The 115,343-nt window shown below is 70.9% G+C and carries 99 protein-coding genes (2 of these 99 only partly in view); 41 read left to right on the forward strand and 58 right to left on the reverse strand.

Annotation, left to right across the window (positions count from 1 at the left end; genetic code table 11):
* On the reverse strand, positions 1–1,414 hold the 5' portion of the coding sequence (locus BJ998_RS35505; RefSeq protein WP_184867667.1) for an AAA family ATPase. The gene continues 1,217 nt to the left of window position 1, outside the view; only the first 1,414 of its 2,631 coding nucleotides appear in the window; its start codon is at positions 1,412–1,414; its stop codon lies off the left edge, out of view.
* A 145-nt stretch (positions 1,415–1,559) separates the two neighbouring features.
* Between BJ998_RS35505 and BJ998_RS49625 the strand changes: the two genes are divergently transcribed.
* Entirely contained in the window at positions 1,560–2,129 is a 570-nt protein-coding gene (locus tag BJ998_RS49625; RefSeq protein ID WP_376775958.1) for an excalibur calcium-binding domain-containing protein, read from the forward strand.
* Between the two features lie 148 nt (positions 2,130–2,277).
* Positions 2,278–3,138, forward strand: a complete 861-nt coding sequence (ppk2, locus tag BJ998_RS35515; protein ID WP_184869151.1) for a polyphosphate kinase 2 — start codon at positions 2,278–2,280, stop codon at positions 3,136–3,138.
* On the opposite strand, the gene BJ998_RS35520 is transcribed toward ppk2, so the two are convergent.
* Positions 3,135–3,797: a peptidylprolyl isomerase gene (locus tag BJ998_RS35520; protein WP_184867668.1), complete on the reverse strand. Its 663-nt coding sequence runs from the start codon at positions 3,795–3,797 to the stop codon at positions 3,135–3,137. The two genes, ppk2 and BJ998_RS35520, sit on opposite strands and share 4 nt — an antisense overlap.
* Positions 3,798–3,816: 19 nt before the next feature.
* Between BJ998_RS35520 and BJ998_RS35525 the strand changes: the two genes are divergently transcribed.
* On the forward strand, positions 3,817–5,028 hold the full coding sequence (locus BJ998_RS35525) for a cytochrome P450 (protein ID WP_312890481.1): 1,212 nt from the start codon (positions 3,817–3,819) through the stop codon (positions 5,026–5,028).
* A 34-nt stretch (positions 5,029–5,062) separates the two neighbouring features.
* Here BJ998_RS35525 and BJ998_RS35530 read toward each other — a convergent pair whose 3' ends face one another.
* Positions 5,063–5,479 (reverse strand): DUF6194 family protein, encoded by a 417-nt coding sequence (locus BJ998_RS35530; RefSeq protein ID WP_184867670.1) that lies wholly within the window; start codon positions 5,477–5,479, stop codon positions 5,063–5,065.
* An 81-nt stretch (positions 5,480–5,560) separates the two neighbouring features.
* Positions 5,561–6,127 (reverse strand): methyltransferase family protein, encoded by a 567-nt coding sequence (locus tag BJ998_RS35535; protein WP_184867671.1) that lies wholly within the window; start codon positions 6,125–6,127, stop codon positions 5,561–5,563.
* 516 nt (positions 6,128–6,643) lie between these two features.
* On the opposite strand from BJ998_RS35535, the gene BJ998_RS35540 reads away from it, so the two are divergent.
* Complete coding sequence (locus BJ998_RS35540; RefSeq protein ID WP_184867672.1) at positions 6,644–7,285, forward strand: FMN-dependent NADH-azoreductase; 642 nt, start codon at positions 6,644–6,646, stop codon at positions 7,283–7,285.
* A gap of 4 nt (positions 7,286–7,289) precedes the next feature.
* On the opposite strand, the gene BJ998_RS35545 is transcribed toward BJ998_RS35540, so the two are convergent.
* On the reverse strand, positions 7,290–7,919 hold the full coding sequence (locus tag BJ998_RS35545) for a TetR/AcrR family transcriptional regulator (RefSeq protein ID WP_184867673.1): 630 nt from the start codon (positions 7,917–7,919) through the stop codon (positions 7,290–7,292).
* Between the two features lie 92 nt (positions 7,920–8,011).
* Here BJ998_RS35545 and BJ998_RS35550 point away from each other — a divergent pair, with 92 nt between their 5' ends.
* Entirely contained in the window at positions 8,012–8,890 is an 879-nt protein-coding gene (locus BJ998_RS35550; RefSeq protein ID WP_184867674.1) for an NAD(+)/NADH kinase, read from the forward strand.
* Here the strand turns inward: BJ998_RS35550 and BJ998_RS35555 are convergent.
* Both BJ998_RS35555 and BJ998_RS35560 read right to left on the reverse strand, forming a co-directional pair.
* Complete coding sequence (locus BJ998_RS35555) at positions 8,887–9,384, reverse strand: GNAT family N-acetyltransferase (protein ID WP_221338233.1); 498 nt, start codon at positions 9,382–9,384, stop codon at positions 8,887–8,889. The two genes, BJ998_RS35550 and BJ998_RS35555, sit on opposite strands and share 4 nt — an antisense overlap.
* 109 nt (positions 9,385–9,493) lie before the next feature.
* Positions 9,494–10,150, reverse strand: a complete 657-nt coding sequence (locus BJ998_RS35560; protein WP_184867676.1) for a class I SAM-dependent methyltransferase — start codon at positions 10,148–10,150, stop codon at positions 9,494–9,496.
* Positions 10,151–10,270: 120 nt separating this feature from the next.
* Between BJ998_RS35560 and BJ998_RS35565 the strand changes: the two genes are divergently transcribed.
* Genes BJ998_RS35565 through BJ998_RS35580 form a run of 4 tightly spaced genes read left to right on the forward strand, consistent with a single transcriptional unit; the run spans position 10,271 to position 13,512 of the window.
* A complete protein-coding gene (locus BJ998_RS35565) occupies positions 10,271–11,473 on the forward strand; it encodes a cytochrome P450 (protein ID WP_312890483.1) in 1,203 nt (400 codons plus the stop codon).
* Between the two features lie 10 nt (positions 11,474–11,483).
* On the forward strand, positions 11,484–12,116 hold the full coding sequence (locus tag BJ998_RS35570; RefSeq protein ID WP_184867677.1) for a TetR/AcrR family transcriptional regulator: 633 nt from the start codon (positions 11,484–11,486) through the stop codon (positions 12,114–12,116).
* Positions 12,117–12,124: 8 nt separating this feature from the next.
* Positions 12,125–12,319 carry a ferredoxin gene (locus BJ998_RS35575; protein WP_184867678.1) on the forward strand — a complete coding sequence of 65 codons (195 nt, stop codon included), beginning with the start codon at positions 12,125–12,127 and terminating at the stop codon, positions 12,317–12,319.
* Positions 12,316–13,512 carry a cytochrome P450 gene (locus BJ998_RS35580; protein ID WP_184867679.1) on the forward strand — a complete coding sequence of 399 codons (1,197 nt, stop codon included), beginning with the start codon at positions 12,316–12,318 and terminating at the stop codon, positions 13,510–13,512. Before BJ998_RS35575 ends, BJ998_RS35580 begins: the two co-directional genes overlap by 4 nt.
* Here BJ998_RS35580 and BJ998_RS35585 read toward each other — a convergent pair.
* From BJ998_RS35585 to BJ998_RS35595, 3 genes are read right to left on the reverse strand one after another with little or no spacing between them, the layout of a single operon-like run.
* Positions 13,502–14,185 (reverse strand): nitroreductase family protein, encoded by a 684-nt coding sequence (locus BJ998_RS35585; RefSeq protein ID WP_184867680.1) that lies wholly within the window; start codon positions 14,183–14,185, stop codon positions 13,502–13,504. The two genes, BJ998_RS35580 and BJ998_RS35585, sit on opposite strands and share 11 nt — an antisense overlap.
* A 33-nt stretch (positions 14,186–14,218) precedes the next feature.
* Positions 14,219–15,058 carry an NAD(+) synthase gene (nadE, locus tag BJ998_RS35590; protein WP_221338235.1) on the reverse strand — a complete coding sequence of 280 codons (840 nt, stop codon included), beginning with the start codon at positions 15,056–15,058 and terminating at the stop codon, positions 14,219–14,221.
* A gap of 9 nt (positions 15,059–15,067) precedes the next feature.
* Positions 15,068–15,949, reverse strand: a complete 882-nt coding sequence (locus BJ998_RS35595; RefSeq protein ID WP_184867681.1) for an RNA polymerase sigma factor — start codon at positions 15,947–15,949, stop codon at positions 15,068–15,070.
* A gap of 132 nt (positions 15,950–16,081) precedes the next feature.
* Here BJ998_RS35595 and BJ998_RS35600 point away from each other — a divergent pair, with 132 nt between their 5' ends.
* A complete protein-coding gene (locus tag BJ998_RS35600) occupies positions 16,082–18,565 on the forward strand; it encodes a helix-turn-helix transcriptional regulator (RefSeq protein ID WP_184867682.1) in 2,484 nt (827 codons plus the stop codon).
* Positions 18,566–18,590: 25 nt separating this feature from the next.
* On the opposite strand, the gene BJ998_RS35605 is transcribed toward BJ998_RS35600, so the two are convergent.
* Positions 18,591–18,911: a hypothetical protein gene (locus BJ998_RS35605; RefSeq protein ID WP_184867683.1), complete on the reverse strand. Its 321-nt coding sequence runs from the start codon at positions 18,909–18,911 to the stop codon at positions 18,591–18,593.
* 276 nt (positions 18,912–19,187) lie between these two features.
* Here BJ998_RS35605 and BJ998_RS35610 point away from each other — a divergent pair, with 276 nt between their 5' ends.
* Entirely contained in the window at positions 19,188–19,643 is a 456-nt protein-coding gene (locus BJ998_RS35610; RefSeq protein ID WP_184867684.1) for a carboxymuconolactone decarboxylase family protein, read from the forward strand.
* 256 nt (positions 19,644–19,899) lie between these two features.
* Positions 19,900–21,192 carry an NAD(P)/FAD-dependent oxidoreductase gene (locus tag BJ998_RS35615; RefSeq protein ID WP_184867685.1) on the forward strand — a complete coding sequence of 431 codons (1,293 nt, stop codon included), beginning with the start codon at positions 19,900–19,902 and terminating at the stop codon, positions 21,190–21,192.
* An 18-nt stretch (positions 21,193–21,210) separates the two neighbouring features.
* Here the strand turns inward: BJ998_RS35615 and BJ998_RS35620 are convergent, their stop codons facing one another.
* The 4 genes from BJ998_RS35620 to BJ998_RS35635 form a co-directional block, all read right to left on the reverse strand.
* Positions 21,211–22,071 (reverse strand): PhzF family protein, encoded by an 861-nt coding sequence (locus BJ998_RS35620; RefSeq protein WP_221338236.1) that lies wholly within the window; start codon positions 22,069–22,071, stop codon positions 21,211–21,213.
* Positions 22,072–22,209: 138 nt separating this feature from the next.
* Positions 22,210–23,745, reverse strand: a complete 1,536-nt coding sequence (locus BJ998_RS35625; RefSeq protein WP_184867686.1) for an RICIN domain-containing protein — start codon at positions 23,743–23,745, stop codon at positions 22,210–22,212.
* 54 nt (positions 23,746–23,799) lie between these two features.
* Entirely contained in the window at positions 23,800–24,078 is a 279-nt protein-coding gene (locus BJ998_RS35630) for a hypothetical protein (protein WP_184867687.1), read from the reverse strand.
* An 89-nt stretch (positions 24,079–24,167) separates the two neighbouring features.
* A complete protein-coding gene (locus BJ998_RS35635; RefSeq protein WP_184867688.1) occupies positions 24,168–24,851 on the reverse strand; it encodes a DUF2848 domain-containing protein in 684 nt (227 codons plus the stop codon).
* A 45-nt stretch (positions 24,852–24,896) separates the two neighbouring features.
* Here BJ998_RS35635 and BJ998_RS35640 point away from each other — a divergent pair, with 45 nt between their 5' ends.
* The 6 genes from BJ998_RS35640 to BJ998_RS35665 all read left to right on the forward strand — a co-directional run bounded on the left by BJ998_RS35640 (position 24,897) and on the right by BJ998_RS35665 (position 32,372).
* Entirely contained in the window at positions 24,897–26,174 is a 1,278-nt protein-coding gene (locus BJ998_RS35640) for an MFS transporter (RefSeq protein WP_184867689.1), read from the forward strand.
* A 65-nt stretch (positions 26,175–26,239) separates the two neighbouring features.
* Positions 26,240–27,058, forward strand: a complete 819-nt coding sequence (locus BJ998_RS35645) for an alpha/beta fold hydrolase (protein WP_184867690.1) — start codon at positions 26,240–26,242, stop codon at positions 27,056–27,058.
* A gap of 123 nt (positions 27,059–27,181) precedes the next feature.
* Complete coding sequence (helR, locus tag BJ998_RS35650; RefSeq protein ID WP_184867691.1) at positions 27,182–29,359, forward strand: RNA polymerase recycling motor ATPase HelR; 2,178 nt, start codon at positions 27,182–27,184, stop codon at positions 29,357–29,359.
* Positions 29,360–29,513: 154 nt separating this feature from the next.
* On the forward strand, positions 29,514–30,641 hold the full coding sequence (locus tag BJ998_RS35655; RefSeq protein WP_184867692.1) for a sensor histidine kinase: 1,128 nt from the start codon (positions 29,514–29,516) through the stop codon (positions 30,639–30,641).
* Positions 30,634–31,731, forward strand: coding sequence for a hypothetical protein (locus BJ998_RS35660; protein ID WP_184867693.1), 1,098 nt, complete (start codon positions 30,634–30,636; stop codon positions 31,729–31,731). Before BJ998_RS35655 ends, BJ998_RS35660 begins: the two co-directional genes overlap by 8 nt.
* A complete protein-coding gene (locus BJ998_RS35665) occupies positions 31,719–32,372 on the forward strand; it encodes a response regulator (protein WP_312890484.1) in 654 nt (217 codons plus the stop codon). The genes BJ998_RS35660 and BJ998_RS35665 overlap by 13 nt, the downstream gene beginning before the upstream one ends.
* A 4-nt stretch (positions 32,373–32,376) precedes the next feature.
* Here the strand turns inward: BJ998_RS35665 and BJ998_RS35670 are convergent, their stop codons facing one another.
* A complete protein-coding gene (locus tag BJ998_RS35670) occupies positions 32,377–32,757 on the reverse strand; it encodes an MmcQ/YjbR family DNA-binding protein (RefSeq protein WP_184867694.1) in 381 nt (126 codons plus the stop codon).
* 132 nt (positions 32,758–32,889) lie between these two features.
* On the opposite strand from BJ998_RS35670, the gene BJ998_RS35675 reads away from it, so the two are divergent.
* On the forward strand, positions 32,890–34,263 hold the full coding sequence (locus BJ998_RS35675; protein WP_184867695.1) for an FAD-dependent oxidoreductase: 1,374 nt from the start codon (positions 32,890–32,892) through the stop codon (positions 34,261–34,263).
* Positions 34,260–34,967 (forward strand): GNAT family N-acetyltransferase, encoded by a 708-nt coding sequence (locus tag BJ998_RS35680; protein ID WP_184867696.1) that lies wholly within the window; start codon positions 34,260–34,262, stop codon positions 34,965–34,967. The genes BJ998_RS35675 and BJ998_RS35680 overlap by 4 nt, the downstream gene beginning before the upstream one ends.
* On the opposite strand, the gene BJ998_RS35685 is transcribed toward BJ998_RS35680, so the two are convergent.
* The 3 genes from BJ998_RS35685 to BJ998_RS35695 are packed head-to-tail and all read right to left on the reverse strand — an operon-like array spanning position 34,964 to position 36,370.
* Positions 34,964–35,605, reverse strand: coding sequence for a nucleotidyltransferase domain-containing protein (locus BJ998_RS35685; RefSeq protein WP_184867697.1), 642 nt, complete (start codon positions 35,603–35,605; stop codon positions 34,964–34,966). The genes BJ998_RS35680 and BJ998_RS35685 overlap by 4 nt on opposite strands.
* Complete coding sequence (locus tag BJ998_RS35690; RefSeq protein ID WP_312890485.1) at positions 35,602–36,186, reverse strand: amidohydrolase family protein; 585 nt, start codon at positions 36,184–36,186, stop codon at positions 35,602–35,604. The genes BJ998_RS35685 and BJ998_RS35690 overlap by 4 nt, the downstream gene beginning before the upstream one ends.
* Positions 36,187–36,223: 37 nt before the next feature.
* Entirely contained in the window at positions 36,224–36,370 is a 147-nt protein-coding gene (locus BJ998_RS35695) for a helix-turn-helix domain-containing protein (RefSeq protein WP_312890590.1), read from the reverse strand.
* Positions 36,371–36,447: 77 nt separating this feature from the next.
* Here BJ998_RS35695 and BJ998_RS35700 point away from each other — a divergent pair, with 77 nt between their 5' ends.
* Positions 36,448–37,089 (forward strand): hypothetical protein, encoded by a 642-nt coding sequence (locus BJ998_RS35700; RefSeq protein WP_184867699.1) that lies wholly within the window; start codon positions 36,448–36,450, stop codon positions 37,087–37,089.
* 446 nt (positions 37,090–37,535) lie between these two features.
* Here BJ998_RS35700 and BJ998_RS35705 read toward each other — a convergent pair whose 3' ends face one another.
* From BJ998_RS35705 to BJ998_RS35730, 6 genes are all read right to left on the reverse strand, one after another.
* The gene (locus tag BJ998_RS35705; RefSeq protein ID WP_184867700.1) at positions 37,536–40,298 is read right to left on the reverse strand and encodes a discoidin domain-containing protein; all 2,763 of its coding nucleotides are present in this window, start codon (positions 40,296–40,298) and stop codon (positions 37,536–37,538) included.
* Between the two features lie 37 nt (positions 40,299–40,335).
* A complete protein-coding gene (locus tag BJ998_RS35710) occupies positions 40,336–41,202 on the reverse strand; it encodes a carbohydrate ABC transporter permease (protein WP_184867701.1) in 867 nt (288 codons plus the stop codon).
* Entirely contained in the window at positions 41,199–42,125 is a 927-nt protein-coding gene (locus tag BJ998_RS35715) for a carbohydrate ABC transporter permease (RefSeq protein WP_184867702.1), read from the reverse strand. The genes BJ998_RS35710 and BJ998_RS35715 overlap by 4 nt, the downstream gene beginning before the upstream one ends.
* Positions 42,122–43,468 carry an ABC transporter substrate-binding protein gene (locus BJ998_RS35720; RefSeq protein ID WP_246488720.1) on the reverse strand — a complete coding sequence of 449 codons (1,347 nt, stop codon included), beginning with the start codon at positions 43,466–43,468 and terminating at the stop codon, positions 42,122–42,124. Before BJ998_RS35720 ends, BJ998_RS35715 begins: the two co-directional genes overlap by 4 nt.
* Positions 43,469–43,499: 31 nt before the next feature.
* Complete coding sequence (locus tag BJ998_RS35725; RefSeq protein ID WP_184867703.1) at positions 43,500–44,597, reverse strand: enolase C-terminal domain-like protein; 1,098 nt, start codon at positions 44,595–44,597, stop codon at positions 43,500–43,502.
* A 77-nt stretch (positions 44,598–44,674) separates the two neighbouring features.
* Positions 44,675–45,424 carry a FadR/GntR family transcriptional regulator gene (locus BJ998_RS35730; protein WP_184867704.1) on the reverse strand — a complete coding sequence of 250 codons (750 nt, stop codon included), beginning with the start codon at positions 45,422–45,424 and terminating at the stop codon, positions 44,675–44,677.
* A 193-nt stretch (positions 45,425–45,617) separates the two neighbouring features.
* Here BJ998_RS35730 and BJ998_RS35735 point away from each other — a divergent pair, with 193 nt between their 5' ends.
* Positions 45,618–45,785 (forward strand): hypothetical protein, encoded by a 168-nt coding sequence (locus tag BJ998_RS35735; RefSeq protein ID WP_376775959.1) that lies wholly within the window; start codon positions 45,618–45,620, stop codon positions 45,783–45,785.
* Between the two features lie 48 nt (positions 45,786–45,833).
* Here BJ998_RS35735 and car read toward each other — a convergent pair whose 3' ends face one another.
* From car to BJ998_RS35760, 5 genes are all read right to left on the reverse strand, one after another.
* Positions 45,834–49,250 carry a carboxylic acid reductase gene (gene car, locus BJ998_RS35740; protein ID WP_184867705.1) on the reverse strand — a complete coding sequence of 1,139 codons (3,417 nt, stop codon included), beginning with the start codon at positions 49,248–49,250 and terminating at the stop codon, positions 45,834–45,836.
* A gap of 100 nt (positions 49,251–49,350) precedes the next feature.
* Positions 49,351–50,307 (reverse strand): NAD-dependent epimerase/dehydratase family protein, encoded by a 957-nt coding sequence (locus BJ998_RS35745; protein WP_184867706.1) that lies wholly within the window; start codon positions 50,305–50,307, stop codon positions 49,351–49,353.
* Entirely contained in the window at positions 50,304–51,587 is a 1,284-nt protein-coding gene (locus tag BJ998_RS35750; protein WP_184867707.1) for an MAB_1171c family putative transporter, read from the reverse strand. The genes BJ998_RS35745 and BJ998_RS35750 overlap by 4 nt, the downstream gene beginning before the upstream one ends.
* Positions 51,584–52,174: a hypothetical protein gene (locus BJ998_RS35755; protein ID WP_184867708.1), complete on the reverse strand. Its 591-nt coding sequence runs from the start codon at positions 52,172–52,174 to the stop codon at positions 51,584–51,586. The genes BJ998_RS35750 and BJ998_RS35755 overlap by 4 nt, the downstream gene beginning before the upstream one ends.
* Positions 52,175–52,196: 22 nt before the next feature.
* Positions 52,197–52,928: a helix-turn-helix transcriptional regulator gene (locus tag BJ998_RS35760; RefSeq protein WP_184867709.1), complete on the reverse strand. Its 732-nt coding sequence runs from the start codon at positions 52,926–52,928 to the stop codon at positions 52,197–52,199.
* Positions 52,929–53,718: 790 nt separating this feature from the next.
* Between BJ998_RS35760 and BJ998_RS35765 the strand changes: the two genes are divergently transcribed.
* Together BJ998_RS35765 and BJ998_RS35770 are read left to right on the forward strand one after the other, a co-directional pair.
* Entirely contained in the window at positions 53,719–54,633 is a 915-nt protein-coding gene (locus BJ998_RS35765; protein WP_312890486.1) for an alpha/beta hydrolase, read from the forward strand.
* Positions 54,634–54,811: 178 nt separating this feature from the next.
* Complete coding sequence (locus BJ998_RS35770; protein ID WP_184867710.1) at positions 54,812–59,281, forward strand: glycoside hydrolase family 3 C-terminal domain-containing protein; 4,470 nt, start codon at positions 54,812–54,814, stop codon at positions 59,279–59,281.
* Between the two features lie 37 nt (positions 59,282–59,318).
* Here BJ998_RS35770 and BJ998_RS35775 read toward each other — a convergent pair whose 3' ends face one another.
* Positions 59,319–59,879 carry a TetR/AcrR family transcriptional regulator gene (locus BJ998_RS35775; protein WP_184867711.1) on the reverse strand — a complete coding sequence of 187 codons (561 nt, stop codon included), beginning with the start codon at positions 59,877–59,879 and terminating at the stop codon, positions 59,319–59,321.
* 80 nt (positions 59,880–59,959) lie between these two features.
* On the opposite strand from BJ998_RS35775, the gene BJ998_RS35780 reads away from it, so the two are divergent.
* Genes BJ998_RS35780 through BJ998_RS35790 form a run of 3 tightly spaced genes read left to right on the forward strand, consistent with a single transcriptional unit; the run spans position 59,960 to position 63,622 of the window.
* Positions 59,960–60,826, forward strand: a complete 867-nt coding sequence (locus tag BJ998_RS35780; RefSeq protein WP_184867712.1) for an aldo/keto reductase — start codon at positions 59,960–59,962, stop codon at positions 60,824–60,826.
* A gap of 5 nt (positions 60,827–60,831) precedes the next feature.
* Positions 60,832–62,481: a CocE/NonD family hydrolase gene (locus BJ998_RS35785; RefSeq protein WP_221338239.1), complete on the forward strand. Its 1,650-nt coding sequence runs from the start codon at positions 60,832–60,834 to the stop codon at positions 62,479–62,481.
* 22 nt (positions 62,482–62,503) lie between these two features.
* Positions 62,504–63,622: an epoxide hydrolase family protein gene (locus tag BJ998_RS35790; RefSeq protein ID WP_184867713.1), complete on the forward strand. Its 1,119-nt coding sequence runs from the start codon at positions 62,504–62,506 to the stop codon at positions 63,620–63,622.
* Here the strand turns inward: BJ998_RS35790 and BJ998_RS35795 are convergent, their stop codons facing one another.
* Together BJ998_RS35795 and BJ998_RS35800 are read right to left on the reverse strand one after the other, a co-directional pair.
* A complete protein-coding gene (locus BJ998_RS35795) occupies positions 63,623–64,384 on the reverse strand; it encodes an alpha/beta fold hydrolase (RefSeq protein ID WP_184867714.1) in 762 nt (253 codons plus the stop codon).
* Between the two features lie 87 nt (positions 64,385–64,471).
* A complete protein-coding gene (locus BJ998_RS35800) occupies positions 64,472–66,013 on the reverse strand; it encodes an APC family permease (RefSeq protein WP_184867715.1) in 1,542 nt (513 codons plus the stop codon).
* Between the two features lie 209 nt (positions 66,014–66,222).
* Between BJ998_RS35800 and BJ998_RS35805 the strand changes: the two genes are divergently transcribed.
* On the forward strand, positions 66,223–66,666 hold the full coding sequence (locus tag BJ998_RS35805) for a winged helix-turn-helix transcriptional regulator (protein ID WP_184867716.1): 444 nt from the start codon (positions 66,223–66,225) through the stop codon (positions 66,664–66,666).
* Between the two features lie 3 nt (positions 66,667–66,669).
* On the opposite strand, the gene BJ998_RS35810 is transcribed toward BJ998_RS35805, so the two are convergent.
* Genes BJ998_RS35810 through BJ998_RS35820 form a run of 3 tightly spaced genes read right to left on the reverse strand, consistent with a single transcriptional unit; the run spans position 66,670 to position 71,812 of the window.
* Positions 66,670–67,761 (reverse strand): protein kinase domain-containing protein, encoded by a 1,092-nt coding sequence (locus tag BJ998_RS35810; RefSeq protein WP_184867717.1) that lies wholly within the window; start codon positions 67,759–67,761, stop codon positions 66,670–66,672.
* Positions 67,758–71,195 (reverse strand): serine/threonine-protein kinase, encoded by a 3,438-nt coding sequence (locus tag BJ998_RS35815; RefSeq protein WP_184867718.1) that lies wholly within the window; start codon positions 71,193–71,195, stop codon positions 67,758–67,760. Before BJ998_RS35815 ends, BJ998_RS35810 begins: the two co-directional genes overlap by 4 nt.
* The gene (locus tag BJ998_RS35820; RefSeq protein WP_184867719.1) at positions 71,195–71,812 is read right to left on the reverse strand and encodes a DUF7019 family protein; all 618 of its coding nucleotides are present in this window, start codon (positions 71,810–71,812) and stop codon (positions 71,195–71,197) included. Before BJ998_RS35820 ends, BJ998_RS35815 begins: the two co-directional genes overlap by 1 nt.
* A 95-nt stretch (positions 71,813–71,907) precedes the next feature.
* Here BJ998_RS35820 and BJ998_RS35825 point away from each other — a divergent pair, with 95 nt between their 5' ends.
* The 3 genes from BJ998_RS35825 to BJ998_RS35835 all read left to right on the forward strand — a co-directional run bounded on the left by BJ998_RS35825 (position 71,908) and on the right by BJ998_RS35835 (position 80,116).
* The gene (locus BJ998_RS35825; protein ID WP_184867720.1) at positions 71,908–75,309 is read left to right on the forward strand and encodes an ATP-binding protein; all 3,402 of its coding nucleotides are present in this window, start codon (positions 71,908–71,910) and stop codon (positions 75,307–75,309) included.
* An 80-nt stretch (positions 75,310–75,389) separates the two neighbouring features.
* Positions 75,390–78,383: an NACHT domain-containing protein gene (locus BJ998_RS35830; RefSeq protein WP_184867721.1), complete on the forward strand. Its 2,994-nt coding sequence runs from the start codon at positions 75,390–75,392 to the stop codon at positions 78,381–78,383.
* A 347-nt stretch (positions 78,384–78,730) separates the two neighbouring features.
* Complete coding sequence (locus tag BJ998_RS35835) at positions 78,731–80,116, forward strand: polysaccharide lyase 6 family protein (protein WP_184867722.1); 1,386 nt, start codon at positions 78,731–78,733, stop codon at positions 80,114–80,116.
* A 90-nt stretch (positions 80,117–80,206) separates the two neighbouring features.
* On the opposite strand, the gene BJ998_RS35840 is transcribed toward BJ998_RS35835, so the two are convergent.
* The gene (locus BJ998_RS35840) at positions 80,207–81,727 is read right to left on the reverse strand and encodes an alpha-L-arabinofuranosidase B (protein ID WP_312890487.1); all 1,521 of its coding nucleotides are present in this window, start codon (positions 81,725–81,727) and stop codon (positions 80,207–80,209) included.
* A gap of 112 nt (positions 81,728–81,839) precedes the next feature.
* The gene (locus tag BJ998_RS35845) at positions 81,840–82,841 is read right to left on the reverse strand and encodes a LacI family DNA-binding transcriptional regulator (RefSeq protein ID WP_184867723.1); all 1,002 of its coding nucleotides are present in this window, start codon (positions 82,839–82,841) and stop codon (positions 81,840–81,842) included.
* A 126-nt stretch (positions 82,842–82,967) separates the two neighbouring features.
* On the opposite strand from BJ998_RS35845, the gene BJ998_RS35850 reads away from it, so the two are divergent.
* The gene (locus BJ998_RS35850) at positions 82,968–84,668 is read left to right on the forward strand and encodes an alpha/beta fold hydrolase (protein WP_312890488.1); all 1,701 of its coding nucleotides are present in this window, start codon (positions 82,968–82,970) and stop codon (positions 84,666–84,668) included.
* Between the two features lie 174 nt (positions 84,669–84,842).
* Positions 84,843–85,700: an LLM class flavin-dependent oxidoreductase gene (locus BJ998_RS35855; protein ID WP_184867724.1), complete on the forward strand. Its 858-nt coding sequence runs from the start codon at positions 84,843–84,845 to the stop codon at positions 85,698–85,700.
* Here the strand turns inward: BJ998_RS35855 and BJ998_RS35860 are convergent.
* The 13 genes from BJ998_RS35860 to BJ998_RS35920 all read right to left on the reverse strand — a co-directional run bounded on the left by BJ998_RS35860 (position 85,690) and on the right by BJ998_RS35920 (position 100,357).
* On the reverse strand, positions 85,690–86,877 hold the full coding sequence (locus tag BJ998_RS35860) for an MFS transporter (RefSeq protein ID WP_184867725.1): 1,188 nt from the start codon (positions 86,875–86,877) through the stop codon (positions 85,690–85,692). The two genes, BJ998_RS35855 and BJ998_RS35860, sit on opposite strands and share 11 nt — an antisense overlap.
* Positions 86,870–88,078, reverse strand: a complete 1,209-nt coding sequence (locus BJ998_RS35865; RefSeq protein ID WP_184867726.1) for an ATP-grasp domain-containing protein — start codon at positions 88,076–88,078, stop codon at positions 86,870–86,872. Before BJ998_RS35865 ends, BJ998_RS35860 begins: the two co-directional genes overlap by 8 nt.
* A 5-nt stretch (positions 88,079–88,083) precedes the next feature.
* A complete protein-coding gene (locus BJ998_RS35870) occupies positions 88,084–88,659 on the reverse strand; it encodes an NADPH-dependent FMN reductase (RefSeq protein WP_184867727.1) in 576 nt (191 codons plus the stop codon).
* Between the two features lie 29 nt (positions 88,660–88,688).
* On the reverse strand, positions 88,689–89,108 hold the full coding sequence (locus BJ998_RS35875; RefSeq protein WP_184867728.1) for a PPOX class F420-dependent oxidoreductase: 420 nt from the start codon (positions 89,106–89,108) through the stop codon (positions 88,689–88,691).
* A 92-nt stretch (positions 89,109–89,200) separates the two neighbouring features.
* The gene (locus BJ998_RS35880) at positions 89,201–89,965 is read right to left on the reverse strand and encodes a cyclase family protein (RefSeq protein ID WP_184867729.1); all 765 of its coding nucleotides are present in this window, start codon (positions 89,963–89,965) and stop codon (positions 89,201–89,203) included.
* A complete protein-coding gene (gene ilvE / locus BJ998_RS35885; RefSeq protein WP_184867730.1) occupies positions 89,962–90,900 on the reverse strand; it encodes a branched-chain-amino-acid transaminase in 939 nt (312 codons plus the stop codon). The genes BJ998_RS35880 and ilvE overlap by 4 nt, the downstream gene beginning before the upstream one ends.
* Positions 90,897–92,504 carry an FAD-dependent monooxygenase gene (locus tag BJ998_RS35890; protein WP_184867731.1) on the reverse strand — a complete coding sequence of 536 codons (1,608 nt, stop codon included), beginning with the start codon at positions 92,502–92,504 and terminating at the stop codon, positions 90,897–90,899. The genes ilvE and BJ998_RS35890 overlap by 4 nt, the downstream gene beginning before the upstream one ends.
* On the reverse strand, positions 92,501–93,754 hold the full coding sequence (locus BJ998_RS35895) for a tryptophan 2,3-dioxygenase (RefSeq protein WP_184867732.1): 1,254 nt from the start codon (positions 93,752–93,754) through the stop codon (positions 92,501–92,503). The genes BJ998_RS35890 and BJ998_RS35895 overlap by 4 nt, the downstream gene beginning before the upstream one ends.
* Positions 93,755–93,759: 5 nt before the next feature.
* A complete protein-coding gene (locus tag BJ998_RS35900; protein ID WP_312890489.1) occupies positions 93,760–94,848 on the reverse strand; it encodes an aminotransferase class V-fold PLP-dependent enzyme in 1,089 nt (362 codons plus the stop codon).
* The gene (locus BJ998_RS35905; protein ID WP_221338240.1) at positions 94,845–95,582 is read right to left on the reverse strand and encodes a tryptophan 2,3-dioxygenase family protein; all 738 of its coding nucleotides are present in this window, start codon (positions 95,580–95,582) and stop codon (positions 94,845–94,847) included. The genes BJ998_RS35900 and BJ998_RS35905 overlap by 4 nt, the downstream gene beginning before the upstream one ends.
* Positions 95,579–96,814: an ATP-grasp domain-containing protein gene (locus BJ998_RS35910; RefSeq protein ID WP_184867733.1), complete on the reverse strand. Its 1,236-nt coding sequence runs from the start codon at positions 96,812–96,814 to the stop codon at positions 95,579–95,581. The genes BJ998_RS35905 and BJ998_RS35910 overlap by 4 nt, the downstream gene beginning before the upstream one ends.
* Before the next feature lie 22 nt (positions 96,815–96,836).
* Complete coding sequence (locus tag BJ998_RS35915) at positions 96,837–98,144, reverse strand: hypothetical protein (RefSeq protein ID WP_184867734.1); 1,308 nt, start codon at positions 98,142–98,144, stop codon at positions 96,837–96,839.
* A gap of 323 nt (positions 98,145–98,467) precedes the next feature.
* Positions 98,468–100,357 (reverse strand): RICIN domain-containing protein, encoded by a 1,890-nt coding sequence (locus BJ998_RS35920; protein ID WP_184867735.1) that lies wholly within the window; start codon positions 100,355–100,357, stop codon positions 98,468–98,470.
* Between the two features lie 226 nt (positions 100,358–100,583).
* On the opposite strand from BJ998_RS35920, the gene BJ998_RS35925 reads away from it, so the two are divergent.
* The 3 genes from BJ998_RS35925 to BJ998_RS35935 are packed head-to-tail and all read left to right on the forward strand — an operon-like array spanning position 100,584 to position 102,957.
* Positions 100,584–101,396 carry an alpha/beta fold hydrolase gene (locus BJ998_RS35925; RefSeq protein WP_184867736.1) on the forward strand — a complete coding sequence of 271 codons (813 nt, stop codon included), beginning with the start codon at positions 100,584–100,586 and terminating at the stop codon, positions 101,394–101,396.
* On the forward strand, positions 101,393–102,622 hold the full coding sequence (locus BJ998_RS35930) for a PP2C family protein-serine/threonine phosphatase (RefSeq protein ID WP_184867737.1): 1,230 nt from the start codon (positions 101,393–101,395) through the stop codon (positions 102,620–102,622). The genes BJ998_RS35925 and BJ998_RS35930 overlap by 4 nt, the downstream gene beginning before the upstream one ends.
* Positions 102,619–102,957, forward strand: coding sequence for an STAS domain-containing protein (locus BJ998_RS35935; protein ID WP_184867738.1), 339 nt, complete (start codon positions 102,619–102,621; stop codon positions 102,955–102,957). Before BJ998_RS35930 ends, BJ998_RS35935 begins: the two co-directional genes overlap by 4 nt.
* On the opposite strand, the gene BJ998_RS35940 is transcribed toward BJ998_RS35935, so the two are convergent.
* Positions 102,947–103,393, reverse strand: a complete 447-nt coding sequence (locus tag BJ998_RS35940; protein ID WP_184867739.1) for a hypothetical protein — start codon at positions 103,391–103,393, stop codon at positions 102,947–102,949. The two genes, BJ998_RS35935 and BJ998_RS35940, sit on opposite strands and share 11 nt — an antisense overlap.
* A gap of 202 nt (positions 103,394–103,595) precedes the next feature.
* Here BJ998_RS35940 and BJ998_RS35945 point away from each other — a divergent pair, with 202 nt between their 5' ends.
* On the forward strand, positions 103,596–105,896 hold the full coding sequence (locus BJ998_RS35945; protein ID WP_184867740.1) for an Orn/Lys/Arg family decarboxylase: 2,301 nt from the start codon (positions 103,596–103,598) through the stop codon (positions 105,894–105,896).
* Positions 105,897–105,911: 15 nt separating this feature from the next.
* Here BJ998_RS35945 and BJ998_RS35950 read toward each other — a convergent pair whose 3' ends face one another.
* On the reverse strand, positions 105,912–107,330 hold the full coding sequence (locus tag BJ998_RS35950; protein ID WP_184867741.1) for an alpha/beta fold hydrolase: 1,419 nt from the start codon (positions 107,328–107,330) through the stop codon (positions 105,912–105,914).
* Positions 107,331–107,453: 123 nt separating this feature from the next.
* Between BJ998_RS35950 and BJ998_RS47900 the strand changes: the two genes are divergently transcribed.
* The gene (locus BJ998_RS47900; RefSeq protein WP_184867742.1) at positions 107,454–108,575 is read left to right on the forward strand and encodes a sensor histidine kinase; all 1,122 of its coding nucleotides are present in this window, start codon (positions 107,454–107,456) and stop codon (positions 108,573–108,575) included.
* A complete protein-coding gene (locus tag BJ998_RS35960; protein ID WP_184867743.1) occupies positions 108,572–109,228 on the forward strand; it encodes a response regulator in 657 nt (218 codons plus the stop codon). Before BJ998_RS47900 ends, BJ998_RS35960 begins: the two co-directional genes overlap by 4 nt.
* On the opposite strand, the gene BJ998_RS35965 is transcribed toward BJ998_RS35960, so the two are convergent.
* Together BJ998_RS35965 and BJ998_RS35970 are read right to left on the reverse strand one after the other, a co-directional pair.
* On the reverse strand, positions 109,195–109,779 hold the full coding sequence (locus tag BJ998_RS35965) for a DedA family protein (protein WP_184867744.1): 585 nt from the start codon (positions 109,777–109,779) through the stop codon (positions 109,195–109,197). The genes BJ998_RS35960 and BJ998_RS35965 overlap by 34 nt on opposite strands.
* Positions 109,772–110,383 carry a class I SAM-dependent methyltransferase gene (locus tag BJ998_RS35970; RefSeq protein WP_184867745.1) on the reverse strand — a complete coding sequence of 204 codons (612 nt, stop codon included), beginning with the start codon at positions 110,381–110,383 and terminating at the stop codon, positions 109,772–109,774. Before BJ998_RS35970 ends, BJ998_RS35965 begins: the two co-directional genes overlap by 8 nt.
* A gap of 128 nt (positions 110,384–110,511) precedes the next feature.
* Here BJ998_RS35970 and BJ998_RS35975 point away from each other — a divergent pair, with 128 nt between their 5' ends.
* Both BJ998_RS35975 and BJ998_RS35980 read left to right on the forward strand, forming a co-directional pair.
* Complete coding sequence (locus tag BJ998_RS35975; protein ID WP_184867746.1) at positions 110,512–111,642, forward strand: sensor histidine kinase; 1,131 nt, start codon at positions 110,512–110,514, stop codon at positions 111,640–111,642.
* The gene (locus tag BJ998_RS35980) at positions 111,639–112,286 is read left to right on the forward strand and encodes a response regulator transcription factor (RefSeq protein ID WP_184867747.1); all 648 of its coding nucleotides are present in this window, start codon (positions 111,639–111,641) and stop codon (positions 112,284–112,286) included. Before BJ998_RS35975 ends, BJ998_RS35980 begins: the two co-directional genes overlap by 4 nt.
* A 4-nt stretch (positions 112,287–112,290) precedes the next feature.
* On the opposite strand, the gene BJ998_RS35985 is transcribed toward BJ998_RS35980, so the two are convergent.
* The 3 genes from BJ998_RS35985 to BJ998_RS35995 all read right to left on the reverse strand — a co-directional run.
* Positions 112,291–113,034 (reverse strand): SDR family NAD(P)-dependent oxidoreductase, encoded by a 744-nt coding sequence (locus BJ998_RS35985; RefSeq protein ID WP_184867748.1) that lies wholly within the window; start codon positions 113,032–113,034, stop codon positions 112,291–112,293.
* Positions 113,035–113,100: 66 nt separating this feature from the next.
* A complete protein-coding gene (locus BJ998_RS35990) occupies positions 113,101–114,384 on the reverse strand; it encodes an alkaline phosphatase family protein (protein WP_184867749.1) in 1,284 nt (427 codons plus the stop codon).
* Between the two features lie 95 nt (positions 114,385–114,479).
* On the reverse strand, positions 114,480–115,343 hold the 3' portion of the coding sequence (locus tag BJ998_RS35995; RefSeq protein WP_184867750.1) for a 4a-hydroxytetrahydrobiopterin dehydratase family protein. 339 nt of this gene lie beyond the right edge of the window; the window shows 864 of its 1,203 coding nt (coding positions 340–1,203); the start codon falls outside the window, past its right edge — the gene reads right to left on this strand; the stop codon is at positions 114,480–114,482.

Consider the following 115,343-nt stretch of genomic DNA (forward strand, 5'->3'; position numbering starts at 1 on the left):
CGGCCGGGCCCGGCTCGACCCAGAAGCAGCGCATCGCCGCGCCCCACAGGATGTTCATCGCCAGGTCGAGCCGGCCGTCATCGAGGACGCTGACCGCCAGGTCGGCGAGGTCGCCCGGGCCGGAGACGTCGTCGCGCAGGCCGTCGTCGAAGTTCGTCGGCAGCCAGCGGACCACCGCGCGCTGGTTCGCCGTCAGGTCCAGGGTCGCGGCCTCGGCCAGCAGGCGGTCGACCCGCTGCCGGTCGCCCGTCTCGACCGCGAAGTTGGCCGCCAGCAACAACCTTTCCGCCCGCTTGCTCGGCGACCCGCTCAGCCGGGCCGACCGTTCCAGCGATGCCACCGTCGCGTCGATGCCACCGCGGCGCTCCGTGCGTTCGGCCGATCGTTCGAGCTCGGTGGCGACGGCCTCGTCCGGTCCGGTTGTCGCCGCGGCTCGATGCCAGATCCGGCGGTCAAACTCGTTGATCGTGTCGGCGAGGGCCTTGTGCGCCGCTTGCCGCGCTTGGGGTTCCGCATCCTTGACGATGGCCGAGCGCAGCAACGGGTGGCGGAACGTCAACTCGTCGTGGGCGACCGTGATCAGCCCCCCGTCGATGGCCGGACCCAGCGCCGCCAAGTCCGCCTTCGCCGCGTCCAACGCCTCGCCGAGCGCATTCGTGTCGTTCACCGCCGCGGTCAGCAGGAACTGTTGCGTCTCCGGCGGCAGCTTCCGCACCCGGCCCGCGAACGTCTGCTCCACGCTCGTCGTCGGAGGCGCATCGTCTCGGGACAGTTCCCGCAACGCCAGCGGATTGCCTGCCGCGGCCGTCAACACCCGTTCCCGTTTCGCCGGCGACAACCCTTTCAGCAATTCCGCCGCCGCCTCATTCGACAGCGGTTGCGGGCGCATTGTCGGCAGGTTCGCCGTGGTCAATCGGGAAGGCTCGCCGTCCCGAACGGCCGCCACCAGCGCGATCGGCTCCGATTCCAGCCGGCGGGCCACGAAGGCCAGCACGTCCTGGCTGTTGGGGTCCAGCCAATGCGCGTCGTCCACGATCAGCAGCAGCGGCTGGTCGGCCGCCGCCTCCGCGAGCAGGTTCAGCACCGCCATGCCCACCAGGTAGATCTCCGGCCGGGGGCCGTCCGCCAACCCCAGCGCCGTGCGCAGTCCCTCCCGCTGTGTCGCCGGCAGGCCGTCGATCGCCTTACGCAGCGGGAACAACAACTGGTGCAGGCCCGCATAGGGCAGGTGGTGCTCCGCCTCCACCCCCACCGCCGTCAACACCCGGAGCCCCGGCGCCTCGATCTCCGCCAGCAACGCCGACTTCCCGATGCCCGCCTCGCCGCGGATCACCAGCGCCCCGCCCCGGTCCCGGATGCCACCGACCAGCTCGGCCAGCCGCGCGCGTTCCGACTCCCGCTCCCACAGCGCCACGAACTCTCCCTCAGCGGTTTTCCCTGCTTGCAGGCTAGGCCAGAGCGCCATGAGACGCCGACCGGGCATTGCGGAGGTAACGGACCGGTGCGGCCGCCGATAGTCCCGGCCGTACGCTTCCGGAACCGCAGGCAAGGGGGCCGCCGTGGAATTGCGAACGGGTGCGAGAACCGTGGCCGCGGTGGCGCTGATCACCGTTTTGTCCGGCTGCGGTGCTGCCGGGAATGTGGCGGTGCCGCGGACCACCACTCCGTCCGCGACGACCACGACCACGCCGCCGCCGACGACAACGACCACGGTTGCGATGGCCACGATCCCGAACGACCTGGTCGGGAAGTCGGCGAAGGACGTCCAGGCGGAGCTGAACAGTCTCGGCTTCTGGGATGTGAACGTGTACGGGCCGGACGGCAGCCCGGTTGTCCTCACCGACGCGTGGCATGTGGTGTCGGTCGACGGCGTCGGCACGAATGCCCCGACCACCTCCCGGATCACCGTCCGAGCGGAGCCGAACCCGACGACAACCGTTGCCCCGCCGCCACCTCCGCAGACGACCGAGCAGGCCCCGCCGCCCGCCTACACGCCGCCCGCCCCCGTCGAGGTGTACTACAAGAACTGCGCGGCGGCCCGCGCCGCCGGCGCCGCGCCGCTCTACCGGGGCCAGCCCGGCTATCGGGCCGCGCTCGACCGGGACAACGACGGCATCGCGTGTGAATAAAAACACTATGGCTTCAGTGACAACTGAAGTCCATCCGCTGGTAACCCGGTGTTCCTTGTTTCCGGCCGTGACCCGCAGGTATGCCTGAGCCGTGATCCAGCAATCGCCAGAGGTGCTCGCCCGGTTCCCGGAACTCCAGCACGACGACATGGTGGTGGAGTACGAGGACGGCGACGACCCGATCCTGCTCCGCGCCGACGGTTCGGTGGTCGACACCTGGCGGGAGAACTACCCGTACGCCGACCGCATGAGCCGGGAGGAGTACGACCTGGTCAAGCGGCTGCTGCAGATCGAGCTGCTGAAGATGCAGTACTGGATCAAGGACACGGGCCGGCGCATGGTCGTCCTGTGCGAGGGCCGGGACGCGGCCGGCAAGGGCGGCACGATCAAGCGCTTCACCGAGCACCTCAACCCCCGCGGGGCGCGGGTGGTGGCGCTGGACAAGCCGACGGAGCGCGAGCAGGGCCAGTGGTACTTCCAGCGCTACGTTCCCCACCTGCCGACGGGCGGCGAGATCGTGCTGTTCGACCGCTCCTGGTACAACCGGGCCGGCGTCGAGCGCGTGATGGGCTACTGCACGGACGAGCAGTACAACCGGTTCCTGAGCCAGGCGCCGACGTTCGAGCGCATGCTCGTGGACGACGGCGTGACCCTGGTGAAGCTGTGGTTCTCCGTCTCCCAGGCCGAGCAGCGCACCCGCTTCCTGATCCGCCAGGTCGACCCCGTCCGCCAGTGGAAGCTCAGCCCGAACGACGTCGAGTCGCTGGACCGCTGGGACGCGTACACGGCGGCGAAGGTGGCGATGTTCCGCGCCACCGACACCGAGTACGCGCCGTGGACGGTGGTGAAGAGCAACGACAAGAAGCGCGCCCGCGTGGAGGCGATGCGCCACGTGCTCTCACTCGTCGACTACGAGGACAAGGACCACGAGGTCGTCGGCAAGCCCGACCCGAACGTGGTGGGCGCGGCGTCCACCCTGCTCGAGACGGGCGAGGACGACCACCGCTAACCGAGGGTGCCGCGCAGGATCCTGACGGGCTGGGCCGGTGCGCCGTCCAGCGGGCCGCGGTCGCTGGGGATGATCCCGGCGGCCACGATCCGGTCCAGCACGTCCATGCCCCGGACCACGGTGCCCATCACCGAGTAGTTCGTCGGAATGTGGGCGAACGAGTGCACGATGAACCACTCGCTGCCGTTGGTGCCGGGACCCTGGTTGCCCATGGCGATGGTGCCCCGCCCGTAGGTCTCGGTGCCGTCGGTCTCGTCGGGGAACTTGTAGCCGGGACCGCCCTTCTCCACCTCGTAGATGTCGCCGCACTGCAGCACGCCCAGCCGCTCGCTGTTGGTCAGCCGCCAGCACTGGCTGTGGTCGTAGAACCGCTGCGCCACCAGGCTGATCAGGTTCTGCACGGCGCACGGCGCGGCGCCGGCGCGGTTGAGCCGCACGGTCACGGGCCCGTAGTTGAACCGGAACGTCACGTCGACGGTGCCGATGGTCGGCGCGATCGGCAGCGGCCGCAGCACCGGCCGCGCGGCCGGGTTCTCCGGCGTCGGCGTGAACGTGCAGTGGGTGATCGGGAAAGTGGATGCGGACGCCGTCGGGGCGGAAACACACAGCGCGCCAAGGACAAGCACCGATCCGAGCAATGCCGCGATACGTGACTTCATGGCTGGCAAGCTATCTCACGTGACGTCAACTCGCCCTGCCGAAGTGCCGGCCTTCCCGACCGACCGGCCCGACTCCTGCCCCTTCGACCCCGACGAGGTCTACACCCGGCTGCGTGCCGACGAACCCGTGACCGCGGTGCGTTGCCCCGCGGGCGTGGACGCGTGGCTGGTCAGCCGGTACGCGGACATCCGTGCGGTGCTCACGGATCCGCGGCTGAGCTCCCGTGCCGCCAGCTCGATGCACATGCTGCCGATCGCCGACCTGTCCCGCGACCCGTCGCCGGGTGCGATCATCCAGGCCGACGGCGAGGAGCACGCGCGGCTGCGGCGTCTGTTGATCGGCGAGTTCACGGTGCGGCGGATGGAGGCGCTGCGGCCGTACATCCAGAAGATCACCGACGAGCACATCGACGCGATGCTTCAGGGACCGGGCGCCGACCTGGTGCAGGACTTCGCGCTGCCGATCCCGTCGCTGGTGATCTGCGAGATGCTCGGCGTGCCCTACGACGACCGCGTGCAGTTCCAGCACGACAGCGAGGTCCTGATCGGCTTCGAGGCGGACGAGGCCGCTCGCCGCGCCGCCGGCGACCGGCTGTGGGGCTACCTCGGCGAGTTGATCGGGCAGCGGCTGGCCGAGCCGCGGGACGACCTGCTGAGCCGGCTGATCGCGCGGGCGAACGAGACCGACCGGCCGCTGACCCCGCAGGAGCTGGCCACGCTCGGCGTGACGCTGCTGGTCGCCGGGCACGAGACGACCGCTAACATGATCGCGCTGAGTACGTTGGTGCTGCTGGAGAATTCCGAGCAGCTGGCCGTGTTGCAGGCCGCGCCGGAGAACGCCGGCCCGGCCGTCGAGGAGCTGCTGCGCTACCTGTCGGTGATCCAGTTCGGGCTTTTCCGGTACGCCACCCAGGACGTGGAGGTCGGTGGCACACAGGTGCGGGCGGGGGAGTGGCTGGTCGCCGCGATCTCCTCGGGCAACAGGGACGAGAACGTGTACCCCGACCCGGACACCGTTGATCTCGGCCGCCAGGCCCGTACGCACCTGGCGTTCGGCTTCGGCGCGCACCAGTGCATCGGCCAGCAGCTGGCGCGGATCGAGATGCAGGTCGCGCTGACCACGCTGCTGCGACGGATTCCGGGGCTGCGCCTGGCGATGCCGCTGCCGCAGTCGGAGTTCAAGCGCAACGATCTCGTCTACGGGGTGCGGAGCCTGCCGGTGACGTGGTGAGAGAAGAGGCCGGGCGAGAGCCCGGCCTCATCGTTCACCGGCGGTTGCCGTGCTTGCGGGCGGCGAACTCGTAGGCGTCCGCGATCAGCTTGAGCACGGTGTCGGCGGTGCGTTCGCCCGGGTTGATCACGCACACCCAGTGCTGGCCGGCGTAGACCGGGTGCGGCAGCAACGTGTCCCGCGGCGTGTAGTCGTCCACTGTGGACGCTGCGAACAGTTCGGCGTAACCGGCCTTGGTCAGCCCGATGTTCACCCGGTACGCGCCGTCCCGGTCGAGCTCGGAGTCCCGCTCGTAGTGGTCGCCCGTGACGATCGTGACGAACGGGAGCTGCCGCTCTGGCGGCAGGTCGCCGTCGGGGTCGTAGAGGAAGAAGGAGTCGCCCGCGTGCTCCGCGACGCGCACGCCGGCGTAGGTGTCAGTGATGTGCCGGATCAGTTCGTCGATTTCCACCCTTCAAGTGTGTCATTGAACTCCTTTGAGAGGCTTTTCTCGCGTCTTGCTGGTGGCTGAGGTCGAAACCCTCAAATGCGGTTACCAGACGCCCGGGATCAGTCGGTTCGTCTCCCGCATGTAGGCGGCGTAGTCCTCGCCGAGACCGCCCAGCAGCATCCGCTCCTCGACCCGGATCCGGTACAGCACGCCCGCGATCATCAGCAGTTCGAACACCACCGCCGAGGCGTAGTTGCCGAACAGCAGCGCGATGCCGAGCATGCCCACCAGCAGACCGGTGTACGACGGGTGCCGCAGCACCCGGTACGGGCCGGTGCGAACCACGCGGTGGTCCTCCTGGATGTGCACCACCGCGCGGAAATACCGGCCCAGGCTCGCGATGGACCACAGCCGGAACCCGCCGCCCAGCACGATCAGCAGCACGATCGCCAGCAGCCAGCCCGGCTGGCGGGACGGGAAGTCCAGCGCCGGCAGCGCCCGGCGGAGCAGCCCGCCCAGCACCACCGCCAGCAGCGCGGCGATGAGAATGCCGCCGTAGCTGCCCCACTCCCGGGTCTTGGTCCGTTCGCTGCGCAGCCGCTGCGTCAGCTGCAGACCCGTCTCGCCGAGCGCCCACAGCGCCACGGCAATCCACATCACGGCCATCATTCCGCCACGGTAGAACCGCTCCTGGCATGGGCGCATGGCCCACGCCGTGACCACGACCTGGCGCGAGTTTCCGGCGCTGCGGAAGCCGATGCTGGACGAGGTGTGGGACTGCCTGCGGGCCGCCGGCATCTAACGCGGGTGTCGCAACGCACGCCTCGCGTCGAGGTCGGCCTCGAGCTGCGGCGGCCGTGCCCGCTCGCCGGCCGCGTCGTGTCCTCTTCGCTGCCGGCCGGCCGGGTTGCTCGGACAGTCCACTGTGGATCGTACGCCAAGCTCGGTGCGGCGCATGACGCCGTGAACCCCCGCGAGTCACGCTCTGGGGCACCCCGAATGTAGGTTTCGCGCATATCTGAGCCCCGAGTCTCAGTTCTGCTCGATTCTTACATTCGGTGTGTCTGAGAGCGTGACTCGCCGGGGTTGTGAGCCGCGACGCAGTGTTTGACATGAAGTCAAGTCAGGACGCATGCTTGAACCCTCAACTGACGTGAAGTCAAGTCAACTCAGGGGTGAACCAGCATGCCGCACCTGTTGCACATCGACTCGAGCATCAAGGGGGACGAGTCGGTCAGCCGGAAGCTGACGGCGCGGGCCGTCGCGGCCTGGCGGGCGGCCCATCCGGACGGCACCGTCACCTACCGTGACCTCGGCAAGAACCCGGTGCCGCACCTGGACGACAACGGCGGCACGGCCCGTCAGACGCCGGTCGACCAGCACACGCCGGCCCAGGCCGAGTCCTGGCAGCTCAGCGAGCGGCTGATCGCCGAGGTCCGCGAGGCCGACGCCATCGTGCTCGGCCTGCCGCTCTACAACTACGGCGCGCCGAGCAGCGTCAAGGCGTGGGTGGACCACCTGCTCGCGCCGGGCCTGTCCTACGACCCGAGCACCGGGACCGGGCTGCTGGAGGGCCGGGACCTGATCGTCATCGGCAGCCGCGGCGGCGGTTACGGCCCGGGCACGCCCCGCCACGGCTGGGACCACGTCACGCCCTGGCTGCCGCACGCCCTGGCGGCGACCGGGCTGGAGCCGCGGTTCATCACCGCCGAGCTGACCCTGGCCTCGGTGGTGCCGGCGATGGCGGAGCTGATCCCGCTGGCCGAGAAGAGCCTGGCCGAGGCCGAGAAGGAGATCGACGCCCTGTGGGCGACGCTGCCGGTCTGACCGGTCAGCCGGCCGGCTTGAGCTCCTGGACGGCGGCGGACACCTGGTCGTCGCCGGTGCAGACGGAGCCCAGGATCGCCAGCACGGCGCCGTAGGCCAGCGCGACGAGGTGGTCGAGGTCCATGTCGAGGCCGTGCGACAGCCAGTCCATGGTCATCTCGTCGACCGCGCCCATGCTGCCGCGCATGGCGATCCGCAGCACCGGGTCCGGCTCGCCGGTGACGCCGAGCAGCTTGCGCAGGAAGCACACGCCGGACCGCCGGGTCTGCTCCACCAGCTCGTCGACCTCGGGGTCCTGGCCGCCGGAGCGCATGATCGCCATGGACGTGTGGACGTGGTCGCGGCGGTACTCGATCTGCCGCCGCACCACGCCGCGCAGCCAGCGCGGGTTGGTGTCCTCGCCGGGACCGCGGTCGTGCAGCGCCTCGATCTCCGTCTGCATCTGACGCAGCACTTCCAAATACAGGCCGCGCTTGTCCTTGAAGTGGTAGAAGAGCAGCCCGTGCGCGACACCCGCCTCCTTGGCGATGTCGCTGATGTAGATCTCGTCGTACGGCTTGCGGGCGAACATCTCCGAGGCGACCGCGACCAATGCCGCGCGGCGCTGGCCGCGCACCGGTGTCGTCGCGCTCATGGCGCCAGAATACCGTCCGCCCGGGCAACGGGCGGGGACCGCGACCGCGGCCAGGTCTCGCCGGAACCGTCCGGAGCGGGCAGACTTTCCCCATGCATTCCGCCGGACTTGTGCTGCATCCCCAGCGGGACTCGGCCGACGCCGTGTCCGCGGTGCTCGGCTGGGCGGCCAAGCGGGACATCGAGATCCTCGGCATCACCGGCGAGATCGGCCGGTTGGACTGCGCCGCGATCCCGGTCTCGCCCGACGAGCTCGGTCGCCGCGCCGACCTCGTCGTCAGCCTCGGCGGCGACGGCACCATGCTGCGGGCCATGCGCATCGCCGACGGGCAGCGGGCGCCGGTGCTCGGCGTCAACCTGGGCAAGCTCGGGTTCCTGGCCGAGGTCGACGTGCCCGATCTGCCGGACGCGCTGACCGCCATCGACGACCACGAGTTCAGCATCGAGCCCCGATTGGCCGTCGACGCCGTCCTGGGCGACCGCACTGTCACCGCCTTCAACGACGTCGCCGTCGTGCGCGTCCCCGGCGACGGCAGCGCCGTGGTGGCCGTCCGCGTCGCCGGACAGCCCTTCGTCAGCTACTCCGCCGACGCCGTCATCGTCGCGACGCCAACCGGTTCGACCGCGTACAGCTTCTCCGCCGGTGGCCCCATCACCAGCCCCTCCGTCGAGGCCCTGCTGGTGACGCCCGCCGCGCCGCACTCCGCGTGGAGCCGGGGCGTCGTGCTCTCCGTGCACGACACCGTGGAGTTGGACATCCTCCCCACCAGCGGTCGCCTCGCCGTCGAGGTCGACGGCGAAGTCGCCGGCTACGTCGGTCCCGGCGACCGCATCGACCTTCGTGCCCGCCCCGGCGCCGCCCGGGTCGTCCGCCTCGGCCGCACCACCTTCTACCAGCGGGCCCGCCGCAAGCTGCGGCTCACCGACTCCGCCGAGATCCCCGTGTCCTGGCCGGACGGGGTGGGCATCTAGAGCGGCCGCCCGACGATCACCAGGTCCTTCCGCTCGCCGTCCAGGTCGGCCACCGCCGGCAGCCGGCCCCACTCCTCGAACCCGTGCGAGCGGAACAGCCGCAGGCTCGGCTCGTTGCTGGCGAAGATCGTCGTCGCCAGCGTCCGCGCGCCGAGCCTCGGCGCATACGCGATCGCCGCCGTCAACAGGTCCCGCCCCTGTCCCCGGCCGCGGTGCCCCGGGTGCAGGTAGATCGCCAGGTCGAGGGTGACGTCGTAGCCGCGCCGGCCGTTGAGGAACGGCTCGAACGACAGGTATCCGGTGACCGTGCCCGGATCGTCCGGGTGGTAGCCGACCCAGGTCGGGTGCCGGGCCTCCGCCAGCCACTCCCGCCGGGACTCGACGGTGATCGGATCGAGGTCGGCGGTGCTGGTCCTGCTCAGCACCGCCGCGTTGTAGATGTCCACGATGGCCGGCAGATCCGCCGGCGTGGCCGTCCGGTGTAGATATGTCACGGCAGCACCACCACCAGACTCGTCCTCCACTTCGGCCAGCAGTTGCGACGCCATACGCGGCACGGAGTTGGCTCAGGACAGCCGTTGTATCCCAGATGTGGGACAGCCGTCACGCGGTCGATGAAGTGGTTCCCGCGTCGATGACGAGCATGTGCCGGGCGCCGCGCTGGAACCGGTACGGCACCTCCCGCAACTCGTTGGCGGGCAACGAGGAGCGCAACCGGTCGAGGAACTCCACGGGCTCGCCGCTGCCCTGCAGCACCAGTGGGAAGATCCGCACCTCGCGGCGGGCGACGCGAACCAGCTCGGCGATCGCGCGGTGATGCCACTGCTCGTCGAGCTGATTCGCCCATGTGAAAAGGAGATGTGAGCACAGCGCCAGCTCCACGCTGTCGGCGGCCAGCGGCAGATCCGGCAGCGACGCGGCGACGTAGCGGCCCGGGCGAGCACGAAGATCCGCCAGGAACGACTCGGCGGCGTCCAGGCGCATGGCGGCACGTCGCTCCGTGGTGCCGTACCACTCCCATTCGAAACGGTCCCGGTTGGCGTCGATCATCCGGTCGCCGTCGCGCAGGCCGGCGCGCACGAGCCTCGCCATCTCGTCGTACCCCAACGCATACGCCGGGTCGACGGCGATCGCGTCGGGGACGTCGGCGGCGAAGCCGGATCCGCCGGCGCAGCAGTCCAGGACCCGGCCGGTCAGGTCGGCGGGGGAGAGGTCGAACATCGCCCGGTACTCCGCGGCCGATCGGGACGTCACAAGCACACCGGCCATTCTGGCGAGCTCGGCCCGGCAGCGTCCGGCGCTTTCCCGTCCGCACACCTCCCTACTCATGTTTAAGTCAGTCGCTTGACTTAAATCGTCCTGAGGGCTTCACTGGGTCGCGTGGACAACCTGAGCTACCCCCTGCCGCGGCCCGCGGCGCTCGAACCGCCCGTCGAGTGGGCCGAGCTGCGGCAACGCTGCCCGGTCGCGCGGGTGCGGATGCCGAGCGGCGACGAGGCGACGCTGCTCACCCGGTACGCCGACGTGCGGCAGATCCTGTCCGACACCCGGTTCGGCCGGCTGCTCGACGCCCCGGACGCCGCCCGGCTCTCGGACACCGACTCCGGCGGCGTGTTCAACAGCGAGATGGCCACCGTGCTGCCGCAGACCGGCCCCGCGCACGAGCGCTGGCGGCGCATGATCAGCAAGTGGTTCACCGCCAAGCGGATGACCGCGCTGCGCCCCGGCATCGAGGCGATGGCCAACCAGCTGATCGACGAGATGACGGCCAAGGGCCAGCCGGCCGACCTGAAGGCCGACCTGGCCTTCCCGCTGCCGGTGTGGGTGATCTGCGACCTGCTCGGCGTGCCCGAGTCCGACCGCGACCGGTTCGCGCACTGGTCGGACAGCCTGCTCAACCTGACCCGGTACACGCAGCAGGAGATGGAGACCGCCCAGCGCGAGTTCGCCGCGTACATGGCGGCCCACATCGCGGCCCGCCGAGCGGAGCCGGGCGACGACCTGCTCAGCGAACTGGTGATCGCCACCGACGCGGAGGGGCGCGGCCTGTCCGACGCCGAACTGGTCGCGACCGGGCAGGGCCTGCTGATCGCCGGGCACGAGACGACGGCGAACATGATCGCCAAGATGACCGGCATGCTGCTGGCCGACCGCCGCCGCTGGGAGCGGCTGCTGGCGGACCGGTCGCTGGTGCGCACGGCCGTCGAGGAGGCGCTGCGCTTCGACGCCAACCTCGGCTTCGGCATGGTTCGCTACGTCGACCAGGACGTCGAGGTCGGCGACGACAGGATCACCGCCGGCACGACGGTCGTCTGCGACATGGCGGCGGCCAACCGTGACGAGACGGAGTTCGCCGACGCCGCCGAGATGGACCTGGCCCGCACCCCCAACCCGCACCTGACGTTCGGCGCCGGCCCGCACTCGTGCCTCGGCCAGTCGCTGGCCCGCACCGAGCTGCAGACCGTGCTCGGGGTGCTGTTGGACCGGGTCCCCTCGCTGGAGCTGGCGGTGCCGGCGGAAGATCTCCAGCGAGTGGAAGGTCTGGTCGTCGGCGGGCTGAGCGCGCTGCCGGTGCGGTGGTAAGGAGATGATCATGGCCGGTGGCGCGGTGCGGACCGAGCGGGCGCAGGCGACCCGGGACGCCATCCTGGCGGCCGCGGAACGACTGTTCGCCGAGCACGGCGTGATCACCGTGTCCAACCGGCAGATCAGCGAGGCCGCGGGGCAGGGCAACAACGCCGCCGTCGGCTACCACTTCGGCACCAAGGCGGACCTGGTGCGCGCCATCGTGCACAAGCACAGCGCCGAGATGGAACGGCTGCGCGAGGCGATGGTGGCCGAGGCGGCCGACTCCATCGACCTGCGCGTGTGGGTCGCCTGCCTGGTCCGCCCGGCCACCCAGCACCTGGCCGAACTCGGCAGTCCCAGCTGGTACGGCCGGTTCGCCGCCCAGGTGATGGCCGATCCCGAGCTGCGCACCGTGATCGTCGACGAGGCGCTGAGCTCACCCAGCCTGCAGGCCGTGCTCGACGGCATCAACCGCTGCCTGCCCGAGCTGCCGGCCCCGATCCGGGCCGAGCGGGACGACATGGCGCGGCACCTGATCGTGCAGATGACGGCGGAGCGCGAACGCGCGCTCGCCGAGAACCGACCCACGCCCCGGTCCAGCTGGCACGACGCCGCGACCGGGCTGATCGACGCGATCGTGGGCATCATGCGTGCTTGAGGAGAACCGTGAAGATCGTTGTGGACCAGGACAAGTGTTGCGGCGCCGGGAGCTGCGTGCTGCTCGCGCCGGACGTGTTCGACCAGCGGGACGACGACGGCATCGTCGTGCTGCTCGACGCGGAGCCGGCTGCTGAACTGCACGGTGCGGTTCAGGAGGCCGTCAACGTGTGCCCCGCCGGGGCGATCCGGGTGACGTCATGACCGTGCTGCCCGAGTTTCCGTTGCCGCGGGCCGCCGACTGCCCGTTCGACCCGCCGCCGGCGTTGCGGGAGATGCAGCAGGAGGGACCGCTGGCCCGGGTGCGGCTGGCCGACGGCAGCACGCCGTGGCTGGTCACCCGCTACGCCGACCAGCGCGCCGTGCTCGCCGATCCCCGGGTGAGCGCCGACGTCGACCGTCCCGGCTACCCGCTCGGTGCCCCGCGCCAGCCCGGCGGCACCAAGATCGGCTTCATCCTGATGGACGACCCCGAGCACGCCCGGCTGCGCCGCATGGTCACCGGTTCGTTCGCGGTCAAGCGGGTCGAGGCGATGCGGCCGGCCGTGCAGCGCATCGTGGACGACCTGATCGACCAGTTGCTGGCCGGCCCCCGGCCGGTCGACCTCGTCGAGGCGTTCGCGCTTCCCGTGCCGTCACTGGTGATCTGCGACCTGCTCGGCGTGCCGTACACCGACCACGACTTCTTCCAGCAGAACAGCAAGACCATCATCCGCCGGTCGGCCGGCCCGGCGGAGCGGATGGCCGCCGGCCGGGCACTCAACGAGTACCTGGACGACCTGATGGGCCGCAAGCTCGTCGAGCCCGCCGACGACCTGCTGTCCCAGCTGGCCGGCCGCGTGCACGCGGGTGAGCTCACCCGCCAGGACGCCGCCCAGATCGGCGTGCTGCTGCTCATCGCCGGGCACGAGACCACCGCCAACATGATCGCGCTGGGCACCCTCGCCCTGCTCGAACACCCCTCGCAGCTGGCCGTGCTCCGCGACTCCGACGACCCCGCGCTGGTGGCCTCCGCCGTCGAGGAGTTGTTGCGCTACCTGCACATCACCCACAACGGCCGGCGCCGCGTGGCCATCGAGGACCTGGAGGTCGGCGGCCAGCTCATCCGGGCCGGCGAGGGCATCATCGTCGCCAACGACATCGGCAACCGCGATCCCGCCGCGTTCGACGACCCGGACCGCCTCGACCTGACCCGCAGCGCCCGCCACCACGTCGCCTTCGGCTTCGGCGTGCACCAGTGCCTCGGGCAGCCGCTGGCCCGGATGGAGCTGCAGGTCGTGTACGGCACGCTGTACCGGCGGATCCCCACCCTGCGCCTCGCCGCCGACCTGGACCAGATCTCGTTCAAGCACGACGGCTCGGTCTACGGCGTGTACGAGCTGCCGGTCACGTTCTGACCACCACCAGCGCTTCGGCGAGCGGCTTGCGGCGCAGGTCCGGCACCTCGCAGTCGTCGGCCGGATAGCCGACCGGGAACAGGATGTACGGCCGCTCGGTCGCCGGGCGGCCGAACAGCTCGGTCAGGAACGCCATCGGGTTCGGCGTGTGCGTCAGCGTCGCCAGGCCCATCTCGTGCAGCGCGGCGATGAACAGCCCGCACGCGATCCCGACGCTCTCGTTGACGTAGTAGTTCTTGCGCAGCGATCCGTCCGGCCGTGGCGTGCTCTTCTGCGCGAACGCCACCACCAGCCACGCAGCGCTTTCCAGGAACTCCTTGTGCTCGTCGGTCTCCAGCCTGCCCAGCGCCGCGTGCCACTCCGGGGCGTCGCGCTCGTGGTAGAAGCGGCGTTCCTCCTCCTCGGCCGCGGCCCGGACCTGACGTTTGAGCACCGGATCATCCGTCGCCGCGAACGTCCACGGCTGGAAGTGAGCCCCGCTCGGCGCGGTGTTCGCCGCCTGCACGGCGAGCTCGATCGCCCGCTGCGGCACCGGATCGGGCGAGAACCACCGCACCGAGCGTCGCTCGTCCAGTCGGCGGTAGAAGTCCTCGCCCCGCCGCAGCGCGTCGTCCGTCGACGGCCGGGCGGGGCGGTAGGGCAGGAAGGGATGCTCATGGCGGCGGTCGGGCATGTCCTCGACCCTGGCACGCCGCCACTCAGCGGTCTACCGCCACCAGTCGTCGAACGGGGTGACCGGCACGGTGCGCTTGTGCCGGGTCGCCAGAAACACCGACTCCACCCGCGACGCCAGCTCCGGCGTGACGTCGACGCCCTCCAGGTAGTCGTCGATCTCGCTGTACTTCAGGCCCAGGGCCACCTCGTCGGGCAGCGCCGGCCGCTCGTCCTCGAGGTCGGCGGTCGGCACCTTCTCCCACACGCTCGGCGGTGCGCCCAGCTCCTGCAGCAGCGCCGCGCCCTGGCGCTTGGTCAGCCCCGTCAGCGGGGTGATGTCGACGCCGCCGTCGCCGTACTTGGTGAAGAAGCCCGTCACCGCCTCGGCCGCGTGGTCCGTGCCCACCACCAGCAGGTTCAGCTGGCCGGCGATCGAGTACTGGATCACCATGCGCTCGCGGGCCTTGATGTTGCCCCGCACGAAGTCGCGCAGTTTCGGCTCCTCGCCCAGCAGGTCTCGCAACCCGTGTGCCGACTCGGCGCTGACCGCGTCCGCACTCGGCTTGACGTTCACCACGATCGACCGGTCGGGCTGGATGAACCGCAGCGCGATCTGCGCGTCCTCCTCGTCGGCTTGCACCCCGTACGGCAGCCGGACCGCCACGAACGTCGCCTCGTGCCCCTCGGCCCGCAGCTCCTCCGCCGCGAGCTGGCACAGCTTGCCCGTCAACGTGCTGTCCTGCCCGCCGCTGATGCCGAGCACGAAGCCCTTGGCGGGCGTCGACCGCAGGTAGTCCTTGAGGAAATCGACCCGCTGCCGAACCTCGACCTTGGGCTCGATGGTCGGCTTGACACCCAGTTCGGCGAGGATCTGCTCCCGTAGGTTCACCATTCCCGCACTCTACCGATCCAGTGGCAGCTTGAGCGGCAGGGACGGCAGCGGAGGCAGGGCGGTCGGCAGCTGCTTCAGGAGATCGTCGACGACGGTGTCCACATGCGTCACGACGTCGTGCGCCGGCAGCAGATGAGTAGTGGTGACGGGCGGCGGCGTGGACGCGGTCGCCGTCGTCGTTGTTGTTGTGACAGTGGTGGTTGTCGCCGTGGTGGTGACGACGGGCGGGGGCACAGTCGCGGTGGTGGTGGGCGTGGTGGTCATCGCCACGGGGGATTCGGCGTGGGGGAGCGACTGGTGCGGCGCCGGGGACGCCGGCAGGAGCATCACGGCAGCGACCGGGGCGGCGACGGCGGCGCAGGTGAGCGGGGCGGCGAGGCGTTGCAGCGCCCGGGCGCAGCAGACGCCGACCGGGAGGACGACGGCGATCCGCAGCTTGCGGAGCCGGCGGCGGGCACGGGTGAGGTGGGACTCGACGGCACGGGCGGTCAGCCCGAGCGACTGCGCGACCTCGGCCTCGGACATGCCGTCGCCGATGGCGGCGCAGACCTGGCGGGTGGTGGGCGGCAGGTCGGCGATGGACCGGACCAACCAGCGGGCGAGGTCACGATCGGCCACGAGATCGGCAGGATCGACGGGGGCGATGGCCGTCGGCTCCCGCTGGCCGGCGACGCGCTCCCGGGACCGGCGCCGGACCTGGTCGATCAGCCGCCGCCGCGACACGGTGGCGACCCAGCCGGCGGGCGCCCGCACGGACTCGGGATCGTCCACCTCGAGCAGCTCGACCAGCGCCTCGTGCACGCAGTCCTCGGCCTCCTCGACGGTGGCCCCGGCGGCCAGGCACAGGCGCAGCGCATGGGCGCGAACGGCGCCGTACTCGTCGACGGTCATGGCCCTCCCTCGATCGATCCGGAAGCTAACACGGCCGACGCTCCGGAACCGCCCAGTGACCGAATGCCATCTCTTTTGCGGGTGGAGCGCTTCCCGTACGACCCCTCTGTGGACGGTGGAGGGAGCACTGGGGTGCGGGTGAGACAGGCGTGTGTGGGCCGCGACGCGGAGCTGGCGGTCTGTCGGGAAGCGCTTTCCGAGGCGCCGGCGGTGGTGTGCGTCGAGGCCGGCCCCCGAATGGGGCGGACGACGCTGCTCAAGGCGTGTGCGGAGGTCGCCGCCGAGCTGGGCTTCACGGTGCTCGCGGCGCAGGGCTCGGCGGTCGAGCGCGACTTCGCGTACGAACTCGCGGCGCAGCTGTTCGAGCCGGTGGCGGGCGCGGTGATGGATCGCATCGCCAGCGACGATGACCCCAAGGCGCTCCAGGCGGCGCTGCGGGAGTTGTATCGCGAAGTGCGTGAACTGGCTGCGCGGACGCCGGTTCTCATCGCCGTGGACAACCTCGATCTCGCTGACGACGATTCGCTCCGGTTGCTGGACTACCTGCGCCGACGGCTGGCGGACCTCCCGATCGTGATGATCGTGACGGCCTTGCCGGGACGGCTGGGGGAGTTCGCCCGAGACGCCCGTCGCATCACGTTGGGCCGCCTCGACGAGCGGGCGGTGCGTGCGCTGGTTTCTGAGGACGCCGGCCTCGTCCACCGGGCGACCGGCGGGCATCCGTGGCTGGTGGCGGAGTTGTTGCGCTGCGAGAGCGCATCGGTCGGCGAGCTGTGCCGGGAGCCGTCGCCGGAGCTGACGTCGGCGATCGTTGCGGTGCTCGGGCCGGAACTGGTGGCCGTCGGGCGGGCGGTGGAGATCCTCGGCACCGCCGACATCGGGCTGGTCGCATCAGTGGCCGACGTCGATCACGACACCGCGAGCCGAGGGCTGGTTGAGTACGGAACCATTGGCGTGCCTTTGGTTACGGCGGTGTTGACCACGGGGATTCCGTCGGAGATGCGCCTGCGGGCGGCGCGGGCGTTGTATCGGCGACGGGCGGAATTCGTCGATCATCTGCTGGCAACGGACCCGATCGGCGACGAGTGGACCTGCCGGATGCTGCGGGAGCACGCGGCGACCGCGATGAGCGACGGCGATCCGGAGCGGGCGGCGGAGTGCCTGCGGCGGCTGCTGGCGGAACCACTGTCCGATGAGGACCGTTGGCGGGCGTTGGCCCAGCTGGGCGAGGCCGAGGTGCACACCGATCCCGCTGCGGCGCTGGAACATCTGACGCAGGCCGGCGGTGGCGCGACCTTGGCGTATGAACTGGCGGAGCGCGGGCAGCTGGTCGAGGCGGCCCGGGTGCTGGCCGACGTGGACGACGATTTGGTGCCGTTGTCGATCGGCGTCGAGCACGCGGGCGTCGTGGACGAGATGCCGGCGCTGCCGGAGAATCCGCGCCGGCAACGGTTCTGGCATGCGATCGCGGCCGCTTCCCATGCGCTGGAAGGTGATCGCCTGCGGGCGGCGGCAGCGCTGAAGCGCGCGGCCGGGCGGAACCTCGCCGTGACGGCTGGTTCGGATCTGGTGGATCGCCGGGTGCTGATGCACGTCGTGACGGCATTGTCCATGATGGACGATTTCGACGAGGCGGAGCGGTTGTGCGACAACGCCGTCACCGCGGTCTCCGGCCGGGTCAGGCCGGCGCTGTTCCGGCTGGTGCACGGGCTGCGCACCGAGGTGGCGCTCCGGAGGGGAGATCTCCGCGAGGCACGGCGATTGACGCTCGCGCAACACGATCCGCATGTCACCGCTCTGGCGCCGATGATCGGCGCCCTGATCGACGTCAACGAGCCGCAGGCGGCGGCAGTCGTGTTGAGCGCCCAGGGTCTGGACGGCGAGGTTCCCGGCTCGGCCCGGTTCGACGCCGTGCTGTTCCAACGTGGGCGACTCCGCGCGGCCGACGGCGACAAGGTTCGCGCCGTGCACGATCTGTTGGAATGCGGCCGCCGGCTGGAGCAGCGGGGGGTACTGAACCCGGCGGTCTGCCCGTGGCGGTCGACGGCGGCATTGTTGTTGGCGGAGTTGGGAGATCGCGGCCGGGCGGTGGCGCTGGTCGAGCGGGAACTGCACCTCGCGCGGCGCTGGGGCTCGGCGTCGACCGTCGGTGTCGCGCTGCGCGGCGCCGGCGTGGTGACCGGCGACGCCGAGCTGCTCGCGGAGGCCGTCGACGTTCTGCGGGAATCGCCGGCACGACTGGAATACGGGCGGGCGCTCGCGGATCGGGGACAGTGCCTGCGGGAATCGGGCGATGAGTTGTCGGCGCGATCGGTGCTGCGGATGGCGCACGACATGGCGATGCGCTGCGGTTCGGTGGCGCTGATGGAACGGGCCGGCCGGGAATTGCGGCAGGCAGGGGGACGCCGCAGATTCGCGCTGACCGATCCGGCGCTGTTGACCGAACGGGAATCGTTCGTCGCGCGGCGGGCGGCGGCCGGCCGGACCAACAAGGAAATCGCCGGTGAATTGTACGTCACGACGCGAAGCGTCGAATTCGCGCTGACCAGCGTGTACCGGAAACTCGGCGTGTCCGGCCGGCGCGAGCTGCGGAGCGCGCTGGGGTTGGGGAATTGACCCCAGCGCGCCCGCGCCGAACCACTCAGCCCACGATCACCAGGTCGGCGACCAGCGAGCCGCCGACCTGGTGGCCCTTCACCGTGACCAGCGCGTCGAGGTTCAGGCTGCCCTCGATCTTGGTGGCGCTCGTCAGCGTGACCTTCACATCGGCGCTCGCGCTGGTCTTCACGCTGATGATCTTGCCGACGACCGCGGACAGCGTGCCGGAGACGGACACCTCGGCCGATGCCGACGCGACCGGGACGGCGGGCGCGGCCGACGCCACCGCGGTGCCGCCGAGCAGGGCCCCGGCGGCCGCGGTCGCGACGACAGCAGCGGCGATACGACGGTGCAGAGCGTTCATCGTTCTCTCCTATTATCGCGTTTCCGGTCGGAATTCGTTTCCGCCGTCGGGAGAAAGTCTTCCGGCCTTTGTGGACGATCGGAAGGTTCTCGGGACTCTTCTAGGAAGTTCCCCCAGTCGGCTACGGGCGGTGCGGGGTGAACCGAATCAAGCCGTTTGCCGACGGGAACGCATACGGGTGGATGTGGCCGCCGTCACACCGTTGCCTGTCACGTTCGCCGGGGCCGGCTCGTCAGGAAGGTGACAGAGCAAGAACCGCTGAGAAGGAGCAGGAACATGGCTGCGCGCATGACCAACCCCGCCAAGGTGCTGCCCGACACCACCACCGCGGTGCAGTCCCTTTTCAAGGCCATCTACCAGGGCGGCGTGCCCAAGGCCACGCTGGATCTCGTGCACCTTCGGGCCAGCCAGATCAACGGCTGCGGCTACTGCGTCGACTCCGGCGTCACCCACGCCCAGCAGGCCGGCGAGAGCGTCGACCGGCTGCTGCGCGTCGTGTCGTGGCGGGAGAGCGACGTCTTCACCGACGCCGAGCGGGCCGCGCTGGCGCTGACCGAGGCCGCCACCCGCATGGCCGACCAGCCCGAGGCCGTGTCCGACGCCGTGTGGGACGACGCCGCCGACCACTACGACGAGAAGGGCCTGGCCGCGCTCATCCTGATGATCGCCACCACGAACTTCTTCAACCGCATCAACGTCACCATCAAGCAGCCGGCCGGCGAGCAGTTCTGAGCCGGGGGGCGGAGGAAGTAGGGGCAAGCGGTCGGCGAGTACTTCTGAGCCGGGGACGGAGGAAGGAGGGGGAGGGGCAGGCGGCCGGCCGCCGATCTCCCGCCACTCGGCGGCCGTGGCTCCCGAGGGCGTTGGTGGACAGGGGCTTCCGGTTGCCGATCGCCAGGGGTGCTCGCATGCTGGGCGGGCCGGGTTTTCCCGCGGTGGGGCCGGGTAGCCCGGTGCCGTTGTCGACCTCGAAGTCGGGTGAGGGATTGTGGGCACAGCGAACCGGATCGTGATCGTCGGCGGGGGCTTCGCCGGGTTTCACGCGGCGAAAGCGCTCGAGCGGGCGGCGCCGCCGGGGACGGAGCTGGTGCTGGTCAACAAGACGGACTACTTCCACTACCTGCCGCTGCTGCCGCAGGTGGCGGCGGCGTCGCTGGATCCACGCCGGGTGGCGGTGTCGCTGACGAAAACGCTGCCGGGGGTGCGGCTGGCGCTGGGAACGGCGGACAAGCTGGCGGTGGACCGGCGTGAGGTGACGTACACGGATCCCGAGGGTGGCTCGCATGTCGTGGGCTACGACCGGTTGATACTGGCGGCGGGCAGCGTGAACAAGCTGCTGCCGATCCCCGGAGTCGGAGCCCACGCGCACGGCTTCCGGAGCATCGGGGAGGCGTTGTACCTCCGGGATCACGTGATCCGGCAGATCGAGTTGGCGGGTGCGACGGACGACCCGGGGCTGCGAGCGGCCCGCTGCACGTTCGTGGTGGTCGGGGCCGGCTACACGGGCACGGAGGTGGCGGCGCAGGGGCCACCGTTCACGGCGGCGGTGGCGCGGCACAACAAGGCGCTGCGCGGGCAGAAGATCCGGTGGCTGCTGCTGGACGTGGCGCCGAAGGTGTTGCCGGAGCTGGACCCGAGACTGTCGCGTGCGGCGGACGAATTGCTCCGCAAGCGTGGGGTCGAGGTGCTGACGGGAACCTCCGTGGAGGAGGCGACCGCGGAGGGCGTGCGGCTGACCAACGGGGAGTTCGTGCCGACGCGCACGTTGGTGTGGTGCGTCGGCGTGCGGCCGGATCCGTTGACGGATGCGACCGGGTTGCCGACGGAACGAGGCCGGATCATCGTCGACGCCACGCTGGCGGTGCCGGGGCACCCGGAGATCTTCGCGTGCGGGGACTGCGCGGCGGTGCCGGACCTGACCCGGCCGGGCGAGCTGACGGCGATGACGGCGCAGCACGCGATGCGGCAGGGCAAGCTCGCCGGGAAGAACGTCGCGGCGTCGCTCGGGCACGGGCGGATGGCGCAGTACAAGCACCACGACCTCGGTTTCGTGGTCGACCTCGGTGGGTTGGACGCGGCGGCGAACCCGCTGGGGGTGGCGCTGTCCGGGCTGCCCGCGGCGCTGGTGACGCGTGGATATCACCTGATGGCGATGCCCGGCAATCGGGTGCGGACGCTGATCGACTGGGCGGTGGACGCCGTGTTCGGTCGTCAGACCGTGCAGTTGGGTCTGGTCAGGGGCGATGACGTGCCGCTGGACACGGACCGGCCGGCGTCGTAGCGCAGGTGGGTCGGCCGGTCAGTGGACTTGGCCGCCCAGCCAGAGGCCGGTGGGGGTCAGGCGGAGGGTGATCCGGGACGGCTTGCCCATGGCGCGGCCCTGGCGGACGTGGACGGGGCGGTCGGGGTTGATCAGGTGGTTGTCGAGGAGGCCGTAGGCGAGGGCGGCGGCGGCGATGCCGGTCGCCGCGTCTTCGGGGTAGCCGGAGGAGCGGGGGAACTGGCGGGCGTCGAACGTTTGGGTTGCGGGGTCCGACGGGGCGTAGGGGTAGAGACCGGTGGAGCCCAGTTGGTCGCAAAGTTCTGGTATGCGGGAGAAATCCGGGGTCAGTGCGTCGAGGATTGCCTGGCTGGCCAGGGGGATGAGGGTTTTGACGCGGGAGGTGCTCGCGTTCTGGACGGGGTGGGCGGCCAGGTCTTGTTCGGTGATGCCCAGGACTTCCAGGACGTCGGTGGGTGGCGCGGGGGTGACTGTGGCCGGGGGCTGGGTGATTTCTACTGCGGCGTCGGCGATTCGTGCTTGAACGGGGCCGGAGGGGGTGCTGATCGTCAGGCGTGTCCTGGTGAGGCGGTTCAGCCGGTGGAGGGTGTGGACCGCGCCTACGGTGGCGTGGCCGCACATGGGCATCTCGTGATTGGGGACCCAGAAGCGGAGAGCGAAGTCGAAGGGGGCAGCGGCGGGGAGGATGAAAGCGGACTCGTGGCCGTAGGTTTTGGCGATCTCTTGCATTTCGGCGTCGGACATGGTGTCCGCGTCGACGACGATGGGGGCGGGATTGCCGCCGGAGGGGCCGTCGGGAAAGACGTGGACCAGGTGGATGGTGGGGGACAGGGCGGGTACCGCCTTTCCGGTGTGGGGCAGCCGCAGCGTTTCCTGCACGAACGCGTCCGTGAACGGTAGCTGCGACGGGTCGTCGCTGCTCGCCGACCACGCTTCCTTCGTGACGGGCCAGGCGCTTGCGGTCGGCGGCGGGGTGGTGGCGCAGTAGGGATCCAGGTGGCGGCCTGGGTCTCGGGTCTACTGCGCCGGCGTCAGCGCGAACAGCTGGTTGGCGCCGGCGCCGCACTGCCACTGCTGGAGTCGCGTGTTGTCCTCGCTGGAGCCGTTGGTCACGTCCAGGCAGGCGTTGCTGTGCTGGGCGACCAGCGCGAACGCGCCGTTGCCCTGGTCGACTGGCTTCCACTGCTGGTTGGTGCCGCCGCCGTAGGTCCACAGCTGCACGGGCGTGCCGTTGGCGACCGCGCCGGGACCGCCGGTGACGTCAAGGCCGAGCGCGGGGGCGTGGCGGTTGAGAACACGGTAGAAGCCGTTGGCGGTGGGGATGAACTGCCACTGCTGGTTGTCCTTGTGGGCCCCGCAGGTCCACTCCACCACCGGCGTGCCGTTCTTCCGGCCGCCGCCGGCGGCGTCGATGCACTTGCCGGTGCTGGTGTTGCTGATCGTGTACCAGACTCCGGCCTCGATGGTGGTCACCGCGGCCGTCGTGGTCGTGGTGGTTGTTGTTGTCGTGGTGGTCGTCGTGGTCGTGGTCGGCGCGAGCAGTGTGGTCGGGGTGGGGGCCTTGCTCGTGGTCGCCGCATCGGTGCGCGGGCCGCCGCCGAACGCCAGCAGCACGCCGGCCAGGGCCGTGACGAAGACCGTGAACACGATGGCGGCGCCGACGATTGTGGCGGTCTTCCGGCGCGCCTCCGGCGTCTCCACGCTCGGCGGCGGCGTGCCCGGGGTCGGCGGCTCGCTGACCGTGCGGGCCGCCTCCGCTCGGCGGCGGGCGATCATGTCCTGCACCGCAGGCGGCCAGACGGCGGCTCGCGGGCCGATGGCCTCCACGATCTGCGCCGGCGTGGGCCGCTGCGACGGGTCCTTGGCCAGGCAGGGGCCGACGATCCAGCGCAGCGTGTCCGGAACCGCGCCGAGATCCGGCTCCATGTGCATCACGTTGGCCAGCGTCTGCTGCGGCGACGGGGCGGCGAACGGGCTCTTGCCCGTCGCCGCCGTGTACAGCACCGTGCCGTAGGCGAACACGTCGCCGGCCCAAGTCCACGGCTGGCCCGCCGCCTGCTCCGGCGCCAGGAACCCCGGCGATCCGGCCAGGCCCGGGCCGTGCGTAATGCCGAAGTCGATCACTTTCGGGCCGTCGTCGGCGAGCAGCACGTTGACCGGGTTGAGGTTGCGGTGCAGCAGGCCGACGGCGTGGATCTCGGCCAGCGCCGCCGCGATGCCCGACGCCAGCACCAGCACCGATTCCGCCGGCAGCCGACCCGCCTGCCGTAGCGACGGTCCGGCCACGAAGGCCGTCGCCAGCCACGGCACCGGCGCGTCGAGGTCGCCGTCCAGGATCGGCGCCGTGCTGGGGCCCGCCACCTGACGAGCCGTCGTCACCTCGCGCCGGAATCCCTCGTCACGCACCAGTTGCGGCTGCAGCAGCCGCAACGCCACCAGCCGGCCGTCCGGGCCCATGCCCAGCAGCACCCGACCCGTTCTACCCCGCCCCAACAGGGCGATGGTCCGGTACTGGCCCACCGCCACCGGGTCGGACGTCCCTAACGGCCTCACACCACGCTCCTCCGTCAACTTTCGGGGACAGAGGTTAGCGCTCCGGGCAACGGCTCACTGCGGCGTCGGGCTCGCGGTCTCCTCCGGCAGGCGTGGCGTGTGCTTGGCCAGCCAGCCGGCAACGAAGGTGAGTCCGCCGACGACGGCGCCGCTGACCAGGGCGGTCGCCCAGCCGGGAACGCCGTTGGGGAACACGTACTTGGCCAGCAGGTCCATCGCGAAGCTGGTGACGAGCGCGGTGGTGCTGGCCGCCTTCACCTTGGTCTCCACGGCGTGGAAGGCGCCGATCTCGGCCTTCCGCGCCTGCCGGGAGAAGAAGCGCTTGAGATCCATCTCGGCAGTCCCCTCAGAGTCGTCGAGTCGACGATGATGATGGGCCACCTGCCGGGATATGGGTACGCCGGATGCCCGAACGGACGCACTTACGCGACCGGTTCCGGCAGTCGCTCGACGGTGTACTGGCAGCGGATGACGGCGCCGGTGGCGGGGTCGCCGAGTTCGACCCGCCAGGCGGAAGCGAACTGGTCGACGCCGGGGTGCATGGGGATGGTGCCGGACAGCAGCACGGTGCCAGGGGCGAGAAGGTTCCGCCGGCGCAGCACGTCGAGCCAGTACTGCGGGGTGAGGAGCTCGGCGAGGGTGCCGCGCTGGATCTCGGTCCACGAGGCGCCGTCGCCGACCCAGGCGGTGAGCGTCAGCGAGTCGAGGCGGTCGGCGACGGCGGAGAGCCGCCACGCCTGCCGCCCGACGACGTCCGGCGCGGCCTGCTTGCTCCAGGCGACGCCGTGCACCTCGAGGTCCCGGTCGGTGTGGTCGCAGGCGACGGTGAGCAGCACGTCGTCATCGGTGACGATCATGGCCCACTCGGCCTCGCCGGAGGTGTGGCCGTGCTGCGCGGGCACGGTGTCGGCCTGGCTGACGAGGTACGGCGCGACGGGGTAGAGGCACGGCGTGGTCGAGGGCGCGGGCACGCCGAGCTCGGCCAGCTCGGCGACGTGCGCGGCGACGTCGTCCTGGCTGCGGCCGGCGTAGCCGCCGTTCAGCGCGGACCGCACGTCCACCGTGACTTTCCGGCCGTCGACCAGCTCGAACGTCAACTCGCTCACGTCGCCTCCCTTGTGCATGCACCTTGTATACATAGAATATGCCACATGGCTGACACGGCGGTGGACCGAAGGGCGCTGTGGCGCGCGTTCGCGGCGAGCCTGTCCGGGACCTCCCTGGAGTGGTACGACTTCGCGGCGTACTCGGTCGCCGCCGCGACCATCTTCGGCACGCTGTTCTTCCCCGGCGGCGACCCGCTGACCGCCACCATGCTGGCCTTCTCCACCTACGCCGTCGGCTACGTGGCCCGGCCGGTCGGCGGCCTGGTATTCGGCCGGTTGGGCGATGTCATCGGGCGCAAACGGGTGCTGGTCGGCACATTGCTGCTGACGGGCTTCGCCACCGTCCTCATCGGAGTGTTGCCGACCTACGCCGACATCGGCGGCACGGCGGCGATCCTCTTGGTGTGCCTGCGATTCGCTCAGGGAGTGGGCATCGGCGGCGAGTGGGGCGGCGCGGTGCTGCTGTCCAGCGAGTTCGGCGAGCCGGAGCGACGCGGCTTCTGGGCCTCGGCCGCGCAGGTCGGGCCGCCCGTGGGCAACCTGCTGGCCAACGGGGTGCTGGCGATCCTCGGCGTCGCGTTGACGGAGCGGCAGTTCGAGTCGTGGGGCTGGCGGGTGGCGTTTCTGTTGTCCGCCTTGCTGATCGCGTTCGGGTTGTGGATCCGCGTGCGGCTGGAGGAGACGCCGATCTTCCGGGAACTCGCCGCCCGCGACGAGCGGCCGAGCGCGCCGGTCACGGAACTGTTCCGCCACGAGTGGCGGGGCCTGCTCGCCGCCGTGCTGGTCCGGGTCTGCCCGGACGTCCACTACGCGCTGTTCACGGTGTTCGTGCTGACGTACATCCAGCAGCTGGGCATGCCCCGGGCGGTCGGCATGGCCGCGGTGCTGGTCGGTTCCGCGCTGCAGGTGGTGGCGATCCCCGCGTTCGGGGCACTGTCGGACCGGATCAACCGCCGCAAGGTGTACCTGGTGGCCACGATCGCCGCGGCGGTGTGGCCGCTGGTGTTCTTTCCTTCCATCGCCGGGAAATCCGTGCCGGCGGTGTTCCTCGGCGTCATCGTGGCGCTGGTGATCCACTCCGCGATGTACGGCCCGCAGGGCGCGTTCGTCGCCGAGCAGTTCTCGGTGCGGCTGCGCTACACCGGCAGCTCGCTGGCGTACACCCTCGCCGGCGTGGTCGGCGGCGCGCTCGCCCCGCTGCTGTTCACCGCCCTGCTCGCGTGGACCGGGAGCTGGCCGGCGCTGGCCGCGTACGTCGCCGTCACGGCCGTGGTCACGATCATCGGGCTGGCCGTCGGGCGGAACCCATTACCTGACGCGTAATCGCCAAACCTCCCGTCCCCCAGCAGGATTGCTCTCGTCACCGAGAGAAACCCGAGGGGGACGAGATGCCTCACCTGAACGCCAACGGCACCCAGCTCTTCTACCGCGACTGGGGCGCCGGCCGGCCGGTCGTGTTCGTCACGAGCTGGGCGCTGAGCAGCATCATGTGGCAGTACCAGATGCAGCACCTGGCCGAGAACGGGTTCCGCGCCATCGGCTACGACCGGCGCGGGCACGGCCGGTCGGACGACCCCGGCACGGGCTACGACTTCGACACGCTGGCCGACGACCTGGCCGCCCTGATCGAGCACCTCGACCTCACCGAGGTCACGCTCGTCGGACACTCGATGGGCGGCGGCGAGATCGTGCGCTACCTGACCCGGCACGGCGAGGGCCGCGTCGCCAAGATCGTGCTGGTCGGCTCGACCGTGCCGTGCCTGCGCCAGCTGCCCGACAACCCCAACGGCGTGCCGGTGGCGGCGAGCGAGCAGCTGCTGGCCCGGATGCGGACCGACCTCGGCGGCTGGATCGACGAGAACGCGGCGCCGTTCTTCGGCGACGGCCTGCCCGGCTGCGAGCTGCCGCAGGCCACCAAGGACTGGGCCATCCGGGACTGCATGGGCGTCAGCCTGAACGCCGCGATCGCCTGCACGGCGACGAACATGGCCGCCGACTTCCGGCCCGAGCTGGCCAAGATCACCGTGCCGGCGCTGGTCGTGCACGGCGACCACGACGCCTCGGCCCCGCTCGACCTGTGCGGCCGGACCACCGCGGAGTTGATCGCCGACGCCGAGCTGAGGGTGTACACCGACGCGGCGCACGCCCTGTACCTCACGCACACCGAGCGCCTCAACAGCGACCTGCTGGAGTTCGCCCGGAAATGAGCGGCGCCCCGAGGAGAAATCGGGCCCTCTTGACATGTCCTGGACAATGAAAAATCGGCGTGCCTCCACGAAGACGTGGAAGACCGCCGAATGTAATTTCAGTTTAGGCACTGTGAGGGGCTCGTGTCAACTCAGGGGTACGAGGACGAATTGCGGTCCGAGAGGGAGTACGTGGCCGGCCTCTACGGGCGGCTGGATGCCGAGCGCGCGCGGGTGAAGGCCCGGCACCGGGCGGCGCTGCGGGGGACCGGCGGCACGCCGCTGGAACGGGACGACGAGGTGCGGTCGCTCGGCCGGGAGGCCAAACGGCTGGACGTGGCCGACAACGGGCTGTGTTTCGGTCGATTGGACACCCTTTCGGGCGACCGCCTGTACATCGGCCGGATCGGTTTGTTCGACGAGCAGGACGATTACCGCCCGGTGCTCATGGACTGGCGGGCCCCGGCGTCGCGGCCGTTCTACACCGCCACCGGCGCGAATCCGGAGGACATGCGTCGCCGCCGCCAGTTCCACACCCGCGGGCGCCAGGTGGTCGAGTTCACCGACGAGGTGCTCGGCCGCCCCGGGGACGACGAGCGCGGTGACGCGGCCCTGCTCGCGGCGGTCAACGCGCCGCGCGGCGAGGGCATGCGGGACATCGTCGCGACCATCCAGGCCGAGCAGGACGAGATCATCCGCCTCGACCACCCGGGAGTGCTGGTGATCGAGGGTGGCCCCGGCACCGGCAAGACCGTGGTGGCGCTGCACCGCGTCGCGTACCTGCTCTACACGCAGCGGGAGCGGATGGAGCGGCACGGGGTGCTGGTGGTCGGCCCCAACCCGGCGTTCCTGAACCACATCAGCCGCGTCCTGCCGTCGCTGGGCGAGTCCGACGTGGTGTTCGTGACCCCCGGCGACTACGTGCCCGGCCTGCACGTCACGGCCGAGGACACGCCGGAGGCCGCGCGGCTCAAGGGCTCCCTCAAGATCCTGGACGTGCTCAGGGCGGCGGTCGCCGACCGGCAGCGGCTGCCCGAGGAGCCGATCCCGATCGAGCTGTCCGGCATCACCGTGCGGATCGACGTGCCGACCGTGGAGTGGGCCATCGAGGAGGCGCGCGCCAGCGACCGGCCGCACAACGAGGCCCGCGAGGTGTTCACCGAGATCGTCACGTACGTGCTGACCGAGCGGGCGATCGGCCGGCTGTGCAAGGGCTGGCTGACCCCCGACGACAAGGAGGAGTGGGAGAGCCAGCGGGCGCACCTGTGCAAGCAGCTCGCCGAGGACGACCGGTTCGCCGCCGCGCTCGACGAGCTCTGGCCCACGCTGACCCCGCAGACCCTGCTCGCGCCGCTGTACGAGTCCCCGGAGCGGCTGCGGGCGGCCGGCGCGGACCCGGCGCTGTTCCGCGCCGACGGGGCCGCGTGGACGGTGTCGGACGTGCCGCTGCTGGACGAGCTCGTCGACCTGCTGGGCCGGGACAAGGCCGCCGACCGGGCGGCCGAGCTGGCCGCGGCGCGGGAGCGGCGGGAGGCGGCCGAGTACGCCGAGGGCGTGATGGGGATGCTGGAGCTGGACCGGGAGGAGATCGACGACGAGTTCTCGCTGCTGGCCCGGGACGTGGTCAACTCCGTGCAGCTGGCCGAGCGCCAGGGCGAGCGCGACACCCGGGACCTGGCCGAGCGGGCCGCCGAGGACCGGGACTGGACCTACCGGCACGTGGTGGTGGACGAGGCCCAGGAACTGTCCGAAATGGACTGGCGGGTGCTGATGCGGCGCTGCCCCAACCGGTCGTTCACGATCGTCGGCGACCTCGCGCAGCGCCGGTCGGTGGCGGGGGCGCGGTCGTGGGGCGCGGTGCTGACGCCGTACGCGGCCGACCGCTGGGTCTACCGGTCGCTGACCGTCAACTACCGGACACCGGCGGAGATCATGGCCGTCGCCGCCGCGCTGCTGGCCGAGTTCGCGCCGGGTGTGACGCCGCCGGAGTCGGTCCGCGCATCCGGCGTGCGACCGTGGTCCCGGAAGGTCACCGCGGACGAACTTCCCGCCGCCATCGAGGAATTCGTCCGGGACGAGGCCGGCCGCGAGGGCACCGGCGTCGTCATCGGGCCGCCCGGCGTGCCGGGTGCGGTGCCGCCGTCGGAGACCAAGGGCCTGGAGTTCGACGCCGTGCTGGTCGTGGACCCGGACAAGATCCTCGAGGACGGCCCGCGTGGGGCGGCCGAGCTGTACGTCGCCCTGACCCGGGCCACGCAGCGGTTGGGAGTCCTGCACCGGGGAGCGCTGCCGAAGGCGCTGTCGGACCTCGTCGAACGGTAGAACCGGGCGGAAAGTCAGACAGGCTCGGCGCACAGATTCGCCGAGCCCGTCTTCCCCTCTTCGGTTTTCTCTCCCCCCGTGGGCGTTTCCCGGTTCCGTCTCCCCCGCGAACCGCTCTCCGTCCCCTCCCAACGATGCGACATACTCGCTGCCGATGGTGTCGGGTGAACACCCCACAAGGGGCTCGGTCGAGGGACAGCTGACGCGCGCCGCGCTGCGCATCCTGGCGGTGGCGCGGCTGGTGGTCGCGCTGGTCGGGGGCCTGTTGGGGGTCATGTCGGCGCCCGCGGGGCACGAGTTGCGCACCGCCGTGATCGTGATCACCGTCTCGGTGTGGAGCCTGCTGTACGCGAGATGGTTGTGGCAAGGGCCGCCGCCGGGGCTGGCCTGGGCGGACGTGGCCGTGCTCGGGGCGACGGGGCTGCTCCAGCCCTGGACGGTGCCGCCGGAGTCGGTGGGCAACGGCCAGGGCTGGGTGATCACGCTGGTGTCGGTGGCGGTCGTGTTCCACCAGTGGCACACGAAGCCGGTGCCGGGGCTGGCGTCGTCGCTGATGGCGACGGCGGCGTTCCTGGTCGGGGCGTGGTGGACCACCCCGGAGATGTGGGTCGGCGCGGCGGCGATCGGCGCGTTCACCCCCGTGCAGGCGATCCTGTCGCGGGTGCTGGTCACCCTGCTGGTGCAAGCGGCGCGTGCTGCCGACGCGCAGGAAGCCCGGGCGGAAGCCGCGCGGCGCGAGGCGGCCGTGGCGGAGGCCGTCCGTGCGGACGAACGGGCGCACGTCGCGATGCTGCACGACACGGCGGCCACGACGTTGCTGATGGTGGGGCTGGGTGAGGTGGGCTCGCATCAGCAGTGGGTACGGGAGCAGGCGCGGCGAGACCTGGCGGCGCTGGCCGGCGAGACGGAGGTCGCCGAGGGCGACGCGCTGCCGGCCCTGCTGGAGGTGATCAACGCCAGCCGGGTGCGGGTCGACCTGACCGCGCCGGACGCGTTGCCGGTGTCGCCGGAGATCGCGACGGCCGTCCGGGGCGCATTGCGGGAGGCGCTGAACAACGTGGCCCGGCACTCCGGTGAGACGACGGCGACGGTGACCGTCGCGGACGGATCGGTGGTGATTGCCGACCGTGGCACCGGTTTCCGGCCCGAGAACGTTTCCGATCGGCGGCGTGGCGTGGCGAACTCGATCGTCGAGCGGCTGGCCGCGGCCGGGGGCCGGGCCGTGATCACGTCCGCGCCGGGCGAGGGCACCACCGTGCGGCTGGAGTGGGACCGTGGCTGACGCCCGCGCCACCATGGCGCGTCTGCGAGGACGGCTCAGGATCGCGATCCTGATCATCGCCGGCGTCGACCTCCTGGCCCTCGACCTGCCGGCGCTGCTCACGCACCTGGACGTCTACCTGGTCGTCTGGCCGGTCGTCGCCGGCTATCTCACGCTGATCGCGGTGCTGGCGACCGAAGGCGTGCTGATCATGCGTGGCTGGTCCTGGGGCGGCTGGCGGTGGCCGGTGCTCGGGCTGACGCTGGCGGTTTCCGTGCTGGTCAACGCCCTGCTACCGGTCGCCGAGGTGCCCGGCTACGCGAACTGGGCGATCGACGGCATCGGCTGGGTGGCCGTCGTGCTGCTGTTCGACCAGCACCTGGCGGTGCTGCTGGCCGCGCTCGCCGCGCACTTCGCGACCAACTTCGTGCACCTCGGGCTCGGCGACGACTTCACCCCGCTGGCGCTGATCAACGTCGGCACCGACGTCGTGACGATCGGCGCGTTCCAGGTCACCGCCGGCGCCGCGACCTGGATGCTCCGGTACGCCGCGACCAGCGCCGCCCGGGCGACCGAGGCCGAGGAGGCCGTGCGGGAGGCCGAGATGATCGCGGCCCGGCTGCACGAGGACCGCCGCCGGCGCTCGCACGACCTCGACGCCGAGGTCCGGCCGCTGCTCACCGGGCTGGCCGACGGCGAGCTCGACCCGACCGCCGACCAGACCCGGCGCGAGTGCGCGATCGCGGCCGCACGGATGCGGCGGCTGTTCGCCGAGGGCGACGACGTCGACGACCGGCTGCTGCACGAGCTCAAGGCGTGCGTGGACGTCGCCGAGCGGCGCGGGGTGCTGGTCGACCTGGCGACCCAGGGGAGCTGGCCCGGCCTGCCGCGCGAGGTGCGGCGGGGGCTGACCGAGGCGCCGGTGCGGGTCCTGAGCACCGCACGCAACTGGGCGCGGGTTACGGTTCTGGGCACCGATTCTTCAGTGTCGGTCAGCGTGGTCGCCGACGGCGACGCGGCGGGCATCCCGGCCGAGGCCGACGGCGCTGTGATGATCACCACCGTGGAGGACGAGGACCGCCTGTGGGTGAAAGCGACGTGGCAGAGCTGATTACCGCCGTGATCATCGACGACCACCCGGCGATCACGGCGGGCGTGCGGGCGTGGTGCGCCGCCGCGACACCGCCGGTGCGGTTGATCGACGCCGACGGCAAGATCGGCCGCGCCTGGACCGAGCCCGGCGCGTCGGCGCAGGTGGTGATCTTCGACCTGCAGTTGGGCGGGCCGCCGGCGTTCCGCGAGCTGGAGCGGCTGGTCGACGCCGGCCGGCAGGTGATCGTCTACTCCCAGCGCTCCGACCGCGACACCGTGCTCACCTGCCTCGACCTCGGCGTCTTCACGTACCTCACCAAGGCCGAGGGGCCGGATCACCTCATCCCGGCCATCCGGGCCGGCGCCGAGAACCTGCCCTACACGTCGCCGTCGCTGGGCGGCGCGATCAGCACCGACCGCCGCCCCAGCCGGCCTCAGCTGTCCGAACGCGAGATGGAGACGCTGGTCGCGTGGTTCGAGTCCGACTCGAAGCGGCTGGTCGCCGGCAAGCTCGGCGTCTCCATCAAGACCGTCGAGACCTACATCGACCGGGTGCGGATCAAGTACGCCAACACCGGACGGCCGGCGCGGACCAAGGCCGCGCTGGTGGAGCGGGCGATCCAGGACGGCCTGATCGCCATGGAGGACCTCACCGGCTAGACCCTCACCGGGCGACCCGGCGGCGCGGCAGCGCCTTCGCCACCTTCGCGAACGGCAGCCCGTCGGCCAGCTCCTCCGGCGCGCTCAACCGCCACGCCTCGTACACCAGCTCCGCGAGCTCGTCGGCGTCGATGCCGTCGAGGTAGACCACGACCCAGCCGAAGCCGCCCGAGGTGTACTGCTCCTCGAACACCTCGGGGCGTTCCGACACCAGCGCCTGCTGCTCGGTGATCGTCTGCTTCAGGCCGACGGTCTCGGTCCGCGGCCAGTAGTAGCCGAACCGCTTGCCCCGCACGCTGAACGACGTCCAGTCGTGCGCCTGCGAGCTCTCCACCTCGGCGAGCGCGTTCACGACCCGGTGGAACACGGCGCTGCTGACTCCCATTCGCCGGAGTCTACGCAGGGGGTCTGACACATCGCCGCCGCGACGATGCCCTTGTGGGCAACGTACCGTCACGGCTCGCGTGCAGTGCGTAAGGTGGTGGTACCGCCGTCGCATCCGTTGGGGGACAACACCATGTCGGCAGCAGACGTCTTCAACCGGCTCAGTGACCCGAATCCGCCGACGGACACGCCCGTCCTGTTCGGCCGAGCCGTGGTGATGGGCGGCAGCGTGGCCGGGCTGATGGCGGCCCGGGTGCTCGCCGACCACGCCGAGCAGGTGATCGTCGTCGAGCGGGACGACCCCGGCACGAGCACCGCGCCGCGTCCCGGCGTGCCGCAGAGCAGCCAGATCCACGCGCTATTGCCCAGCGGCCTCATCCAGCTGGAGCGGTTCTTCCCCGGGTTCACCGAGCAGGCGGTCGCCGCGGGCGCGCGCCCGCAGCCGCCGTCGACCATCCGCCGCTACGTGGACGGCCAACTGCGGGCCAGCGACTTCGACACCGCGATGCTCGGCGGCAGCCGGCCGTTCATCGAGGCCCGCATCCGCGAGCACACGCTCGCCCGGCCCAACGTGAAGACGATCGTCGGGCGGGCCACCGGCGTGGAGTTCGACGGCGAGGCCGCGACGGGCGTGCGGGTCGAGGCCGACGGCGCGGAAACCGTGGAGCGCGCCGACTTCGTGGTGGATGCGATGGGCCGCTCCAGCCGGCTGAGCGACTGGCTGGAACAGGCCGGCTGGCAGCGGCCGCCGATGCAGCGCATGACCGTGGACCTGAACTACGCCTGCGCGGTCTTCCGGCGTGACGACGAGCCGGACCACACCATCGTGCTCAGCGTCCGCTCGCCGCAGCTGTCGCCGGACGTGTCCGGCGCCGCGGTCTGCCAGATCGAGGAGAACCGGTGGCTGGTGCTGGTGGCCGGCTACGCCGAACACCGGCCCGCCCAGACCACCGAGGACCTGATCCGGTTCTGTCGCACCGAACTCTCGGACGAGTTCGTCCACGCCGTCGCCAACGAGGTCGTCGACGACGTGCGCACGTATCGGCATCCCGACAGCCGGCGCCGCGACTTCCACCGGCTCAGGCGGATGCCCGCGCGGCTGGTCGCCGTCGGCGACGCCGTCGCCTCGTTCAACCCCATCTACGGGCAGGGCATGACGTCCGGGACGCTGCACGCCTCGTGCCTCTCGGATTTCCTGCGCTCCCGGCCGGATCTGTCCCGGCCGGCGCGGGGATTCTTCGCGTTGCAGAAGGTGGTAGTGGACGCAGCGTGGTCCACGTCGACCGGGGCCGACCTGCAGCTGCCGCACGTCGACGGGCCGTATCCGCGCTTCTACCGGATCCGCCGCTGGCTGGACAACCAGGTGGCCGCCGCGACGCTGCACGATGCCGCCATGAACCGCCTGTTCGACGAGGTCACCTTCATGCTCAGGCACCCTCGTGAGCTGACCAGGCCGAGCGTGCGGCTGCGGGCGATCCTGCTGAACCGAAGGGCCAAGAAGGGGTGACGCTGGAATCGTTGCTGGCCGCCCACCTGGCGTACCTGCTGAGCTGGGATCCGGACCGGCCCGAGGATTCGGATCTGGCCATGTACCGCAGCGGCGTGCCGCACTGGACGCTGAACGGCGTCGTCCGGGTTCGTGATCACGACCTCGACGACGCCGTTGCCGAGGCTTCCTCGCATTTCGCCGGGTTGCCGTGGCTGTGGTGGGTCGGGCCGGACAGCGATGCCTCTGTCGCGGACGGCCTGCTGGCGCGCGGCGGCACGGAGTTGGCGCGGCTGCCGGTGATGACCATTGCCCTGGATACGTTCGTGGTTCCTGATGGTGTGTCGGTCGCCGAGGACGTCGCCGAGTTCGTCACCGCGTATGCGGCCGTGTCGGAGATCCGGCCGGAGGGGGTTCCCGTTGCCGTCGAACGGGAGCTTTCGCTTGACGTGCTTCGATTCGCCGCCCGGGTGGACGGGCGTATCGTCGGCACCGCCGAGGCGTGGATCAGCCATGACGTGGTGACCGTGTACTTCGTCGGCACCCAGCCCGGATTCCGTCGCCAGGGCATCGGCACCGCCGTCACCGCCGCGGCGTTGGCCGCCGGGCGCGAGCGCGGGTGCCGGCTCGGGGCGTTGACGTCGAGCGCGATGGGGGAGCCCGTGTACCGGCGGATGGGCTTCGAGACCGTCGCCGAGATGCGGCTGTTTTCCCTCAGCGCTTAGAGATCCTCGAGCCAGCGGTGTTCCGGGTAGATGTGGGCGATGAGCTCCGCGAGGGTGGTGCGCTGCGCTTTCGTCAACTGGGGGACCGTTCCGTCGAAATCGGTTTGGTCCTTCGGACGGGCGTGCTTGGCCTTGAACAGCAGGACCAGTTCCGGTGTCAGGTAGGGGACGCCGTCGTCGGTGTGGCGGATGATGTCGTTGTAGGGCAGGCGGATCGTCTCGTCGTGCCGGCAGATCCAGGTGTCGCCGTCATGCGGTTCGCGGAACACGTCGAGCAGGTAGTTCTCGGTCTGCGGATCCCGCAGCCAGGTCTGGTGTGTGGCCGCAAGTACGGCTTTGTCGGCGTTCTCCCAGATCCGGCCGCTGCTCACCGCGTCGAAGGCGTAGCCGGGGAAGCGGTCGCGGACCTCCGGGAAGTCGGCCGCCGGAACGGCGATCTCGATGTCCCCGTGCGCTCGGGTCTGCCTGCCCCGGAACAGATCCAGCGCCCAGCCCGCCGCCACACACCAGGGCGTGGCGATGCCCGCCAGCCTCCCCGCGACCTCGGTCGGCGTCCAGCTGGCCGCCCACCTCGCCTCAAGGGCATCGATCTCCGCCGGTGACAGTTCGATGCCCCCGGCGGGCAGTTGCTCGCTCACCGGAGGAATCTACCGGCGGAGCCGACCGCTTTCCGCCGAATCACATGCCGAGGCGGAATTCGCGGACGGGCGTTGTCGCGGCCGATCTTGCGGCGGTCGGTTTCGCTGATGGCGGCCGAGTCGAACCAGGTGGCGGCGTGGTCGACGTTCTCGAACGGCCAGTCGGTGGAGAACAGGATGCGATCCGAGCCGATGGTCATGATCGCCGACAACAGGGTCCGGGTGGTGAAGTTGCCGGAGGTGGTGATCAGGAAGTTCGCCAGGAAGTAGTCGGCGACGTCCCGTTTCGCCCGGTAACCGGAGGCACGCCGGCCGTGCCAGGCGTTGTGGTTGTCGAGCCGCCACAGGCCGTAGGGCAGGTTCTCGCCGAGGTGTCCGAGCACGATCCGCACGCCGGGATGGGCGTCGAATGTCGAGGAGTGGGGGCTGGTCGATTCGGGTGAGTCGGCGCGGAGGCGGCGGACATCCAGCCAGGGGTGGCCGAGAGCGCACCCCGTGCGCGTCTGCTCGGCGCGGCCGATCACCCAACCATTCCCACAAGCAAATGTCGCAAGCGCTCCGTACTTGACTCCCGGCGCCACATGCGGAGCGCATGTGGCAGAAGTGGGGGGCGCGGTTCTACTCGTCGTGAGGATGGTGGCGGGGGCGGCGGCGGGGTTTGCTGGTCGCCATGTCGGCGGCGGCGGCGATCTGGGTCAGGCTCATCGGACCGCGACCCCGCTCGATCGCCCCGAGCACGGTCATCGCGATCTCGACGGACTGGATGCCCTGGCGATCGTCCTCGCGCTTCTGGTCACGTCGTCACTGTATTTGCTGGATTTCCACTGTGGAGGGAACTGCCGATGGATCCGAACAACCAGGTCGTGCGGCTCATCGGCCAGGGCATGCAAGCCGACGGGGAGGGCCGCGCCGACGACGCGCGGGCCCTGTTCGAGCAGGCCTGGGACGCGGCCACCGACGACTACGAGGCATGCCTGGCGGCGCACTACCTCGCCCGCAGCCAGCAGACGCCGGAAGAGGTGTTGCAGTGGAACAAGGTGTGCCTGGAGCGGGCCGACAAGTCCGGTGACGAGCGGGTGCGTGCCTTCTACGCCTCGATGCACCTGAGCCTGGCCCGCGCGCACACCAATGTCGACGACGCCGACCAGGCCCGTGAACACTACAAGCTCGCCGCCGACAGCCTGCAGCACGTGCCGGCCGGCCCCCACCACGAGGCGGCCCGCTTCGCCATCGCCAGGGGACTGGACTCGACGTCCAAGTCCGCGGCGCTCGCGGAGCTGCTGGGCAAGCTGTCGGCCCGGGGCGACCTGCTCGCGCTGGGCCTGCTGCTGCCGGCCTACCTCCGCGACCTGGGCACGGCCGAGGACCGGACGGCGCTGCTGATGGCCCTGCAGACGGTCCGCGTCGACCGGCACCTGCCCGAGGACGAGCAGGAGATCCTGGCCCGCGCGGTGGCCGAGGTGACGGAGTCCGCGAAGGGCTGACCGACCGCCGGCGGATCTCCCACACGCCGAGATCCGCCGGTGTCGGCTTTGCGACGTGTCGTGGTTCTGACACGGGCCGATCGGTGACAAACCGCCCGCGGATGCAGCATCGTTTCCTCCGACGAGCAGTGCTCGCGATGGGATTGACCCTGGCGTTGGCGGTGCCGGCCACGGAGGCCCGGGCCCCGCAGTGGTTGTCGATGGGGCCGAACGCCAGCGGCGGATTTCTCGCCTTCACGCCGGCAGCGCCGTCGAGACTCTACGTCCTGCCGGACGGGGCCCGCGCCGTTTTCCGCAGCGACGACCACGGCATCACCTGGGCGCCGCCGACCCCGTTGCCGTCCCAAGACGTGAGACCCCGGCGAGTCCCGCTCAGCGGCACACCGAAAGTACGAAACCGTTTCACGCATTCGGTGTGACTGTAAGCGGGACTCGCCGGGGGAGAGCTACCTGGCGCCGTACACCGCCAGCTCGCTGATGGCCATCTGGCCGCCGGTCTGGCCGCCGTCGTCCGGCCGGTCGGCGACCACCTTCACGTAGCGGGCCGTCACGGGCTGGTCCAGCTGCACGCCGGTGATGCCGCCGGCGCTGTCCACCCGGCGCGCGACCGTCCAGAACGTCGACCCGTCCAGCGAGACGTCGATGTGGAACCGGGTGGCGAACTTGTCGGTCGGCATCAGCAGCGACACCACGTCGATCGACTGCGCCTTCTGCAGATCCACCTGGTACGACCAGCGGAACCGTTGCGTGGCCTGGGTCCACGTGTTCGGGTTGCCGTCGTCACCGAGGGCGGGCGTGGAGTTCGGCTGCATCAGGGCCTGCGTGCCGTCGATGAAGAACGCCTGCGCCGGGCGGTTCAACGCGGCGTTGTCGGGCCCCGCGCAGGCGGCGAACGCACCGATCTCGCTGATCGCCATCTGGTCGCCGCGCTGGCCCCAGTCGTCCGGCTTCTCGGCGACGATCCGCAGGTAGCGGGCAGTCACCGGGGTGGCGAAGTCGACCGGGACCGTGCCCCAGCCGCTGCCGTGCACGCTGCCGACGGTCGTCCACGCGGTGCCGTCGGTGGAGGCGTCGACGTGGAAGTCGGTGGCGAAGTGCGGCTGCGGCATGCCGACCGTGACGTAGCCGAGGGTCTGGGCCTGCTGCAGGTCGACGACGAGCTGCCACCTGAACTGCCCGCTGGCCTGGATGTAGGTGGCGGGGTTTCCGTCCGTGGCATAGGAAAGCTGCGACTCCGGCTGCAGCTGCGCGGTGCTGCCGTCGAGGAACTGGGCCTGCACCGGCTTGCCGGCGGCGAGGTTGTCCGGCGCGTGGCCGGCCGGCGGGGTGATCAGCGACCTGTACTGCGGCTCGATGCCCGCGTTGGCGAGCAGCGACGCCGGCACGCCGGTGCCGTCGAAGGACACCTTGGCGTTGTTGGACAGCACGAGGTCGGTGGGGTCACCGGCCGGCCAGTCCGGCGTGTTCTCCTCGTAGTAGTTGTCGGTGAAGACGAAGTCGCCGTAGGGGTTGTTCGCCTCCTTGCTGCCGCCGAAGGAGTGGGTGTCGTTGCCGAACACGGCGTTGTCGGTTTCGGTGATGTGCCAGCTGCCGCCGTCGGTGTAGATGGAGTGGCCGAAGCCGGCGCCGTTGCGCACGACGTTGCCGCTGATCAGCAGGCCGTTGGCCAGCGAGGTGCCCTCCTGGCCGAGCACGTAGATGCCGCCGCCGTCGATGTGCTGCTGCAGGTGGTCGAACACCAGGTTGTCGGTGATCTTGTTGCCCTCGGTCTTCGTGCCCGGGTTCCAGCCCCAGCCCCAGTTCGAGCTGATGCCGCTGTACGGCACGTCGTTGACCTGGTTGTGGGTGATGGTGTCGTAGCGGGCGTAGCCCTGGAAGATGCCGACGCCGCCGGTGTACTCGACGGCCACGTGGTGCACCCAGTTGTCGGCGATGGTGTTGTCGGCCGGGATCACGCCGAGGTCACCGGGGTTGGCGTCGGCGCCGTTGCCGATCTCCAGGCCGTTGGACGAGATGTCGGTGAACGCGTTGCCGGTGATCGACGAGTTGTGCACGTACTGGCCCAGCTGCAGGCCGGCCGCGCCGAGGTGGCTGAAGGTGTCGCCCTGGATGCTCAATCCGTCGGTGTGGTCGAACACCACATTGCCGGGAGTCATGGTCCAGTTGCCGTACGGGCAGGTGCCGGGGTCGGTCTGCGAGAACCGGTCGCACGAGCCCTGCTTGTCCCACGCGTCCGGGCCGGTGAGACGCATGTTGGCCTGCACCTCGGAGAAGCCGTCCGGGCCGTTCGACGCGGTCCAGCCTCCGTACTGGACGGTGAGTCCCTTGAGCACCAGACCGCGCAGCGGCTTCGCGACCGTGCCGGTGCCCTGGATGATCGTCTGCAGGCGCGGGATCTCCACGTCGGCGGTGCGCAGGTCCTGGCCCTCGCGCGGGATGTAGTACACGGTGTGCGCGGGCTTGTCGAGGTAGAACTCGCCCGGGTTGTCGAGCAGCTCCTTGGCGTTCTCCACGTAGGACGGCTGGTCGATGTTGACGCCGTAGGGCTTCTTGGACGAGTTGTCGAAGCACGGCTGCTTCATCGTCACGGTCGTGCCGGACACCGACGCGACCCCGCAGCGCACCTGCGTCCAGCTGACGTTGTAGACGAACTCGACGTCGGAGATGTTGTGCCAGCTCGCCAGCGTCGCGTCGGAGGTGGTGTAGCCGGTGGCGGTGCGGCTGAAGCCGGTCGGGTTCGGCCCGGAGGCGCGGTCGGCGCGCACGCCGTCCACGTACAGCTGCCGGGTGTCGGTGCCGGCCGGCACGTTCGCCGACCACACGCCGCCCGCGCCCTGCTTCCAGCCGTTGACCTGCCGACCGCCGCTGATCACCGGGTGCGCGCCCGGGGCCGCCTGGTAGGTGACGGTGTGGCCGTTGGTCGCGGAATCGCCCGCGGCGGCGTCGAAGCTGAACGTCTTGTCGAGCCGGTAGGTTCCGTCCGCGAGCACGACCGAGATGTCGGACGACATGGCGGCGGTGGCCTGGTGGACCTTGGACTGCGCGGCCAGCAGGGAACAGGGGTTCTGCTGGGTGCAGGCCGAGCCCTGGCCGTTCGGGGCCGCGTAGTAGGTGGTGCCTGACGCGGCGGCGGCGTCCGAAGTGGACGCTGTGACGGCGCCGGCCGCCAGGAGCACGGCTAACGCCGCGCCCGTGAAACGGTGGTGCATGGACACTCCCGAGACGTCGTTGGTCGAGAAGGGACGGTCATTCCTTGGTGGCCCCGGCGAGCATCCCCGACACGAGGGTGCGCTGGGAGAACAGGAACAGCACGAGCACGGGCAGGACGGCGACGATGATCGCCAGCGCCAGCTCCGGGCTGGTGATGTTCAGGCCGGCGCCGGCGACCGGGTTGAACGACGGCGTCGACGACAGCAGCTGGTTCAGCCCCACCTGGATCGGGAACTCGTCACTGCCCGGCAACACCAGGTAGGGCAGGAAGAAGTTGTTCCAGTTGCCGACGAAGCTGAAGAACGCCACCAGGCCGACGACCGGCGTGGCCAGCGGCAGCGCGATCCGGGTGAAGATCTGCCACTCGGAGGCCCCGTCCAGCCGCGCCGCCGACAGCAGCTCGCGCGGCAGGCTGGTGGCGAAGTAGATGTACACCAGGTACACCCCGAAGGGGTAGAACGAGAACGGCAGGATGATCGACCACGCGGTGCCGATCAGGTGCACCAGGTTGAGCTCAAGGAACACCGGCAGCACCAGCGCCGCCGACGGCATGATCATCACGATCAGCGTGACGGTGAGCAGCAGCTTGCGCCCGCGGAACCTGGTCAGCGCCAGGGCGTAACCAGCGGGAATGCTGGTGACGAGCGTGACGATCAGCGCGCCGACCGCATACACCGCGGAGTTGCGCAGCCACACGAACAGCACGCCGTTCTCGAAGCCGGTCAGGTGCTGCCAGGCCAGGCCGATGTTGGCGAAGGACCCGAACGACAGCGGGGACTGGCCGGTCAGCTCGGCGGCGGTCTTGGTCGGCGCGAGCAGCAGCCAGAGCGCCGGCAGCACGAAAAACGCCAGCAGCACCAGCAGAACCAGCGCCACCACCGTCGTCCCGATGATGCGTTTCATTGCTCGTCCACCTTGAACAGGCCCGACCTCGTGACCAGCAGCCCGGCCCCGGCCAGGCCGATCACCAACAGCACCAGGGAGATCGCGGCCGCCCCGTTGAAGTCGCCGTGCTGGAAGGCGTACACGTAGGCGAGCTGGTTGGGCGACCAGGTCGGGCTGACCCGGCCCAGCGACGCCGTCTGCAGCAGTTGCGGCTCCACGAACAGCTGGGTGCCGGCCGCGAACGCCAGGATCACCATGTAGACGATCCACTTGCGGATCATCGGGATCTGGACGTGCAGCGCCAGCCGCCACGGCCCGGCGCCGTCCATCCGGGCGGCCTCCAGCACCTCCTGCGGAATGTTGTTCAGCGCCCCGTACATCACCACGATCCAGCCGCCCGCGCCGGTCCAGAACGCGATCAGCGCGAAGATCAGCGACAGGTGACCGGGGGCCAGCACCTCGGCGAAGGTGTCGAGTCCCAACGAGGTGAGAAGCCAGTTGGCTGGGCTCACCGACGGGTCCAGCATGAACAGCCACACCAGCACGCTGGCCACGCCGGCGAGCGCGCCCGGGATGTAGTACAGGAACCGCAGCGCCGCCGACAGCGGCGCCGGCATCCGGCTGCGCAGCACGATCGCCACGCCGACCGTCAACACGACGATGAGCAGCAGCCAGAACACCAGGTACACCAGGATGTCGCCGAACGCCGGCCAGAACCGGAAGTCCTGGAACACCCGGAGGAACTGGTTCAGGCCGGTGAACTGCCCGCGGACGTTGGTGAACGCCAGGTACACCGCGTACAGCGTGGGCAGCACACCGAATGCCACCAGCAGCACGACGTACCCGCTGACGAACAGCGGCCCAGAGATCCCCGTCTTCCCGGCTCGCCGCACCGCCGCGCGGCGAGCCGGGGCGACGACGGGAGTGTCGAGAGCCGTCACTGCGTGGTCACCGTGTATCCGACGGACTTGGCCTCGCTGGTGATCTCGTTCTGCCACGCGGGAAGCGTTTCGGTGAGCGTCCTGCCGGCGGTCACCGCCGGCAGCACGACGCTGGACCACGCCGTCGCGTCACTGAACTTCGTGTTGCCCCACCCGGTCCACACCTCGTCGGCGGCCTGCTGGAACACGCCGGAGACGTCGGTGGCGAAGTAGTCCTTGTTGGCGGGATTGGCCAGCCACGCCTTGGCGCCGGGGGAGTAGGCCGGGTAGGTCGGCGCGCCCTTGAGGTTGTCGTCGGACGTCGTCAGCCAGGACGCGAGCGCGGTGGCGGCCTTGAGGTTCTTGCTGTGAGAGGAGATCATCCACACGCCGCCGCCGACGTTGCCGGTGTACGTCCGGGATTCGCCCTGCCACTTCAGCGGGGCCGCGGCGGTGATCTGCCCGGCCGGCGTCTTGAACGCGGAGTTGAACAGGTACTGCCCGTACCAGGACGGCCCGTAGGCCATCAGCACCTTGCCGCCGTAGTCCTTGGCGAAGCCCTGCCCGAAGAACCCTTGCTTGGACACGGATCCGGCCTTGATCAGGTCGTCCAGCAGTGAGGCCATCTTCGTGCAGTGCGAGTCCTGTAGGTTGGAGCGCAGGGTCTTGGCGTCGGTCAGCTGCTGGGCCGGGCACTGCGCGGACCAGAAGTACGACTCGTGCGAGTTGGTGTCGCCGATCGCGCCGACCAGGTAGCCGGGGTGCTCCCTGGCCACCTTCTCGCCCAGCGCCTGGTACTCCTCCCACGTCGTGGGCACCGAGTAGCCGAACTGGTCGAGCAGCGTCTTGTCGTACCAGAGCACAACCTGCGCGATGTCGTTGCGCAGGCAGTAGGTGTGGCCGCCGAACTGGCACGGGGCCAGTGATCCGTCGGCGAAGTTCTTCAGCGTGTCCGCGGGCACCAGGCCCTCGTCGACCGGCGCGGCGAAGGCCTGCGCGCTCGGGCTGGTCGGCTGGGACGCCCAGGTGACGTCGGTCGGCGACGCGAACACCACGTCCGGCCAGCCGCTGCCGGTTCTGTCGAACAGCTGGACCTTGGTCTGCAGGTACGTGGAGCCGTCGGCGGAACCGTCGTAGGTGACGACGTCCATCTGCACGTTCGGATCGGCCTTCTGGAAGGCCTGCACCGAGGGCAGCCGGGTCGAGTCGGTCCAGACGGTGATCTTCGCGTTGGCGTCCTGGGGCTGGGCGGTGAAGCCGGCGGCCGGCGTTTCGTCGCCGGCACCGGGATCCGCGCTGGCGCAGCCGGTGGCGAGGGCGCCGATGGCCAACACGGCCATGATCCGGCGGAGGGATGACGTCATTGTCCGGTCCTTCGGGGCGGGGTGGAAATGATCAGGCGGCGCGCTCCACGTACGGCGACAGGGTGGCGCCGTAGCCGAACTCGGCGGGAAGGGCGATGCCGGGCGAAGTCGGGGCGTGGACGAGCCCCTCGGCGTCCACGTGGCGTTCCCGCCGCACGGACGTCGACGTCACCAGCGACTCGTAGTACGTGGTGTTCGGGATGGCCATGCACAGGTGGTGGTTCGGGATGTCCGAACCGTGCACCTCGGCGCGCAGCCGGTAGGCGTCGGCCAGGTGCGCGATCCGCATGGCGCCGGTGATTCCGCCGCGCAACGTGGTGCCGGTGCGGACACCGAACGTGGCGGCCCCGGCGGCGATGAAGTCGCCGGAGTTCATGTGGGAGCCGTCCGAGGTCTCGGCCACCAGCAGCGGGACGCGGACCAGCCGGGCGAGCTGCCGGTACGCGGTCACGCTGAACTCGCGCATCGGCTCCTCGTACCAGAGGTAGTCCGCCTCGCTGAGCGCCGAGCCGAGGTAGACGGCGTCGGGCAGGTCGAAACCGGCCGACCCGTCGTACATCAGCGGCACGTCGGGGCCGACGTGCTCGCGCAGCGCGACGCACAGCGCGGCGTCGCGGCGGGCGTCGCCCCAGGCGTGCAGCTTGACACCGCGGTAGCCGAGCTTGAGGCACTGGTCCGCGACGTCGAGGAACTCGCTCGTCGAGTCGAATGTGGACGTCGACGCGTAGGCGGGGATCTTGTCGCGGTAGCCGCCGAGCACCTGCCACACGGGTTGGTCGTAGAGGCGGCCGGCGAGGTCCCAGAGCGCGATGTCCACCAGCCCCAGGGTGGGTAGCGGCAGCTCCTGGATGCGGTCCAGCTCCCACATCCGGTGCCAGATCCACTCGCGCCGCAACGGATCCTGGCCGACCAGCTCGTCACGGAAGACGCGGTCCACCAGGTCGTCCAGCATGACGCCGGCGCCAGGCCGGGCGAACAGGGCGACGCCCTCGACGCCCGCGTCCGTGCCGATGCGCAGCACGGCGCCGTCGCCGGTGGCGGGGCTGCCGGACAGGCCGTCGCGCCAGTGGAACGGCGGTTCCGTCGGCGGGACGTGGATCCGGTGCGACTCGACGTGCGTGATCTTCACAGTCCGTCCATTGTGGAGAATTGCGGGCAGGGGGCATCGCCACACCGGGTTCACGGTGTGGTCTTCGGCTGGGAAGGTCAGTCCATCTTGAACATCCGGTTGCGGATCTTGCGTTCGAACTGGCGCTGCGTGGTGTCGATGTGCGCGATCATCAGCTGCACCGCGCGGTCCGGGTCGCCCTCGGCGATGGCGTCGGCGATCGCGACGTGCTGGCGGCCGGCGACCTCCAGCGAGCCGGGCACGTCGCCGTGGAACAGCAGGGTGTCGGTCTGGGCCGCGAAGCGGCGGACGTTCACCACGTCGGCCTGCAGGAAGATGTTGTCGGCGGCGATCGCCACCGCGTCGTGGAACTGCTTGTCCGCGTTGGCGAAACCCTGCACGTCCATTTCCGTCCCGGCGCGCAGCGACTCCGCCGCGCTCTCCCGGATCGCCCGCACCTGGATCGGCGTGGCCAGCGACGCCGCGCGGCGGGCGGTTTCCGCCTCGATCAGCCGGCGGAAGTCCAGCAGCATCGACACGTGCGCCATGTCCGTCGGCTGGAAGTGCGCCAGTTCCTCCTCCGCCAGCGTCTTGTCCGCCGCCACGAAGATGCCCGCGCCGCGGCGCACGCTCAGCCGGCCGATCGCCGCCAGCACCTTCACCGCCTCGCGCATCTGGTTGCGGGTCGTGCCCAGCAGCTCGGCCAGCCCCTGCTCGGTGGGCAGCCGGTCGCCCGGGTGCAGGTTCTGCTCGGCGATGTGCTGCAACAACCGCTCCGCCACCAGCTCGTAGCCCGGCCGGTACCGGTCACCGCCGTCCTGCGCACGCTCGGCGCTGTCCCCCGCCATGGACCCTCCGCCCGTCGATAAAGCCGACTCATGTGTGGATGAGTATGAACTATCGCGACCGAAGCGCAAGACCCTTGGCTTGAATCAGACTCATTGCTGGGTGTGACGGTGTGGTCACCGCGTTGACGTGGGGTTTCGCCCCAAGGTCAGCGATGGCCGGCGGCCCTGCGGACAGCGACCGCGCGTTGCTTCATTGACGCCGTCACGTTGCCGGAACCTCCACGAGCAGCCCGGCAGCGGATATGTCCACGTCGGGCGGAACCTGGGCGCGACGCCGGTGGTGCCGGAGGTGCTCTACGAGCCCCCGGTCGGGCAGCCGCCGGCGGTGGACGCGCCCAACCCGGGCTGCGACTTCCAGTGACTTCGACGTCCCGGCCTGGACCAGGCCAGGCCGGGACGATCACCGGGGTCAGATCAGGCGCAGCTGCCGCAGGTCGGCGGCGTACTTGTGGATGAGGTCGGCGGTGATGTGCGGGATGTCCTTGTCGGGACCGATCTTGGCGGCCTGGACGGCGGCCCGGAAGCGGTCGGCGGGGACGCCGGCGCCGTCGACGGCCTCGGCCGGCTGGGCGAATGCGGCCAGCAGGGGCAGCAGGGAGTGCTGGCGCTGCTTCTCGGGCAGGGCCCGGATGCCCTGCTCGAACCGGGTGAACCACTCGGCATAGTCGTCGATGCGGGTGATGGTGTTGCCGGCCTCGATCAGCCAGTCGACGATGACGTCGAGGGAGACGCCGTCGGCATGGGGGTTGAGCACGTTGAAGGTCCGGTAACCCTGGCAGACCTCGGAGCCGATGGCGGTGATGGACTCGGCGGTGAAGTCGGCCGGCAGGCCGTCGTAGTGGGCGGGGCCGGAGTCGGGGCGGTAGAAGGACTTCGGCGCGACGCCGGTGGCGATCAGGCTGACCAGCAAGCGGGTGAACATGTCGGGCACGTTGAGCTGGCCGCGGTACCGGCTGTGCGCGAGGATCATGTCGGACCGGAACACGGCGACGGGCAGCCCGCACAGGTCGAAAGCCTCCCGCAGCAGGACCTCGCCGGCCCACTTGCTGACGGCGTACCCGTTGGCGTAGCCGTCGCCCAGCTCGCGGACGGGGCTGGTGACCCGGATGTCGGCGTCCTCGTCGGCGATGGCGGCGTCGCCCTCGGTCACGGCGACCGTGGACAGGTAGGTGACGGGCTTGATCCGCGAGGTCAGGGCCAGCCGGATCAGCTCGGCGGTGCCGACGACGTTCGGCCCGAACAGCTGGTCGTACGGCAGCACGTGGTTGACCAGCGCGGCCGGGTGCGAGATCAGGTCGACGGTGTCGGCCAACCGCCGCCACGTCGGCTGGTCCAGGCCCAGGTCGGGCTCGCCGACGTCACCGGCCACCACCTCCAGGTGCTCGGCGGCCAGCTCGCGGAAGTGCCGCAGCAGCTCCGCGTCGCCGCTGTCGAACGCCTCCTCCAGCCGTGCGCGGGCCGCCTCGGCGTCCCGGCCCCGGACGATGCAGATCAGCCTGCCGCCGACCGGCGCGAGCCGCTCCAGCCACTCCAGGCACAGGAACCGGCCGAGGTAGCCGTTGGCTCCGGTGAGCAAGACCGTCCTGATTGGACCATCGCGGCGCGGCAGCGCTGCGGCGGCGGCCAGGGTCTCCGCGTCGATGAACTTGGCCAGCTTGAGATCGGCGGCCCGCGCCCGCGTGGCGCCGGCGCCGTGCACGGTGGCGAAAGTCGGCTGCCTCGAACCGGATTTCACGTCCGCCTCGATGATCCCGGCCAGCCGGCGCAGCGTGTTGGCGGCGCTGATCACCACGCCGACCGGCACGTCGACCTCGAAGATCTCCTTGAGCAGATTCGAGAACGTCAACGCGGACAGCGAATCGCCGCCGAGGTCGGTGAAGTGCGCGTCCGGCGACGGGGCGCTGGACGACCGGCCGAGCACCGCCTGCGCGGCCCGCAGCACGGCAGTGAGCACCGGCTGCTCGCGACCGGCCCGGCGCAGCTCGTCGAGCTCGCTGGTCTCGCGGTCGGCCAGCTCGGCGTAGAGCTGCTCCAGCCGCGGGCCGTAGCGGTCCTTCAGCCGCGGCCGCATCAGCTTGCGGATGTCGGACAGCAGCCCGTTCTCGGTGCTGAACGGCTCGTCCTCGATCAGGAAGTCCCGGGGGATCTCGTACGAGTTCAGCCCGGCTTCCTTGGCGATCCGCTGCAGCGACTCGGCGATGCCCGGCCGGGAGGCGCCCTCGGCGGGCACGACCACCGCGAGCAGGTAGGCGCGCTCGCTGCTGCCGTAGACGTAGATCTGCCGGATCAGCGGGCTCGCCGCGAACAACGCCTCCAGCTTCGACACGGCCACGAACTCGCCCTGCGACAGCTTGAGCACGTTCTTGCGGCGGTCCACGTACACCAGGCGGTCCGGCTCGATCTCGGCCACGATGTCGCCGGAGCGGTAGTAGCCGTCCTCGGTGAAGAACTCGGTGTTGAGCTCGGGCCGCTTGTAGTAGCCGGGGATGATCGTCTCGGTCCTGAGCAGCAGCTCGCCGCGCGGGTGCGGGCTGTCGGTGCGGAAGTAGCCCAGCTCCGGCACGTCGTCCAGCCGGTAGTCGATGACCGGCGGCCGCGCCACCCGGCCGTCGATCATGATCGCGCCCGCCTCGGTGGAGCCGAAGCCGTCGCGCAGCGGGAAGCCGAGGCAGTCGGCGATGAACGCGCCGACCTCCGCGGACAGCGGCGCCGAGCCCGTGGCGGCCCACACGACGCGACCGCCGAGGAAGGTCTTGCGCAGCCGCGTGCTGTCCTGGCCCTTGTGCCGCTGGTAGAGCATGTCGCAGACGCGCGGCACCAGCATCAGCTCGGCCGGGCGCGCCAGCTCGATGTCCTCGAACAGCGTGGACAGGTCGCTGCGTGCGGTGAAGTAGGTGACGCCGCCCTTGGCGAGGGACCCGACCAGCATCGCGCGGCCGGCGACGTGGCTCATGGGCATGTAGCTCAGGCCGACGCCCGGGTGGTCGGAGGCGTCCGCGAACCAGCCGCGCCACAGGTTGCTCACCAGCCGGGCCGGGTACATCGCGCCCTTCGGCGCGCCGGTGCTGCCGGAGGTGTAGATCAGCAGGGCCAGCTCTTCGGGGTCCCATTCGTGCGTGGGAACGGGCGGCAGCGTGCGGCCGCGGGCGATGACGTCGGCCAGTGAGTCGAGGGCGACAGGGCGGCCGCTCTCGGCGAGTCGTCGGCGGGCGGCCTCGAACTTCTCCCGCTCGTCGTCCACGTCAGGGTGGTAGTCGAACACGACGACGCGGCGCAGCGACGTGCTCTCCGCCGTCGTGTCGATGGCCAGATCCACCAGCTCGATGCTGGTGGCGACGATCAGCGGCTCGGTCTCGGCGACGATCGGCTTGAGGTGGGCGGCCGTCGCGCTGTTCTGCAGCGGCACCGCCACCGCGCCGCTGCGCAGGCACGCCAGGTCGATCACCGCGTAGTCGGGGCTGGTGAAGCCCAGCGTGCAGACGATGTCACCGGCGTCGAGCGGCCGCTCGCCGTGCCGGCGCCAGTCGGCGGCGATCGCCGCGGCCCGGTCCCGCGCCTCGCGGTAGGTGATGGCCTCGAAGCGCGGCAGCAGCCGCCGCGTGGTGCGGCCGGTCGCGGGATCGACCACCGGTTCCGAGGCCCGCTCGGCCAGCGCCGGGCGGTCCGCGTAGGCCGCCGTCACCGTCTCGACCTGCCGATCGAGCGAGGTGCTCGGATCCCTGAGCACGGCGGTGACGGCGGGGTCCGGCATGGCGTCCCGGAGTTCCTCGTCGACGGCGAGCAGTTCCTCCAGACGAGCGACGTCCTGTTCCCCAGATAGTTGCATACATTAACTATCTGCCTCTGGGTGGTGACTCGTCCACTCGGTGCAACTGTGAGCAACGACTCACCGTGCCCGAGCGTTTACGCCTGGTAGTATGTCCAGCTCAGTTCGACACGGCCAGCGCGGTGTCCCGAATCGCCCGGTCGAGGTCGGCGTGCTTGATGCCGAGCTTCTGGCCCGCGATCTCGGTGTCGACGAACATGTCGGACGCGTGCAGCCGGCCGACCTTCACGATGTTGAAGCCGGACCGGACGCCCTCGTTGCGCCGCCGCAGGTTGCGCAGCCGGAAGTACGCCGCCGTCTCCATCGGGCCCAGCCGCCACACCCGTTGCGGCGCGTGGCCCGACGCCACGGCGAGCCGGCGCAGCAGGTCGGCCCAGCTGATGTTCGCCGTGGCGATGGGGAAATCGCCGTCGACGCGCTTGTCCAGGGCGGCCACCGTCGCATCGGCCACTTCGGACACAGCGGCCACCGCGGTCCCGCCGGGATAGACCACGATTCCCTTGCCCTGGGCCATTTGCTGCACGTACGGGTCGAGCGCCGAGGGGCGGCCCGGCGTCGCGCCGAGAACGTACGGCAGCTCCAACACCGCCAGCGACATCCCGTCGCCGGCGGCGCGGCGGGCCCACGCCGCCTGCTCGATCCGGCTCTGGATGTAGGGACTTCCCTCGTGCAGGCGGGAATCGGGGTTCTCGCGGTTCAGCGTCACGTAGTAGCTGCCGAGCAGCACCGCCCGGTCGCAGCCCGTGCGCCGGGCCGCCGCCAGCAGGCGCACCACCGGCTCGACGTTGCTGGCGCGGTAGAAGGCGGCCGTGTCGACGTCTTGTGGTGAGAAGAAGGCGGCCGCCGCGGCGTGGACCACGCCGTCGTGCCCGGCCAGCAGACCGTCCAGGTCCTCATCGGAGAGCTTCTGCGCGTCGGCGGCGTGGAAGGCGACCGCCGCCGGGGTGGTGGCCGGGCGGTTCCGGGCCAGCACGGAAACCTCGTGCCCCCGCTCCAGAAGCTTGTGGACGATGTGGTGGCCGACGAACCCCGTGCCGCCTACCAGCAGGACCTTCAAGAAACGTCTCCTCGTTCGATGACCGGCACCGGCGCGGCGAGAACCGCCGCGACGACAGGGGAGTGGAAGTACAGGTCGGAGATGAGCAGCCAGCGCCGCGCCTCCTGCGCGGACGTGCCGTCGTCGGTCCGGGCGGCGAGCGGCGCGGGCGGGGCGCTCTGCCGTGGACGATTCGCGAGGTAGGCGGCGCGGCCGGCCGCCAGGCCGGCGGCGTCCACGACGGCGGCCAGCGCCTCGCCGGTGAGACCCTGTTCGCGGCCAAGGGCTTCGGCTTCGGCGTACGTCTCCGGCGGCGTGAAGCGGCGCAGGGTCTGCTGGAAGTCGGCCAGCTCGATGGTCCGTCGATAGAGGTTGTGCTTGGCCCGTAACCGAAACAGGTCGGTCAACCGGGACCGGGACGGATCGAGCGCCTCCGCCGGCAGTGCGCGCCACAGCTCCGCCCACAGCGGGTAGAGGTCGACATAGGTGCGGTAGTACTGCCACCACAAACGCATGCTGTGCAACATCTTCCGCACGGGTCGCAGGTACGGACTCGCCGCGAGCACGGAGTACAGGCCGGTCGCGGACAGGCCGAGCATCGTGCACGCGCCGGCGACCGTGATCGGCCAGCTCTCCACCGACGCCTGCGACCACGGCGGCACGACCCCACCGAGCAGCGCGACCTGGTAGCCGACCACGTGCACGTCGGTGATGATCGCGATCAGCGCGCCCAGCGAGTAGATCCACAGGGTGATCGACAGCCAGCGGACCGACGCGGCCTTGCGCGCCCAGCGCTGGTTGACGCGCACCAGCTCCTGCAGCGGATACATCAGGTAGACGACCAGCAGCAGCCAGGTGATCGGGCCGATCGGCGAGTCGGCCGGGCCGCCGGTCATGAACCGGCCGTTCGGCCCGAAGTCGAAGTCCCGCGCATGCGGCGCCAGCGCGAACAGTCCGATGAGGACAGTGCAGGAGATCAGCACGCCGGTGAGGTGCTGCGACATCCGCCGCGCCGACACCCTCGGCTCGTCGAGCGTGAAGTGGACGTAGCACAGCATGAAGTACTGGCACAGGATGCCGGCGACGATGTGCGCGGGCCACGTGACGTTCACGTCGCCGATGACCAACCGGTCGGAGACCGGCGGCAGGCGCACCACCGCGGCGGCCAAGGCGAACAGTGCCCCCAGCGCCAGGGCGCGCAGCTGGGGCGTGCGTCCGCCCTGGGCCACCCGGTGCAGCACCGTGATCACGCAGACCAGCGCCGGCACCGCGCCGACCGGCACGGCGGCCGCCAGGTTCACGGCCGCTTCCGGGGGCCGAGCGTCGACATGAAGCGGGCGATCACCGCGAGGTCGGACGGATCCGGCGGCGGGATCGGGTGGATCAGGCGCGCCTCCGACACCCGTGCGCCGAGCTCGGTCGCGAACCGCTCGGCCGCCTCCTCCTGCTCGTCCACGTAACCACAGTTCGACCGGCACAGCCCGGCGCGGACGGTTCGCTTGATCACCTGCGGCTGCAGGTCCGGAAGCAGCGCGGACATCAGCCGCAGCTGCAGGCCGTCGATGTCCTCGGTCGACAGGTGGCCGAGCAGCATGTGCGCGACCTCGTGGAACACGGCGTGGCGCTGCGTCGCCTGCGGCGCCGTGTCGTCGTACACGATGCAGTCCAGGCGCGGGGCCTTCACCCACAGGCCCGAGAACGGCGCCGCCACATCCGGCACCACCTCGGAGAACGGCACCAGGCTCACCGGGCGGTTGCGCAACCGCGCCAGCCGCCGGACGAACGCGTCCAGGTCCGTGCCCACGGGCACCGCCGCCAGCAGGTCCCGGACGGCGCGCGCGACCTGCCGCTGCCGGTGTGCCCGGCCCAGCCACGACGTGAAACCCAACGAAATCCCCCCAGGAATGTGCTCAGGCCGGCGGCTCGCCGGCTTGCTCGGCGTCCCGCTCGCGGACGTGCCGGAGGACCGCGGCGAGCACGCTGAGCGACGACGTGTCGCCGAGGTGTCGGGCCGCCATCGGCATCAGGTCCGCGAGCAGGTCGAGCTGCTCGTTCACGCCGGCGATCAGCTTGGCGTCGGTGTCGGTGAGGTAGGCGGCCGGCACGCCGAAGTGCTCCGCGAGCGCCTGGAGCAGCCTGAGCCCCGGGTCGTCCTCGGAACCGTCCCGCACGCGGCGGATCTGCGCCACGTCCACGCCGATCGCGGCGGCCACCGCGTCGTCGGTGTACGGGGCGGCGGTCGGCCCGTTCGGCCGGACCTTGTCGAACAGGTTGTTCACCCGGTCCCGCACCGACGGCTGCTTCAGGTACAGCGGCAGCTCGCCGACCGGGATCTCGTCCTTCACCAGGTACGTGACGTCGACGCCGAAGAAGTCCGCCAGCTTCTGGATCAGCTTGAGGTTCGGGTTGTCCCGCTGGCCGTAGCGGAGCTGGGTGACGTAGGTGTCCGTCGACCCGATCGCCCGGGCGACCGCGCTGTGGCTGTACTCCGTGCGCCGGCGGGGCGCGTGCGGGTTGCCCGTGGCCGCGACGTCGCGGGCGTGCTGGTGGTCGGAGACGGGTCGCAGCTGCCGTGCGAACAACGCCTGGATCTTCGCCGCCAGCGGCCCCAGCTCGCCGTCCTGGCGCGGTGGTGTCGCCATGCGCCGAGCGTAACCGAGTTGCTTCGCCCGCGGATACGGTTGGTGAAACCAGCTACCGGTTGCGGACGTCAACCGGTCACCGGCCGTCGAACCGATTCACGGACCGGGAGCTGGGCGTATTGGCCAATTACCTGAGCGGTGGGCGCCGGTAAGTTCACTGCTCCGTTCGAGTGAGGTTGCCACTCGTAACGGTGTTTTGAGTTGGCATCGATGACATGCTGGGCGTCGGGATGATCGTGAGGCCGCGTCGACGTCCCGTAGGGGGGAGGAGGCGAGGGCGACTTCGCCTCCCGTTCCGGCGCCGTCCGCGTTCGAGGGTCCCCAGCCCTTCGGACCCGGGTCGCTCACGACGTCCTCGGGCCCGCCCGCGTTCAGGTTCCCCGGCGCGGGCGGGCTCTTTCGCTTTGCCGCGTCCCGGAGTCGATCAGCGCTGCCGGCCCGGTCGTCGGCAGCGCCAACCAGTGGCACGTCGCCCCACCAAGTGAGGACTCCTCGTGTCGCTGGGCGGCATCGCGATCACGGCGGCCGTCTGTCTCATGGTGGTGGACTGCGGCCGGCCGTCGCCGCCGAGGGGGCCGACTCGCTCCTTTAGTTCCAACAGAACGTCGTTCCAACAGAACGCCGGTGTGGAACACGGTTGAGCGCCTCCTTTCTGGATGCCCTTCGGGTATCACGGGAGTGGGAAGTGGTATTGGACGTCGGCGCACGGCGTCGCCACGATGGAATCCGCTTCGGCACATTCCGCGACAGGCGGAAAGCATTCCCGGACACAGGGACAGATGGAAGGCTCGTGAAAACCGTGCGACACGATATCGAATTCGACGCCGAGGGTGCGTTGCTGCGTGGCTGGTTCTATGAGCCGGAAGGGGTGGCGGGGCCGGCTCCGTGTGTGGTGATGGCGCACGGCTGGTCGTCCACCAAGGAGATGTATCTGGACAGGTTCGCCGAGGTGTTCGCGGCGGCGGGGTTGGCGGCGGTGGTGTACGACAATCGTGGTTGGGGTGCGTCGGAGGCCGCCGCGGGCAAGCCGCGGCACGAGATCGATCCGTTCGAGCAGATCCGGGACTACCAGCACGCGATCACGTTCGCGCAGAACCACCCGCGGGTGGATCCCGACCGGATCGGCGTCTGGGGCACCAGTTTCTCGGCGGCGCATGCCTTCGTGGTCGCGGCGATCGACCGCCGGGTCAGGGCCGTGAGCGGTCAGGCGCCGTTCATCAGCGGCCGGGCGACGTACGCCAACCTCGCTCGGGTGCGCAACCTCGTGGTGGGGCCAGCGATGTTCACCGCTGACCGGCGCGCGCGTGCGGAAGGCAAGCCGCCGGTGATGGTGCCGGTGGTGGGAACCGACCCGGACGAGCTGGTCGGCTTGCCGACTCCCGACTCGTACGAGTACTTCACGCACGCCCGGGCGGAACTGGACCCGGCGTGGCCGAACGAGGTGACGCTGCGCAGCCTCGACAACTTCTACGGGTACGAGCCGGCGCGCTATCTCCCGGACGTGACGCCGACGCCGCTGCTGATGATCGTCGGTCGTGAGGACGGCCTGACCGGCGGGAATCTCGCGGCCTCGGCGTTCCAGACGGCGGCCGAGCCGAAGAAGATCGTGTTCTTGCCCGGCGGTCACTTCGCGGCGTACACGGGTGACGGGTTCGCCATCGCGTCGCAGGCGTCCCGGGACTGGTTCCTGCGGCATCTCGCATGACCCGAGCCTTTCTCCGTCAGTGCTCCGAAGTCCCGGACGAGACAAACCAGCGGACAAGGCATTGACCGTGACCGGTCGCGTGGAGAGACTCGCCTCGCCGCCAGAGTTAGTTCGACTTTGCTACTAACCTCGGAAGGCTTGGCCGGGGGACCGGGCCGGAGGGCAAGACGGAGGCGTGATGGCACGTTCGACCTGGTTCGGTCCCCGCAGGGTGGTCGCCCTCGCGGCCGCCCTGCCGCTGGTGTTGGCGGTGACGCCCGCCGACGGCGCGGCGGCCGCCGCCCGGGTGCCGGTGTACCTGGACACCCACTACTCGTTCGCCGAGCGCGCGGCCGACCTCGTGTCCCGCATGACGCTGCCGGAGAAGGTCGCCCAGCTGGAGACGACCGCTCCCGGCATCCCGCGGCTGGGTGTGCAGGAGTACAACTACTGGAGCGAGGGCCAGCACGGCGTCAACTCGCTGCACGACGACCTCAACCACGGCGACCACCCGGACAACCCGCCGGTGGCGACCAGTTTCCCCACCAACTTCGCGGCGACGATGTCGTGGGACCCGGCCCTGATCTACGACGAGACGACGGCGATCTCCGACGAGGCGCGAGGCTTCCTCGACAAGTCCTTGTTCGGGGTCGACCAGAACAACCTGGGCGACTCCCGGGACAACTACGGGCATCTCACCTACTGGGCGCCGACGGTCAACCTGGATCGCGACCCGCGCTGGGGCCGCACGGATGAGGCGTTCGGCGAGGATCCCTACCTGGTGTCGACGATGGCGGGCGCGTACGTCAACGGGTTCCAGGGACAGACGATGCAGGGCGCGCCGCTGTCGCCGTACCTGAAGGTCGCCGCCACCGCCAAGCACTACGCGCTCAACAACGTCGAGCAGGACCGCACCGGCGTCACCTCCGACGTCACCGACGCCAACCTGCGTGACTACTACACGGCGCAGTTCGCCAGCCTGGTGCGGGACGCGCACGTCGCCGGCCTGATGACGTCGTACAACGCGATCAACGGCACGCCGTCGGTGGCCGACACCTACACCACCAACCAGCTGGCGCAGCGCACCGACGGGTTCACCGGCTACATCACGTCGGACTGCGGCGCCATCGGCACCACGTACAAGACGTTCCCCGACGGCCACGACTGGGCGCCGCCGGGCTGGACCACCGACGGCAAGGGCGAAGCCGCCACGTGGACCAACACCACGACCGGCGTGAAGGTGTCCGCCGTCGCGGGCGGTCTGGCGTACGCGCTGCGCGCCGGCACCGGCCTGGACTGCGGCGGCCTGGAGAACACCGTGGCCAACGTGGAGGCGGCGATCAACGCTGGCATCCTCGGCGTCGGCGTGATCGACAACGACCTGGTCCGCGCGTTCACCATCCGGATGCGGACGGGCGAGTTCGACGGCCCCAAGGCGCACAACCCGTACACGGCGATCACCAAGGCCGCCATCCAGAGTCCCGCGCACCAGCAGCTGGCCCGGAAGGTCGCCGACAACTCCTTGGTGCTGCTGAAGAACGAGGCGCTGCTGCCGGTGCAGCCGAAGTCGCTCAACAAGGTCGTCATCGTCGGCGATCTCGCCGGCAAGGTCACCCTCGGCGGCTACTCCGGCAATCCGACGTTGCAGGTCAGCCCGGTCGCCGGCATCACCGACGAGGTGAAGAAGGCCAACCCGAACGCGTCCGTCGTGTTCGACGCTGCCGGCACGTCCACCACCGCCACCGGCGCCGCGACGCTGAGCGCACGGACCAGGGCCGACATCGCCGCGGCCGACCTGGTCATCGTCTTCGTCGGCACGGACACGACCATCGCGTCCGAGGGCACCGACCGGCCGAGCATCGCCATGCCCGGCAACTACACCTCGCTCATCGACCAGGTCACCGCGCTGGGCAACGAGCACACGGCGCTGGTGATCCAGTCCAACGGTCCCGTCGACATCGCCGACGAGCAGGCCAAGTTCCCGGCCGTCGTGTTCAGCGGCTACAACGGTGAGAGCCAGGGGACCGCGCTGGCCGACGTGCTGTTCGGCCGGCAGAATCCGGACGGGCACCTGAACTTCACCTGGTACGCCGACGACAGCCAGCTCCCGGCGATGTCCAACTACGGGCTCACCCCGTCGCAGACCGGCGGTCTCGGCCGGACCTACCAGTACGCCACCACCACACCCACGTACCCGTTCGGCTACGGCCTGAGCTACTCGTCGTTCGCCTATGCCGACGTCAAGGCCGACACCCGGCACGTGTCGGCGGACGGAACGGTGAAGGTGGCCCTGACCGTCACCAACACCGGGAAGACCGCCGGCTCCACGGTCGCCCAGCTCTACGCGGCCACGCCGTTCACCGTGCCCGGCGTGGAACTGCCCAGGGAGCGCCTCGCCGCGTTCGCCAAGACCGCGGTGCTGGCGCCGGGCAAGTCGCAGCGGCTCACGCTGTCGGTCAAGATCGCCGACCTGGCGTTCTGGGACGCGAACGCGATGAAGTCGCGGGTGTATCCGGGCGACTACGAGTTCCGGCTCGGCACCGACGCCACGCACATCGGCGCCACGCAACGGGTGTCGGTCACCGGCTCGATCACGCCGAAGGTCGCCGCGGTGACGGTGCAGCCCGAGTCGAGCACGTACCAGGTCGGGCAGACCATCGACCTCACGGGCCGGAACCGCTGGCTCGCCGACGACACCATCCCCAGCCGCGAGCAGCGCAACCTCGCCGTCACCGCCGATCACGTCGTGGAGGCGGTGAACAACGACGGCTCCTTCGCCGACCTCGGCAAGTCCGAGGTGAAATACCGCAGCAGCAACGAATCGGTGGCTCGGGTCAGCCCGCGCGGCGTCGTCACGGCCGTCGGCACCGGCGTGGCGACCATTTCGGCCACAGTGGACGGTGTGACCGGCGCCGCGCCGATCGTCGTCGGCCACGGCCTGAAGATCACCGCGCCGGCCATCGTCGACCCGGTCGAGCCGGCCAGCATCACCACCACCTTCACCAACCCCGGCGCGACCGTGCACGACGTCGCCCTGTCGCTGGCCGTGCCGGCCGGGTGGACGGCGACGCCCAGCACGCCGGCGACCTTCGCCACGGTCGCGGGCAAGGCCACCGTCACCACCACGTGGTCGGTACGGGCCCAGGCCGGCACCGACGGCGGGACGCTGTCCTTCGCCGCCAACGCCACCGTCGGCGGCGCGCACGACAGCACGGCCAGCGCGGACGTCGACGTCGCGTACTCCCGCCTGGCCGCCAGCTTCGACAACACGGGCATCAGCCCGGACAGCAACCACGGCGTCGGCAACTTCGACGGCAACGGGTCGAGCTTCTCGGCGGATGCCCTGGCGGCGGCGGGAATCCACGCCGGAGCGAAGATCACCCACGACGGCTACGCCTTCGCCTGGCCCGACGGCGGCCCGAACGATGTCGCCGCCGGCGGGCAGAGCATCGCACTCGCGGCCGGCGGATCCTCGCTCGGCTTCATCGGCGCGGCGACGTACGGAACCCAAACGGGCAAGGTGACTCTCACCTACACCGACGGCACCACCGAACAGCAGACGCTGTCCTTCGCCGACTGGTACGGCAACCAAGCCGCACCCGGCGGCGACGTCGTCGCGACGATGCCGTACATCAACACCACCAGCGGCACGAACCAGGGCGCGTACAGCCTGTACTTCGCGTCGGTGCCGCTTGATGCCGGCAAGACGCTGCAGTACGTCACTCTGCCCGACATCAGCCACGGCACGTCCGGCGGGTCGCCGTCCATGCACATCTTCGCCATCGCGGCCAAGAACGACTCGCTCGCGGTGACCGCACCGCCGATCGCCCCGCCCGACTCGACGCTCGCGGCCACGACGACCTACACCAACGTCAGCTCGGCGGCGGTGAACGCCGTGACGCTCACGGTGGCCGCCCCTGGTGGCTGGACGGCGACGGCAACGTCACCGGCGAGCTTCGCCACCGTGGCGCCGGGCGCGTCCGTGCAGACGACCTGGCAGCTCAAGGTGCCCGCCGACGCAGCGCCGTCGCGTACGGACCTGACAGCTGTCGCGGCCGTCGGCGGCACGACCGTGACGACCGCAGTCACCGGACTCACAGTGCCGTATCCGAACCTGGCCGCTGCTTTCGACAACAGGGCGATCAGCGACGACGCGACACCGGCGGATGCCGACTTCGACGGTGGCGGCGCCAGCTACTCGACCCAGGCGCTGGCCGCCGTCGGGCTCACCGCCGGCGCGGTGATCAAGCACGACGGCGTGGCCTTCACCTGGCCCGACACCAAGTCGGGGCAGGTCGACAACGTCGTGTCCGGTGGCCAGACCATCCGGCTCGACGGTGCGCCGACCAAGCTCGGCTTCGTCGGCTCGGCGTCGTACGGGCTGACCTCCGGCGTCGGCACCGTCACCTACGACGACGGCAGCACCCAGCAGTTCACCTTGTCGATGGCCGACTGGTACGGCGTCACCGCGCAATCCGGCGGTGACGTGGTGGCCAGCACGGCCTACATCCACAAGCCGCTCAACAGCCAGCCCGGTTTCAGCGTCTACTACAGCCCGGTCGAGCTCCAGCCCGGCAAGACCGCCCGCTACGTGACGCTGCCGGATCTCGGCGACAGCGCCAAGCAGTACCGGCCGACGATGCACCTGTTCGCGATCGGCCTCGGCTGACGTCGTGGGCGGAGGGGCCGCCGGCCCCTCCGCCTGCCTACCGCGTGCGGATCCCGTCGAGGACGATGCCGATGGCCCGCTCGCGCTGGGCGTCGTCCACGTAGATGCCGGCGGTGACGGCGAAGACGAGGCGCATGACGTCGTCGGCGTTGACGTCGGCGCGCACGACACCGGCCTGCTGGGCCTGCTCGAACAGCGGGTCGGCGACGCCGTAGATGGCTTCGCTGCTGGGCTCGTACACCTTGGACTCGCGGGTCAGCACGGTGGCGAGCACGTGTTTGGTCGCCAGGTGCGTGACGAAACGGCTCAACCAGGCGGACAGGGCGGCCCACGGGTCGCTCCGGTCGAGGCCCTGGGCGTAGCGGACGAGGTCGTCGATGCCCGTCAGGTAGACGTGCTCCATCAGGTCGACGCGGGTGGGGAAGTTCCGGTAGAGCGTGGCGATACCGACCCCCGCGCGCCGGGCGATCTCGTCCATGGGCACGTCGGCGCCGAGCGTGGTGTACGCCTCGGTCGCCGCCGTGACCAGGGCGTCGAAGTTGCGCCGTGCGTCGGCGCGGTGTGGCCGGCGTTCGGCGATCAGGTCAGCCAGGTTCATGCCCACCCACCGTCTCCTTGAAAGTGATAACTAGACTCCGTTAAAGTGAGAAGGCGGCTATCGCTCTAGCGGAGGTTCCCATGACACAGGCCATCACGATAGGAGGCGACCTGGCGGTGGGACGCCTCGGCTTCGGCGCGATGCGGCTCACCGGACCGCAGGTCTGGGGCGAGTACCCCGACCGTGACGGCGGCATCGCCGTGCTGCGCGAGGTCGTGGCCGCCGGTGTCACGTTCATCGACACCGCGGACGTCTACGGCCCGCACACCAACGAGATCCTCATCCGCGAGGCGCTGCACCCGTATCCGGACGACCTGGTCATCGCCACCAAGGGTGGGTTCGTCCGCGGCGGCTTCGACTACTCCACGCTCGGCGCCGTCGGCAACCCGAACTACCTGCGGCAGAGCGCCCACATGAGCGCCCGCCGGCTGGGCGTGGACACCATCGACCTGTACTACCTGCACAGCGGCCGGGCCACGGACGCGCCGTTCGAGGACCAGGTCGCCACCCTGGCCGCGCTGCGCGAGGAAGGGCTGATCCGCCACATCGGACTGTCCAATGTGACGCTTGAGCAGTTCAAGGCCGCACAGGCCATTGTGGACATCGCGGCGGTCACGGCCCACTTCAACGCCAGCGCCCGAACCGGCGCGGATCTGTTGCGGGCCGCCGAGGAATGTGGCGTGGTCTTCTCGCCGTGGCATCCGGTCACGCTGACCGAGGGACCCGACACGGACAAGGTCATGGCGGTGATCGAGCCGATCGCCGCCGAGCACGGCGTCACGTCGCGGCAGATCGCGCTGGCCTGGCTGCTGCACCGCTCGCCGGTGATGCTGCCCATTCCGGGCACCACCAGCGTCGCGCACCTGAAGGACAACCTGGCCGCGGCCGAGATCACGCTCTCCGCCGACGAGGTCGCCGCGATCACCGAACTCGCCACGGAGGCGTGAGATCCATGCGTAGCGTTGGTATGGGCGCAAACCTGGTCAGCGCCGCGCTCGGGCGGCGGTGGCGGATGCCGGCCCGGCGCAACCGGGTGCGAGTGGCCCGAGCGGTCGAGGTCCCGATGCGCGACGGCGTCACCCTGCTCGCGGATCACTACGTTCCGGTCACCGCCGAGCGGGTGCCGACCATTCTGGTCCGTTGCCCGTACGGCCGGGGCTTTCTGTACAGCATGTTGACGGCGCAGCTCTACGCCGAGCGCGGCTATCACGTGCTGCTGCAGAGCACGCGCGGCACGTTCGGTTCCGGTGGCACGTTCATGCCCGCGGTCAGCGAGGCCGATGACGGGCAGGACACCGTGGCCTGGCTGCGTACCCAGGACTGGTTCGACGGCCGGCTGGCCACGGCCGGCGGCAGCTATCTCGGCTACACGCAATGGGCGCTCGCGCTGGACCCGCCGCCCGAGCTGACCGCGATGGTCGTGACGATCGGCGTGCACGACATCGGCCGGGCCGGCCACCAGTACGGGCCGGTGGAGTTGTTCAACATGCTGAGCTGGTCCGATCTCCTGTCACACCAGGAAACCGTCGGCGCGGTGCGCGGACTGGTCCGGATGATGCGGGCGGAACGGCGGCTGGCCCCGGCGCTGGACCGGCTCCCGCTGCGAGGTGCCATGGCCGGGCTCGGCGGCAAGGGTGCGCCGTGGTACGACGACTGGATCGAGCGTCCGGACCTGGAGGATCCGTACTGGGAGGGGTTTCGAGCCACCGAAGCCCTCCGGCGAGTCTCCGTGCCGACGTTGCTGATCGGCGGTTGGCACGACTTCTTCATCGACCAGACGTTGGCGCAGTACGAGGCGTTGCGGTCACGTGGCGTCGATGTCGCGATGACCATCGGTCCGTGGACACACCTCACAGTCGACAACGGCATCGCCATGCCGGAGGCACTTTCCTGGCTGGACGCGCACGCCGCAGGCCGGGCGCCGGTGCGCCGGGCAGCGCCGGTGCGGGTGTTCGTCGGCGGGGCCGGGCAGTGGGAGAACCACCAGACCTGGCCGCCCCGGGACACGGAATCCACGACCCTGTATCTGCAGGGTGGAGGACAGCTCGCGGACTCACCGCCCGCGCAGCCGCGAAGTGTCACCGAATTCCGCTATGACCCGCACAACCCGACACCCTCGGTCGGCGGGCGGGTGATGGCGCCCAGCGGTGGGGCACAGGACAATCGCGAACTGGAAGCACGCGACGACGTTCTGGTCTTCAGCACGGAACCGCTCACCAGCGCCGTCGAGGTGCGCGGTGCGCCGGTGGTGGAGCTGCATGTCGCTTCCGACAACGCCAACGCCGACCTGTTCGTCCGGATCTGCGATGTCGACCCGCGCGGCCGTTCCGTCAACGTCACCGATCGGATCATCAGGTGCACCGGGCGGGACACGGTTCCGGGGGAGGTGCGGACGGTGCGAGTCGTGCTCGATGCCACCGCGCACCGGTTCGACGGCGGCCACCGCATTCGGCTGCAGGTCTCCGGCGGCGCGTTTCCCCGGTTCGCCCGCAACCTCGGGACTGGTGAGCACCCGGGCACCAGCACGGAAATGAAGCCCACCACGCACACCGTGTTCCACAACCGGGCGTGGCCGTCGAATATCGTGTTGCCGAGCCGCTGAGATCGACAACTATGCTTCCCCCATGGCCACTCCCGAGCCGTTCACCACCCGCGCCACCACCGACGAACTCGAGGACCTCCGCTCCCGCCTGCGGAACACGCGCTGGCCGGACGCCCCGGAGGACGCCGGCTGGTCGCTGGGGACGGACATCGCGTACCTCAGGCGGCTCGTCGACCACTGGGCCACCACCTTCGACTGGCCGGCCCAGGAGGCCAAGCTCTCCGAGCTGCCCAGGTTCCGCACTACCGTCGACGGCCTGGACATCCACTTCATCCACGCCAAGGCCACCGCCGGACCAGCGTTGCCGATCGTGCTCACCCACGGCTGGCCGGACTCGTTCTGGCGCTACACCAAGGTGATCCAGCTGCTGACCAACCCGGCCGACCCCGCCGACGCGTTCGACGTGATCGTCCCGGACGTGCCCGGCTTCGGCTACTCCACCCGCCCCGCGCAGCCCCTGAACTCCATCGAGGTGGCCGACCTGTGGGCCCGGCTCATGGACTCCCTGGGCTACCAGCGGTTCGGCGCCGCCGGCGGCGACATCGGCAGCCACGTCAGCCGCTACCTGGGCCTCAACCACCCTGATCGCGTCGTCGCCGTGCACCGCACCGACGGCGGCATCCCGGTCTACACCGGCGACCCCGCCGAGCTCACCCAGGACGAACGCGACTGGATGCAGAGCACCGCCGCCTGGGGCGCCGCCGAGGGCGCGTACGCGGCGATGCACCGCACGAAGCCGCAAACCGCCGCCGTCGGCCTCACCGACTCGCCGGCCGGACTCGCCGCCTGGATCGTCGAGAAGCTCCGCTCCTGGAGCGACGACTTCGACGAGACCTACACCATGGACGAGATCCTCACCAACATCACGATCTACTGGCTCACGGGCACCATCGGCTCCTCGATGCGCATGTACAACGCGAACGCCGCCATCCCGCCCGCCCAGCACGCCCGCCGCGTCGAGGTGCCGTCCGGCTTCTCCCTGTTCTCCGGCGACGTGGTGCGCCCGCCGCGCGCCTGGCTGGAGCGCGCCACCAACCTGGTCTACTTCAACGAGGTGGACGGCGGCGGCCACTTCGCCCCGTTCGAGGAGCCCGAGCTGTACGCCGCCGAGCTGCGCGAGTTCTTCCGCCCCTACCGGTGATCACAGCCCGTCCACGAACTCGGTGAGCCGCCGCCCCAGCCGCTCCGGGGCCTCGACCTGGATCGCGTGCCCGACCCCGGCCAGCACCTCGACCGGCAGCCCCAGCGACCGCAGGTAGTCCAGCGACACCATCTGGTCCTCGCTGCCGTGCAGGACCAGCAGTGGCCGCCCCAGCTTCGCGACGGCCTCGACCTCGTCGATGATCCGGCCCTCGCGGAGGCTGGCGGCGAGCCCGAGCCGGGCGGCGGGGTCGGTGGCGAGGATGTCCGGCACGAACACCTCCGGCGACACCGACGACCCGGGCGCCAGCATGGCGGCGGCGAACGCGGCCGCGTCCTCGGCGCTGATCTCGCCCCGGAAGCCCGCGCCGACCGCCGGGTTCGGCAGGAACGCCGTCGCCGCCGACTCGGCGGCGGCGATCGGCGGCGTGCCCATGAGCACGAAGCCGGCCGCCCGGGGCAGCGCCGAGGCGGCGTGCAGCGCCACATGCCCGCCGAAGCTCCACCCGACGACCACGGCGTCCTCGGCTTCCGCCGACGACAGGAACCCGGCCAGCGCCGACGCGTACCCCGTCATCGAGTAGTCGCCGCCGCGCGGCGACGCTCCGTGCCCGGGCAGGTCGACGGCGAGGCAACGGAACCGCTGCCCGAACGGCCCGTCCAACAGCCCCTGCCACACCGCCGCCGACGAGGAGTTGCCGTGCACCAGCACGACGGTGCGGCCGGTGCCGGTGCTGCTGCGGAACGCGAGTTCAGTGGTCATACCGCATCCTGGAACAGCACCGGCGCCGATGTCAGGTCGGCCGGCCGACCCGGCCACCCGAGGCGGGGTAATACCGCACGAACGTCCTCAGGCATCCGCGACGATCGAGTCGCCGCCGGCGGGGACGGAGCCGCGGGGCAGGCTGCGGCCGGCGAAGAAGGAGCGGCAGCCGCGGTAGACGACGAGCATCAGCGGCACGCCGACGGCGATGGCCAGGACGCCGATCACGGCCACGCCGCCGACGCCGAAGATGGTGGTCTCGCCGCTGTCCGGCTGGGCGTAGTAGACCACGGCCAGCGCCAGCACCAGCGCGAAGAACAGGCCGCCGAGCAGCGGGAACACGCCCCGCAGGAAGAAGTTGCGGACGCTGGCCAGCAGGGTCCTGCGGAAGATCCACACGCAGGCCAGCGACGTCATGGCGTACTCGACGCCGATGGTGAGGCCGACGGCGCTGACGGAGTCGGACAGCACGTCGTCGCTGAGCAGCGACAGCAGCACGTACAGGGCGAAGGACACGATGCCGAACGTCCAGGTCGACACGGTCGGCGTGAGGTAGCGGGGGTGCACGCGGGCGAAGACCTCGGGCAGCGCGCCGTGCGAGGCCATCGAGAGCGTGGTGCGGGCGCACGGCATGATGGTGGCCTGGCTGCTGGCGGCGGCGCTGGTGAGCACGGAGACGATCAGCAGCACGCCCATCACCTTGCCGAACGTGCCGTCGCCGAAGACGGCCGAGCCGAGACCGGCCAGCACATCGTCGGAGTTGTCCGGATTGCCCAGGCCGATGCCGGTCTGGCCGATGCCGGCGAACGCCAGCGCGGCGATGGTGACGATCACGTAGTTGAGCACCAGCAACACGGTCGACAGCACGGCGGCCTTGCCCGGCCCGCGCCGCGGGTCGGCGGACTCCTCGTTCACGGAGACCGAGCTGTCCCAGCCCCAGTACAGGAACACGGCCGGCAGCGTGGCGGCGATGAACGCGCCCGCGCCGATGCCGGTCGGGAGCAGCCAGCTCCAGGCCGGAGTGGACGCCTGCGACCCGGCGGAGCCGTTGAGCACCCGGTACAGCGCGACCACGGCGAAGATCACCAGCACCGTGAGCTCGACCGCGAGCAGCACCCACTGCAGCTTGGCGGACACCTCGATGCCGCGGTAGCAGATCCAGCAGAGCAGGACCAGCCAGGCCAGCCCGACCGCCATGGTGGCGAACTTGTTGTCGGCCAACGAGTCCGCGCCGAACAGCAGCAGCGTGTACTTGCCGGAGATGGCCGACTGGCTGGTCATGGCCAGCAGCTGCGCGATGGTCACCACCCAGCCGGACATCCAGCCGACCTTGCTGCCGAAGGCGCGCGTCGCCCAGGTGAAGTTGGTGCCGCAGTCCGGCTCGGCCGAGTTCAGCTCACGGAACGCCAGCGCGACGAACATCACCGGCACGAAGGCGAACAGCACGAAGGATGCGGCCTGGAAGCCGGTGCCGGCGATCACCAGCAGGCCGAGCGTCGCGGCGATGGAGTACGCCGGCGCGGTCGACGCCGTCCCGATCACCACCGACGACACCATGCCGAGTGCGCCGGGGCGCAGGCCCTTGCTGTCGGCGGACGGGGGGACGGCGTGCGCGACTACTTCGGTCATGTCTCCTCCGGGACGGTGTCGAGCAGGGGTCGAGCGTTCCGGATGCACCGGGCCGAGGAGGAAAGATACGTGATCGAGGGCGGTCGGCGCGATCAGCGGACGGCGGATGTGGCCGGAACCGCGACGATCGTCGCAGGTCGGTTGCCCCGGGGCAGCGGGATTTGTCATCCTGGATTCAGGATCTCTAGCCAGAGGTGAGGAGTCTCACGGTGTCGGACGACCCGAGCTGCTCGATCGAGCGCAGCCTGCAGGTGCTGGGCGAGCGCTGGTCGCTGCTCATCCTGCGGCAGATCTTCATCGGCCAGCACCGGTTCGCCGAGATCCAGGCCGAGCTGGGCGTCGCGCCCAACCTGCTCAGCGCGCGGCTGAAGACGCTGGTCGAGGCGGGTGTGCTGCGCATGCGTCCGTACCAGGAGGCGGGCAGCCGGCAGCGCCAGAGTTACCACCTGACGGATGCCGGCCGCGACCTGCTGCCCATTCTCGGCGCCTTCCAGCAGTGGGGCGACCGCTACCGGCCCCGGCCGTCCGGGCCGTCGGTGGCGCGCCGGACCCGGACCACCGGAGAACCGCTGCACGTGGCCTTCGTCACCGAGGACGGCCGTGAGGTGGATCTGTCCGATGTGGACATGCTGGTGACCCGGGACGCCGCCTAGGACTCAAGTCCTGAGGGCGGCCGCGAGCGCGGCGGCGGAGGTTGGTCCGGAGTGGACGGTCTCGTCCAGCACCGAGTCGATCACCTCGGCGAGGGCCTCGGGCACGGTGGCGAGACGGTCGCGGACCGGCACCGGCGGCGTTCGCAGGACGACGGTGACGGCACTGGTCCGGGGCGGGAAGTCGCGTGGCGGCTGGCCGGTCAACATCCAGTACAGACAGGCGGTGATCGCCCACAGGTCCACATCGGGGCGGGCGTACTTGTAGTCGATGACCTGGCGGCGGGGCATGAAGGCGACGCTGCCGCCGATCGCGCCGGTTCGGGTGCGGCCGGACAGGCCGGCCTGGTCGAACGCCTTGGCCAGGCCGAAGTCGGCGATCTTGAGCCGGCCGTCGCCGGTGAGCAGCAGGTTCTGCGGCTTGAGGTCGCGGTGCACGAGGCCGTGTCCGATCACGGTGCTGCCGTCGGCCAGTCGTACCGGAACGTCGGCTTCGTGGGCGTAGACGAGGGCGTCAAGGGCTTGCAGCGTCAGGGAGACGGCCTCGTCGACCGGGATGGGTCCGTGGTCGGCGAGGCTACCGCCGGCGCAGTACTCGTAGCGGACCCGGAGCACGCCGTCCTCGGTGTCACTGCCGAGGAAGTCGACGATGTGGTTGTGCCGCAACGCCTTCGTGCAGTCCAGTTCGCGCTGGAAGGCGTCGCGGGCGTCGGGGTCGACCCGACCCTGCTCGGTGAGCGTCTTGACCGCGACGAACTCGCCCGGCGTCTCCTCGACCAGCTCCACCACGCCCTGCGCGCCCCGACCCAGTTCCCTGACCGCGCGCGGAAAGAACGAGACCAGCACCGTCGTGTCGCCGATCAGCAACTCGTCGCCGTCGCACAGTTCCGTTGTCTCGTGGGCCTCCCCGTTCACGATGGTGCCGTTGCGGCTGGCCAGGTCGCGCACGGTCACCGACGTCGGGCCCACGTCGACCAGGCAGTGCCGGCGGGAGACCTTGCGGTCGGCCGCGATCCGGAAATCGCACTCCGGCGCGCGGCCGACCACGCAGCTGCCGGTGATCACCTGCGAGACATCGCCACACGACAGCCTGATCATCGGAAGTCGTAGTCCCACACCAGTTCCCAGCCGCACATCGACGAACCGATGTCGGTGGTGAGCAGCTTGCCGCCGTCGTCGCTGAGCATCATGCGGTGGATGTCGGCCCGGTGGCCCTCCATCTCCCGCAGGCACCCGCCGGTGCGCAGGTCCCACACCTGGATCTGGCGGGCGTTGTTGGCGGTGACCGCGAACGTCCCGTCGGCGCTGAGCACGTAGGCCTGGATCAGGTCGGGCACCGGCAGCGACCGATGGACCTCCCCGGTGTCGGTTCGCCAGACGGACAGCCCCTTCTCGCCCGGCGTCGCCGCGAGCCGGCCGTCGCCGCTGAGGGCCAGTCGCTGCTGCGGACCGATCAGCGAGGTGCCGCACCGCACCGAGTGTCGGAACTCGCCGGTCGCCGCGTCCCACACGCCGGTCGACAGCCCGAACGAGACGAACAGGAGGCGACCGTCGGGACTGAAACGCAGTCCCTCGTCGGCGGACCGGGACTTGAGGGTCCACGTCGGCCCGGGTGGTTCGCCCGCCCACACGTGGATCTCGTTCTCGTCGCCACCGGTGCTGCCCAGCGCCGCGACGTGCCGGCCGTCCGGGCTCATCGCCACGGTGTGAATCCGGCCCGGGAAGGCCTTCATCTCGGCCAGGACGTTGCCGCGCGGCAGGTCGCGCACGCGCAGCGTTCCGGTCTCGTCGCCGATGACGATGCCGGTGCCCGTCGCGTCGACGTCGAACGCGGTGAGCCGGCCGGTGTCCTTGGTGAAGATGCGTTTGCCGCCGTCGGCCAGGTTCAGCTGGCGGATGGTGCCGGCGGTGGTCAGGACCAGCACCAGCAGGCCGTCCACGGCGAAGCGGACGTCCCTGGCCATGCCGCCCTCGCCGCGGTCGAACGTCAACAGCCGTTCCGCGGCAAGGAAGTCCCACACGTCCACTTCGCCGGTCCACCGGCAGCTCACCGAGTACCGGCCGTCCTGGCGCAGCAGCACCACCGGCGGCTGGGTGAACTCGCCGTCCGCCGCGTACTCGTACAGGAACCAGCCGCCGAGCAGCCTCGACCTGGTGCCGTGCGGGCCGAGTCGGGCCCAGGCCTCGCGCACCTCGTGGTTGCGGGCGAAGCCGGGAACCTCCCGGATGGTCCGCAGCACCTCGCCGGCCGCGGCGAACTGCTCCCGCTCGACGAGCTCCTTCACGCGGTCCATGCGGCTGCGGAAGGTGTCTTCCGTGCTGACGAGCTCGTGGGCCGCCCGGGGTCGCGCGTAACACCACGGCGCCTGGTAGTCGGCAGCCGGCAGGGAGCGGAGCGCGATGCCGGCGTAGTCGCTCGCGAGCGCGGCCACCCGTGCGTCGGCGGTGATCGCCGCCGCCTTCACGAACTGCGCGTCGGGCTTCAGATCGCGGCCGACCACGCGCAGGCAACGGCCGGTCGGCGCGTCGAAGACCCGGACCGGAGGCTCGTAGGTGGTCATCATCGTGGTGCCGGCGACCACCATGGTGTAGATGTCCGCATACCGGGTCGGCACCTCGCTCACCACCACACCGTTGCGCGTGTCCCACGTCGTGAGCGGCCCGTGCCACCAGGCGACCACCGCATGGCTGGCGTCCAGGCTGACCGCGCCGATGTCCAATTCGGACGAATACTTGGGCACTCCGTGCAGCGTTCCCCGCTGTGGCCCGGACAAGGCCGCGGTCAAGCTGTTGGTGGCCACGTCCCAGGCCCGCACCGAGCTGTCCCGATCGCGGAACGAGGCCGAGACGACCCGGCGGCCGTCCGGGCTCAACGCCAGCGAGTCGATCCGCCCTGCGTGCGCCCGCATGGCGGCGACCTGGCGTTCGTGCTCGACCGTCCAGACCGACACCAGGCCGGAGACCTGGCCCGTCGCGTAATGGCTGCCGTCGGCGCTCACCGCGACCGCACACACGCCGCCGGCATCGCGGAGCCCGGGCCGCTGGCGGCGTCGCGCCAGATCCCACAGCTCGACGGCACCTTGACGGATGATCGCGCCGACCGTGGCGTCCGCGCTCATGGCGACGGCCTGGACGGGATCCCCACGGCGGGTCAGGACGTGCTGCGCGCGCCGGCCGGTGCCCTTGGCCGGCGTCCACAACACCAGCCGCCCCTTCTTGTCGCCGAACAACACCTGCTGGCCGTCCGCGCTGAGCGCGACCGCCGTGACACCTTCGTGTTCGAGGTCGATGGCGATGCGCGGCGGACGGTTGTCCAGCGCGGCCAGTGCTGTCTGAGCGTCCATGGAGGATGGGTCGGCGGCGGCTGCCTTGCGCAGCAGCTCGCCGGCGCGCTCGTTCTCGTGTCGCTCCAACTGAACGGCCCCCAGCAGCAACGGCCCGAGGCTGTTGGCGGGGTCGGCGGAGCTGGCGGCCTCCAGGTCGGACACGACCTCCTCACCCGTGCGGGAGCCGGTCCGCCACTTGTGCAGGCCCTGGTTGTAGACGGACGGCAGGTGGTACGGATCCGCGCCGACCGCCCGCTGCCACAGCTCCTCCGCCTCCTCGACGCGGCCGAGGTCGAGCAGCGACAGGGCCTGGTTGGACAGGCCGTCGGCGAGCAGCCGCGCCGGCTTCGGAGCCTGACGCCCGTACGCCGTGCCGACGACATCCCCGTAGAGGTCGATCAGCTGCGCGGCGACGTCGAGGGCGGTGGGACGCTGCTCCGGATCGTCGGCGAAGCAGGTGCGCAGCAGGGCCACGACCTTCGCCGGCATGGGCAGGCCCTCGTCCAGCAGTGTCGTCAGCGCCTCGCCGGCGGCCTCGCCGAAGTTGGTCGGCCGGCGGCCGGCGAACATCTCCAGCACCGTCACCGCCCACGACCACACGTCCGTCGCCGCTGTGATTCGCACCCCGGGCCGGCCGGCCATGGCGTCGGCCTGCTCGGGGGAGCAGTACTCCCGCGTCCTCCCGGCGAAGCTGACGCCGGCCGGCGCCTCCTCGTCCGTCTGCAGCGCCTTGGCCAGGCCGAAGTCGGTGACCTTGACGGTGCCGTCCGGTTCGAGCATCACGTTGGCCGGCTTGACGTCCTGGTGCACCAGGCCGGCCTCGTGCGCGTGGGCGAGGCCCCACGCCGTCTGGATCGCGATGTCGAGGATGCTCGCCGGATCGTCGAGCCGGCCCTTCGCCACCGCCTCGGCGAGGCTGCCGCCGTCGACCCACTCCGCGAACACCCTCGGCGTGGCGTCGATCGTGCGCACGTAGACGCAGTTCACGGTGTGCGGGTGCAGCCCCAGGTTCACCCACGTGCCGGCCTCGCGCTCGAAGTGCCGGCGGTCCGCCGGCGTGGTCATCCACTCCGGGCGGGGCGTCTTCACCGCCAGGTCCACCTGCCAGCCGAGGTGACGCACCCGGTGCACGACGCCCATGCCGCCGCTGCGCACGTCCTTGACCTCGTACAGGCCGAGGACCGTCTCGCCCGGCTGCCAGGCCATCAGTCCGCCAGGGCGACGAACAGCGGGCTGCCCACCAGGACACTCACGGCCTTGCCGCCGTCGAGCTCCGGGTACGGGCTCGGGCCGTGCCGCAGGCGTTTCGCGACGAACTCCACCTCCTGCTCGTCGCCGCGCAGGTTCCGGTTGGCCAGGTACGCCAACTCCAGAGAGCTCTCCGCGGCGTCGTCCGCGGCGATCGCCTCCAGGCCCTGGACCAGCCCCGGCAGCTGGGACGGCGCGAACACCGCGTCCTTCGGCGCCGTCCCGCCGAAGATGTGCCCACTGGCGCCGCCCAGGCCCACCACCGTGTCCTCGGTGGCGCCGCCGAAGTAGACCAGCCCCGGCGCGGCCTGCTTCCAGCGCATCGCCAGCCGCCCCCGGAAGTACTGGCCCGGCTCGTCGATCGTGCCCACGTCGCAGAAGTCGTCCAGGTGCCGCACCACCCGCTCCAGCCGGGCGATCCGATCCGCGTCGGACTCCACCTTGCGCTTGCCGGTGACCACCTTGAGGTTGACCCCGACCTCCGTGCTGCGCTTGCCGGCGAACCCGGGATCGACCTGCGGCAACAGCATGTCGACCTTGGAATCGCTGATGTAGACGTAGTACCGCAGCGACACACGGCCCCCTCACCTGCCGACTACTCCGGTCGGCCCAGGTTACAAGGCGTGCCGGGCCGCTCACCGGGCTTTCGCGCCATCGGTATGCTCGCGTCGTGGGGACAGCGCCCTCGGTCAAGGTGGAACTGCTCGGCGCGGTCCGCGCCTGGTCGGACAGCGGCGAGATCCCGTTGGGGCCGCCGCGTCAGCGCGCGGTCTTCGCCATGCTGGCGGCGAGCGTGGACACGGTGGTGTCCCGCAGCGAGCTGATCGACGGCATCTGGGGCGAGGAGCCGCCGGCGAGCGCCGAGGGCAGCCTGTACACGTACATTTCGGACTTGCGGCGAGCGCTGGAGCCGGGGCGGGCCAATCGCGCGCCGAGCCGGCTGCTGGAGTCCTCGGGCGCCGGCTATGTGCTGCGGGTGCCGGCCGATCACGTGGACCTGACCAGATTCGCCGTGCTCCGCCAGGAAGCCGCCGGTCTGCTCGCGTCCGGATCGCCCGGCGCGGCCCTGCGGGCGCTCGACGCCGCGCTGGCGCTGTGGCAGGGCGAGGCGTTCGGCGGGATCCCCGGCCCGTACGCGGAACGGCGCCGGGGCAGCCTGGCCGAGCTGCGGCTGGCCACCCAGGAGCAGCGCGCGGAGGCGATGCTCGCCCTGGGCGCGGCCCACGACGTGATCGGCGAGCTGTCGGAACTGGTCCGGACCTATCCGCTGCGCGAGAGCCTCCGGGCGCTGCTGATGACCGCCCTGCACCGGAGCGGCCGGCGCGCCGAGGCGCTGGACGTCTACCGCGACGCCGAGCGGCTGCTGGAGGAGGAGCTCGGCATCGAGCCGAGCCCGCCGCTGACCAAGCTCTACCAGCAGCTGCAGGCCGACGAGGTCAGGCCGGTCGTCTCGGTCCGGGCGAGCCACCACGCCCGAGTGCCCGACGGCTTCGTCAGCCGCGCGATGGAAGTGGCCCGGATGCAGGCCATGGTCGCCGACGTGGCCGCCGGCACCGGCGGCGTGATCTGGCTCGAAGGCGAACCCGGCATCGGCAAGTCCTCGCTGCTCGCGGCCGGCCTGGCCGGCGCGGAGGAGGCCGGCTGCCAGCTCGGCTGGGCCGTCGCGGACGAGCTCGGCCAGCGCTTCCCGCTGCGCACCATCCTCGACTGCCTGGACGTGGACCGCCGCTCGGCCGACCCGCGCCGGGCGGAGCTCGCCGACAGCCTGCACAGCCCCGCCAACGGCCTGTTACCCGGCGCGGACCCGGTGACGGCCGCGGTCGACCGGCTGCTGGCGTTCGTCGAGACGCTGTGCGAGGACGCGCCGCTGCTGCTCGTGATGGACGACATGCAGTGGGCCGACGAGGTCAGTTTGCTGGTGTGGCACCGGCTTTCCCGCGCCACGAGCCGGCTGCCGCTGCTGCTGGTGGCCAGCGCGCGGACGCTGCCGCGGCGGCCGCACGTCGAACAGGTGCGGCTGGCGGCGGCGGACGGCTTTGTCGTCACCCTGGAACCGCTCAGCGCCAACGATGTCGCCGACATCGTCCGGCAGTCGGTCGGCGCCCCGCCCGGACCGGAGCTTCGGACCCTGACCGCCCGTGCCGGCGGCAATCCGCTGTACGTGCGGGAACTTCTGGACGCGCTGTCCCGTGAGGACGCGATCACGGTCGCCGACGGCAGCGCCGAGATCCAGCACGGAACCGCCGCCAGCGCCCCGGGTTCGCTCGTGGCGGCGCTGACCCGCCGGCTGAGCTTCCTGTCCGCCAACGTCCGGGAGGCCCTGCAGTGGGCCTCGCTGCTCGGCGCGGAGTTCGCCGTCGGCGATCTCTCCGTCGTCAGCGACCGACCGGTGCCGCAGCTGCTGGGCCTGCTGGACGAGGCGATCACCAGCAACGTGGTGATCGCCAACGGGGACTACCTCGCGTTCCGGCACGGCCTGATCCGCCAGGCGCTGTACGAGGGCACACCCAGCGCCGTCCGGCTGGCCCTGCACAACCACGCCGCACAGGCGCTGGCCAAGGCCGGCGCGCCGCTCGAACAGGTCGCCGAGCAGCTGCTGGCGGTGCCCGGCGCCGTCGAACCCTGGGTCGTGACGTGGCTGCAGGACAATGCTTCCGCGCTCGGCCAGCTGGCGCCGCAGATCACCATGGACCTGATCGGCCGCGCGCTGGCCATGCCGACGCTCACACCGCCGGCGCGCGAGGCGCTCACCGCCGAGCTGGCTCGGCTGTCGTTCGCCCTCGGCGGCGTTCCCGAGTCCGAGGTGCGGTACGTGATCGGCCGGACGAGGAACGTCGACCGGTTGTCGGAGATGCGATCCATCCTCGCGCACATCCTGTGCCGGCGCGGCCAGGGCGCGGCGGCGGTGGAGATGCTGCGGGAGTCCATCGAGGGCCCGGACGTGCCGGAGGTGTGGAAGGCCCGGCACGAGGTGCTCACCGCGATCGGCGAGCGGACCGGCAACCAGGACCTCACGGCGTGCGAGGTCAGCGCCCGGCGTGGCGTGAAACGCGGCCAGGAGTGCGGCGACGAGTTCGCTGCGGCACACGGACTTCAGGAGCTGTGGGTCGTGCACTCGGTGCGCCGCGAGCACGCGGCGGCGATTTCCGTGGTGGACGAGGCCATCGCCGCCATCGCGGACGTGCCGGCGCTGGTCGGGATGCGGCTGAACCTGTTGGACAACCGGCTGTTCAGCCTGCAGAACCTGGACCGCCTGGCCGACGTCGACGACACGCTCCGGTTCGCGCGGGAACTCGGCCGGCAGCACGCCGTGCCGACCGAGCTGCACCTGCCGGCCGCCGTGCACCACTACTGGCTGGGCCGCTGGGACGAGGCGTTGGTCGAGCTGGACGGGGTCGTGCAGGACAGCCCGGAGATGACGTTCTACGGGCTGCGGGAAAGCACCGTGACGCTGCTCCTGCTGCACGGTGTCGCCGCGCTGATCGCGTTGCGGCGGGCCGACGACGATGCCGCCGACGCGCATCTCCTCGCCGCCGCGGAGCTGCCGGTGGCCAGCCCGGCCGAGCGGGAGAACTGCGACTTCCTCGTTGCCGCGCAAGCGGTTGCGGCCGAGCGTGACGGCCGCATCGACGAGGCGGTGTCGCTGCTGACCCCGAACCTGCGGGCCGACTACTCGCAGATGACGTTGCGGCACCAGTGGTTGCCGGACCTGGCCCGGCTCGCGCTGCAGCAGGGCGACATCGCGATCGCCCGGGAGGCCGCCGAGCAGTGCGACGACGAGGCCAGCCGCGAGCAGCAGCCGGCCCGTGCCTTCACGGCCGCGTTGCGGTGCCGGGCTCTCGTCACCGGCGATCCCGAGCCGGCGCGTGAGGCCGTCGAGCACTACCGGCGAATCGGGCGGGCGGTGGAACTCGGGCAGGCGTTGGAGGATCTCGCCGTGCTGCACGCCGCCCGTGGGCACGTCTCCGATGCCGAGGCGGCACTGGGGGAGGCCATTGCCGAGTACTCGGCTTTCGGTGCGCGGTGGGACATTCAGCGTGCCCGCGAGCGGTCGGCGGCGGCGCGGCCGTAGGCGATCTCGACGCCCCGTTCGGTGCAATCCGGCGCTCAACCGTGCGTGGACCCGCCGGATCCGCGCTAGGTTGACTGGCCATGGATCCCGGGGACGTCAGCAACGTCGTGGCCGGCGACGCGTCGGGGCCGGTCGTGCAGGCGGGCGTGATCCACGGCGGCGTACACTTCGGCCCGGACACGTCCCGGCAGGCGCAGATCCGGCTGCGCGAATACCTGCAGTCACTCGGCCAGGCCGACGACAAGCACGAGTACCGCAGCATCCTCGACGACGGGCCGCCGCTCGGGGAGATCTACCTGCAGCGCGTGGCCGTCCGCGACGGCGACCGGCTGCCCGCCGAGCGGTTGCTGGACGTGCACGACGGCCTGCAGGTCACCGGCGAGCCCGGCGCCGGCAAGTCCAGCCTGCTGCGCCGGATCGCCGCGATCGCGGCCCGGGACCTGCTCGGCGGCGGCACGCCCCGGTTCGTCCCCGTGCTGGTCACGGCCAACGACCTGGCGGCGGCGAAGTCCCTGCGGGAGGCCCTGATCGCCGGCACGTTCGGCAAGACCGACCAGGTCCTCGACACCGCCCAGCTGGCCGAGCTCTTCCGCGAGCCGCCGCTGCCCGACGTGCCGTGGCTGGTGCTCGTCGACGGCCTCGACGAGGTCGTGAGCGTCGGCGGGCAGCGGGACGTGCTGGACCTGATCCGCCGCAGCCGCGAGCTGGCGTCCTACCGGTTCGTCGTGGCCAGCCGGCCCATCGGCAGCGGCGGCTTCCGCATGATGGGGGAGGATCGCTATCCGACGTACGCGATCCTGCCGTTCACCGACTCCGACTGGATCGAGTTCGCCGCCAAGTGGTTCGACCGGTACGGGCACGCCGACGCGCGGGCGCGGGCCACCGAGCTGCTGGCGCGGGTGGACCGGACCAAGCTCGGGCCGCTCACCCGCATCCCGCTGACCGCGTCCATGATCTGCCTGTTGCACCTCAGCGGCCCCGAGCAGGCGCTGCCCGACAACCAGTCACAGCTGTACGCCGCCTTCGTCCGGCTGCTGCTGTCGAAGTTCCCGCAGGTCGACATCCGGGCCCAGCTGCGCCGCACCCTCGACCCCTACGGCGCCGCCGACGCCGGCGAGCGCTTGGTCGACCACATCGAGCATCTCATGGAGCACCTGTCCTTCGTCGCGCAGACCGATGGCCCCGCCGGCACCATGGCGGCGCTCACCACGTGCGCTTTGCACTGGCCCGCGGCGGGTTTACCGCCCGGGGTGCCCGAGCGGGACTGGCGCGACGTCCTGGCCAAGGTCATCGCCGCCACCGGCCTGGTCACCGTCCGTGCCACCGGCGACGTCGCCTACCTGCATCCGACCATCGCCGAGTACCTGGCGGCACGGCACGTGTTCCGCCGGACCCGCGGTCGCGGGCGCCTGGCCGCCTGCCGCGCCTTCGCCCCGCAGTCGGACTGGCCGTGGCCGGACCTGAACGTCAAGGTCTTCCTCGCCGCCAACTGGGTCGAGGCCGGCCGCGACCTGGGCTGGGCGCTCCGACGGCTGCTGCTGCCGTGGCATCGACAGCACAACGCCGGCTTCGTCGTGGAGCTGGTTCGTCACGGCATTTCCGTGGACGCCGCTTTGCTGGCCGCGACCGTGTCCGCGCTGCGAGCGATGATCGCCACCGTCCGGACACCGCCGACCGCGTGGCGGCACGCCGTGGAGTGGCTGCGCGAACTCGACATCGACGCGTTGCGGGAGGAAGTCACCAGGCTGGCGAACACGCCGCAGTTGCCGATCGACCGCTGGTACGAGGCCATCAGCTGCCTGGTCACCGTCGACTGGGACGAGGCGATGGCGCAGGTGCCCGAGCTCATGGCCGATGAGCGCGCCAGCGAGCAGGCGATGACCGCCCTGGCCCGTCAGGTGGCCAAGAAGTCGGCCGACGACAGCTTCGCGGTGCTGGTCGAGCTTCTCAGCAAGGGGCAGGGCCGGGAGCACAGCAGAAAGCTCGCCGCCACGCTGTTGGCGGTTCACCCCGAGCGTGGTGCCAAGGCGATCGTCGGCGACCTGGCGGCCGCCGCGCTGCGTGCCGGCATCTGGCAGGACGCGCTTGCTCGGATCAGCGAGCACGCGCCGGAGCTCGCCCTGGAAGGGTGGGCTGTCACGGTGCGGTCGGGGCCCTCGGCGGAGATGCGCAGGGAAGCCCTGACCTACCTGGCTGAGCATGCTCCGGAACTCGCCGCAACGACTGCCCGTGACGTCGTCCGCGACGACAGCCAGCCCGGCGACACCCGGGTGGACGCGGCAATCCTCGCCGCGGACCTGCTCAACGACGGCGGAGCGTTGCTGACGGAACTCCTCACGGCGTCGGTCGGGCCGGAATACCGGGCGATGGCGTACGCGGCGTGGGGTGTGCGTACGGGGAACCGGGCCGAGGCGATCCAGCGGATCCACGAGATCCACGGCGCCTGCGGTTCCGGCAGTTCCCTGCGTTTGACGGTGCCGGAGTCGATGGCCGTACTGGACAAGGAGGCCGCGGTCGCGCTGATGCGGGAGGAGATCCTGCACGGCAGCCACGACTTCGACACCCGCGTCCGCGAACTGCGTGAATTGGCCAGATGGGCGTCGAATGCGGAGCTCGCGTCCATTTGCCGCAGCCTGGCCCAGGACGCGCGACCCGAAGACGCTCTGAGCGTCGCGAGGCTCGCCGCTACCAAGTACGACGACGTCAGCGTGGTCGAGAAGCTCATCCGGGAATGGAACGGCTCGCTCGCCATCGACGCGATGACGGTTCTGGCGGACCAGCACCCCTACAAGGCGGCGCAGCACCTGGCCGCCTTCGCCCGCAACGGTTCGGAGTCCGGGCCGGACCGGCTGCAGGCAGCCAGGACCGCCTACCGACTGCGTCCGCCACTGGGGGCGGACGCGCTGCGGGCCCTCGCCTCGGACCGAGCCCTCGACGCCGAATGCCGCCTCGTCCTGGCCAAGTCGCTGCTGGAGTTCGACCGTCGGCGTGGGGAGGACATCCTGCGCGTGTTGGTCAAGCACCGGTCGACTCCCGCCCGTGTGCGTCGGCAGGCCGAGCAACTGCTCAGCTAGTGCCGAGGGGGTTGTCGATGGCGTAGCGCCAGAAGCCGTCGGGGCCGGGAGCTGATGCCCAAAACGCCGGTAACCAGTGACTCCCGTGCCCAGTCTGCCCGATCGGACGTTCCGCCCGGCGGTCCGGTCGTCCCTCCGCACGAAGGCATGCTCGGCCTTCCGGCCCTCGTGGCAACAGGAAGGCCAAGCCGGGCCGCGCTCGTGAACCGGGGCAGGCGGCAGCGCGGCTGATGGATCGATCGGGCCTCCCGATCGTGTATTGACTCATCGGATCACTGGTGGTTCCCTGACTGCACCGCCGCGCGCCGGCCGTCTGGTTTCCCTGCAACCTGACCAGGAGCGCGTTCATGAGTCACGCTCGAAAAGTGGTGATCGCCGCCGGAGTGGCGGCCCTGCTCGCCGTCGGCGGCGCGCAGTTCGCCGGCGCGGCAACGCCGCGAACGCTCGTTTCGTCGTCACCGTCCCAATTGTCGGCAACTCTCGCGCAGGCGCGGCCCGGTGACCGGGTCGTCGTCGGCGCCGGGGTCTACGACGCCGGGCTGATCCGGGTCGGCCGCTCCGGCACCGCGCGGGCCCCGATCACCATCGCCGCCGCGCTCGGCCAGGTCCGGTTCAGCGGCGCCGGCGGTCTGGACCTGACCGGCGCGTCCCATGTCGTGGTGCAGGGATTCGTGTTCGCCGACGGCAACGGGCTGACCGTGCCCGGCGACGCCGCCGCCAACCGGATCACGCGGAACACGTTCGAGGGCAACAAGGGCGGCGCCGACCTCACCGTCAAGGCCAACGACACCGAGGTCGACCACAACACGTTCGAGAACCGCACCGAGCAGGGCGTGTACCTGCAGGTGGTCGGCCCCGGCTCGAACGACATGGCGCAGCGCGTCCACGTGCACCACAACTACTTCTACAACCACCAGTACAAGGGCGCGAACGGTGGCGAGTCCATCCGCTTCGGTCTCTCGGGCCGGCAGCACGCCGTCGCCGACGGGCTGATCGAGAACAACCTGTTCGACAAGGCCGACGGCGACTCCGAGGCCATCTCGATCAAGTCGTCCAACAACGTGGTGCGGTACAACACCATCGTCAACAGCCGTGGCACGCTTTCCCTGCGGCACGGGTGGAACACCCGCGTCGAGGGCAACATCCTCATCGGCGGCAGCACCGGCATCCGGTTCTTCGGCAACAACCACGTCGTCATCAACAACATCGTCGAGGACACCTCCGGTCCGGCCATGGAGTTCGGCGGCGGCGAGGTGCGGGACGACACCACCAGCGGCACCGACCACGAGGCGTCCGACCACTGCGTCGTCGCCTTCAACACGCTGTCCGGCAGCGACTACCTGATCTGGTACGAGAGCAGCAAGAAGTACCCGCCGTCGGACGACACGCTCGCCGACAACATCCTGCTCGGCCACGGGCAGGCCGCCGCCAAGGGCACCGGCACGTCGCTGCACTTCACCGGCGACATCCTGTCCGGCTCGTCGGCGGGTTCCCTGCCCGCCGGCTCGTACCGGAACGTCGACCCGAAGCTGGTGCGTGACGCGAACAAGCTGCTGCGGCCGGCCGCCAACAGTCCCGCCATCGGCGCGGCGACGGGCTCCTACCCGCAGGTGACGCTGGACATCGACAAGCAGACCCGGCCGTCGGCCAAGGACGTCGGCGCCGACCAGTACAACACCTCGGCGCCGGGCCGACCGCTGACGACCGCGGATGTCGGGCCGAAGGCGCCGTAGCGAAACGGCTCCGGCCGACCGCTGACGACGGCAGACGCCGTAGCGAAGACGGTCCCGGCCGGCCGGCAAAGCCGGCCGGGACCACGAACCTCACGCCCAGGGCGCGGTGACCTCCCAGGTCGTGTCCTCCGCCCAGAGGGACGGGGTGTCCCAGGGATTCGAACCGCCGTTGTGGGCGATGTAGACGTTGCTGTTGTAGTGGCGGATGTCGTAGCCGGGATAGTTGTTGGACTGGAACGAGGTGTAGGCGCCGGTGTTGCCCGTGGCGGGGCAGAAGGTGGCGTCCTGGGCCATCAGAACGCTGCCGTCGAAGGGCTGGCGGTGCAGCTGGTAGTTGGAGTGGCGTAGGTAGTCGCCGGGATAGTTCTTGGACTCGAAGGAGACACAGGAGTTGTTGGCCAGGCCGCGGCGGACGATCCAGGTGGCGTCGGCCTTGTCCAGGGCCGGGCTGGCGGACGAGATCACGGAGGTGACGGCGTCGCCGGCGTAGTGGCGCAGGTAGCGGGTGGTGCAGCAGGACGTGGTGGCACGCAAGGAAATCGAGGAACCCGGGGTGAGGGTGCCGCCGGGAACACCGTTGGAGCCGCCGTAACCGGCGGAGACGATGTTGGCCTGCACGGCGTTGTCGGCGGCGTCGCTGGGCACGCCGGCGGTCATGACACCCTCGAAGAAGGAGCCGACGTCGGCGTTGCTGTTGTCGCCGCCGGTGCCGAGGACGATCGCGCCCTCCTGGTGCATGGGTGAGTATCCGCTCTTGACCGTCGGTTCGGAGCCGGAATACGTGGTGGTGAGGCCGCCGGTCTGGGCGTTGCCGCGTTTCAACGCGAAGTGGTTCTGGCCGTTGTTGGACAACATCGCGGTGACGTACGGGATGACGCCGGTGCCGGCGTCGGAGGCGTTGGTGCCGGTGTTGGACTGGTAGAGCCCGTTCTCCAGGTCGGCCTCGACCCACGGCCCGGGACCGTTGCAGCCGCCGAACTCGCAGCGCAGGCCCAGGTAGACGGCGTCCATGTGACCGTTGCCGGTGTCCTGGTTGTTGGTCTCGGCGTTGCCGTAGTCGAAGCAGCAGCCGCCGTTGACGTGGGTGCTGGAGGCCACCATGTACATGCCCTCGGGCTGGCCGTTGACCGCGACGCCGCTGGTGGAGTTGTCGCGGTAGCCCATGCCGGAGGAGATCTCGACGCCGTAGGCGGTGTGGCCGCCGACGCTCACCGGCAGCGCGTTCGCGGGCGCTCCGACGTCGGCCGCGCCGGCGCCGCCCGCACCCTCGATGGTGAGGTCGTTGTGTCGCGGCGACTGGTCGTAGATGACGTTGATGATGCACGTTGTGTTGGCGCAGAAGGAATCCTGCGCGGCGGCGTTGGCGATGCCGCCGGGGGAGAGCAGCCCGATGTCGGTCAAGGCGCCGTCGGCGCGCCTCACCTGGTACAGCGGGCCGTTGTAGCCGGAGTAGAGGGCGCGGATCGTGCTGTGCGCGGCGACGCACGGCGTGCCGGCGGAACCGTAGATGTCGCACGGGAGCGACGAGGCGGCCTGCGCGGTCGCGCCGAGGGCGACCAGGCAACTCGCCGCCAGGGCGACGATCCCGGCGATGGACAGTGATCGGAGCACAGGGGTCTCCCGGATTCGCAGGGGTGGGACACCACGTGGCACCTTGGTTTTACATCGATGGCACAACGTTGTAAATGCGGTTGTCCGGTTCAGGACAGTGAACAGCCCACTGTCATCCGGCGGTACTTTCCCTGATCGCCAGCGTGAACGGGGTCTGGATGTCCTCGGGCTCGAACTCGCCGTCGGCTTCGATGCGGCGGCGGGCCAGATCCACGGCCGTCCGGGCGATGGCCAGCTTGTCGGGGGCGACGCTGGTGAGCGAGGGGCGGCTGTAAGCGCCTTCCTCGGTGTTGTCGAAGCCGACGACGGCGATGTCCTGCGGCACGCGAAGGCCCCGCTCGGCGATGGTGCGCAGCGCGCCGACGGCGAGGAGGTCGTTGAAGCAGAACACGGCGTCCGGTGGTTCGGGTAGGTCGAGCAGGTCGGCCATGGCCGAGGCGCCGTTCTGGCGGTGGTAGTGCAGAGCAGGCCGGACCAGTTCGGGCGGCTGCGGCAGGCCCGCCGCCGTGAGGGCCTCGCGGTAGCCGGCCAGACGGAGCGCCGCCGTCCCGCGATACGGGTGCTCGCCGATCGCGGCGATCCGCCGGCGGCCGATCTCCACCAGGTGCCCGACGGCGGTGCGGGCGGCCAGCACGTTGTCGATGGCGACGTGGTCGATGCGCACGTCCACCGAGTGCTCGCCGATCATCACCAGCGGCACGCCGGGGTCCAGGTCGGCGAAGTCCGAGGCGTGCAGCGCCTCCGGGCTGATCACGGCGGCGTCGATCAGATGCGGCCCGAGGGCGGCCAGCACCGCCCGCTCCCCGTCCCGGCTGGCCTGGGTCTGCTCGATCAGCACGTTCCAGCCCTGCTCCCGGCCGGCGGTGATGACCAGGCCGGCCAGCTCGCCGAAGTACGGAATGCCCAGCTCCGGCAGCACCAGCGCGATGAAGCCGGTGCGCCCGCGGCGCAGGTTGCGGGCGCCGATGTTGGGGCGGTAGCCGGTCGCGGCCAGCGCCTCCTCGACCCGCCTGCGGTTCTCCGGCTTGACGAACGAGTAGCCGTTGACCACGTTGGACGCGGTCTTGATCGACACGCCGGCCAGGCGCGCCACGTCCCTCAGCGTCACGGCCATGCGTCGACGATAGCGCGGCTCCTCCTTACGGTTGATTCGAGTGCGACTCGGGTAGGAGGAATTCCGAGCCGAGAACCGACTCATGGCCGGTGTGCCGCGGCGGCCCGGCGAACCAGCATCACGGGAGTGAATTGGCGAACCGCGACACTGTCGTTAACCTGTGCTTCCCTGATCATGGTCGGCCTGCCGGCCGCGGCCTCGGCCGCCGCCGATCCGTTCGCCGGCTACGAGAACCAGCAGCTCACCTGGTCCGCGTGCCCCTTCCCGGCCAGTGACGGCGTCAAGCCGGCGCAGTGCGCCCTGGTCACCGTGCCGCGGGACTGGGCGAACCCGGCGTCCGGCGTGGACATGAAGGTGTCGATCAGCCGGGTGGCCGCCTCCGGCGCCTCGCTCGGCGCGATCCTGGTCAACCCGGGCGGACCCGGCGGCCAGGGCACGTCGCTGGCGGGCATACTCGCCGGCCTCGAGCCGAGTGTCAGCGCCCGCTACGACTTCGTCGGCATGGACCCGCGCGGCACCGGCCACGAGGGCTACACCAAGCCCGAGGACCAGCCCGTCCTGTGCCAGGTGCCGACCGGCCGGCTGCCGCAGGGCCCGCTGGACGCCAGCGACCGGTCCGCCGCGAGCATCGCCGCGCACCAGCAGATCCCGCGCGCGATCGCCGAGGCGTGCCAGAGCGTCGCCGAGTCGCCGTTCCTGACGACGTGGCAGACCGCGCACGACATGGAGCTGATCCGGCAACTGCTCGGCCAGGCCAAGCTGAACTACCTCGGCTACTCCTACGGCACGTGGCTCGGCGCCAAGTACGCCTCGCTGTTCCCGGCCAGCGCCGGCAAGATCGTGCTGGACTCCAGCGTGAACTGGCAGGGTCGGCTGCTGGCCGACTTCGAGGACTTCCCGGTCATCGACCAGCGCCAGTTCGACGACGTCTACGTGCCGTGGCTGACCCGTACGATGCCGGCTGTGTTCGGCGCGACGCCGGCGGCCGTCCAACAGAAGTGGCAGCAGGTGCGCGACTACTACAAGTCGCAGGGCCTGTCCCCGAACAACTTCAACGGGGTCTTCGTGGGCATGGGCAGCAAGTTCGGCTGGCTGCTGGCGACCGCCGTGTTCCAGGCCGGCGTGAAGGCACTGGGCGGCACCGCCACTGCCCCGGCCGACCTGCAGTCCCAGCTCGACGACCAGTCCGTGAAGACCTTCGGCAAGCCCGTCGCCGCGTTGACCGTGCAGGACGTCAACACCGCCCTGCAACCCGACTACGTCAAGCTCGCCGACGTGCGCGAGGCCGTCGCCTGCGGGGACCAGCCGACGAAGTCCGCCGCCTGGTACAAGAACCTCAGTGACCGGCAGGGGCCGAAGTACCCGCTGTTCGGCTGGGCCTACGGCATCTCCGAGACCTGCGGCTTCTGGTCCGACGCGCCGCGCCAGACGCTGCCTGACCTGCCGGCGTCGGTGGCCAAGAACGTGCTCGTCGTGCAGGGCGAGTTCGACCCGCAGACCGGCTACGACCAGGCCCACGCCGCCGTCGCCGCCGCGCCGGGCGTCAGCATGGTCTCCGTCGACGACTCGCCGTACCACGGGCAGTACGCCCTCACGGCCAACCCCTGCGTCGACGGCATGGTCAACGTCTTCCTGCTGGACAACTCCCGGCCCGGCAACACCGTGTGCCCGGGCGTGCCGCTGATGAGCGAGGACCAGGTGTTCCCGGTGCCCGGCCCGGTGAAGACGCCCAAGCCGGCCGCCCGCTCGTTCGCGCCCGCCGCCGGCCCGTCCGCGCTGCGTGACCAGGCGCAGGAGTTCATCAGCAAGACGAACTCCCTGCGCTGACACCACGGCGTCCCAAGTCCAGCGCACGTGAGTGGCTCACTTGGTCCCTGCGGCCAAGTGAGCCACTCACGTGCGCGGCCGAGGGGGCATGCCCGCCACGCCCGGGAAATCCGACTTGCCGGGCCGGGCCGCCGCCGTGCAGGATCTCCGCGCCGCCAAGTAGGAAGGGCCCGGATGCGCTTCTCCGTCAACCTCCCCAACTTCGGCGACTTCGCCGACGCCCGGACCGTCGCGCGGGTGGCCGTCGCGGCGGAGCAGGCCGGCTGGGACGGGCTGTTCGTCTGGGACCACGTCGTGCACGACAAGGACCGGCGTCGCGGCGTGCCCTTCGGGGACCCGTGGATGCTGCTCACCGCCGCCGCCCTGGCGACGTCCCGGATCCGGCTCGGCACGCTCGTGACCCCCGTGGCCCGGCGGCGGCCGGAGCAGCTCGCCCGCCAGGTCGCCACCCTCGATTCCGTCAGCGGCGGCCGGGTGATCTTCGGCGCCGGCCTCGGCGGCCCGATCGAGGACGAGTTCGGCAGTTTCGGCGAACCCACCGACCCCGCCGTGCTCGCGGAGCGCCTCGACGAGGGCTTGGACCTGCTGCGACGCTATTGGTCCGGTGAGCCCGTGACCCACGCCGGCCGGCACTTCCAGGTCCGGGACGTCACCCTGCTCCCCGCCACCGTGCAACGCCCGCGTCCACCGGTCTGGATCGGCGGCTTCTGGCCGGCCCGCCGCCCCGTGCGCCGCGCCGCCCGCTGGGACGGCGTCGTCCCGCTGTTCGACACCGCCCGGCACGGCGAGATTCCACCCGTCGACCAGGTCCGCGACCTCGTCGCCTACGTCCGCCGGCACCGCTCGGACGACTCCCCGTTCGACATCGTCCTCGGCGGCGCCACCGATCCCGCCACCGCCCGGGACGTGCTCGCGCCGCTGGCCGAGGCCGGCGCCACCTGGTGGGACGAACGCCAACTCCAGACCAGCGCCGACATCGACCGCCTCGAGCCGGTGCTGCGGCGCATCGACGCGGGGCCGCCTACGCCGTGACGGGCTGGCGGCGCCGGGCGCGGGCCGTGATGAACGTGACGGCGGTGCAGCAGGCGGCGAGGCCGAGCCAGACGGTGGGGGCGCTGCCGGTGAGGGCGAGGGCGACGCCGATCGAGGGCCCGGCGAAGTTGCCGATGCCCATCATGGAGTTGACGAGGGCGTTGGCTCGGGTGAGATCCCGGTCGGGGACGAGGGAGATCAGCCAGGGGTGGAACGACGCCGAGTAGGCGCACTCGCCGAGGGCGAAAAGGACGGCGTAGGCGAGGAGGCCGGCCAGGCGGAGCGGGTAGGGGCCGAAGGAGACGACGCCGGCGATGAGGTAGGCGGCGACCCAGAGCAGCATGGCGCAGCGGAGACCGAACAACTCCGGGCGTTTCTCCAGGAGGCGGGTGACAAGGCCCTGCGCGAAGGCGATGACGCCGACGTCGACCATGAGCAGCAGGGAGACGGTGGACAGACCCATCGCCATGAGGTTGACGGAAACGAGCGGGGCGGTGGCCTCGAACTGGCTGAGCCCGAAGAGGTAGACGGCGAGCTGGAAGGCGGCGGCGGACAGGGTGATCCGCCACAGCTGGCCGACCGGCGTCGCGTCCGACCGTTCCCGATCCGACGACGCAGCGGGAAGATGCTTGCGTACGGCCAGGATGGCGACGGTGACGGGCAGCATGCCGACGGCGTTGGCCAGGAACAGGTAAGGGATCACGGTGCGGGGCAGGGCGAGCGTGAGCCCGGCGGCGACGAGGGAGCCCAGCGCGAGCGTGGCGTTGAGGACGGCGTAGCGCCGGGCGAAGACCCGGCGCCGTTCCTCCGCGGTGACGAGCGAGTTGACGATGGGGATGATCGCGGCGAGGAAACTGCCCTGCCCGACGCCGATGGCCAGGCCGGCGGCGACCACCGCCGGATAGGACCCGGCGAGGTAGAGGCCGAGGTAGCCGACGAACCACAGCAGCGTCCCGAGCACCCCGAGCGGCACGCCGCGAAGGCGCAGAATCCCCGTGCTCAGCAGCAAGGCGGTGGCGAGGTTGGCGCCGCCGGTGCACGCGTAGAACACGGCCACGCCGGGCGTTCCCACGCCCGGCATGTCCGACAGGTAGATCGCGGTGTACGGAAACACCAGGCCCAGACAGAACGACGACAGGCCGTGGGTGGCGATGAGGCCGTTGACCGGCTTAGGCACCGCTGACCTCGCTGACGACCAGCGGCACGGCGGTGTCCAGGACAGCCCGGCATCCGTCCTCGTCCCCGGCGACCGCGACGAGCGCCGCCAGCCGCGGAATCGCTTGCCGGGGCGGCAGGAGCAGCGTCGAGCCGGTCTCGGCCAGCACCGCCACGTGCTCGATGCCGGGCACGTCGGCGGCCGCGCGAAGGTCGATGCGGTGCACAACGGCGTCGTAGGGCGGGTAGACGAACCGCACCTCGGCGGCGCGGTCGTGCACGGGCGTCAGATCGGGCTCACGGCCGAGCGCGAGTTCCGCGGCGGCGACGACCAGGTCGATGCCGGTGGCCAGGAATCCCGCGTACGGAATGAGATCCCCGCCGAGCCGGCCGTTGAGCTCCACCAGCCGCGGCCCGGCCGCGGTGAGCCGAAGCTCGGCATGGGTGACGCCGAGTTCGACGCCGAGCGCGCGATGCGCGTTGACCACCAGGTCCCGCACGGCGTCGGCCCACGGCTCGGACGTCCAGCCGGTGAGCAGGTGCCCGACCTCCTCGAAGTGCGGCTCGAAGCCCAGCCGCTTGCGGGCGACGTGCACGCAGGTGACGGCGCCGTCGGACACCACGCTGTCGACGCTGATCTCCGGCCCGTCGAGGTACTCCTCCACCAGCACCCCGTGCCCGTTGGGCAGCGTCGCGAACGCCGCGCCGGTGGCGAGGCCGAACGCGTCCCACACCTCCCCGGCGTCGTTGGCGAGCACGACGCCGACGCTGCCGGCGAGCGCACGGGGCTTGACCACGACCGGGAATCCCAGCCCCTCGGCGATCGACACCGCTTCGTTGGCGCTGTGTGCGAGGCCGTACCGCACGGCGGGCAGGCCGGCGGCGTCGAGCAACGTCCGCGTCGTGTACTTGTCACGGCAGCGAGCCGCCGACTCCGCGGACATGTGTCGCAGCGACAGCTTCTCCGCGGCCCGGGCGGTGCTCTTCAGCACCGTCTCGTCCCACGTGAGCACGCCGGAATCCGGGCCCGCCAACGAACGCAGGGCGTCCACTACGGCGGCGTCGTCGGCGAAGTCGACGACGCGCCAGTCGTCCAGGTAGAGCCGCTGCCACGTCGGCTCCGCGGGCAGCAGGGCGGACAGCCGGTACCGCGGCGCCAACGACGTGAACGCGTACTCGCGGTAGGGCCGGCCGCCGCTGCCGACCACGATCAGATGGTCCATCGGTCTCACCCGGCGGCCTTGGCGCGCAACGGTTCCAGCGCCTCGGCGACGCTGTGCAGCTCGTCGAGCATGCCCTCGGCCGAGGAGGCCATCGCGTCGGTGCCGGTGAAGTTGCCGTCGGCGTCGATGTGCTGGCCGATGAAGTGGATGGCGACGCACTCCGGCACCGGCACCATCTTCAGCGTGGTGACGACCTGCTTGGTCATCTGCGCGGCCCGCAGGCCGGCGGAGGTGTTGCCGTAGCTGACGATGCCGACCGGCTTGTACTGCCACTCGAAGTACAGGTAGTCGATGGCGTTCTTGAGCGCCGCGTTGATCGAGTAGTTGTACTCGGGGGCGACGAACACGAACGCGTCGGCCGCGTCGACGATCGCGCTCCAGTCCTTGGTGTGCTGCTTGGTGTAGTTGCGCTCGGACGGGTGGTTGGGCTCGTCGAGCAGCGGCAGGCCGACCTCGGCCAGGTCGACCAGGCGGATCTCGAACCGGCCGTGCTTCTCGGCGATCTTCGTGAACCACTCGGCGACGGCGGGGCCGGAGCGGCCGGGCCGGGTGCTGGCGATGATCACGTTCAGGCGGGGCATGGGGGAAAGCCTTTCGGTCAAAGGGGGATTCAGGCCGGGAGCCAGCCGTACGAGCGGTCGATGCGGAACCGGACGACGAGCCGGCGGTCGGCGACCATCGCCCGCCGGTAGTCGTCCCAGTCGGGGTGTTCGCCCTGCACGCCGCGGTAGACCTCGATGAGCTCCTCGACGGCCTGGTCGTGCGGCTCGGCGGCCACCGCGGACAGCTCGGCGACGCCCTCGAAGACCGCGTACGCGCCGCCCTCGGGGGTGGTTACGTGCAGGCTGACCCGCGGGTCGCGCCGCAGGTTGCGGATCTTCGCGCGGTCCTCCGTGGTCGACAGCCGCACCACCCGGGTGGCCGGGTCGTAGTCGAAGTCCACGTTGGACAGCTGCGGCCGGCCGTCCCGCTTGAGGGTCACCAGCACTCCCCGGCGGCGCTGGTCGAGCAGGGAGAGGTAGTCCGACATCTGGGGTTCCCTTCGGTCACGCGGGCGTACGGTCCAGTATCTGGAAGTACGGGTCGCCGTCCCGGCGGACTTGACGTTGTCCGCGTCGGATCTCACGGACGAGTGACGAGCGCGAGCACCCTGGTCGGGCTGCCCGAGCCGCCGACGATCGGCAGCGGCGAGGCGACGACCACCGCGCCGGTCGGCGGCAGCAGCGCGAGGTTGCGCAGCTGGGTGAGGCCGTACTTGCCGGCGCCGTGCAGGAACCAGTGGCACGGGAACGGCTGCTCGAACTCGCCGGCCAGCCCGGCGTCGGTGCCGACGGTCTCCACGCCGAGGCCGATCACCGGGGTCTCCTCGGCGATCCACCGCGCGCAGTCCTCGGCCACGCCGGGGGTGTGCCGGCCGTTGATGAACGCCTGCGGGTCGGCGCCCCGGGCGTCCCAGCCGGTCCGGTACAGCAGCCAGCCGCCGTCGGGCAGCGGGCCGTGCTCGGCGATCCACGCCTCGATGTGTTCCCGCCGCAGCAGGAAGTCCGGGTCCCGGGCGACATCCTCGGACAGGTCGATCACCGCTGCCGGAGCGACGAGCCGTTGGGGCGGCACCTGCGAGACGTCCTGGGTGTTCTTGCCGGACAGCCAGTGCGACGGCGCGTCGAAGTGCGTGCCGGTGTGCTCGGAGAGCCGGATGTTGTTCCAGTAGACGGTCGGTCCCGCGGCGTCGAAGTCGCTGATCACCTCGCGGGAGAACGGCCACGGCTGGCCGCGGTCCGGCGGCAGGTCGATGATCGGCGTCTGCTCGGACAGCGGCGCGGTCAGGTCGATCACTTCGACCGCGCCGGAGGTCAAGGCCGTGATCAGGTCGGTGAGCACGGTCATGCCGTCACCTCCTCGCGGGCCGGGGCGATCGGCGTGCACCACTCGGGGTGGTCGCCGCGGGCGCGGACCGCGTCGTCGTAATGGCTCTGCAGGGCGGCGGTGAGCGGGCCGCGTTTGCCGTCGCCCACCGGGTTGCGGTCCACGCTCGTGACCGGCAGCAGCTCGGCCAGCGTGCCGCACAGGAAGATCTCGTCGGCGACGTAGAGCTCCGTGCGGTCGATCTCCCGCCGCCGCAACGGAATGCCGAGCTTCTCCTCGGCCAGGCGGGCCACCGTGGCGACGGTGATGCCCTCCAGCACGCCGCTCGTGCCGGGCGGCGTGACGAGCTCGCCGTCGCGAACCATCACCACGCACGATCCCGGCGCCTCCGCCACCGTGCCGCGCTGGTTGAGCAGCAACGTGGTGTCGTACCCGTTGCGGACGGCTTCGTGCTGGGCCAGCCGGCTGTTGTGGTAGTTCGCCCCGGTCTTGATCCGCGGCGGCATCGAGTCGTCGCTGATCCGCCGCCACGAGGCGATGCTCGCCGCGGCGCCGGTCTCGTGCTTGGCCGAGCGCGGCATCGGGATCGCGGTGATGTGCACGCCGGTGGAGGTGGTGTACGCCAGCGGGTCGAAGTTCGGCCCCTCGTCGAAGTACGCCACCACGCAGATGTGTGTGTCGGTGTTGAAACCGTTGGCCTGCACCACATCCAGGCAGGCCTGCTTGAGCTCGGCGTCGCTGTGCCCGATCTCCAGGTGCAGACTCTTCATCGAGCGCCGCAGCCGGGCCAGGTGGTCGTCCACGCGGAACGCGTGCATGGTCTCCGGGCCGGCGTAGGCGCGGATCCCCTCGAAGACGTTCGCGCCCCAGAACGCGCCCTGGCTGCGGGCGTGCACGACGCAGTCGTCCCACCGGACCAGACGGCCGTTCTGCCAGGCGTAATCGGGCGCGGTCATGCGCTGGTTCCCTTCACGAGAGTGCGGTCCAAGGCGCCGACGCCGGCAGCGGTGCGCAGCGCGGCGGCGAAGTCGTTGCCGTCGCTACCCCGGGCGGCGAGATGGCCGTCCGGTCGTACGACCCACCAGGTGCCGCCGACCGTGCCATATCGGGCGAGCAACTCGGTGTCCTCGGAGCGGACGACCCGGGCACCGTTCGGCACGCCCTCGGCCGGCGCTCCCTCGGGCAGCACGACCACCATGTCGCACTCGGTGGAACGAGCCTGGTCGAGGAGTTCGGCGGCGCGGGTGCCGGTGGTGGCGAAGCACAGCACGACGAAGCGGTGCCCGAACAAACGCCGCAGCCGGGAAGGCTCGCCGTCGATCCGCATGTCCGGCGCGAACGAACCCAGCAGCGGGTCGTCGCCGGCGGGTTGCACGATGGGCGATTCGGTGTAGACGTACGGCTCGGCCATCCGGCCGCTGTTGACGTGCTTGCGGGCCAGGCCGAGGGAGCGCGACAGCCCCAGCAACGCCGCCCGGGTCCAGCGGCGGATCCGGTTGGGCGGCACCATGAACCGGATGGTCGCCTCGGTGACGCGCAGGTTCTCCCGCGCCGCGGCGTACCGCTCGATGTGATACGTCTCCAGCAGCTCCTCGCCGGCTTGTCCATTGTGGATGGCGGCGAGCTTCCACGCGAGGTTGTCGGCGTCCTGGATGCCGCTGTTCATGCCCCGGGAACCGTACGGCGGCAGGGAATGCGCGGCGTCGCCGGCGAACAACACCCGGCCGACCCGCAGCCGGGCCACGACCCGCTGGTGGAACCGGTAGGTGCTGACCCAGTCGATCTCGTACGGGATGTCGCCGATGACGGCCCGCACCCGCTGGTCGAACCGGCCGTCCAGTTGCTCCGCCTCGATGTCGGCGTCCGGCGGCAGCTGCCAGTCGATGCGCCAGATGTCGTTGGGCTGCGGGTGCATCACCAGCTGCCGGCCCGGGTTGAACGACGGGTCGTAGTGGAAGTGCCGTTCCTTGGCCAGCGGCAGCTTCGCCTTGATGTCCGTGATCAGGAACCGGTCCTTGTGCGTGTAGCCGGTCCACTCGACGTCCATCAGCTCGCGCATCTTGCTGCGGACGCCGTCGGCGGCGACGAGGTGGGCGAACCGCAGGTCCTGCTCACCCTCGGCGGTGTTCACCCGGACCGTCACGCTGTCGGCGTCCTGGGTCACGGCCATCACCTCGTGGCCCCAGCGCAGGTCGCAGAGCGGGTTGGCCTCGGCCGCCTCGACCAGCACCTGCTCGATGCGGAACTGGGAGATGTTCACGAACGGGCCGAAGCCCAGCCCGCGCGGGTACTCGGCGGAGCGGATCACCCGGTTGCGGACGTAGGTCCGCGCCACGGTCCACGTCACGCCCTCGTCCCGGATCGGCTCGGCGCAGCCGAACTTGTCCAGCACCTCCAGCACGTCGCCCTGGATCAGGCACGCCTTGGAGCCCTGCTTGAGCAGCTCGGGCTTGGCCTCCAGCAGCACGGTCGGCACGCCGAGCCCGGCCAGCCGCAGCGCCGCGACCAGGCCGACCGGCCCGGCGCCGACGATGCCCACGGGAGCGTCGAATGCGGTCATCGGGTCCTCGCAGTCTCGTCGGTCTCCTCGCCGGCGACGTCCACGGCGTGGAAGACGGGGATGGTGCGCACCGCCTTGAGATAGGGCGTGCCCTCGGTGTAGCCGGTGCCGGTGGCCTCGCCGAGCATCCGCACGGCCAGCCGGTAGTGGGTGTTGCGCCAGCGCAGCAGGGCGCGGGCGAAGCCCTTCATGCCCTCGGCGATGCGCTCGCGGTCGTGTTCGCTGACGGCGCCGGACTCGCGCAGCTCGCGGTAGGCGTCGTCGAGGGTGTGCTGGCCGGCCAGCACGCGGTCGCGCACGTCGGGGGCTGAGTGGAAGGCGGGGGAGTCCACGCGCTCGGCATCGGGTTGCCGGCAGAGCGACTCGACGAGCTTGTAGTTGCGGGACTGGATCGCGCTCGCGCCCTCGGTGAACTGGCGGAAGGTGCGGAACGACTCGATCTGCATGGTCGCGAGCATCGAGAACAGCGGCGCGGACTCCCGCAGCGCGTTCTCCGCGGTGGCCAGGAAATGCACCGCGCGGTCGGCCTCGCCCTGAGCGAGTGCGGCGGTGACTCCGCGCAGCAGCACCGCCAGCAGGGCGAAGACCGTCTCGAACGTCTGCAGCACGCGCAGGAACATGTACTCGTCGTGCGCGGTGTAGACCGGCAGCACGCTCAGCTCCAGGGCGCGTTCCTCGCTGAACGACATGTCGGCCCGCACCACCGAGCACACCTGCCGCGCCAGCTCCAACGGCTCGGTGGCGGTGAGGCCGCCGTCGAGCGACATGCGGGCCAGCACGGGCCGGATCACCCGTAGGCCGTGCTTGCAGCGCTTGACGACCAGGTCCGGGTCGGGCCGCATGGCCGGCAGCAGGGCCGTCGCGCCCTCCACGGCGGCGATCTCGAACCCCAGCGCGTCGGCGACGAGCTGCGCGATCAGCCGGTCGCAGCGGGACCGCGCGAACGGCGCCTGCTCCACCGGATCGTCCACAGTGGGCAGTTGCAGCAGCGACAACGCCAGGTAGGTCGGGTAGTCGTACCGGCCGTCCGGCTTGTCCAGCGCGGTGTCCAGGAACGACGCGAGGGTCTGGACGTGCTCCCACGGGCCGCGCATGGACGGCAGCCGGTCGCGGACGTCGGCCAGCACGGACAGCAGCTCGGGGTGGACGAAGTGCTTGCCGACCCGCTGGTAGTGGCGGACGACGGCGGCGTAGGGGAACTTCTTGGGATCGGATTCGTGGAGCCAGGTGCGTAACTCAGCCGTGGACATGGGATCTACCGCTCGATTCGGGAAAGTGCCGCGCAGAGCGCGTCGATGTCTTCGGTGGTGCTGTAGTGGTGGAACGACAGCCGCACGACGTCGCCGCGGGGGCTGACCGCGATGCCGTGCGCCGCCAACCGCTTGGCCAGGCCGATGGGATCGGGGTCGACCAGTCCGATGTGCGCGCCGCGGCGTTCGCGCGGCAGCGCGTGGACCTGCCTGCCCTGCGCGGTCAGAAGGTCGATGGCGAGGTCGGTGAGGCCGAGGATGTGGTCGCGGACGGCGGCGAGGTCGGTCCGGGCGATCAGCCGCAGTCCCGCGTTGGCCGTGTAGGCGGCGGGCACCGACGGCGTGCCGGTCTCGAACCTTGTTGCCGTGGCGGCGAAGTCGAGGGTGCGTGGGTCGAAGGCGAACGGGTCGACCCGGCCGAACCAGCCGGTCAGTCGCGGGTCACGGTCGGTCCGAGCGGGCGAACGCACGTAGAGGAAGGCCAGGCCGGGCAGGCCCAGCAGGTACTTCATGGTACCGGCGACGAGGTAGTCACAGCCGAGCCGGTCGACGTCGACCGGCTCGGTGCCGATGGCCTGGTAGGCGTCGACGAACACCTCGGCGCCGGCGTCGTGCGCGCGCCGGGCGATGTCGGCGACGGGCAGCCGCTCGCCGTACTGGTACCCGGTCATCGGCACCGACACGAGCCGCGTGGCCTGGTCGATCTCGCCGCCGTACACGACCTCCGCGCCGCGAGGGCGTTGCGCCAGCCAGACGTGCGCGACGGACGGGAACTCCAGGTCGGTGGTGACGATCTTCGGCCGCCGACCGAAGTCCATCGTGGATGCGACCTGATAGGCGCCGACGGATGCGTTGGGCACCACCGCGATCTGTTCGACCCGAGCGCCGACGAGTGCCGCGAAGCCTTGCCGGGCCTGGTGCAGCTGGTCCTCGAAGCGGTCCCACGGCGCGCCGCCGTCGGCCATGTCGTCGAGCATCAGCCGCAGTGCGTCGTCGAGATCGAGCGACCGCGCGCCGAGACTGCAACTCGCCAGGTGAACCCTGTTGCCCAGCATGGGAAAGCGGGCACGGAAGGCGGCGGGGGAGAGGTTCACGACGACGTCCCCAGGTGGTACTGGCCCATCGGGCCGGTCTCGGTCAGCTCGGTGCGCAGCCGCCACAGCTCGGGGAAGAAGCGGTCCTCGATGAGCCGGGCCAGCGTGTCGGTGTGCGTGCCCTGGGTGCCGATGACCTCGTTGCCGATGACCCGGGTGAGCATCTTGTAGTGGCGCACCCGCCACAGCGACACCCGCTCGTCGAACTCGATCAACGCCTCGGCCAGCCGGTGCTCGGGGCCGTGCACGCGGCTGCGGTACTGCTCGGCGAGGTCGACACCCTCGGTCTCGACGTACTCCCGGAACACGCGGCCGAGCACAGCGCCCTGGCGGTGGATGGAGCGCCAGCCGGGGGAGTCCGCGCCCGAGCCGTGCCCGAGCACGGTCCGCATGGTCTGGAAGTCCCACGGCGACAGGTGGTGCATCATCTCCAGCTGCTCGGTCACCAGCACCATGCCCAGCGACGCCCGGTTGAGCAGCGCGATCGCGGCGTCGAAGTCGCGGGCACGGACCCGGTCGGTCGCCTCGACGAGCTCGGAGTGCGCGAGCTTGAGCCACAGCTCGGTGGACTGGTGCACGATCTGGAACAGCAGCTCGTCGCGGTGCACGACCTCCTCGGGCCTGCGCTGCAACGACAGCAGCGTCCCGGTGTGCATGTAGCGCTCGTAGTCGTTGCCGCCCTCGCCGTCGAGGATCTGCTCCGAGTAGTCGCGCAGGACCTGGTCGTTCTTCACCGCGCACCCACCCGCTCGACCGGCTCCGCGCTGACCCGGAAGCCCCTGGCCGTCTCCTCCAACGCCTTCTCCACCTCGGCACTGGTCGCACCGCGGAAGCGGAACCGGCCGCCGACGTGCTCGTAGTAGGCGTCCGCCTCGGGCAGCACCTCGCCGACACCGAGCAGCGCCTCCGCGTACGGTCCCGGCGTCGCGCCGACCATCGACGTCACCTCGGTGATCCGGCACGGGCGCGCGGCGGGCGCCGGGATCAGCAGCCAGCCGCCGACCTCGCCGCTGGCGACCGCCGGGGGTTGCTGCGGCTCACGGCCCAGTTGCAGGTCGAAGGCGGCCCGCATGAGGTCGTAGCCGTGCAGGTCGCGCCAGATGAACGGGATCTCCGAGCCGCCGGCGCGGGCGCCGACCTCCAGGAAGGTGCAGGTCTCGCCGTCGAAGAAGACTTCGAGGTGCAGCGGGGTCGGCTGGTCGGTGAGGGCGCGGAGGAAGTCGGTGGCGGCGGCGCGTACGGCGTCGATGACCGCCGGATCGTCCACCTCGACCGAGCCGAGGAAGCTGCCGGTGCGGAAGCCCAGGCAGGTGTTGACGTACCGGGAGACCTTCAGGCACGCCATCTCGGCGCCGGTGAACACGCCGTCGACGTGGTGGATCGGGTGCGGGTTGAACGCCTGGACGAGCATCGGCTCGTCGGTGAGCGCGATCCCGGCCGGACCGTCGACCACCACCACACCGGCGCTGGAGCTGCCGATACGCGGCTTGAGCACGACCGGCCAGCCGTGTTCGCCGGCGAAGTCGAGCACCGACTGCGGCCCGGTGACCTCGGCGAAGGCGGGGACGGGCAGCCCGGCGGCCTCGATCGCCCGGCCCATCAGGAACTTGTCGCGGAACCGGAGCAGGTCGGCCGGCCGGTGGCCGGGCACGTCCCACTCCTCGCGCAGCTGGGCCCCGACCAGCAGGTCGTCCTCCTTCAGCGCGACGATGCGGTGCGGCTCGCCGTGGCGGCGCACGAGCTCGGCCAGCGCGGCGCGGGCCTGGGGCAGGTCGTCGGTGGCGTCGACGAGAACGGTGTCGGTCGCGGCGGCGGGAACCGAGCCGAGGCCGACCTCCGTGCTGATGTAGGTGACGCGATGCGTCGAATGGTCGAGATAGCGGTGGTAATCGGCGTAGTGCTCACGCCATCGGTTGATGACGACGACGTGCGGGCGCGCGTCATCGCCCCCCGTTGGTCTGTTCATTTCACGTTCCGTTCGGAAAAGTTCAGCTGGTGGTGAAAACACACGTGCCGCGGGTGCCGGAGTTCGAGTACGAAACCACCGACCCGTCGGCGGGCTTGAGTGCGCGTACGAATCCGCCGGCATATCCCGCGGAATCGACGAATATCCCCCAGTTCGCCACCCATTCCTCGATGGCGTTCGTCTCCGCGTTCAGCACCGGCTCGGTCCTCGGCCGAACCCGGCGCTGCACGACGTGGTCGCCGGTCCGGCGCTCGGCCAGGGCCCGCTCCCACTCCTCGTCGGTGACGGCGTGCCCGACCACGGTGCCGACGCCGCCGTAGCCGACGCCCGGCTTGAGCACGAGATTCCGGCGCTCGTCCCGGCAGTGCCGGAACAGCGCGTCCTGGCCGTCCTCGGCGCCGAGCAGCCGGGTCCACGGCACGACACGGTCGACAACCGCGTGCTCCTCGGCGGAGAAGGTCGCGCGGACGGCCGGGTCGTGCAGCATCGCGAGGCTGCCCTTGCTCGCGTACACGCCGCCCTCCAGCGGCGTGAAGAGCACCGTCTCGGGGGCTTCGATCAACAGGTCCAGCTTCTGCTGGGCGGTCGGGTCGTCGACGAGCTCGCCGGCGACGAAGTAGCGCAGCACGACGTCGAGTGGCGTGCCCCGCAGCGTGATCTTGCCGTTCTGTTCGTCGAGCTCGTGGATCTCGCCCAACAGCAGGTCGATGCCCTGGTCGCGCAGCGCTTCCCGGAGCGCGAGGAACACATGCTCGTGGGCGGCGAGGCCGTCGGTGCTCTCGATCAGCGCCACCACCGGCTCGTCGACCAGGGCCGCCTGCCGCAGCGCGGCGGCGACACGGGGGATCGTGTCGACGTGGCCGAGCTCGTGCCGCTGGGCGAAGTCGGCGAACTCGGGTCGGGCCAGGAACGCGCGGTTGAGCTGCGCGGTGTCCAGGCCGCCGAGCTCGCTGCCGACGTTGAGTTCCAGCAGCTTGAACGACGTGCCGTCGTGGTAGGCGTCGGCCCGGGCGTACAGCGGCGGCGCGCCGGTGGCGCCGCGGCACATCAGCGCGGCCAGCCGGTCGTCCATGCCGAGCGCGGCGCAGTAGCGGCGGAGGTCGCCGTCGAACAGGCGGCCGGGCAGGGAGACGAGGATGTCGAAGACGGCGGCGAGGTCGGCGGCGAATGCGGTGATCTCCGCTTCCGGCACGAACAGCGGCCGGTCGAGCTGGAGATTTCCGTACGAGGCCGCATAGGTCTCGGGAAGTCGGAGTTCACGCGCGGCGTGACGGAGCGGTCTCGAATTGGCGGATTCGGCAAGGTACTGCTTGGTGACGACGTTCGGCACTGCGGACAACCCCCACTGCGGGAATTCGCGCGATTGTTTTCGCCGTCGGCGAACACGTTCCGCGCGCCGGGAATGGTGAATGCGGTGTGGTGCATTTCGTGGACGATGTGAAGTCTACGTTGACGCGGATTGGCCGTTGTCGGCGAACTTGACGAAGTCCGCACTGCCTTCTTCGAACCGCGTCACGGGCTGTCCACCCGCACGTCCTGGGGGTCATCGAACGGGCCGGTCGGGGCCGGGATGCAGGCATGGGCGGAGCGAGGGTCCTCGACGCCACTACCTGATGGTGGGCGCGCGCCCGGATCGAACGCGCGCCCGGACGGTCATTGAGCGGCCAGCCGGAACGACTGCGCCGGCCCGCCGCTGCACGTCCACTGCTGCAGCAACGCGCCGTCCGCCGTCGACTGATCACGGACATCGAGGCACTTGTTGCTGTTGCGGGCGACGAACTTGTAGTACCCGTTGCCCACGTCCACCGCCTGCCACTGCTGGTTGGTCCCGCCGGCGTAGCTCCACAACTGGACCTGCGTGCCGTCGGCGGTCGCCCCGGCCCCGCCGGAGACGTCCCACACCAGGCTGGGCGCGTTGCGGTTGACGACCTGGTAGTAGCCGTCGCTGGTCGGCCGGAACTGCCACTCCTGGTTGGCCGTCGCCCCGCAGCCCCACTGCTGCAGCGCGGTGCCGTTGGCGGTGCCCCAGCCGGCGGCGTCCAGGCACCTGCCGCTGTTCTGGTTGATCACCTCGTACCACTGGGACGAGTCGATCGGGCCGGTCGGCGGCGGCGTGCTGCCGCCGGAGCCGGGCCAGGTGAAGGTGGCCATCGAGCCGCCGGGCAGGCTGTAGCCGAACGACGAGCCGCCGTAGGAGACCTGGAAGTTCTGCGTACCGCCGGAGTTCACGGCCACCAGCACGATGGAGCCGTCCGGGTTGCGGAAGGCCACGTTCTCGATGCCGCCCTGGGACTGCGCGGTGGAGTTGATGCGCACCGCCCCCGGCTTGACGAACTTGGCCAGGTGCCCCAGCACGTAGTAGTCGGCGTTGTAGGTGACGCTGCCGCCGTTGACGGTGACCAGGCCCATGCAGTTGCCGCAGGAGCCGATCACCGGGCCGTGGTTGCCGTCCAGGGCCATGTTCCACAGGCTGACGCTGCGCGCCCAGTTGCGGGTGGTCCCGATGGCCAGGTTGCGGCCCTGCCAGAGCAGTGAGTCGGCGAAGGTGTTGCCCGACTCGGTTCCGGAGCACTCGGTGAAGAAGATGTCCTTGTTCGGGTACGCGTTGTGCACGCCGGTCTGCGCGCTCGGGTCGCCGCCGTAGCAGTGCCAGGCGGAGCCGGCCGTGTTGCTGCCGGTGGCGGCCAGCACCTGCTGGGCGTACCCGGGGTTGTCCCAGTTGTGGTCCCAGGCCAGGATCTTCGTGCCCAGCCCGGCCGCCGACAGCCTGGGCGCGAGCGTGTTGATCAGGCGGCTCTGCTGGTCGGCCGACATCAGCATGCCCGGGTAGCCGCCGGGCGAGTTCTGCGGCTCGTTGGCCACCGCCAGGTACTGCACCGGCACGCCCGCGGCCTGGTAGGCCTGGACCGACTTGACCAGGTAGTCGGCGAAGGCGCCCTCGTAGTTCGTGGCCAGGCCGCCGCCGACCATGTTGCCGCTGGTCTTCATCCAGCCCGGCGCGCTCCACGGCACGACCATCACCGAGGTGGCCGGGTTGAGCGACCGGGCCTGGTTGATCAGCGGCAGGATGTAGGCCTGGTCGTGCGAGATCGAGAAGCGGGACAGGCTCGGGTCGGCCGAACCGTCGTCGTAGCTGTAGAAGTTGCGGGAGAAGTCGGACGCCCCCAGTGGCTGGCGCAGCCAGTCCAGCCCGATGCCGCTGGTCGGGCTGAACAGCGCGGTCATGATGCTGTTGCGGTTGGGGGAGTTGTAGATGTTGTACGCCGCCGAGTCGGTCAGCGAGGCGCCGAAGCCGACCATGGACTGGTAGGTCGTGTTCGGGTCGACGGTGATCACCGCGCCGCTGCCCGGCGTGCCGAACGACACCGATCCCTTCTGCGTCAACAGGTTCGCCCGGTCCGGGGTGGTCAGCCAGACGTTGGCCGAGGTGGCGGCGAAGGCCGGCGGGGCCTGGGTGACGGCGTAGGCCGCGCCGGCGGCCAGCAGGGTCGCCGCCGCGCAGGTGGCGAGCACCCGCCGGCGGGATTCAACGGTGGAGGCCATGCAGGGACACCCTCCTCGTGAAACAAATGTAACAACGATGTAACAGGGTTTGCAAAGTGCAGCACCGGTTGTTCCTCTTGTCAAGAATGGGCAATGGAATCGAACCTGAGCGGCGTCGTGAAACAAATGGAACAAGAGTGGGGCGACAGAGCGCCGCGGTGACGGCGTTGGGCCGCACGGCCCAGCCGCGCGGCGGTCGGCCCGAGCCGCTGACATACTGCCGATCATGGGCGTACACACCAGGAACCACGTCACCGTCGCCGGTCGTCACGAGGGCCCGGTGCTGATGTTCGCGCACGGTTTCGGGTGTGACCAGAACATGTGGCGGCTGGTGACACCGGCCTTCGAGGACCACCGCGTCGTGCTGTTCGACTACGTCGGCGCCGGCCGCTCCGACCTCGCCGCCTGGCGGCCCGACCGGTACGCCACCCTCGACGGCTACGCCAGCGACGTCCTGGAGATCTGCGACGAGCTCGACCTGCGCGACGTGGTGTTCGTGGGGCACTCGGTCAGCGCGATGATCGGCGTGCTCGCGGCGACGCGGGAGCCGTCCCGGTTCGCCGCGCTGGCGATGGTCGGCCCCTCGCCCCGGTACATCGACGACGACGGCTACGTCGGCGGGTTCAGCGCCGCCGACGTCGACGAGCTGCTGGACTCGCTGGACAGCAACTACCTGGGCTGGTCGGCCGCCATGGCGCCGGCGATCATGGGCAATCCGGAGCGCCCCGAGCTGGGCGAGGAGCTCACCAACAGCTTCTGCCGCACCGACCCCGCCATCGCCCGGCACTTCGCCCGGGTCACGTTCACCGGCGACAACCGGGCCGACCTGGCCGGCGTGACCGTGCCGACGCTGATCCTGCAGTGCCGCGAGGACCTGATCGCCCCGCTTTCCGTCGGCGAATACGTCCAGCAAGCCATTCCCGGCAGCGAAATGGTCGTGCTGGACGCCACCGGACACTGCCCGCACCTGAGCGCGCCGGAGCAGACCGCCAAGGCGCTGCGCTCGTTCCTCGACGCGTTGCCCGCGAGCCGCACATGACGCGGCCGGCCCACAACGGCGCCGTCGGTGGGCCTTCCGAGAACGATGACGGTCCCTCGTTCTCCGCGCTGCTGGAGGACGACGCCGCCGACCTGTACGACAACGCTCCCTGCGGCTACCTGTCCACCCTGCTCGACGGGGAGATCGCCAAGGTCAACGCGACCCTGCTGGACTGGCTCGGCTACGCCCGCGAGGACCTCGTCGGCCGCAAGCGGTTCGCCGACCTGCTCACCGTCGGCGGCCGGCTCTACCACGAGACCCACTTCGCGCCGCTGCTGCGGATGCAGGGCCAGGCCCGGGAGATCGCCCTCGAACTGGTGGCCGCCGACGGCCGGCGGCTGCCCGTGCTGGTCAACTCCACGGTCAAGACCGGCGCGGACGGGGCCCCGCTGCTGATCCGCTGCACGGTCTTCGACGCCCGCCAGCGCCGTGCGTACGAACGGGAGCTGTTGCGCGCCCGCGAGGTCGCCGAGCAGGAACGCGCCCGGTGGCAGCGGCTGAGCGAGACGCTGCAACGCACCCTGCTGCCGCCGAGCCTGCCGACCGTGCCGGGGCTCGAGGTGGCGGCGCACTACCACGCCGCCTCGCCCGAGCAACTCGGCGGCGACTTCTACGACCTGTTCCCCCTTTCGGACAACCGCTGGGGTTTCTTCCTCGGTGACGTCTGCGGCAAGGGGCCGGAGGCGGCTGTCGTCACGTCGCTGACGCGGTACACCCTGCGTGCCGCCGCCGTGTACAACCCCGATCCGGTCGCCGTGCTGTCCAATCTCAACAGCGTCATGCTGCAGCAGGGGAACGCCGCCGACGCCCGGTACTGCACGGTCGTGTTCGGGCTGCTCGTGCCGGACGGCGACGGGTTCACCCTGACCGTCGCCAGCGGCGGCCATCCGCCAGTGGTGGCGACCCGCGCCGACGGGTGGGTGGAGCTGCTGCACACCCCGGGCGGCCAGCTGATCGGCATCCTGCGCGACGCTCACATCGCCGTTGCCTCAACGCGTCTGGCCCCCGGGGACTCCGTGCTGCTCTACACCGACGGCCTCACCGAGGCCCGTGATCCCGACGGCTCCCAGCTGGGCGAGCACCACCTCGTCCAGTTGGCTCAAGGCTTCGCCGGCCGTGGCGCCGCGGAGATCGTGTCGTCCGTGGCGGCCGTGCTGGACGATCTCGGCGACCGGCTCACCGACGACACCGCGCTGCTGGTCATGACCGTCGGGGCCGACTCGTGACGAACCTGACGATCACCGCCCGCTCCGGCCCGGCCGGGCACGTTCTCAGCCTCCAGGGCGATCTGGACATGGCCACCGCGCCCGCCTTGCGCCAGGCCTGCGAGGACCTGACGTACACCGCCGGCCAGGAACTCGTGCTGGACCTGTCCCGCCTCGGTTTCTGCGATTCCAGCGGCGTATCCGCCTTCATCGTCGCCTGCCGGCACGTCGAGTCCTTCGGCGCCGGGTTCGCCCTCGCGGCCGCGCCGAGGTCGCTCACCAGGGTGCTCGCGATGATCGGCCTGAGCGACTTCTTCACCCAGTACGACACCGTCGATCCCGACGTCACGGGTTGAGCCGGCGCGCGGCCACGTAGGCGTTGGACGCCGGAAGGAAGCTCAACACCACGGCGGCCACCTGGATCACGGTGTCCACGTAGGACAGTGTCACCGCGCCCTGCAGGAACAGTGTGACCAGGTGCAGCACCGTCAGCACGGCCAGCGTCACCCGTGCCCAGTTGCGGCCGGCCTTCAGCTTGAACGCCAGCCACAGGTACAACGCCGCGAACACGATGGCCACCACCACGAGCATCGTGATCGCGACGGTGGCCGCGCTGTCGACCTGGGCGTCGCTCAGCGAGCCGCCGGCCGCCTTGATGCCGGCGACCAGCGTGTCCTTCTCGGTGAGCACCAGGATCGCCGTGACCACGCCCAATGCCGTGGACACCAGCCAGAGCCCGAAGGCGCCGAGGATCGCCGGGGGCGGGGTGAGGGTTTTCGGTTCAGTAGCCATGTGGCCGACGCTAGGACGGCTTCCGTTGCCGCGCAGCACATCCCTCGTACTTTCGGCCGAGGAGCGATCCGGTCACCGCGAGCGGCGGCTGCTCCGATCGGCTGGCGGGTCCGTTCATCCTTGCGGACGATCGACGGTGCGGCCGAATGCCCTCTATACCTGTGTGGCGCGATTTCCGGCCGCACCGGGAGGGGAATTCACCGTGCCTGGATCGACGATTCTGTTGGCGCTCAACGACATCGCTCCCGGCTCGGTGCTGGCCGACCAGTTGGAGCGGATCTGTGAGCACCTGGCGGGCGCCGGGCACGGCGTGATCAGGGCCGGCACCGACGAGGATGCGCTGGCCCTCGTGCAGAGTCGCGCCGACCTGACCGCGGCGTTGGTGAGCTGGGACCTGCACGACGCGGACGGCGTGCTGGAGCGGCCGGCGGAGGCGGTGCTGACGGCGCTGATGGCCAGGTTCACCCGGTTGCCGGTGTTCCTGGTGACAACGGCGGCATCGGTGGACGACCTGCCACTGTGGGTGTCCGAGGCGATCTGCGGCTACGTGTGGCTGCTGGAGGACACGCCGGGCTTCATCGCCGGCCGCATCGGCGTCGCCGCCCGCCGGTACCAGGAGGACCTGCTGCCGCCGTTCTTCCGGGAGCTACGCCGGTTCGACGACACGCACGAGTACTCCTGGCACACCCCCGCGCACGCCGGCGGGGTGGCGTTCCTGAAGTCGCCGGTCGGCCGGGTTCTGTTCGACTACTACGGGGAACGGCTGTTCCGCACCGACCTGTCCATCTCCGTCGCCGAGCTGGGCTCGCTGTTCGAGCACACGGGGCCGATCGGCGACGCCGAGCGCAACGCCGCCCGGATCTTCGGCGCCGACCTGACGTACTTCGTGCTGCACGGGGACTCCACCGCCGACCGCATCGCGCTGCACTCCAGCATCGCCAGCGACGAGCTCGTGCTGGTGGACCGCAACTGCCACAAGGCGATCTACCACGGGCTGACGCTGACCGGCGGCCGTCCGGCCTACCTCGTGCCCACCCGCAACGGCTACGGGCTGATGGGCCCGATCCCACCGGCGGCGCTGAACCGCGATGCCGTCGCGGATCTGTTGCAGCGCAATCCACTCGCGGCGGATGCCGCCGATCCGTCGCCGGTGTACGCCGTGATCACCAACTCGACCTACGACGGTCTGTGCTACGACGCCGTCCGTCTTGCCGGGCTGTTGGGCGAAAACGTGCCGCGGCTGCACCTGGACGAGGCGTGGTTCGCCTACGCCCGCTTCCATCCGCTCTACGCCCGCCGCTACGGCATGTCCGTCGACGCCGGGACGGTGCCCGACGACGTCCGGCCGACCGTGCTGACGACCCAGTCCACGCACAAGCTGCTGGCGGCCATGTCGCAGAGCGCCATGCTGCACGTGAAGAACTCGCCGCGGTCGCCGGTGGACCACCACCGGTTCAACGAGACCTTCATGATGCACGCCACCACGTCGCCGATGTACCCCATGATCGCCGGGCTCGACATCGCCGCCGGCATGATGGACGGCCCCGGCGGCCAGTGGCTCACCGACGAGGCCGTCACCGAGGCCATCCGGTTCCGGCAGGCGGTGGCCCGCATCGGCCGGCGCATCGCCACGGCCGGCGACCGGCCGCCTTGGTTCTTCGGCACCTGGCAGCCCGACGAGGTGACGGATCCCAAGAGCGGTCGATGCCACGCGTTCGCCGACGCGCCGCTGGACCTGCTGCGGACCGAACCCTCGTGCTGGACCCTGGAGCCCGGCGCCGCCTGGCACGGCTTCCCCGGCCTGGAGGACAACTACTGCCTGCTCGACCCGATCAAGGTCAGCGTCACCTGCCCCGGCACCGACGCGGTCGGAAACCCCGGCGACACCGGCATTCCCGCCAAGATCCTGACGGCGTACCTGGAGACGCGGCGCATCGTCGTGGAGAAGACGGACGCCTACACCTGCCTTATCCTGTTCTCGATGGGCATCACCAAGGGCAAGTGGGGCACGCTCGTCGACGGCCTGCTCGACTTCAAGTCCCTGTACGACACCGGCGCCACCCTCACCGACGTCCTGCCCGGTCTGGTCAAGGAGTACCCCGAGCGCTACGCGGAGCTGACGCTGCGCCAGCTGTGCGACGAGATGCATGCCCAGCTGCGGTCCAGCGAGCTGATCCCGTTGCTGGACGAGGCTTTCACGCATCCGCCGCAGCCGGTTCTGACGCCGGCGCAGACTTACCAGCGGCTGCTCCGGGGCGGCACCGAGCCCGTGCGCCTGGCCGAGCTGGCCGACCGCACCGTGGCCACGCAGGTCGTGACCACCCCGCCGGGCATCCCGGTGCTGATGCCCGGCGAGAACGCCGGCGGGCACGACGAGCCGACCCTGCGCTACCTGCGCGCGTTGGAGGACTTCGACCGGCACTTCCCCGGCTTCCCCAGCGAGACGCACGGGGTGACCCGCGACGCCGCCGGCGACTACTGGATCACCTGCCTGCGGAGTTGACCGGGCCGTGACGGCTCACGGCACCATCATCTCCGCCGGGCACCTGGTGCCCGGCGAAGGCAGCGCCCCATCGGTGAGGTAGCGGATGACGTAGCCGTTCAGGCACGTGTTGCCGTGCAGGAAGTAGGCGGCGTGACCGTCGCCGTGCCACAGCGCCCGAGCGCCCGGGAACTGCGTGGCGACGTGGGCCGCGCCCAGGTTGGGGGCGTTGCTGTCCAACTGGCCGATCGCGACCAGGGCCGGCGGCATGCCGGCGGCCCTGAGCGGGGCCGGCGGGTAGGACGGCCGGCCCGGGATGCCGATGCAGCGGCCCAGCTCCAAGCGGCCCTCGGTCCAGCCGATGTGCGGCGCGACCGCCTTCAGACGCTGCTCGATCGGCTGGAATGCCTGGTAGCTCGGCACATTCGGCAGGTAGTCGTGGCACAGCGTCACACCGAGGAGGTAACCCGACGACTCCGGCGGCGGGGGAGCGATCTTCGTCAGGAAGTCGCTCGGATCGCCGTCCCGGGCCTTGGCCAGCGCCTGGGCCAGCTTGGGCCAGGTGGGTGGCGTCAGCAGGCTGTTGAGCATGCCCATCTCCAGCTGCCCGGCGGTGACGCCCTGCGGTGGGTGTGCCACCAGGTCGTCCCAGATTCGCACCGGGTCCGAGCCGCGCAGCACGCAGTTGGGGCTCTGGCCGCACCAGTCGCGGAACCGGAACAGCTGCTGCTCCTGGGTCACGGCGCGATCGCGTAGCCAGTCCTCCAACCGGGGCTGCGTGTGGTCGGGAACGCCGTCAAGGAACATGCTCTGCACGTGGGTCGGGAACAGCTCGGCGTAGGCCTGGCCGTAGGTCGCGCCGTAGGAGTTGCCGATGTAGCGCAGCTTCGGTTCTCCCAGCGCCACCCGCAGGGCCTCGATGTCGTGCGCGGTCTGCCACGAGGTCAGGCCGTCGAACAGGGGACCGGCTGCCTGCCGACAGCCGGCGTCGTAGGCGGCGTTGGCCCGGGCGTGAGCGTCCCAGTCGGCCTGGCTGGTGGCCTTCACCAGGTCGAAAGGCAGCGGTTGGGGGTGCGGGCACGGCACCAGGGTGTGGTTGTCGGCCTGGCCCACGCCCCGCGAGTCGATGACGACGACGTCGAAGTGCGCGGTCAGCTCGTCGTACACAGGCGGCCGAGGGTTCGCATGCACGGTCGAGGTGCTGCTTCCGCTACCCCAGTTGACGATCAGCGCGCCCAGCCGGTGGGCGGGATCCTTGGCGGGGACCTCCGCCAGGTTCGTCAGCGTTGTCGGGCCGCCGGGGCGCCGCCAGTCGACCGGCACGGTCATCGTGGCGCAGCGCACCCCGTTGCCGCAGTCCTGCCAGTCCACTGAGGACTGCCCGGCGTTGGCGACGCCGCAGCCGGACAGCAGGGTCGCCACCGCCGCCAGTGCGGCGGTTCGTGCTCGGATCACGATTCCTCCTCGTCCACTTCGGAGAGTGCGATTCTGTGGGCGTCACCGGTTCGTGTCGTCCTCCTCGCGGAGGACCACCTCGAGGAGGACGTGCTCATCGCGGGCGGTCGATACGATCGGGTCGTGTCCGAGCCCAGAGCCCCGTTGACCGGCCGGTTGCGCCGCGAGCACTGGCTCGCCCTCGACGCCGTCGTCGCGCTGGCGCTGGCTGTGCTGGTCGTGCCCGCCTCGCCACGCGTCGAGCACTTCGGCCTGCCGGTGGCGGCGGGGTTCGTGCTCACGCTCGCGGCCACGCTGCCGGTTGCGGTGCGACGGATCTGGCCGGTGGCGGTGTACTGGGTCGTGCTGGCGGCGTGCGAGACGCTGGTGCTGGTCCCCGTCATCACCGCGCCGTTCGACGCGGTGGCTTTCGCCATCTACCCGATCGCCACCATGCGGTCGCGCCGCACGGCCGTGATCGCCCTCCTCGGTGCGCTGGCGGTGTTCGTGGCCGGGGTGGTCGGGCCGATGGGCGGCCAGGCGGTGTCCGCCGCGGCCATCGTGATCACCGCCTGGGGACTGGGCGTCTTCGTGCGTGAACACCGGATCTACGTGGTGGCGCAACGGGAACACGAGGTGCGCGCGGCCGCCGCCCGAGAACGCCTGCGCATCGCCCGGGAGCTGCACGACGTGGTGGCCAACGGGATGAGCCTGATCGCGCTGCAGGCCGGCGTCGCGGGCTACGTGCTGGACAGCCGGCCCGAGGAGGCGCGCCGGGCGCTGGCGTCGATCGAGGAGACGAGCCGGGCCGGGCTGACCGAGTTGCGGCAGATGCTGCCGCTGCTGCGTGCCGCCGACGACGGCGAGCCGGAGCCGACGGAGGCGACGCCGGGGTTGGCCGACCTCGACACGCTGGTCCGGCGCGCGGCGGAGGTCGGCGTCGCCGTCACGGTCGAGATCGACGGCGCTCGTCCCTTGGCGGCGGGACTGGAACTGTCGGCCTATCGCATCGTGCAGGAGGCGATCACCAACGTGATCAAGCATGCGGGTCCGGCACGGGTGACCGTGGTGTTGCGCTACGCCGTGGACGAGCTGATCATCGAGGTCGCCGACGACGGTTCGGGTGGTGTAGCGACCACGGGAGGGCACGGCATTCTCGGCATGCGCGAGCGAGTGGCGTTGTACGGCGGCAGCCTGACCGCCGGGCCCGAGCCGGACGGCGGATTCCTGGTGCGCGCGGTCCTGCCGACGGGCGGTGCCGCATGACGGCCCGGGTGCTCGTGGCCGACGACCAGGCGCTGGTGCGGGGCAGCTTCCGAGTGCTCCTCGAAACCACCTCCGACCTGGTTGTGGTCGGCGAGGCCGCCAACGGGCGGGAGGCGGTGGAGCTGGTGGCGACGCTGCGGCCCGACGTCGTGCTGATGGACGTGCGGATGCCGGAGCTGGACGGCATCGAGGCCACCCGCCTGATCACCGCGATGCCGGCGGCCGCCGACACCAAGGTGCTCATCCTCACCACCTACGACCTCGACGAGTACGTCTATGCGGCGTTGCGGGTCGGGGCCAGCGGGTTCGTGCTCAAGGACACGCCGCCGGCCGACCTGGTGGCCGCGGTCCGGGTGGTCGCCGCCGGCGAGGCGCTGCTGGCGCCGACCGTGACCCGCCGGCTGATTCGGGCCTTCGTCAGCGTGCCCGAGCCGGTCCCCGCCGCGTTGGACGGGATCACCGCCCGGGAGCGGGAGATCCTTCTGCTCGTCGCGCGTGGGCTGTCCAACGCCGAGATCGCCGAGCGGCTGCACGTCGGCGTGACCACCACGAAGACCCACGTCAGCCGCCTGCTGATGAAGCTCGGCGCCCGGGACCGGGCCCAGTTGGTGATCGCCGCCTACGAGTCCGGCCTGGTCCGACCGGCCCGCTGAACCACAACCCCCGCCACCGCCACCGCGACGCCGATCGCGCCGAACCCGAGCCACCGGGACAGCGCCTCGTACGCGGTGGCGCACAGGTAGCCGACCGCGAGCAGCGCCGTGGCCCATGCCGCAGATGTCGGCACGCTGACCGAGGCGAAGCGGCGGTAGGGGATGCCGGCCCGGGCGGCCAGCCGGGGCGTGAGCGTGCGGATCGGGCCCAGCCACTGTCCGAGGCAGACCGCCGGCAATCCGAGCCGCCCCACCAACGCCGCCGCCCGTTCCCGGGCGCCCTGGAATCGGTGCGGCACCGGGAACTCGCTACCGAGGCTGCGCACGTACGCCAGCTGCGTGCCGGCGACGGCCGCCAGCGCCGCCGTGACCCCGGCCAGCGCCGGGTGCACGACTCCCAGTCGTGCGAGCACTCCCAGCGCCAGCACCGCGCTCGTGCCCGGGAGGAGCAGGCCGATGAGCAGGCCGGAATCGGCCATGACCAGCATGCCGCCGGCCAGCAGGACGAGCGGCTGCGGCAGGCCCCGCAGCCACGTCAGCACGTCAGGCATCGGTGCGGTCCACTGTGGGCCGGCGGCACAGGTACACCAGCGCCGGCGGGAGGTTGCGCCAGATCGTGCGGCTGACCACGACCTCCTCGAAGTACTCGTGCAGCAGCGCGCGGAACCGCCGCCCGCCGGCGGTGGGCGTGGAGATGCGGTAGGCGAACGTGCTGAATCCCGCGCCGGGGGCGAGCACGTAGCACACCTGTTCGAGGATCGCCCGCTGCTGGGCCTCCGGGAACAGCGACCACGGCAGGCCGCTCACGACGGCGTCCACCTGCCGCACGCCGGCGCCGTAGAGGAGCGCGCCGAGGTCGGCGGCGTCGCCGCGGAGGACCTCGACGTCCGGGTGGGTGAGTTCCAGGCGGTCGGCGAGTTCGGGGTCGATCTCCACGGCGAAGTGGCGGCCGCCCGGGGGCAGCCGCCGGCCGATCACCCGGCTGACTGGGCCGGTGCCGGGGCCGAGTTCGGCCACGACCGGCTTGTCCCGCCCGGGCACGACCGCGGCCAGCACCTCGGCGAGGGCGGGCCCGCTGGGCGCGACCGCGCCGATCACGCCGGGCTGGCGCAGCGCGGCCGACAGGAAGGCGGAGGTGTCACTGATGGTCTGCATGTCCCCAGCCTCGCCACGGACGCGTGAGCTTCCCTCGGTCTCCCGGCCGGAGGCCGAGCCGGCGGGAGGAGACCGCCTCCTCCCATCGCAGGAGGCGGAAGCCGGGGTTCGTCCCTAGGGTCGGGCCTGTGCTGCGACTGTCCTCGGAGCTGCTGTGGGCGCCGGTCCGGGTGGTGCCCCTGCTGGCCAACCTGCTCTACCTCGCCCAGCTCCGGACCTACAGCCCCGGCGAGCCGACCGAGTGGGACTGGATGTACGCGCTCGTCTCGGGCGGGTTGACGCTGTTCGGCGGCAAGCTGCCGCTGCCGGTGCTGATCGGGCAGTCGGCCCTGTTCGCGCTGGGCCCGGTGACCGGGGGCTCGGCCTGGAACTCGGTGTTCGTGCTGGCCCCGGTCGCGCTGGCCGAGTTGTGGATGCGGCGTACCGGCTGGCAGTGCTGGGTGGGCACCGGCGTCCTGCTCGGCGCGCAGCTGGCCGTGTACCTGCCGCACTTCGATCTGCGGTACACGCCGTTCGCGATGGCGGCCACGACACTGCCGGCGCTGCTGCTCGGCCTGTACATCCGGCGGGTGCTGCAGAAGGCCGTCATCGCGCAGCGGCAGCGTGAGGCGGCGGTGCGCGATGCTCGTGCCGCCGAGCGGGCGGCGATCTCGCGTGAGTTGCACGACCTGATCGCGCACTACCTGGCGTCCATCGCCCTGCAGGTCGGCGCCACCCGGCACGCGCTGGGGGAGGCCGAGCCGGCGGTGGCCCAGGCGTTGGCCGAGGTGCACGGCACCGCCCGCACCGGGCTGGCCGACCTGCGGCGGCTGGTCGCCACCCTGCGTGACCCGGACACCGACCAGGTCGGCGCCGCGATGGCCGAGCCGGACGGCCTGCCGGCCGCGCTCGCGGCCGCCGTCGAGCGGGCCCGGGGCGCCGGCCTCACACTGGACGCGGAGATCGACCCGAGGGTGACCACTGTGGACTCGATGCGGCGGCTCGCGGTGCTGCGGGTGGTGCAGGAGGGGCTCACCAACGTGATCAAGCACGCCGGCCCGCAGGCCCGGGCCACCCTGCGGGTGCAGACGGCCGACGGCGAGGTGCGGGTGCTCATCCGCGACGACCGCCGTGGCCGTCCGGTCGAGCCCCGGGCCAAGCCCGGCTTCGGGCTGATCGGCATGCGGGAGCGGGTCGAGCTGCTCGGCGGCACCGTGCGCGCCGGCGCCGACCCGTCCGGCTGGGAGCTGGCGGTGTCGATTCCGGGCGGTGCCTCGTGATCCGCGTGCTTGTCGTGGACGACCAGCACCTGGCGCGGGCCGGGCTGCGGATGCTGTGCGGCACCACCGACGACATCGAGGTCGTCGGCGACGCCGACAACGGCCACGCCGCCCAGCGGATGGTCGACCAGACCGCCCCCGACGTCGTGCTGATGGACCTGCGCATGCCCGGTGTCGATGGCATCACCGCCACCGCCCGCATCCTCGCCGCCCGACCGTCGACCCGCATCCTCGTCCTCACCACCTTCGACGACGACGATCACCTCTATCCGGCGCTTTCCGCCGGGGCGCACGGCTTTCTCGCCAAGGACGCCGCCCCCGAGGAGGTCCTGGACGCCATCCGCCGGGTCGCCACCGGCGATTCGCCGTTCAGCCCGGCCGTTCTCCGCCGGCTGGTGCAGGCCGCCGTCACCGCGCACGCGGCCCCGCCGCCCGAGGACGCCGCCCTGGCCCGCCTCACGCCGCGAGAACGCGAGGTGCTGGCCCTGGTCGGCGACGGCCTGTCCAACCCCGAGATCGGCCAGCGCCTGCACCTCGGCGTCACGACGGTGAAGACGCACATCGCCAGCCTGATGACCAAGACCGGCGCGCCCAACCGAGTGCGTCTCGCACTGCTGGCCGCGCGCGCCGGCCCCGACAACTGAGCGGTCAGATGGTGAAGCCGCCGTCGACGTTGACGGTCGCGCCGGTGACGTACCGGCCGTCGGGACCGGCCAGGAACGCCACCGCCCCGGCGATGTCGGCCGGGTCCGCGAAGTGGCCGACCGCGGTGTGACCGACGATCGCCCCGGCGTTGGGACCGTCGGCGGGATTGAGTTCGGTGTCGGTGGCGCCGGGGTTGACCAGGTTCACGGTGATCGCCCGCGGCCCCAGCTCGCGGCCCAGCGCCTTGGTGAGGCCGATCAGCGCGGTCTTGCTCGTCGAGTACAGCGCGAAGCCGGGGAACACCGCGCGCTCGGCCACGTTGCTGCCGATGCTGATGATCCGGCCGCCGTCCGGCATGTGCCTGACCGCCGCCTGTGACGCCACGAACGGCGCCCGGACGTTGACCGCCATGGTCTGCTCGAACTCCGGCAGGGTCAACTGCTCCAGCGGCCCGAGCAGGAACGCGCCGGCGTTGTTCACGAGAATGTCCAGGCGCCCGAACGTGTCGGCCGTCCGGTCCACGGCGGCGGCCACCGCCGACGGATCCGCGCTGTCCGCCCGGACGGCCAGCGCCCGCCGGCCCAGTGCCTTGATCTGCTCGACGACGTCGTCGGCCCGGTGTTGGTTCTGCTGGAAGGTCAGTGCCACGTCGGCGCCCTCGCGGGCCAGCCGCAGGGCGACGGCAGCCCCGATGCCGCGGCTGCCGCCGGTGACGAGTGCCACCTTCCCGTCAAGTGTTGTGCTCACAGGGAAAGCGTGGCTCTGTGGGTCGATGTTGTCTGGCGGGCATCGGACATCGCGTTCGGTGGCCGGTCAGCGCTTGGGCACGGGGAATCCCAGGGCCAGGGCGCGGGCGGCCAGCTCGGGCCAGTCCTCGCCGTGGTGGGCGTGGTCGTCGGCGGCGAGCAGGCAGCCGAGTGTGATCGGGAGCGGAACGTGGTAGCGGGGCGCGGAAAGCTGCGGCGGATTGGCGAAGTCGAGAACCTCGGCCAGGTTGTTGGCGGCGGCGTCGCGGACCGTCAGCGGCGCGAGGCCGAACCGCCACTCGATCATCTTGAGGATGGACGTGTGGTCGTAGAGGCCGTGCGCGACGGTGGCCCGCGGCGACCGCGGGGAGATCACCAGGCAGGGCACGCGGAAGCCACGCAGCCCGGCGCCGAGGTCGGGGTTCGGGTCCGGGCCGACCGGCGGCGGGACGTGGTCGAAGAAGCCGCCCCACTCGTCGTAGGTGATGACGAGCGCGGTCCGCGGCCAGTTCGGGCTCGACACCACGGCGTTGTAGACGTTGGCGAGGAAGCGCTGGCCGAGCCGGATGTCGGCGAGCGGGTGCTCGTCCTCGGACAGGCCGGGGATCGCCTCGCCGAGGAACCCGGGCTCGACGAACGACACCGCCGGCAGCCGGCCGGCCGCGGCGTCGGCGTAGAACTCCCCGATCAGACGGCTGATCCCGAGGTGGCGGGTGCCCCACAGCGCCGTGTACGGCACGTCGCTGAAGTAGTAGCGGCCGCTGACGCCGGCCGCGGCGAGGCGGTCCCAGATCGCCGGCATGGTGGCGAGCTTGTCGACGGAGGTGGTCGTGCGGTCGGTCTGCGCGGAGTGCAGGAAGAACCGGTTGGGGAAGGTCGGGGCCATCATCGCGGCGAAGTAGCGGTCGCAGACCGTCCAGTCGCGTGCCGCGCTGCCGTAGAAACCGAGGTCCTCGGCCTCGAAGTAGCCGATGGACAACTCGTCGTTGTCGCCGGCGCGGAGCCAGCCGTCGCAGGCTCCGTTGTTGAACTCGACCCGGCCGCCGTCGTAGGAGTGGTCGGGGTCGCTGAACCCGCAGCCGTGCGGCACGGTCAGGTGGTGGGTCTGGTGTGCCACGCCATTGTTGTCGGTGAACGTCAGTCCCGCCTGCCGGCCGTCGGCGCCGGGCAGCCAGCCCAGGTAGTGGTCGAACGAGCGGTTCTCCATCATCACCACGACGATGTGGTCGATGCCCGACTGCTCGGGCGCCGGCAGGGTCGCCGCCTGCGCCACCGCCGTGGATCCCACCGCCGCCAGCGCCACCGCTCCCGCCGTGCCCGCCAGAAACTCCCGCCGGGTCACATCGCTCATCGCCGTCTCCCAACCGCAGGGTCGTCAGGGCCGCGGCCGAGTATCCACCGGGAAGGTGAGCGCGTGGCCAACAGTTGACAGCGGGGGAGTGACCGCTATTCGCGCCCGACCGTGACCGCGATGTCGAGCTCGTTGCCCTCCGGGTCGGCGAGGGTCCACCAGAACGGCGCCCGCTTGTCGTGGACGATGCGCCCGCCCGCGGCGAGGCCGGCTTCGACGCGTGCATGTGCACGGTCGTCGGGCACGAAGAGGTCGAGGTGCATACGGTTGCGTTGCCGGCGGCGGGCATGCTCCGACTCGTCCATGGGCTGGAAGAAGATCGGCGGGTTGAGCCGTCGGGGGTCGTAGATGTCGGTGACGCCGGGGCGGGGGTCGCAGTCGTAGCCGAGGACCGCGCGCCAGAAGTCCCGGACCTGGGGCACGTCGACGGCGTCGATCCCGAACTGCACGAACCGCAGCCGCGCCGGATCCGCCGTCAGGCCCAGGTCCCGTGCCGCCCGCTGGATCCGGCGGGCCAGATCGGGGAACCGCTTGTCCGTCCACCGGTCCTTGCCGGTGTCGATCGTGACGCCGCCCGGGCGCAGATCCACCAGCAGCGGCAGGCCCGCCTCGTCGGCCAGGTCGGCAACGGCTTCGACCAGCTCCGCCGGCGATTCCGTGGGGTAGAACGCCATCGCCCCGAACAGCACCCGCCAGTCCTCGGCTTCGCCCAGCGGGTCGGCCGGGATGATGTCCGCCTCGTTGCCCTCGGCGTCGGCGAGCGTCGCGTAGAACTCGTTGCGACGGCGCTGCTGCCCGGCTGGTGTCGCCGCCAACGCGTCGGGCCGTGCGACGTCGACGTGCAAGCGGTTGCGCAGCGGGCGGGGGTGGTCCTGCCGCTGGAACCAGATCCCCGGGTCCCGCCGCAGCGGGTCCACCAGGTCCTCGTCGCCTTCCGGCTCGTACCCGAGGGCGTCGCG

It is taken from the genome of Kutzneria kofuensis (genome assembly GCF_014203355.1).
Taxonomy (GTDB): Bacteria; Actinomycetota; Actinomycetes; order Mycobacteriales; family Pseudonocardiaceae; genus Kutzneria; species Kutzneria kofuensis.

Coding starts and splice junctions, on each gene's coding strand:
- BJ998_RS35865 (WP_184867726.1), bottom strand. CDS start 88,078: ATGGACCATCTGATCGTGGTCGGCAGCGGCGGCCGGCCCTACCGCGAG.
- BJ998_RS35570 (WP_184867677.1), top strand. CDS start 11,484: ATGGCCGGTGGCGCGGTGCGGACCGAGCGGGCGCAGGCGACCCGGGAC.
- BJ998_RS35675 (WP_184867695.1), top strand. CDS start 32,890: ATGTCGGCAGCAGACGTCTTCAACCGGCTCAGTGACCCGAATCCGCCG.
- BJ998_RS35700 (WP_184867699.1), top strand. CDS start 36,448: ATGGATCCGAACAACCAGGTCGTGCGGCTCATCGGCCAGGGCATGCAA.
- BJ998_RS35970 (WP_184867745.1), bottom strand. CDS start 110,383: ATGCAGACCATCAGTGACACCTCCGCCTTCCTGTCGGCCGCGCTGCGC.
- ilvE (WP_184867730.1), bottom strand. CDS start 90,900: ATGACCGCGCCCGATTACGCCTGGCAGAACGGCCGTCTGGTCCGGTGG.
- BJ998_RS35830 (WP_184867721.1), top strand. CDS start 75,390: ATGGATCCCGGGGACGTCAGCAACGTCGTGGCCGGCGACGCGTCGGGG.
- BJ998_RS35800 (WP_184867715.1), bottom strand. CDS start 66,013: ATGACCGAAGTAGTCGCGCACGCCGTCCCCCCGTCCGCCGACAGCAAG.
- BJ998_RS35925 (WP_184867736.1), top strand. CDS start 100,584: ATGGGCGTACACACCAGGAACCACGTCACCGTCGCCGGTCGTCACGAG.
- BJ998_RS35835 (WP_184867722.1), top strand. CDS start 78,731: ATGAGTCACGCTCGAAAAGTGGTGATCGCCGCCGGAGTGGCGGCCCTG.
- BJ998_RS35940 (WP_184867739.1), bottom strand. CDS start 103,393: ATGGCTACTGAACCGAAAACCCTCACCCCGCCCCCGGCGATCCTCGGC.
- BJ998_RS35645 (WP_184867690.1), top strand. CDS start 26,240: ATGCCTCACCTGAACGCCAACGGCACCCAGCTCTTCTACCGCGACTGG.
- BJ998_RS35595 (WP_184867681.1), bottom strand. CDS start 15,949: ATGACCGTCGACGAGTACGGCGCCGTTCGCGCCCATGCGCTGCGCCTG.
- BJ998_RS35540 (WP_184867672.1), top strand. CDS start 6,644: ATGCCGCACCTGTTGCACATCGACTCGAGCATCAAGGGGGACGAGTCG.
- BJ998_RS35550 (WP_184867674.1), top strand. CDS start 8,012: ATGCATTCCGCCGGACTTGTGCTGCATCCCCAGCGGGACTCGGCCGAC.
- BJ998_RS35810 (WP_184867717.1), bottom strand. CDS start 67,761: ATGATCAGGCTGTCGTGTGGCGATGTCTCGCAGGTGATCACCGGCAGC.
- BJ998_RS35535 (WP_184867671.1), bottom strand. CDS start 6,127: ATGATGGCCGTGATGTGGATTGCCGTGGCGCTGTGGGCGCTCGGCGAG.
- BJ998_RS35605 (WP_184867683.1), bottom strand. CDS start 18,911: ATGAACGCTCTGCACCGTCGTATCGCCGCTGCTGTCGTCGCGACCGCG.
- BJ998_RS35710 (WP_184867701.1), bottom strand. CDS start 41,202: ATGAAACGCATCATCGGGACGACGGTGGTGGCGCTGGTTCTGCTGGTG.
- BJ998_RS35910 (WP_184867733.1), bottom strand. CDS start 96,814: ATGAACAGACCAACGGGGGGCGATGACGCGCGCCCGCACGTCGTCGTC.
- BJ998_RS35670 (WP_184867694.1), bottom strand. CDS start 32,757: ATGGGAGTCAGCAGCGCCGTGTTCCACCGGGTCGTGAACGCGCTCGCC.
- BJ998_RS35610 (WP_184867684.1), top strand. CDS start 19,188: ATGGCTGCGCGCATGACCAACCCCGCCAAGGTGCTGCCCGACACCACC.
- BJ998_RS35960 (WP_184867743.1), top strand. CDS start 108,572: ATGACGGCCCGGGTGCTCGTGGCCGACGACCAGGCGCTGGTGCGGGGC.
- BJ998_RS35640 (WP_184867689.1), top strand. CDS start 24,897: ATGGCTGACACGGCGGTGGACCGAAGGGCGCTGTGGCGCGCGTTCGCG.
- BJ998_RS35880 (WP_184867729.1), bottom strand. CDS start 89,965: ATGACCGTGCTCACCGACCTGATCACGGCCTTGACCTCCGGCGCGGTC.
- BJ998_RS35780 (WP_184867712.1), top strand. CDS start 59,960: ATGACACAGGCCATCACGATAGGAGGCGACCTGGCGGTGGGACGCCTC.
- BJ998_RS35965 (WP_184867744.1), bottom strand. CDS start 109,779: ATGCCTGACGTGCTGACGTGGCTGCGGGGCCTGCCGCAGCCGCTCGTC.
- BJ998_RS35875 (WP_184867728.1), bottom strand. CDS start 89,108: ATGTCGGACTACCTCTCCCTGCTCGACCAGCGCCGCCGGGGAGTGCTG.
- BJ998_RS35990 (WP_184867749.1), bottom strand. CDS start 114,384: ATGAGCGATGTGACCCGGCGGGAGTTTCTGGCGGGCACGGCGGGAGCG.
- BJ998_RS35770 (WP_184867710.1), top strand. CDS start 54,812: ATGGCACGTTCGACCTGGTTCGGTCCCCGCAGGGTGGTCGCCCTCGCG.
- BJ998_RS35895 (WP_184867732.1), bottom strand. CDS start 93,754: ATGTCCACGGCTGAGTTACGCACCTGGCTCCACGAATCCGATCCCAAG.
- BJ998_RS35520 (WP_184867668.1), bottom strand. CDS start 3,797: ATGAAGTCACGTATCGCGGCATTGCTCGGATCGGTGCTTGTCCTTGGC.
- BJ998_RS35775 (WP_184867711.1), bottom strand. CDS start 59,879: ATGAACCTGGCTGACCTGATCGCCGAACGCCGGCCACACCGCGCCGAC.
- BJ998_RS35785 (WP_221338239.1), top strand. CDS start 60,832: ATGCGTAGCGTTGGTATGGGCGCAAACCTGGTCAGCGCCGCGCTCGGG.
- car (WP_184867705.1), bottom strand. CDS start 49,250: ATGCAACTATCTGGGGAACAGGACGTCGCTCGTCTGGAGGAACTGCTC.
- BJ998_RS35845 (WP_184867723.1), bottom strand. CDS start 82,841: ATGGCCGTGACGCTGAGGGACGTGGCGCGCCTGGCCGGCGTGTCGATC.
- BJ998_RS35580 (WP_184867679.1), top strand. CDS start 12,316: ATGACCGTGCTGCCCGAGTTTCCGTTGCCGCGGGCCGCCGACTGCCCG.
- BJ998_RS35795 (WP_184867714.1), bottom strand. CDS start 64,384: ATGACCACTGAACTCGCGTTCCGCAGCAGCACCGGCACCGGCCGCACC.
- BJ998_RS35930 (WP_184867737.1), top strand. CDS start 101,393: ATGACGCGGCCGGCCCACAACGGCGCCGTCGGTGGGCCTTCCGAGAAC.
- BJ998_RS35790 (WP_184867713.1), top strand. CDS start 62,504: ATGGCCACTCCCGAGCCGTTCACCACCCGCGCCACCACCGACGAACTC.
- BJ998_RS35920 (WP_184867735.1), bottom strand. CDS start 100,357: ATGGCCTCCACCGTTGAATCCCGCCGGCGGGTGCTCGCCACCTGCGCG.
- BJ998_RS35630 (WP_184867687.1), bottom strand. CDS start 24,078: ATGGATCTCAAGCGCTTCTTCTCCCGGCAGGCGCGGAAGGCCGAGATC.
- BJ998_RS35760 (WP_184867709.1), bottom strand. CDS start 52,928: ATGGCGACACCACCGCGCCAGGACGGCGAGCTGGGGCCGCTGGCGGCG.
- BJ998_RS35585 (WP_184867680.1), bottom strand. CDS start 14,185: ATGCCCGACCGCCGCCATGAGCATCCCTTCCTGCCCTACCGCCCCGCC.
- BJ998_RS35890 (WP_184867731.1), bottom strand. CDS start 92,504: ATGACCGCATTCGACGCTCCCGTGGGCATCGTCGGCGCCGGGCCGGTC.
- BJ998_RS35815 (WP_184867718.1), bottom strand. CDS start 71,195: ATGGCCTGGCAGCCGGGCGAGACGGTCCTCGGCCTGTACGAGGTCAAG.
- BJ998_RS35720 (WP_246488720.1), bottom strand. CDS start 43,468: ATGACGTCATCCCTCCGCCGGATCATGGCCGTGTTGGCCATCGGCGCC.
- BJ998_RS35730 (WP_184867704.1), bottom strand. CDS start 45,424: ATGGCGGGGGACAGCGCCGAGCGTGCGCAGGACGGCGGTGACCGGTAC.
- BJ998_RS35870 (WP_184867727.1), bottom strand. CDS start 88,659: ATGCCCCGCCTGAACGTGATCATCGCCAGCACCCGGCCCGGCCGCTCC.
- BJ998_RS35705 (WP_184867700.1), bottom strand. CDS start 40,298: ATGCACCACCGTTTCACGGGCGCGGCGTTAGCCGTGCTCCTGGCGGCC.
- BJ998_RS35855 (WP_184867724.1), top strand. CDS start 84,843: ATGCGCTTCTCCGTCAACCTCCCCAACTTCGGCGACTTCGCCGACGCC.
- BJ998_RS35655 (WP_184867692.1), top strand. CDS start 29,514: ATGGTGTCGGGTGAACACCCCACAAGGGGCTCGGTCGAGGGACAGCTG.
- BJ998_RS35545 (WP_184867673.1), bottom strand. CDS start 7,919: ATGAGCGCGACGACACCGGTGCGCGGCCAGCGCCGCGCGGCATTGGTC.
- ppk2 (WP_184869151.1), top strand. CDS start 2,278: ATGGTGGTGGAGTACGAGGACGGCGACGACCCGATCCTGCTCCGCGCC.
- nadE (WP_221338235.1), bottom strand. CDS start 15,058: ATGGTGAACCTACGGGAGCAGATCCTCGCCGAACTGGGTGTCAAGCCG.